The organism is Rhizobium sp. AN73, assembly GCF_030757975.1.
GTDB classification, from domain to species: domain Bacteria; phylum Pseudomonadota; class Alphaproteobacteria; order Rhizobiales; family Rhizobiaceae; genus Agrobacterium; species Agrobacterium arsenijevicii.
This window is the reverse complement of record NZ_JARWME010000001.1, coordinates 1,691,306-1,806,648: the sequence shown is the minus strand read 5'-3', so window position 1 is coordinate 1,806,648 and position 115,343 is coordinate 1,691,306. Positions and strand designations below refer to the sequence as shown.

95 protein-coding genes, 1 pseudogene and 1 riboswitch (2 of these 97 running past the window's edge) are annotated in these 115,343 nt (G+C 59.5%); of the genes and pseudogenes, 45 read left to right on the top strand and 51 right to left on the bottom strand.

The genetic code is table 11. The features are described from left to right. From RBH10_RS08080 to RBH10_RS08065, 4 genes are all read left to right on the top strand, one after another. A protein-coding gene (locus RBH10_RS08080; RefSeq protein WP_281037499.1) for an ABC transporter substrate-binding protein crosses the window boundary here: on the top strand, nt 1–1,220 show its 3' portion. It extends 16 nt beyond the left edge of the window; 1,220 of the gene's 1,236 nt are visible here — the last part of the coding sequence; the start codon falls outside the window, past its left edge; the stop codon is at nt 1,218–1,220. A gap of 175 nt (nt 1,221–1,395) precedes the next feature. After that, nucleotides 1,396–2,307: a carbohydrate ABC transporter permease gene (locus RBH10_RS08075; protein WP_281037842.1), complete on the top strand. Its 912-nt coding sequence runs from the start codon at nt 1,396–1,398 to the stop codon at nt 2,305–2,307. A gap of 4 nt (nt 2,308–2,311) precedes the next feature. Continuing rightward, nucleotides 2,312–3,169 carry a carbohydrate ABC transporter permease gene (locus RBH10_RS08070; protein WP_003500737.1) on the top strand — a complete coding sequence of 286 codons (858 nt, stop codon included), beginning with the start codon at nt 2,312–2,314 and terminating at the stop codon, nt 3,167–3,169. A 12-nt stretch (nt 3,170–3,181) separates the two neighbouring features. Further along, nucleotides 3,182–5,176 (top strand): alpha-glucosidase, encoded by a 1,995-nt coding sequence (locus tag RBH10_RS08065; protein ID WP_281037500.1) that lies wholly within the window; start codon nt 3,182–3,184, stop codon nt 5,174–5,176. A 77-nt stretch (nt 5,177–5,253) separates the two neighbouring features. Here RBH10_RS08065 and RBH10_RS08060 read toward each other — a convergent pair. After that, nucleotides 5,254–6,542, bottom strand: a pseudogene (locus tag RBH10_RS08060) (pilus assembly protein TadG-related protein). 182 nt (nt 6,543–6,724) lie between these two features. Continuing rightward, nucleotides 6,725–6,827: riboswitch (TPP riboswitch) on the top strand. A gap of 128 nt (nt 6,828–6,955) precedes the next feature. On the opposite strand from RBH10_RS08060, the gene RBH10_RS08055 reads away from it, so the two are divergent. The 5 genes from RBH10_RS08055 to thiD are packed head-to-tail and all read left to right on the top strand — an operon-like array spanning nt 6,956 to nt 10,880. Next, nucleotides 6,956–7,741, top strand: coding sequence for an ABC transporter permease (locus RBH10_RS08055; protein ID WP_281037502.1), 786 nt, complete (start codon nt 6,956–6,958; stop codon nt 7,739–7,741). Next, the gene (locus tag RBH10_RS08050; RefSeq protein ID WP_281037503.1) at nt 7,738–8,682 is read left to right on the top strand and encodes an ABC transporter substrate-binding protein; all 945 of its coding nucleotides are present in this window, start codon (nt 7,738–7,740) and stop codon (nt 8,680–8,682) included. Before RBH10_RS08055 ends, RBH10_RS08050 begins: the two co-directional genes overlap by 4 nt. A 2-nt stretch (nt 8,683–8,684) precedes the next feature. Next, nucleotides 8,685–9,437: a hydroxyethylthiazole kinase gene (locus RBH10_RS08045; protein ID WP_281037504.1), complete on the top strand. Its 753-nt coding sequence runs from the start codon at nt 8,685–8,687 to the stop codon at nt 9,435–9,437. Further along, entirely contained in the window at nt 9,424–10,086 is a 663-nt protein-coding gene (thiE, locus tag RBH10_RS08040) for a thiamine phosphate synthase (RefSeq protein WP_281037505.1), read from the top strand. Before RBH10_RS08045 ends, thiE begins: the two co-directional genes overlap by 14 nt. Further along, nucleotides 10,083–10,880: a bifunctional hydroxymethylpyrimidine kinase/phosphomethylpyrimidine kinase gene (thiD, locus tag RBH10_RS08035; protein ID WP_281037506.1), complete on the top strand. Its 798-nt coding sequence runs from the start codon at nt 10,083–10,085 to the stop codon at nt 10,878–10,880. Before thiE ends, thiD begins: the two co-directional genes overlap by 4 nt. Before the next feature lie 220 nt (nt 10,881–11,100). On the opposite strand, the gene RBH10_RS08030 is transcribed toward thiD, so the two are convergent. Further along, the gene (locus tag RBH10_RS08030) at nt 11,101–11,559 is read right to left on the bottom strand and encodes an Lrp/AsnC family transcriptional regulator (protein WP_003500727.1); all 459 of its coding nucleotides are present in this window, start codon (nt 11,557–11,559) and stop codon (nt 11,101–11,103) included. Nucleotides 11,560–11,686: 127 nt separating this feature from the next. Between RBH10_RS08030 and alr the strand changes: the two genes are divergently transcribed. After that, nucleotides 11,687–12,853, top strand: a complete 1,167-nt coding sequence (gene alr / locus RBH10_RS08025) for an alanine racemase (protein WP_281037507.1) — start codon at nt 11,687–11,689, stop codon at nt 12,851–12,853. 7 nt (nt 12,854–12,860) lie between these two features. Continuing rightward, a complete protein-coding gene (locus RBH10_RS08020) occupies nt 12,861–14,117 on the top strand; it encodes a D-amino acid dehydrogenase (protein WP_281037508.1) in 1,257 nt (418 codons plus the stop codon). Between the two features lie 52 nt (nt 14,118–14,169). On the opposite strand, the gene RBH10_RS08015 is transcribed toward RBH10_RS08020, so the two are convergent. Then, nucleotides 14,170–14,880: a GntR family transcriptional regulator gene (locus tag RBH10_RS08015; RefSeq protein ID WP_281037509.1), complete on the bottom strand. Its 711-nt coding sequence runs from the start codon at nt 14,878–14,880 to the stop codon at nt 14,170–14,172. A gap of 177 nt (nt 14,881–15,057) precedes the next feature. Between RBH10_RS08015 and RBH10_RS08010 the strand changes: the two genes are divergently transcribed. Further along, on the top strand, nt 15,058–15,561 hold the full coding sequence (locus tag RBH10_RS08010; protein WP_281037510.1) for a BA14K family protein: 504 nt from the start codon (nt 15,058–15,060) through the stop codon (nt 15,559–15,561). A 45-nt stretch (nt 15,562–15,606) separates the two neighbouring features. Here the strand turns inward: RBH10_RS08010 and RBH10_RS08005 are convergent, their stop codons facing one another. Together RBH10_RS08005 and RBH10_RS08000 are read right to left on the bottom strand one after the other, a co-directional pair. Continuing rightward, the gene (locus tag RBH10_RS08005; protein ID WP_281037511.1) at nt 15,607–16,971 is read right to left on the bottom strand and encodes a sigma-54 dependent transcriptional regulator; all 1,365 of its coding nucleotides are present in this window, start codon (nt 16,969–16,971) and stop codon (nt 15,607–15,609) included. Between the two features lies 1 nt (nt 16,972). Continuing rightward, nucleotides 16,973–18,814: a sensor histidine kinase gene (locus tag RBH10_RS08000; RefSeq protein WP_281037512.1), complete on the bottom strand. Its 1,842-nt coding sequence runs from the start codon at nt 18,812–18,814 to the stop codon at nt 16,973–16,975. A gap of 236 nt (nt 18,815–19,050) precedes the next feature. Between RBH10_RS08000 and RBH10_RS07995 the strand changes: the two genes are divergently transcribed. Together RBH10_RS07995 and RBH10_RS07990 are read left to right on the top strand one after the other, a co-directional pair. Beyond that, on the top strand, nt 19,051–20,397 hold the full coding sequence (locus RBH10_RS07995; RefSeq protein ID WP_045020780.1) for a dicarboxylate/amino acid:cation symporter: 1,347 nt from the start codon (nt 19,051–19,053) through the stop codon (nt 20,395–20,397). A 193-nt stretch (nt 20,398–20,590) separates the two neighbouring features. Beyond that, nucleotides 20,591–21,028, top strand: coding sequence for an EamA family transporter (locus RBH10_RS07990; protein WP_281037513.1), 438 nt, complete (start codon nt 20,591–20,593; stop codon nt 21,026–21,028). A 56-nt stretch (nt 21,029–21,084) separates the two neighbouring features. Here the strand turns inward: RBH10_RS07990 and RBH10_RS07985 are convergent, their stop codons facing one another. Further along, nucleotides 21,085–22,437 (bottom strand): aspartate aminotransferase family protein, encoded by a 1,353-nt coding sequence (locus RBH10_RS07985; RefSeq protein ID WP_281037514.1) that lies wholly within the window; start codon nt 22,435–22,437, stop codon nt 21,085–21,087. A 39-nt stretch (nt 22,438–22,476) separates the two neighbouring features. Then, complete coding sequence (locus RBH10_RS07980; RefSeq protein ID WP_045020786.1) at nt 22,477–23,211, bottom strand: SDR family NAD(P)-dependent oxidoreductase; 735 nt, start codon at nt 23,209–23,211, stop codon at nt 22,477–22,479. Nucleotides 23,212–23,445: 234 nt separating this feature from the next. On the opposite strand from RBH10_RS07980, the gene RBH10_RS07975 reads away from it, so the two are divergent. Next, nucleotides 23,446–25,092, top strand: a complete 1,647-nt coding sequence (locus tag RBH10_RS07975; protein WP_281037515.1) for a GNAT family N-acetyltransferase — start codon at nt 23,446–23,448, stop codon at nt 25,090–25,092. Nucleotides 25,093–25,152: 60 nt separating this feature from the next. Beyond that, nucleotides 25,153–26,307: an amidohydrolase gene (locus RBH10_RS07970; protein ID WP_281037516.1), complete on the top strand. Its 1,155-nt coding sequence runs from the start codon at nt 25,153–25,155 to the stop codon at nt 26,305–26,307. A 2-nt stretch (nt 26,308–26,309) separates the two neighbouring features. Here RBH10_RS07970 and RBH10_RS07965 read toward each other — a convergent pair whose 3' ends face one another. The 5 genes from RBH10_RS07965 to bcsN form a co-directional block, all read right to left on the bottom strand. After that, nucleotides 26,310–28,652, bottom strand: coding sequence for a cellulose synthase (locus tag RBH10_RS07965; protein WP_281037517.1), 2,343 nt, complete (start codon nt 28,650–28,652; stop codon nt 26,310–26,312). Further along, nucleotides 28,643–29,698 (bottom strand): glycosyl hydrolase family 8, encoded by a 1,056-nt coding sequence (locus RBH10_RS07960; protein WP_281037518.1) that lies wholly within the window; start codon nt 29,696–29,698, stop codon nt 28,643–28,645. The genes RBH10_RS07965 and RBH10_RS07960 overlap by 10 nt, the downstream gene beginning before the upstream one ends. Next, complete coding sequence (locus RBH10_RS07955; protein ID WP_281037519.1) at nt 29,695–32,151, bottom strand: cellulose biosynthesis cyclic di-GMP-binding regulatory protein BcsB; 2,457 nt, start codon at nt 32,149–32,151, stop codon at nt 29,695–29,697. The genes RBH10_RS07960 and RBH10_RS07955 overlap by 4 nt, the downstream gene beginning before the upstream one ends. Further along, on the bottom strand, nt 32,148–34,337 hold the full coding sequence (bcsA, locus tag RBH10_RS07950; RefSeq protein WP_281037520.1) for a UDP-forming cellulose synthase catalytic subunit: 2,190 nt from the start codon (nt 34,335–34,337) through the stop codon (nt 32,148–32,150). Before bcsA ends, RBH10_RS07955 begins: the two co-directional genes overlap by 4 nt. A gap of 94 nt (nt 34,338–34,431) precedes the next feature. Then, on the bottom strand, nt 34,432–35,325 hold the full coding sequence (bcsN, locus tag RBH10_RS07945) for a cellulose biosynthesis protein BcsN (protein WP_281037521.1): 894 nt from the start codon (nt 35,323–35,325) through the stop codon (nt 34,432–34,434). Nucleotides 35,326–35,757: 432 nt separating this feature from the next. Here bcsN and RBH10_RS07940 point away from each other — a divergent pair, with 432 nt between their 5' ends. After that, complete coding sequence (locus tag RBH10_RS07940) at nt 35,758–36,942, top strand: AGE family epimerase/isomerase (protein WP_281037522.1); 1,185 nt, start codon at nt 35,758–35,760, stop codon at nt 36,940–36,942. A gap of 48 nt (nt 36,943–36,990) precedes the next feature. On the opposite strand, the gene RBH10_RS07935 is transcribed toward RBH10_RS07940, so the two are convergent. Genes RBH10_RS07935 through RBH10_RS07915 form a run of 5 tightly spaced genes read right to left on the bottom strand, consistent with a single transcriptional unit; the run spans nt 36,991 to nt 42,423 of the window. After that, the gene (locus RBH10_RS07935; RefSeq protein ID WP_045020801.1) at nt 36,991–37,956 is read right to left on the bottom strand and encodes a glycosyl hydrolase; all 966 of its coding nucleotides are present in this window, start codon (nt 37,954–37,956) and stop codon (nt 36,991–36,993) included. A 12-nt stretch (nt 37,957–37,968) separates the two neighbouring features. Further along, complete coding sequence (locus RBH10_RS07930) at nt 37,969–38,472, bottom strand: DUF995 domain-containing protein (protein ID WP_281037523.1); 504 nt, start codon at nt 38,470–38,472, stop codon at nt 37,969–37,971. Nucleotides 38,473–38,487: 15 nt separating this feature from the next. Then, complete coding sequence (locus RBH10_RS07925; RefSeq protein ID WP_281037524.1) at nt 38,488–40,419, bottom strand: glycosyltransferase family 2 protein; 1,932 nt, start codon at nt 40,417–40,419, stop codon at nt 38,488–38,490. Continuing rightward, on the bottom strand, nt 40,416–41,399 hold the full coding sequence (galE, locus tag RBH10_RS07920; RefSeq protein ID WP_281037525.1) for a UDP-glucose 4-epimerase GalE: 984 nt from the start codon (nt 41,397–41,399) through the stop codon (nt 40,416–40,418). The genes RBH10_RS07925 and galE overlap by 4 nt, the downstream gene beginning before the upstream one ends. Before the next feature lies 1 nt (nt 41,400). Next, nucleotides 41,401–42,423, bottom strand: coding sequence for a UDP-glucuronic acid decarboxylase family protein (locus tag RBH10_RS07915; protein ID WP_045020809.1), 1,023 nt, complete (start codon nt 42,421–42,423; stop codon nt 41,401–41,403). A 394-nt stretch (nt 42,424–42,817) separates the two neighbouring features. Here RBH10_RS07915 and RBH10_RS07910 point away from each other — a divergent pair, with 394 nt between their 5' ends. Next, nucleotides 42,818–43,171: a hypothetical protein gene (locus tag RBH10_RS07910; protein WP_281037526.1), complete on the top strand. Its 354-nt coding sequence runs from the start codon at nt 42,818–42,820 to the stop codon at nt 43,169–43,171. Nucleotides 43,172–43,232: 61 nt separating this feature from the next. Here RBH10_RS07910 and RBH10_RS07905 read toward each other — a convergent pair whose 3' ends face one another. Next, the gene (locus RBH10_RS07905) at nt 43,233–44,003 is read right to left on the bottom strand and encodes a response regulator transcription factor (protein ID WP_045020813.1); all 771 of its coding nucleotides are present in this window, start codon (nt 44,001–44,003) and stop codon (nt 43,233–43,235) included. A gap of 911 nt (nt 44,004–44,914) precedes the next feature. On the opposite strand from RBH10_RS07905, the gene RBH10_RS07900 reads away from it, so the two are divergent. The 5 genes from RBH10_RS07900 to RBH10_RS07880 all read left to right on the top strand — a co-directional run bounded on the left by RBH10_RS07900 (nt 44,915) and on the right by RBH10_RS07880 (nt 52,361). Further along, entirely contained in the window at nt 44,915–45,883 is a 969-nt protein-coding gene (locus RBH10_RS07900; RefSeq protein WP_281037527.1) for a fibrinogen-binding protein, read from the top strand. A 148-nt stretch (nt 45,884–46,031) separates the two neighbouring features. Beyond that, nucleotides 46,032–48,053: a hypothetical protein gene (locus tag RBH10_RS07895; protein ID WP_281037528.1), complete on the top strand. Its 2,022-nt coding sequence runs from the start codon at nt 46,032–46,034 to the stop codon at nt 48,051–48,053. A gap of 75 nt (nt 48,054–48,128) precedes the next feature. Next, nucleotides 48,129–50,351 carry a type I secretion system permease/ATPase gene (locus tag RBH10_RS07890; RefSeq protein WP_281037529.1) on the top strand — a complete coding sequence of 741 codons (2,223 nt, stop codon included), beginning with the start codon at nt 48,129–48,131 and terminating at the stop codon, nt 50,349–50,351. Between the two features lie 8 nt (nt 50,352–50,359). Then, the gene (locus tag RBH10_RS07885) at nt 50,360–51,724 is read left to right on the top strand and encodes an HlyD family type I secretion periplasmic adaptor subunit (RefSeq protein WP_281037530.1); all 1,365 of its coding nucleotides are present in this window, start codon (nt 50,360–50,362) and stop codon (nt 51,722–51,724) included. A gap of 142 nt (nt 51,725–51,866) precedes the next feature. Then, nucleotides 51,867–52,361, top strand: coding sequence for a hypothetical protein (locus RBH10_RS07880; RefSeq protein ID WP_281037531.1), 495 nt, complete (start codon nt 51,867–51,869; stop codon nt 52,359–52,361). A 19-nt stretch (nt 52,362–52,380) separates the two neighbouring features. Here the strand turns inward: RBH10_RS07880 and RBH10_RS07875 are convergent, their stop codons facing one another. The 4 genes from RBH10_RS07875 to RBH10_RS07860 form a co-directional block, all read right to left on the bottom strand. Next, nucleotides 52,381–53,649: an O-antigen ligase gene (locus RBH10_RS07875; RefSeq protein WP_281037532.1), complete on the bottom strand. Its 1,269-nt coding sequence runs from the start codon at nt 53,647–53,649 to the stop codon at nt 52,381–52,383. 7 nt (nt 53,650–53,656) lie between these two features. After that, nucleotides 53,657–54,943 (bottom strand): polysaccharide biosynthesis/export family protein, encoded by a 1,287-nt coding sequence (locus RBH10_RS07870; RefSeq protein WP_281037533.1) that lies wholly within the window; start codon nt 54,941–54,943, stop codon nt 53,657–53,659. A gap of 194 nt (nt 54,944–55,137) precedes the next feature. After that, nucleotides 55,138–55,818: a sugar transferase gene (locus RBH10_RS07865; RefSeq protein ID WP_045018485.1), complete on the bottom strand. Its 681-nt coding sequence runs from the start codon at nt 55,816–55,818 to the stop codon at nt 55,138–55,140. Between the two features lie 616 nt (nt 55,819–56,434). After that, nucleotides 56,435–56,983 (bottom strand): cupin domain-containing protein, encoded by a 549-nt coding sequence (locus RBH10_RS07860; RefSeq protein WP_045018487.1) that lies wholly within the window; start codon nt 56,981–56,983, stop codon nt 56,435–56,437. Between the two features lie 146 nt (nt 56,984–57,129). Here RBH10_RS07860 and RBH10_RS07855 point away from each other — a divergent pair, with 146 nt between their 5' ends. After that, a complete protein-coding gene (locus RBH10_RS07855; RefSeq protein ID WP_045018488.1) occupies nt 57,130–58,464 on the top strand; it encodes an aspartate aminotransferase family protein in 1,335 nt (444 codons plus the stop codon). Nucleotides 58,465–58,606: 142 nt separating this feature from the next. Beyond that, nucleotides 58,607–60,436, top strand: coding sequence for a HAMP domain-containing methyl-accepting chemotaxis protein (locus tag RBH10_RS07850; protein ID WP_281037534.1), 1,830 nt, complete (start codon nt 58,607–58,609; stop codon nt 60,434–60,436). Between the two features lie 79 nt (nt 60,437–60,515). On the opposite strand, the gene RBH10_RS07845 is transcribed toward RBH10_RS07850, so the two are convergent. The 3 genes from RBH10_RS07845 to RBH10_RS07835 form a co-directional block, all read right to left on the bottom strand. After that, nucleotides 60,516–61,301: a L,D-transpeptidase gene (locus RBH10_RS07845; protein WP_045018492.1), complete on the bottom strand. Its 786-nt coding sequence runs from the start codon at nt 61,299–61,301 to the stop codon at nt 60,516–60,518. Nucleotides 61,302–61,320: 19 nt separating this feature from the next. Further along, nucleotides 61,321–62,259 carry a hypothetical protein gene (locus RBH10_RS07840; protein ID WP_372339784.1) on the bottom strand — a complete coding sequence of 313 codons (939 nt, stop codon included), beginning with the start codon at nt 62,257–62,259 and terminating at the stop codon, nt 61,321–61,323. Nucleotides 62,260–62,558: 299 nt separating this feature from the next. Beyond that, nucleotides 62,559–62,942 carry a hypothetical protein gene (locus RBH10_RS07835; RefSeq protein WP_281037536.1) on the bottom strand — a complete coding sequence of 128 codons (384 nt, stop codon included), beginning with the start codon at nt 62,940–62,942 and terminating at the stop codon, nt 62,559–62,561. Nucleotides 62,943–63,010: 68 nt separating this feature from the next. On the opposite strand from RBH10_RS07835, the gene RBH10_RS07830 reads away from it, so the two are divergent. Continuing rightward, nucleotides 63,011–63,586 carry a DNA-3-methyladenine glycosylase gene (locus RBH10_RS07830; protein ID WP_281037537.1) on the top strand — a complete coding sequence of 192 codons (576 nt, stop codon included), beginning with the start codon at nt 63,011–63,013 and terminating at the stop codon, nt 63,584–63,586. 5 nt (nt 63,587–63,591) lie between these two features. Here RBH10_RS07830 and RBH10_RS07825 read toward each other — a convergent pair whose 3' ends face one another. The 3 genes from RBH10_RS07825 to RBH10_RS07815 all read right to left on the bottom strand — a co-directional run bounded on the left by RBH10_RS07825 (nt 63,592) and on the right by RBH10_RS07815 (nt 65,369). Further along, entirely contained in the window at nt 63,592–63,750 is a 159-nt protein-coding gene (locus tag RBH10_RS07825) for a hypothetical protein (RefSeq protein ID WP_281037538.1), read from the bottom strand. Between the two features lie 232 nt (nt 63,751–63,982). Continuing rightward, the gene (locus tag RBH10_RS07820) at nt 63,983–64,180 is read right to left on the bottom strand and encodes a hypothetical protein (protein ID WP_045018500.1); all 198 of its coding nucleotides are present in this window, start codon (nt 64,178–64,180) and stop codon (nt 63,983–63,985) included. 175 nt (nt 64,181–64,355) lie between these two features. Continuing rightward, entirely contained in the window at nt 64,356–65,369 is a 1,014-nt protein-coding gene (locus RBH10_RS07815; RefSeq protein WP_281037539.1) for a substrate-binding domain-containing protein, read from the bottom strand. Nucleotides 65,370–65,637: 268 nt separating this feature from the next. Between RBH10_RS07815 and RBH10_RS07810 the strand changes: the two genes are divergently transcribed. The 6 genes from RBH10_RS07810 (at nt 65,638) to RBH10_RS07785 (ending at nt 71,710) form a co-directional block, all read left to right on the top strand. Then, complete coding sequence (locus tag RBH10_RS07810; RefSeq protein WP_281037540.1) at nt 65,638–66,903, top strand: ABC transporter substrate-binding protein; 1,266 nt, start codon at nt 65,638–65,640, stop codon at nt 66,901–66,903. Nucleotides 66,904–66,967: 64 nt separating this feature from the next. Then, complete coding sequence (locus RBH10_RS07805) at nt 66,968–67,942, top strand: carbohydrate ABC transporter permease (RefSeq protein ID WP_281037541.1); 975 nt, start codon at nt 66,968–66,970, stop codon at nt 67,940–67,942. Continuing rightward, nucleotides 67,939–68,772 carry a carbohydrate ABC transporter permease gene (locus RBH10_RS07800; protein ID WP_003510927.1) on the top strand — a complete coding sequence of 278 codons (834 nt, stop codon included), beginning with the start codon at nt 67,939–67,941 and terminating at the stop codon, nt 68,770–68,772. Before RBH10_RS07805 ends, RBH10_RS07800 begins: the two co-directional genes overlap by 4 nt. Nucleotides 68,773–68,782: 10 nt before the next feature. Beyond that, nucleotides 68,783–69,811 (top strand): ABC transporter ATP-binding protein, encoded by a 1,029-nt coding sequence (locus tag RBH10_RS07795; protein ID WP_281037542.1) that lies wholly within the window; start codon nt 68,783–68,785, stop codon nt 69,809–69,811. A gap of 57 nt (nt 69,812–69,868) precedes the next feature. Beyond that, complete coding sequence (locus RBH10_RS07790; RefSeq protein ID WP_026363971.1) at nt 69,869–70,654, top strand: ThuA domain-containing protein; 786 nt, start codon at nt 69,869–69,871, stop codon at nt 70,652–70,654. Between the two features lie 6 nt (nt 70,655–70,660). After that, nucleotides 70,661–71,710 carry a Gfo/Idh/MocA family protein gene (locus RBH10_RS07785; RefSeq protein ID WP_281037543.1) on the top strand — a complete coding sequence of 350 codons (1,050 nt, stop codon included), beginning with the start codon at nt 70,661–70,663 and terminating at the stop codon, nt 71,708–71,710. Nucleotides 71,711–71,888: 178 nt separating this feature from the next. Here the strand turns inward: RBH10_RS07785 and queE are convergent, their stop codons facing one another. The 9 genes from queE to RBH10_RS07740 form a co-directional block, all read right to left on the bottom strand. Continuing rightward, nucleotides 71,889–72,644 carry a 7-carboxy-7-deazaguanine synthase QueE gene (gene queE, locus RBH10_RS07780; protein ID WP_281037544.1) on the bottom strand — a complete coding sequence of 252 codons (756 nt, stop codon included), beginning with the start codon at nt 72,642–72,644 and terminating at the stop codon, nt 71,889–71,891. Then, nucleotides 72,641–72,997, bottom strand: a complete 357-nt coding sequence (gene queD / locus RBH10_RS07775) for a 6-carboxytetrahydropterin synthase QueD (RefSeq protein ID WP_281037545.1) — start codon at nt 72,995–72,997, stop codon at nt 72,641–72,643. Before queD ends, queE begins: the two co-directional genes overlap by 4 nt. Beyond that, nucleotides 72,997–73,707 carry a 7-cyano-7-deazaguanine synthase QueC gene (gene queC, locus RBH10_RS07770; RefSeq protein ID WP_281037546.1) on the bottom strand — a complete coding sequence of 237 codons (711 nt, stop codon included), beginning with the start codon at nt 73,705–73,707 and terminating at the stop codon, nt 72,997–72,999. The genes queD and queC overlap by 1 nt, the downstream gene beginning before the upstream one ends. 183 nt (nt 73,708–73,890) lie before the next feature. Continuing rightward, nucleotides 73,891–75,024 carry a Gfo/Idh/MocA family protein gene (locus tag RBH10_RS07765; RefSeq protein WP_045018553.1) on the bottom strand — a complete coding sequence of 378 codons (1,134 nt, stop codon included), beginning with the start codon at nt 75,022–75,024 and terminating at the stop codon, nt 73,891–73,893. Nucleotides 75,025–75,048: 24 nt separating this feature from the next. Beyond that, complete coding sequence (locus RBH10_RS07760; RefSeq protein ID WP_281037547.1) at nt 75,049–75,813, bottom strand: sugar phosphate isomerase/epimerase; 765 nt, start codon at nt 75,811–75,813, stop codon at nt 75,049–75,051. A 58-nt stretch (nt 75,814–75,871) separates the two neighbouring features. After that, entirely contained in the window at nt 75,872–76,960 is a 1,089-nt protein-coding gene (locus RBH10_RS07755; RefSeq protein ID WP_281037548.1) for an ABC transporter ATP-binding protein, read from the bottom strand. Between the two features lie 5 nt (nt 76,961–76,965). Beyond that, nucleotides 76,966–77,907 carry a carbohydrate ABC transporter permease gene (locus RBH10_RS07750; protein ID WP_045018559.1) on the bottom strand — a complete coding sequence of 314 codons (942 nt, stop codon included), beginning with the start codon at nt 77,905–77,907 and terminating at the stop codon, nt 76,966–76,968. Then, the gene (locus RBH10_RS07745; protein ID WP_045018561.1) at nt 77,900–78,802 is read right to left on the bottom strand and encodes a carbohydrate ABC transporter permease; all 903 of its coding nucleotides are present in this window, start codon (nt 78,800–78,802) and stop codon (nt 77,900–77,902) included. The genes RBH10_RS07750 and RBH10_RS07745 overlap by 8 nt, the downstream gene beginning before the upstream one ends. A gap of 146 nt (nt 78,803–78,948) precedes the next feature. Then, nucleotides 78,949–80,184, bottom strand: coding sequence for an ABC transporter substrate-binding protein (locus RBH10_RS07740; RefSeq protein WP_281037549.1), 1,236 nt, complete (start codon nt 80,182–80,184; stop codon nt 78,949–78,951). 306 nt (nt 80,185–80,490) lie between these two features. On the opposite strand from RBH10_RS07740, the gene RBH10_RS07735 reads away from it, so the two are divergent. After that, complete coding sequence (locus RBH10_RS07735; RefSeq protein WP_281037550.1) at nt 80,491–81,213, top strand: CPBP family intramembrane glutamic endopeptidase; 723 nt, start codon at nt 80,491–80,493, stop codon at nt 81,211–81,213. Nucleotides 81,214–81,299: 86 nt separating this feature from the next. Here RBH10_RS07735 and RBH10_RS07730 read toward each other — a convergent pair whose 3' ends face one another. Together RBH10_RS07730 and RBH10_RS07725 are read right to left on the bottom strand one after the other, a co-directional pair. Beyond that, complete coding sequence (locus tag RBH10_RS07730) at nt 81,300–82,730, bottom strand: mannose-1-phosphate guanylyltransferase/mannose-6-phosphate isomerase (protein ID WP_045019151.1); 1,431 nt, start codon at nt 82,728–82,730, stop codon at nt 81,300–81,302. Between the two features lie 265 nt (nt 82,731–82,995). Further along, nucleotides 82,996–85,425, bottom strand: a complete 2,430-nt coding sequence (locus tag RBH10_RS07725) for a glucose/quinate/shikimate family membrane-bound PQQ-dependent dehydrogenase (RefSeq protein ID WP_281037551.1) — start codon at nt 85,423–85,425, stop codon at nt 82,996–82,998. Between the two features lie 326 nt (nt 85,426–85,751). Here RBH10_RS07725 and RBH10_RS07720 point away from each other — a divergent pair, with 326 nt between their 5' ends. The 8 genes from RBH10_RS07720 to RBH10_RS07685 all read left to right on the top strand — a co-directional run bounded on the left by RBH10_RS07720 (nt 85,752) and on the right by RBH10_RS07685 (nt 95,521). Next, nucleotides 85,752–86,726 (top strand): LysR family transcriptional regulator, encoded by a 975-nt coding sequence (locus RBH10_RS07720; protein WP_281037552.1) that lies wholly within the window; start codon nt 85,752–85,754, stop codon nt 86,724–86,726. Nucleotides 86,727–86,886: 160 nt separating this feature from the next. Further along, the gene (locus tag RBH10_RS07715; RefSeq protein WP_045018570.1) at nt 86,887–89,175 is read left to right on the top strand and encodes an NADP-dependent malic enzyme; all 2,289 of its coding nucleotides are present in this window, start codon (nt 86,887–86,889) and stop codon (nt 89,173–89,175) included. Between the two features lie 282 nt (nt 89,176–89,457). Beyond that, complete coding sequence (locus RBH10_RS07710; protein WP_281037553.1) at nt 89,458–90,297, top strand: transporter substrate-binding domain-containing protein; 840 nt, start codon at nt 89,458–89,460, stop codon at nt 90,295–90,297. A gap of 185 nt (nt 90,298–90,482) precedes the next feature. Continuing rightward, nucleotides 90,483–91,226, top strand: a complete 744-nt coding sequence (locus RBH10_RS07705; protein ID WP_281037554.1) for an amino acid ABC transporter permease — start codon at nt 90,483–90,485, stop codon at nt 91,224–91,226. Beyond that, the gene (locus tag RBH10_RS07700; protein ID WP_281037555.1) at nt 91,223–92,005 is read left to right on the top strand and encodes an amino acid ABC transporter permease; all 783 of its coding nucleotides are present in this window, start codon (nt 91,223–91,225) and stop codon (nt 92,003–92,005) included. The genes RBH10_RS07705 and RBH10_RS07700 overlap by 4 nt, the downstream gene beginning before the upstream one ends. Before the next feature lie 12 nt (nt 92,006–92,017). After that, entirely contained in the window at nt 92,018–92,833 is an 816-nt protein-coding gene (locus RBH10_RS07695) for an amino acid ABC transporter ATP-binding protein (RefSeq protein ID WP_045018579.1), read from the top strand. 4 nt (nt 92,834–92,837) lie between these two features. After that, nucleotides 92,838–94,184 carry an MmgE/PrpD family protein gene (locus RBH10_RS07690; protein ID WP_281037556.1) on the top strand — a complete coding sequence of 449 codons (1,347 nt, stop codon included), beginning with the start codon at nt 92,838–92,840 and terminating at the stop codon, nt 94,182–94,184. A gap of 17 nt (nt 94,185–94,201) precedes the next feature. Beyond that, a complete protein-coding gene (locus tag RBH10_RS07685; RefSeq protein WP_281037557.1) occupies nt 94,202–95,521 on the top strand; it encodes an LLM class flavin-dependent oxidoreductase in 1,320 nt (439 codons plus the stop codon). A gap of 75 nt (nt 95,522–95,596) precedes the next feature. Here RBH10_RS07685 and RBH10_RS07680 read toward each other — a convergent pair whose 3' ends face one another. Next, nucleotides 95,597–97,333 carry a PAS domain-containing methyl-accepting chemotaxis protein gene (locus RBH10_RS07680; RefSeq protein ID WP_281037558.1) on the bottom strand — a complete coding sequence of 579 codons (1,737 nt, stop codon included), beginning with the start codon at nt 97,331–97,333 and terminating at the stop codon, nt 95,597–95,599. A 331-nt stretch (nt 97,334–97,664) separates the two neighbouring features. Between RBH10_RS07680 and RBH10_RS07675 the strand changes: the two genes are divergently transcribed. Continuing rightward, nucleotides 97,665–98,918, top strand: coding sequence for an FAD-binding oxidoreductase (locus tag RBH10_RS07675; RefSeq protein ID WP_281037559.1), 1,254 nt, complete (start codon nt 97,665–97,667; stop codon nt 98,916–98,918). Between the two features lie 58 nt (nt 98,919–98,976). Here RBH10_RS07675 and RBH10_RS07670 read toward each other — a convergent pair whose 3' ends face one another. Together RBH10_RS07670 and RBH10_RS07665 are read right to left on the bottom strand one after the other, a co-directional pair. After that, the gene (locus RBH10_RS07670) at nt 98,977–99,510 is read right to left on the bottom strand and encodes a hypothetical protein (RefSeq protein WP_281037560.1); all 534 of its coding nucleotides are present in this window, start codon (nt 99,508–99,510) and stop codon (nt 98,977–98,979) included. A gap of 82 nt (nt 99,511–99,592) precedes the next feature. Then, nucleotides 99,593–99,817 (bottom strand): aa3-type cytochrome c oxidase subunit IV, encoded by a 225-nt coding sequence (locus tag RBH10_RS07665; protein WP_045018591.1) that lies wholly within the window; start codon nt 99,815–99,817, stop codon nt 99,593–99,595. Nucleotides 99,818–100,233: 416 nt separating this feature from the next. On the opposite strand from RBH10_RS07665, the gene RBH10_RS07660 reads away from it, so the two are divergent. Both RBH10_RS07660 and RBH10_RS07655 read left to right on the top strand, forming a co-directional pair. After that, a complete protein-coding gene (locus RBH10_RS07660; RefSeq protein WP_281037561.1) occupies nt 100,234–100,773 on the top strand; it encodes a TRAP transporter small permease subunit in 540 nt (179 codons plus the stop codon). Nucleotides 100,774–100,805: 32 nt separating this feature from the next. Further along, the gene (locus RBH10_RS07655; RefSeq protein WP_306180501.1) at nt 100,806–102,275 is read left to right on the top strand and encodes a TRAP transporter large permease subunit; all 1,470 of its coding nucleotides are present in this window, start codon (nt 100,806–100,808) and stop codon (nt 102,273–102,275) included. Nucleotides 102,276–102,949: 674 nt separating this feature from the next. Here RBH10_RS07655 and RBH10_RS07650 read toward each other — a convergent pair. Then, nucleotides 102,950–104,047, bottom strand: a complete 1,098-nt coding sequence (locus tag RBH10_RS07650) for a TRAP transporter substrate-binding protein (RefSeq protein WP_281037564.1) — start codon at nt 104,045–104,047, stop codon at nt 102,950–102,952. Between the two features lie 304 nt (nt 104,048–104,351). Between RBH10_RS07650 and RBH10_RS07645 the strand changes: the two genes are divergently transcribed. Beyond that, a complete protein-coding gene (locus tag RBH10_RS07645; RefSeq protein ID WP_045018601.1) occupies nt 104,352–105,107 on the top strand; it encodes a gamma-glutamyl-gamma-aminobutyrate hydrolase family protein in 756 nt (251 codons plus the stop codon). Nucleotides 105,108–105,260: 153 nt separating this feature from the next. On the opposite strand, the gene RBH10_RS07640 is transcribed toward RBH10_RS07645, so the two are convergent. The 8 genes from RBH10_RS07640 to RBH10_RS07605 all read right to left on the bottom strand — a co-directional run. Beyond that, nucleotides 105,261–106,292: an ABC transporter permease gene (locus RBH10_RS07640; protein WP_045018603.1), complete on the bottom strand. Its 1,032-nt coding sequence runs from the start codon at nt 106,290–106,292 to the stop codon at nt 105,261–105,263. A 32-nt stretch (nt 106,293–106,324) separates the two neighbouring features. Next, entirely contained in the window at nt 106,325–107,866 is a 1,542-nt protein-coding gene (locus tag RBH10_RS07635; RefSeq protein WP_281037565.1) for a sugar ABC transporter ATP-binding protein, read from the bottom strand. A 240-nt stretch (nt 107,867–108,106) separates the two neighbouring features. Beyond that, entirely contained in the window at nt 108,107–109,036 is a 930-nt protein-coding gene (locus RBH10_RS07630) for a sugar ABC transporter substrate-binding protein (protein WP_281037566.1), read from the bottom strand. A gap of 363 nt (nt 109,037–109,399) precedes the next feature. Continuing rightward, nucleotides 109,400–110,842: a M20 family metallopeptidase gene (locus RBH10_RS07625; RefSeq protein ID WP_281037567.1), complete on the bottom strand. Its 1,443-nt coding sequence runs from the start codon at nt 110,840–110,842 to the stop codon at nt 109,400–109,402. Nucleotides 110,843–110,972: 130 nt separating this feature from the next. After that, nucleotides 110,973–112,517, bottom strand: coding sequence for an ABC transporter substrate-binding protein (locus RBH10_RS07620; RefSeq protein ID WP_281037568.1), 1,545 nt, complete (start codon nt 112,515–112,517; stop codon nt 110,973–110,975). 29 nt (nt 112,518–112,546) lie between these two features. Beyond that, on the bottom strand, nt 112,547–113,389 hold the full coding sequence (locus RBH10_RS07615; protein WP_281037569.1) for a serine hydrolase: 843 nt from the start codon (nt 113,387–113,389) through the stop codon (nt 112,547–112,549). Nucleotides 113,390–113,402: 13 nt separating this feature from the next. Continuing rightward, a complete protein-coding gene (locus tag RBH10_RS07610; protein ID WP_281037570.1) occupies nt 113,403–115,037 on the bottom strand; it encodes an ABC transporter ATP-binding protein in 1,635 nt (544 codons plus the stop codon). Further along, nucleotides 115,034–115,343 carry the end of an ABC transporter permease gene (locus RBH10_RS07605; protein WP_281037571.1) on the bottom strand. It continues 509 nt past the right edge of the window, so 310 of the gene's 819 nt are visible here — the last part of the coding sequence; its start codon lies beyond the right edge, outside the window; it ends in the stop codon at nt 115,034–115,036. Before RBH10_RS07605 ends, RBH10_RS07610 begins: the two co-directional genes overlap by 4 nt.

Genomic DNA, 115,343 nt, shown 5'->3' with positions numbered 1-115,343 from the left:
TCACGGGGGCAGCGCTCTGCGCGACCATGCTCACCTTTTCGGGGCAGGCCTTCGCCGACGCCGAACTGAAGATCTTCGTTTCCAGCCAGCATCAGCCCGACGTCTGGCGCAAGGCAATCGACCAATATGAGGCGAAGACGCCCGGCGTGAAGGTAGTGATCGAGACCGGCGGCAATACGTCGGAAATGCAGGCGCAATATCTCAACACCGTCATGTCGGCCAAGGATTCGAGCCTCGACGTGCTGATGCTCGATGTCATCCGCCCCGCCCAGTTCGCTACGGCCGGCTGGACCAGCGATTTCTCCGGCAAGGATATGTCCGCCTATCTGCCGACCTACGCCGAAGCCAACACCGTGGACGGCAAGATCGTGGCACTGCCCGCCTTCGCCGATTCCATGTTCCTTTATTACCGCAAGGATCTGCTCGACAAATACGGCATCCAGCCGCCGACCACCTGGGACGAGCTGAAAGAAGCCGCCAAGAAGGTGATGGAAGGCGAAAAGAACCCCGAGCTTCAGGGCCTGTCCTTCCAGGGCAAAGCAATCGAAGGCGCGGTCTGCACCTTCCTGCTGCCCTACTGGAGCGAAGGCAAGTCTCTGGTTGAAAACGGCAAGCTGAATTTCGACAACAAGGCCGCCGTGGATTCGCTGAAGCTGTGGAAGAGCTTCGTCGACGAAGGCATTTCCAAGAAGAATATTTCCGAAGTGGCGACCGACGACACACGCAAGGAATTCCAGGCTGGCAAGGTTCTCTTCGCCGTCAACTGGTCTTACGCTTGGACCCATTTCCAGGGCAAGGAATCGCAGGTCAACGACAAGGTCGGCGTCGCCCGCCTGCCGGCCGTCAAGGGCGGTGAGCAGACGACCTGCCTCGGCGGCTGGGAATTCGGTGTTTCGGCCTATTCCAAGCAGCAGGATGAAGCCAAGAAGCTGGTGGAATATCTCTCCGGTCAGGACGTGTCGAAGTTCATGGCCATCAACGCCACATTGCTGCCGACTTATGCCTCGCTCTACAAGGATGCTGATGTCACCAAGGCGATCCCGTGGTTTGCGGATGCCCTGCCTGTCGTCGAAACGGCAAAGGCCCGCCCGGTCACGCCGCGTTACAACGAAGTGAGCGAAACGATCCGCACCACCGTCAACGGCGTGCTTGCGGGCGTGATGACGCCCGAGGATGCCGCAAAGCAGATGGAAAGCCGTCTGCGGCGCGTGCTGCGCTAAGCTTCAAAGCCGGGGAGCGGCATGCCTGCCATGCCCTTTCCGGCCGCTTTGACCTGACCAGTGAAAATCGCCTGAGCGGCGCAATAAACGGGCCGGGTCTGAACCGGTCCGATCGGGAGACGATGACGTGAATTCAGTTGCGGGAGTGGCAGACGTGACGATGCCGGAAAGAACGATGGTCAGGGTGGACGAGAAGAAGCTGCCGCGATGGACGCGGTGGCTCGATCTCGGCGACCGGTCGCTTGCCGTGCTTTTGCTGGCGCCTGCGGCCATTCTTCTTTCGCTTATCATCGTTTATCCGGTGGCGCGGCTGGTCTACACCTCGTTTTTCAGCCTTTCGCTGACCTCCGGCCTGCCGGCGGAATTCATCGGTTTTGAAAACTATACGGCGATGCTCGATGATCCGATTTTCTGGGAAACAACCTGGAATACGGTGCTGATAACGCTAATTACCGTGCCGGGCGCTCTGTTCATGGGTCTCGGGCTGGCGCTCCTCGCCAACCTGCCCTTTTCCATGCAATGGCCGATGCGCCTGTCGCTGCTCATTCCCTGGGCGCTGCCGCTTTCCTTTGCCGGCCTGATCTTCGCATGGTTCTTCCATTACGAATATGGCGTGGTCAACGATGTGCTGAACCGGCTGGGTTTTGAAGGCGTGATCTGGTTCAACTCACCGAACTGGGCCTTTGCGGCCATCTGCCTGACCATCATCTGGAAGACCTCCTCCTTCATGGCGCTGATGATCCTTGCCGGTCTGCAGACCATTCCGCGCTCGCTTTATGAAGCCGCCGATGTGGATGGCGCCGGCAAGTTCAGGCAATTCTTCGAGATCACGCTGCCGCTGCTCAAGCCCTCGATCGTCGTTGCCCTCATCTTCCGCACGATCACGGCGCTGCAGACCTTTGATATTCCTTACATGATGACCGGCGGCGGACCCGGCACATCCACCACGACGCTTGCCATGTATATTCACCAGAACACCGTTTCCTTCCTCGATCTCGGTTACGGTTCGGCACTTGCGGTCATGATGTTTGCGCTTTCCATGTGCGTCACCGCCGTTTATCTCCGCATCATCCGGACGAAGGACTAATCCCATGAGCACCGTTGCGACCTCCTCCGGTCTGTCTTCCTTCTTTTCCGGCAAGCCGCTGCGCTTCATCGCGGCCTCCATATTGCTGGTCAACGGCCTGTTTCCGGCCATCTGGATCCTGTTCACCTCGCTGAAAACCGAAGCGGAACTGACGGTGAAACCGATCACATGGTTTCCGCATGCGCCGACGCTTGCCAATTACATGCAGGCCTTTTCCGACCAGCCGCTGCATCTCTTCCTCTTCAACAGCTTCATGGTGGCGCTTCTTTCGACCGCACTCACCATTCTGATTTCGGTGCTGGCGGCCTATGCGCTGGCGCGGCTCGACCTCAAATACCGGGCGCTGATCCTCTCGCTCATCATCGCCGTTTCCACCTTCCCGCTGGTAACGCTGCTGGTGCCGTTGTTCGAAATCATGCGCGCGCTCAACCTGCTCAACAGCTGGACGGCGTTGATCCTGCCCTACACCGTGCTCTCCCTTCCGGTCTGCACGCTGATGCTGGTGTCCTTCTTCGAAAGCATTCCGCGCGATCTGGAAAACGCCGCCATGATCGATGGCTGCACTCGCATCGGTGCGCTGTTCAAGGTGGTGGTGCCGCTCTGTGCACCGGGCGTCTTCACCGCCGGCATTCTCGCCTTCGTGAACGCTTGGGACGAATTCCTGCTGGCGCTTTCCTTCAATTCCAATCCCGCACTTCGCACCCTGCCGGTCGGCATCCAGCTTTATCAGGGCGAGTTCGCTTTCCCCTGGCCGGTTATCTCGGCGGCGCTGGTGGTCGGCATCGTACCGGTCGCCATCCTGATCGTCATCTTTCAGGAACGGGTTGTCTCCGGCCTCACTGCCGGCGGTCTCAAGGGTTAAACAGGTAAAATCATGTTATTCGAAAAGACCAGCAACGGCTTCACCCTTTCGATCGGCGGTCGCACCATTCTTTCCCATTCACCCGAAAACCCGGCCTTCTTTGCCGGTTTCGGCGAGGAACGGATGGATATGTATCGCGGCAATTTCGATATCGAGGACTACGTCATCGAACGGACTGCGCTGCGCCATGCCGAAGTCAGCGGCGATAGCGTGACGCTTTCTTCTGCGCCCGGACAGGCACCGCGCCTTCACCTCACGCTGGAAGGCAACACCATCAGGTTCACGGCGCTGGATGAAACCATCAACCGCCTGTGGCTGCGGGTCGTTGCGGATGCGGATGAGCATATCTGGGGCGGCGGCGAGCAGATGTCCTATTTCGACATGCGCGGCCGCCGTTTTCCGCTCTGGACGTCGGAACCCGGCGTTGGCCGCGACAAGACCGCCGAAATCACCTTCAAGGCCGATGTCAGCGGCAAGGCGGGTGGCGATTATTACAACACCAACTACCCACAGCCGACCTGGCTTTCCTCACGCAAATACGCACTGCATGTGGAAACGAGCGCCTATTCGGTCTTCGATTTCCGCAACGACGATTTCCACGAAATCGAGATCTGGGCGATCCCTGAGCGGATCGAGCTTTTCGCGGGCGACGCCTTTACCGATATCGTTTCGGCCCTGTCGCTGCGGTTCGGACGCCAGCCGGAACTGCCGGAATGGGTTTATAATGGCGCGATCATCGGGTTAAAGGATGGCGCCAACTCCTTTGCCCGGTTGGAAAAAATCCGCTCCGCCGGAACCAGGGTTTCCGGTCTGTGGTGCGAGGATTGGGTGGGGCTTCGTCAGACATCCTTCGGCGCCCGGCTGTTCTGGGACTGGCAGGCCAATGACGTGCGTTATCCGCATCTGCGCCAGAAGATCGCCGAGCTTGCCGATCAGGACATCCGCTTTCTGGGGTATGTGAACCCCTATCTCTGCGTCGACGGCCCGCTTTTCCCCGTGGCCGAGGCGGCCGGTTATTTCGCCACCGGCGCGGACGGCAAGACGGCGCTGGTGGATTTTGGCGAGTTCGATTGCGGCGTGGTCGATTTCACCAATCCGGCCGCAGCCGATTGGTTTGCCGAAGAGATCATCGGCAAGAATATGCTGGATTTCGGCCTTTCCGGCTGGATGGCCGATTTCGGCGAATATCTGCCGATCGACATCACGCTGTCGAACGGCATCGACGCCAAGCTGATGCACAATGCCTGGCCGACACTCTGGGCCGAAGTCAATGCAAAGGCCATCGAAAGCCGCGGCAAAACCGGCGAGGCGCTGTTCTTCATGCGGGCGGGCTTTACGGGCGTGCAAGCCCATTGCCCACTGCTGTGGGGCGGCGACCAGTCCGTCGATTTCTCCCGCCATGATGGTCTGGTTACCGTGATCTGCGGTGCGCTGTCCTCCGGCCTTCTCGGCAACGCCTATCACCATTCTGATATCGGCGGTTACACCAGCCTGTTCGGCAATGTCAGAACGCCGGAACTCATCATGCGCTGGGCGGAAATGGCCGCCTTTACCCCGGTCATGCGCACGCATGAGGGCAACCGCCCGCGCGAAAATCTCCAGATCGATCAGGACGAGACAGTTCTTGGCCATTTCGCCCGCATGACGGCGATCTATGTCGCACTCGCGCCCTATCTGAAATCGCTCTCCACGGAAGCGGCGCAAACCGGCCTGCCGGTGCAGCGCCCGCTTTTCCTGCATTACGAGAACGACCGGCAAACCTATGCCATTCAGGACAGCTATCTCTATGGTGCCGAAATGCTCGTCGCACCCGTGTGGAAGGCAGGGGAAACCCAGCGCACGCTTTATCTTCCGGGCGAAGGAGAATGGGTACATCTGTGGAGCGGTGCGCGGCATGCGGGCGGGCGCGAAATCACCGTTGATGCTCCGATAGGCCAGCCGGCCGTCTTCTACCGCGCCGGGACGCCCTTTGCTGCGCTATTTGAACAGCTTCGCAGTCTCGGTTGAAGCATCACCTTCCTGCCATCCCTGCAAAAAACGCCGCAAATATTGCGGCGTTCGAGAGATGTTTCAACAGGTAGTCATCAGCCCGTCAGGCGTGGCGATGTGATGGCTTTCTTGAACAGAGCCGTCATCGCGTCGCTGATACCCTGTGATGGGCTCACCTCGAAATACAGTCCCGGGGAAGCACAGCTTTGCATGCGCGAGCCGATTTCCGACTGAAAGGGCTTTATCCAGCTATTGTACCAGTCATTCGTCGGAAGCGGCAGATAGGTGGTATAGAGCACGGCGATACGAAAACCCTTTTCTTTCAGCTTCGTACAGGCCTTGATGTCGATCGGCTCCTGACAGCGGCCCCCGTCAGTTTTTTCGTGCAGGAGGAGGGCTTGTAACTGTCGCCAACACCATCTGAAACGAAAAAGATCACCTTGTCCGGGTTTGCCGAGCTTGCGCCCGTGCCCGAGGTTCCGGCCTTATCTCCGATCTGGGACAGAGCGCGGTCGAAGTCGGTTTGCTGGTCGTTATTGTATCCCTGATAGGGAATGGACATCAGGTTGATTTCACCCGCTTTTTTCTTCGCAGTCTCCAGATCCGAGGTCAGCGGAACGACCTCAAGCAGCTTCGTGTCCTCCGCCCGCTCCCCGAAGGTATAAACAGCCATGCGATATTGATTGCTGCTTTTGCGGGTGGTTTTCGCTGTATCCATCAGACTGGCGGTTGCTTTGGCGACCACGTCGATGCGCGTCGTAACTCCGAGTTTCTTGGCCTTGAAATAATAGCTGTTCGGGTCCGCCACGCCGTCTTTCACGATGTGACAGGCAAAAGCGCACTGATCGCTCGTATTCGCAACCAGGGTGGCAACATCCTGGGGTGTGGCGCCCACTCCCATGGAAGGCGTATTGTCCAGCAGAAGATAGAAATCGCTAAAGGTTTCCGTCTCATATTTCGCCGTGGCCGTGCCGCCAACCGAGATGAAATCCTTGCCCAGAACCCCGGAGAGTGTCGTGCTTACCGATGCCTTGAAGCTGACGGATGACTCGACCACATTACCGTGCTTGGTCACCGAGACATCGACAGACGTAATGCTGTAATCGGTATTTCCCCGCTGGTTGTCATCAAAGAATGCCCGCGCCTCGTCATTGCCGACGTTAATGACACCGTCGCCCGACATCTTCTTTGCCGCCTGAACACTTGCGGACATATCTGCGACTGCCGCAAGTGCTGCGGAATCCGCCGCCTGTTGCAGATCGGCTTTGACCGACATGCCACGCGTAACATCAAGCGCCACACCGGCAGCCCCGCACAGAGGCACCATGAGCAACGCGGTAAGAATGCCAAAATTTCCCGATTTCTCTTGCCAGAAGTTTTTCAAGTTCGCCCCCAACCATTCTGGAAGCGGAAACTAATACAGCGGAATTGAAAAAGCGGTTTCAATAGATAACTAATTTTTGATAAACTTAATATAATCAATAACTAATATGCATTCGACAAATCAGCCCGTATTCGCGTTAAAGTTCAAAGTTGACATTACTTCAAAACCCTCCTAGCAAATCAGTCTCTTCCGAGGGGAGCACCTGACGGTGCTGAGATGGCGATGAGCCGGACCCTTGAACCTGATCCGGGTCATGCCGGCGTAGGAACGGAAACTGTCGCGCTTTTGAGGTGCCGCCCTTTCTCTTCTCCGCTTTGCCCGGATCTCCGTGATCGCCACAGCTGGAGACCGAATGATGATGCTGAAACCTCCTGCCTTTCCTATACGGTACGGTTACGTCTGAGGTCCGGCCGATGCGTGCCTCCCATGCGCTGAAGGGCGTCGTTCTTCTTTTAATCATCTGGCAGGCGGGTATCTGGCTGTTTGCGCCACCCCGCTACATCCTGCCCTCGCCCGCCGATGTCGCCGCCGCGTTCCAGCGCCAGCCGGGCTTCCTGTTCGGACAGGCCATGGTGACGCTCAGCGAAATGGCCGTCGGGCTTGCGACCGGTATCACCGCCGGCATTCTGGTTGCCTTTACAATTGCAGCCATCCCGCGTTTTGGTCGCCTCGTCTGGCCCATGATTCTCGTATTGCAGGCGTTTCCCGTCTTCGTGCTCGCCCCCATACTCGTGCTGTGGTTCGGTTTCGGCATGGCCTCGAAAGTGGTCATGACGGCGATCATCATCTTTTTTCCCGTCGCATCGGCCTTCACCGACGGTCTCAACCGCACGGATCGCACGATCCTCGATGCCGCCTCGCTGACGGAGGCGAGCCACTGGCAAATCCTCACCCGGCTGCGCGTGCCGCTGGCGCTTCCCTCGCTCATTTCCGGGCTGCGGGTCGCCGCACCGCTCGCCCCGCTTGGCGCCGTCATCGGCGAATGGGTGGGCGCATCCTCCGGGCTCGGTTTCGTCATGATCCAGTCCAATGCCCGCATGCAGACCGACACCATGTTTGCCGCCATGGCCATACTCGCCGTTATGGCCGTGCTGCTGCGGCTTATCGTCGACCGGGCGACAGCCAATCTGGCCCCCTGGGCCAAAGAAACAGAACACCTCATTCCTTTCAAACATTTGCGGAGATTTTCGGCACCATGAAACGAACTCTTCTTTCCCTCGTCGTCGCGGCAGCAAGCGTGTTTGCGCCCGTGCAATCGCAGGCGGCCGACAAGCTTACCGTGCTGCTGGAATGGTTCGTGAACCCGGACCACGCTCCGATGGTGATCGCCAAGGAACGCGGCCTGTTCACAGATGCGGGGCTGGACGTTGAGCTGGTTCCGCCTGCGGACCCATCCGCCGTGCCGCGTCTCGTCTCGGCAAAACAGGCCGATATCGGCGTTCACTACCAGCCGAACCTTTATCTCGACCACGATGCCGGGCTGCCGCTCGTCCGTTTCGGAACGCTGGTCGAAACGCCACTCAACACCGTCACCGTTCTGGCCGATGGGCCGATCAAGAGCCTGAAGGACCTGAAGGGCAAGAAGGTCGGTTTCTCCGTCTCCGGCTTCGAGGATGCGATGCTGAAGCGGATGCTGGAGAAGGACGGACTGACGAAAGACGATGTGGAACTCGTCAACGTCAATTTCTCGCTCTCGCCTTCGCTGATCGCAGGCAAGGTGGATGCGACGCTTGGCGGTTTCCGCAATTTCGAACTGACGCAGATGAAACTTGAGGGCCACGAAGGCCGCTCGTTTTTCCCCGAGGAACATGGCGTACCCGCCTATGATGAGCTGATCTTCGTCACCCACCGCGATTCTGCCAAGGACAACCGCCTGCCGCGTTTCCTCTCCGCCGTCGAGCAGGCCGCGATCTTCATCACCAATCATCCGCAGGAATCCTGGCAGCTTTTCATCAAGGCCTATCCGAACCTTGACGACGCGCTGAACAAGCAGGCGTTTTTCGACACCTTGGCGCGTTTCGCCAAGCGTCCGGCCGCACTCGATCGCGCCCGCTACGCCCGATTCGGTGAATTCATGCGAGACATGCAACTGATCAAGCAGGCGCCGACGGCCGAAGACATCGCCGTGGAGCTGCAATAACCATGAACGGAACCTCGACGACAGACTTTCCCACAGCGGCAAAGGCCGCAGAGATCCTCGAAAGGGTGAGGCAGGTGCGCCCGCGCGTGCATTGCCTGATGAACACCGTGGTGCAGAAATTCACCGCCGACGGCATTACTGTCGTCGGTGGCATTCCCTCGATGACCACCTCGCTCGAGGAAATCGGCGCTTTCGTGACGAAAGCCGATGCGGTGACGATCAATCTCGGCACGCTCGATGCAGACCGGCGCAAAGTCATCCGGTTTGCCGTCGAGATCGCCCGTGCAGCGGGCAAGCCGTGGATTCTGGATCCTGTACATTGCGACTATTCGCCATCGCGGCTGGCATTTGCGCGTGACCTGATCGCACTTGGCCCGACCATCGTTCGCGGCAACAGCGCCGAAATGAGCCTCATCGGCAATGTTGCGAATGCGGTGAGGATAGAGACCGGACCGGTCGATCAACTGCGCGACGCCACCCGTAGTGTCAGAATCGTCAACGGCCACCCGTGGATGGCGAAGGTGACGGGCACCGGTTGCCTTTCGGGGGGTGTCATCGCCGCCTTCATGGCGGTGGAGAAAGATGCGTTGACGGCCGCGGCCTCCGCCCTTGCCGTCACAGGAGTGGCAGCCGAACTGGCAGCAAAGAATGCCAAAGGCCCCGGCACGTTCGAGCCGGCGTTTCTGGATGCGCTTTCCGAAATTTCCGGAGAGGAGATAACACAACATGCAAGGATCGAGCATGAACAAGGTTGATTACCGCCTCAACGCGCTGGTCGATGCGAGCCTCGGCGATGTTGCGCCCCTCGCCGAGCTTGCTCTGGCTGCCGCACTCAATGGCGCGACCATCCTGCAATATCGCGACAAACACGCTTCGACCCGGGAAATGATCGAAAACGCCCGCGCCATTCACGAGGCCATCGCCGGCACCGGCGTGCCGCTCGTCATCAACGACCGGGTGGATGTAGCGCTCGCCTCTGGTGCGGACGGAGTGCATCTCGGTGCGGACGACATGGACGCCAAAACCGCCAGACGCATTCTCGGCGAAAAGGCGATCATCGGCCTCACAGTCAAGAACCGGGCCGATGCCGAACGGGCCGCCTCCATGCCTGCCGATTACGCCTGCATCGGTGGCGTGTTCGAAACGGTCTCCAAGATCAATCCCGACAAGCCGGTCGGTATCGACGGTTTTACAATGCTGCGCGCCCTTTTGCACGAATGGCGGCCGGAAATGCCGGTGGGCGCCATCGCCGGCATCGATCTTGCCCGCGTGCCGTCCGTCATCGCCGCTGGCGCGGATGGCGTCGCGATCATCTCGGCCATATTCCGGGCGGGCAATATTGCCAACGCAACCAAAGGCTTCCGTGCGGCAATCGACACATCGCTGAAAGCGAGACAGCCATGACATCAATTGCATTGACCATTGCCGGCTCCGATAGCGGCGGCGGCGCAGGCATCCAGGCGGACATCAAGACCTTTTCGGCGCTCGGCGCCTATGCCGCCAGCGTCATCACCGCCATCACCGCCCAGAACACCAAAGGCGTGACGGCAGTGGAGGATATTTCCGTTGCCACCATCGTCGCGCAGATGGATGCAGTTTTTTCCGATCTCGCCGTAAATGCGGTCAAGATCGGCATGGTCTCACGGATCGAAACCATAGCGGCCATCGCCGCACGGCTTCGGCTGCAAACCCAGCCGGTGGTGCTTGATCCCGTGATGGTGGCCACTTCAGGCGACCGGCTGCTGCATGCGGATGCCATCGAGACATTGCGACTTGACCTGTTGCCGCTCGCCACCATCGTCACGCCGAACCTGCCCGAAGCAGCGCTTCTGACCGGTACGCCGATTGCAGACACCGAGGCGGAGATCACCCGTCAGGCCGAGATGATCCTGAAGGCGGGCGCGAAAGCCGTGCTCATCAAGGGCGGCCATGGCGACGGGCCGCAGAGCACGGATTATCTGTTCGCAGACGGCACCGTACAGGCGCTTTCCGCACCCCGGGTGGACACGAAAAACGACCACGGAACGGGCTGCACGCTGGCAGCGGCGATTACGGCTCATCTCGCTATGGGCCATGACTTGGTGGAGGCGGTTGGCCTTGCGAAGGATTATCTGAATGGGGCGCTCGATGCTGGTCGGGGGCTTGCCGTCGGTCAGGGTCGGGGGCCGGTGCATCATTTTTACCGGTGGTGGGGGTGAAGGTATTGGTGGGCGCGGAGTGCGCAGCCACCCCCTCTGTCCTGCCGGACATCTCCCCCTCAAGGGGGGAGATCGGGTGGGGCGGCCACTCGTTTCCTCGCAACCGTTTCACTATCGATACAGTCGCTTACTGAATGCGGTGAGCAAGCCGCTTGTCGATCTCCCCCCTTGAGGGGGAGATGTCCGGCAGGACAGAGGGGGGTAAGCCCCACACTCGACGCTACCGCGCCTTCGGCGTCGCCAACACATTGCGGATCGCAAAACTCGAATGAATCCGCGAAACCCCCGGCAGCTTAGATAAAATCTCCTTATGGATGCGCTCGAAATCACCCGCACTTTCCGCCTCGCAGCGCAGGAAATAATCCGATCCGCCCGTCATCAGATAACATTCGCGAATTTCCGGATAACGCCGCACCGCGTTTTCAAAACGGTTGAGAAAATCCTCCGTCTGGCGGTCGAGCGTGATCTGGACGATGACCGAGATCACCTCGCCGCCCGCAAGGCCACTGGTGAGCGCCGTATACCCCCGGATGATGCCTTCCCGCTCCAGAATATCGACCCGGCGAAGGCAGGCGGAGGCCGAAAGGCCGACTTCCGCGGCGAGCTTCGCATTGCTGATGCGGGCGTTGAGCCGAAGCAGGCGAATGATGTGGCGGTCGGTCGCATCGAGTGACGACATAGAAAATTCCAATACGACAAGGAAAGTTGCGTAGATTGAAATTTTATCGCATTTTCTTCGAACAATAGCCAAGAAATTCGATAATCGTTGCAATACTCTCATATGATAAAAATGAGGGTGAACGACCATGGACATGCAGATCAGCCGCCAGCAGGCAGCCGGTGGTGCAAGCGGCCATCTGACCATCGATCTTGGCGCATTGCGCGACAATTATCTGGCGCTTGCGGCAATGGCCCCGGCCTCGCAAACCGCAGCGGTCGTCAAGGCCGACGCCTATGGCCTCGGCGCGGATATCGTCTCGCAGCCCCTGTTCGAAGCGGGCTGTCGCAATTTCTTCGTTGCCCACATCGATGAGGCACTGGCGCTGCGACTGCGTCTTTCGGCGGAAGCCAGAATTTTCGTCCTCAACGGACTTCAACCCGGCAACGAGACCTCCTGCGCCGCCATGGCCGTCACCCCGGTTCTGAACTCCCTTGAACAGATCACCCAATGGGCGGCCCATGCAAAAAAGCTTGGCAAAACGCTCACCGCCGCGGTGCAGATCGATACCGGCATGTGCCGTCTCGGATTATCACCCCAGGAGCTTGAAGTCCTCGCCACCAAGCCGCAACTGCTTAATGGTATCGACATCGCCTTCGTGATGAGCCACCTCGCCTGCGCCGACGAGCCGGATCATCTCTCCAATGCTGCGCAGCTCTCCGTGATGAAGAAGGCCGCCATCGCTTTTCCGGACGCACCCGTTTGTTTTTCCAACTCCGGCGGCATCTTCCTGGGCAATGACTATCACAACCACCTGCTCCGCCCCGGCATCGCGCTTTACGGCGGCGCGCCCTCCGTTACCCGTCCCAATCCGATGAAGCCGGTCGTCCGTCTGGACGTCGCCGTCATCCAGACCCGCGACGTTCCCGCCGGCTCGCTAGTTGGGTACGGCGGCTCCTTCGAAGCAGCCGGACCGACGCGCCTTGCGACAATTGCGGCCGGTTATGCCGATGGTCTGCCGCGCTCGCTCAGCAATCGCGGCGCGGCATGGTACAATGGCATTCGCCTGCCAATTGCGGGACGCGTTTCCATGGACAGCATCATTCTCGATATATCCGCCCTGCCTGAAGGCGCATTGACGCAGGGCAGTCGCGTGCAGATGATCGGGCCAGACCAGACGCTGGAAGACATTGCCGAGGATGCGGGCACGATTGCCTATGAAATCCTGACCGGCCTCGGACGCCGTTACCGCCGCAGCTACATTCAACCGGGCGAAACCCCGGCCATTGCTTCAACATCTGTCAGCCATAAGTGAGACGATCATGAACGTCACTATCCTCGGAGCCGGCGTCGTCGGCGTGACATCCGCCTGGTATCTGGCCAAAGCCGGACACAAGGTGACGGTGATCGACCGCCAGCCGGCCGCAGCGCTGGAAACCAGCTTCGCCAATGCGGGTGAAGTTTCCCCCGGCTATTCCTCGCCATGGGCCGCCCCCGGCATCCCGATGAAAGCCATGAAATGGCTGTTCATGAAACATGCGCCGCTCATCATCCGCCCGACTGCCGACCCGGCGGCATGGCGCTGGATGAGCCAGATGCTGCGCAACTGCACCTCGGCGCGTTATGCCATCAACAAAAGCCGCATGGTGCGTGTTGCCGAATATAGCCGCGATTGCCTGATGGCTCTGCGCGAGGAAACCGGCATCGAATACGACCAGCGCATGCAGGGCACGCTAGAAGTGTTCCGCACCCAGAAGCAGTTCGACGCCATCGGCAAGGATGTGGACGTGCTGACGGCGGGCGGCGTGCCTTTTGAAATTCTCGACCGCGACGGCTGCGCCGCCATCGAACCCGGTCTTGCACCTTCGAAGGAAAAGATCGTTGGTGGACTGCGCCTGCCCGGCGATGAGACCGGCGACTGCTTCATGTTCACCACCGAACTTGCGCGTATGGCTGAGGAAGCGGGCGTCACCTTCATCTACGATACCGGCATCATGCGCCCCATCGTCGAAGCGGGCCGCATCAAGGCAGTAGAAACCACCAAAGGGCTGGTGGAGGCCGATATTTTTGTGGCGGCGCTCGGCAGCTATTCTCCGCAATTCGTGCGCCAGCTTGGTCTCGATCTACCGGTCTATCCGGTCAAGGGTTACTCGATCACTGTTCCGGTGGTGAAAGAGGAGCGCGCGCCCGTTTCCACGGTCATGGATGAGACCTTCAAAGTGGCGATCACCCGGCTTGGCTCGCGCATTCGCGCCGGGGGCATGGCGGAAATCGCCGGTTTCAGCAAGGATTTGCCGGAAGCAAGACAGGAAACGCTGGCCCATTCGGTGGAAGACCTGTTCGGCGGTGCGGGCGATCAGAGCCAGGCGAAATTCTGGTGCGGCCTGCGGCCAATGACGCCGGATGGCACGCCGGTTATCGGCGCTACCCGCTACAGCAATCTTTATCTCAACACCGGCCACGGCACGCTCGGCTGGACCATGTCCTGCGGCTCGGCTCGTGTGCTTGCCGATCTCATCAGCGGGAACAAGCCGGAGATCGACACACACGATCTGGCCCTCAGCCGTTACGCGGCCTGACGCACGGCAGAAACATTGGTCCTCGTCTACAATGCCGGGGATCAATGGCCGATCAGAGCGCCAGCGCATCCTTCAGCGCCAGGCCTTCCTTCATGCGAAGATCAAGATCGGCCTCGATATGATCGAGATGGTGAAGCATCAGCGCGCGGGCCTTTGCCGCATCCTTCGCTTCCAGCGCATCGAGCAGATCGGCATGGTCGTTGTGGCCGCAGCTTGAAACACCTGAACGCCCATAAAGCGCGATGACCAGCGACGAACGGGCGATCAGTTCGTCCATGAACTTTTCAAGGATCGCATTGCCGGCAAGCGAGGCCAGCATCAGGTGGAAATCGCCCGACGCCTTGATTTCCGCGCGTCTGGCGCTTGGGCCACGCTCGTGCTGATGGCGGGTCTCCTCTACCAGATGATCCCGCAGCTGCTTCACCGCCGCAGGCGTCAGCTTCCCGATGGCCGCATCGACAACACCGGGTTCAATCAGCCGGCGCGAGGCAAAAACCTGCCGCGCCTCATCCGGTGTGGGATTGGAGACAAACGCACCGCGGTTGCGTTCGGCCTTTACCAGCCCCTCATAGGCCAGCATCTGAAGTGCGGCGCGCACCACCGTGCGGCTGACATCGAACAGCGCTCCCACTTCCGATTCCGACAGCTTCGTTCCCGGTGCGAGCCGCCGGTCGACAATGGCGTCGCGCAGCGTATCGCGAATGGCCTGGGCGCGGTCTTCATGCGATGAATCGGAATTGACGGTTATGTGGGCAAGGCTCATGGGCGTGTCCTGTTTGTTCCAGAGTTCTAGCGCGAAGCGCGGCACAGGCAAACAGGAATTGCGGACCGCCACCGGCCCGCCACAATTCATTCAGCGCGCGTTCAGCAGGGGCGCTATATTTCTTTAACCATCGAATTTGCAACTGGCAGCGCCTTGCCACCTGGATGGAAGAAGACCATGTCGTCCTTTGCAGCTAAAACCGTTCTGACGATCGCCGTCGCCGCAGCGACCATCGTTCCCTTCAACAGCGCCTCTGCCAGTGACTGGGGTCGTCGTGACCGTCGTGATGCCGCCATTCTGGGTGGGGTTCTCGGTCTTGCCGCCGGTGTCGCCGTCGGCTCCGCAATGTCCCGCCCGGCACCCGTGGATGATGAGCGCGTCTATATCGACCCGCCCCGCCGCTACGAACCGAGCTACGTCTATGAAGAGCCGGATTATCAGGACTACCAGCCGCAGCCGGTTTATCGTCCTGCCCCCGTTTATCGCCCGGCACCGGTCTATCGGGCGCAGCCAGTTTATGACAGCCGCCCGGTATACGGTCAGCGTCCCACCTATCGCACCATCGAGCCGTGGACCAACGCCTGGTACGACTATTGCTCGCAGCGCTACCGGAGCTTCAACTCCCGCACCGGCACCTATGCCGACTACGACGGCCAACGCCATTTCTGCGTAGCGGGCTGATCCGATTACCGAGATGCTCGGGCCTGTCCCGAGCGTCTCGTCTCCTCACACCGCACCGTTCTTGACATAATCCGCCCGGTTGATGCCGTGGCGTTGCAGCTTGTCGTAAAACGTCTTGCGGGCAATGCCGAGCGTGGCGATCGTCTCCGCTACATCGCCGTTCGATTGCACCAGCGTTTCACGGATGATGCGCGCCTCTATCTGGTCCATGCGTTCCGGCAGGGTGCCGGAAGCCGAGACAGCGGTTTGCGAAACAGGCGTCTCCGGCGCTTCCATCTCCAGCCCCAGAACCACCCTTTCGGCGAAATGCCCAAGCTCGCGCACATTGCCCGGCCAGTCATGGTCGTTGAGGCGACGGGAAACACCGGAACTGATCTGCGGCACCGGCAGGTTGAACCGGTTGGCAGCCTTGGTCACGAAGTGTGAGAACAGCAGCGGAATATCCGCCTTGCGTTCGCGCAGCGGCGGTATCGACAGCGTCACCACATTCAGCCGGTAATAGAGATCCTCGCGGAACGTGCCACGCTCGGCCGGATCACCGAGATCGACTTTCGCCGCCGCCACCACGCGAATATCGACCGGTCTTTCATCGTTCGAACCAAGCGGCGAAACCTCGCGCATTTCCAGAACGCGCAGCATCTTCACCTGCACGGCAAGCGGCATGCTTTCGATCTCATCCAGAAACAGCGTGCCGCCGCTGGAGTGTTCGATGCGGCCGACGCGTTTTTTCTGCGCACCGGTGAAAGCACCCGGCTCATGGCCGAAAAGCTCGCTTTCAATCACCGTTTCCGGCAGCGCCCCACAATTCAGCGCCACGAAATTGCCCTTCGAGCGTTTTTTACTCCAACGGTGAAGCGCGGTTGCCACGACTTCCTTGCCGCTGCCCGTCTCTCCTGCCACCAGCACATCCACATCCGTATCGGCAATGTGCCGCAGCGTGGTGCGCAGGCGTTCCATGGCCGGCGTCTGCCCAATCAGCGGCAGATCGTCCTCCGCCTGCCCCGCCGCCCGGCGAAGTGCACGGTTTTCCAGCACAAGGCGACGCTTTTCCAGCGCCCGGCGGGCACTCTCCACCATGCGTTCAGCCGGAAAGGGCTTGGCAATGAAATCATAGGCGCCATTGTGAAGCGCATCGACCGCCATCGGCACATCGCCATGGCCGGTGATGAGAATGACCGGCAGATCGGCATCGATCTTGCGGACATGGTCGAAGAACTCCAGCCCGGTCATGCCGGGCATGCGTACATCGGTGATGATGACGCCATCGAAATCCTCGTTCAGCGCCGCAAGCGCCTGCTCGGCACGCGAAAAGGAGGTGACCGGCAATCCGTCGAGTTCCAACGTCTGCACCATCGCCTTGCGCAGCTGGGAGTCGTCATCCACCAGGAATATGGTTCCATCTACCGTCATGTCATGCTCGCTTCAGATATACGGAAAAAGACGTACCCGCCCCGCTGCTCGTCACCTCGATACGACCGCCATAGTCGGAGGCGATATCGTTGGAGATGACGAGACCAAGACCAAGGCCGCTTTCCTTGGAGGTGTTAAAGGGCGAAAAAAGCTGGGCGCGGATGGCTTCGGGAATGCCCGTGCCATTGTCGCTAACCGAAAGCACCACCATGTCGCGTTCCTCGCGCACACGCACCTCGACGCGGGCGGAGCCAATCTCTTCAGTGGCTTCCAACGCGTTTTGCAGAAGGTTGATGAGGATCTGCTCCAGCCGGATGCGGCTGCCGAGCACCTTCAGATCCTGATCCGGCAACACGATATCAAGCGCATCCATCTGGCCGGAAAAACGGCTGCGCAACAGCATGACCGCGCCTTCGATGACAAGTTTGAGGCTGACCGGCTCGGCGGCGGTGCGGCCCTTGCGGGCCAATATCTTCAGATCGCCGGTAATGGTGCCTATACGCTCGGTCAGCGCCGCGATGTTTTCGAGATTTTCGTCGGCCTCCGACATGCGGTCGCGTTTCAGCAGGGTGCGGGCATTGTCGGCAAAGGCGCGGATCGTCGCGACCGGCTGGTTGATCTCGTGCGCCACACCCGCCGCCACCTGCCCCAGAATCGAGAGGCGGTTGGCCTGCACCAGTTCGTGCTGAACATTGCGCAACTCGCCGGTGGTCTTTTCGTGCAGGGCGATTTCAGCCTGCAGATGGTCGCGGGTCTTCGTCAGGTCGCGGGTCCGCTCCTGCACCTTCATTTCCAGTTCAGTGCGGGCGCGCTGTTCCTCTTCCTTTTCCTTGAGGGCCTTGTGCCTGCGCCACAGCCAAAGTGCCGAAAGCGCCATCAGCGGCATCAGCGTCGCCAGCGCCACCACCCTGCCCTCGCGGATGGCAGCGTTCAGCGCCGGTGCCACCGGTTGAAGATAATGCAGGGTCCATGAGGTCGTCGGCACCGGCACTTCCAGCCGCAGATAATCACCGCGCTCGCGTGCGGGTTCGTCGACATGGACAAGCGGAACGCCATCCTGCTGCGGCCGCGATGCCCGGAACGGCAACGTCGAAAGCGCTTCGTTACCGAATTGCAGGCTTTCGGAAATGGCTTTCCGCCGCGCCTCGTCAATCGGCGCAACAGTCTTGAAGCGCCATTCCGGCACGCTCGTCATCAGCACGACACCGTTACCATCAACCACATAGACCGGCCTGCCACCAATGTTCCAGTCTGCTTCCAGCCGGTTGAACTCGACCTTGGCGATGACGACCCCAAGCGGTCGCCCGTCGGCGGCGTCGATACGACGGGAGATGTAAAGACCCGGACGGCGGCTGACGTTACCGAGCGCATAATGCTCGGACATGCCGGTTTTCATCGCCGCCTGAAAATATTCGCGGAAGGCATAATTGGAGCCGACGAAGCTGTCGTCCTGCCGCCAGTTACTGGAGGCGATGGTCAACCCACCCGGCCCGGTCACGTAGATCACCGAGGATTGCGTGCCTTCGATCAGCCCCTCCAGCTTGCGGTTCAGCCGGTCGATGGCGGGCGCACCACCGCCGTCCAGCGCCGCGGTAAGATCGGGATCACCGGACAGAACCAGCGGAATGGCTCTGGGTCGCTCCAGCGCGACATTCAGAAGCGCGATCTTGAGTTCCGCATCCGTGGAAGCTTCAAGCCCCGTCGTCCGCATCGCCTGCGTACGGGCAAACTCATCGGCGACCAGAAAAACGCCAAGACTGACGAGCAGCCACAGGCCGGCCAGAGCCAGCCACTGTGCCCGCCGTTTTGCCTGGGAATGAGATGCCTGCTCTTCATGGGTCATACGGCAATTGTGCGGATTTACACACAAATCACAAGGGATTTTGTCCGGATATCTACACAAATGCCTGTGAGCCGGCACAGCATCAATAAAAAGTACTTTTTAAATCAGCCAGTTACACCAAATAAGCAAGTCTGGCATGCGTATTGCACATGACTCCTCAATCGGCGCGAAGCCGTCAACGACACGGCGATCCCGGGAGGCCAATTAAGGCAGGGTGAGACCGAGGAGGAAAAAACATGATCGATACGACAGCCGTGGCCGCAGGCCACGCCAAGCAGCCATTCTACAAGCACCTGTATTTCCAGGTTCTGGTCGCCATCATCGCCGGTATCGCGCTCGGCCATTTCTATCCGGCTTTCGGTGAGCAGCTGAAGCCGCTCGGCGACGGCTTCATCCGTCTCGTCAAGATGATCATCGCTCCCGTCATCTTCCTCACCGTCGCAACCGGCATCGCCGGCATGAACGACATGAAGAAGGTTGGCCGCGTTGCCGGCAAGGCCATGATCTACTTCCTGGTGTTCTCAACGCTCGCGCTCATCGTTGGCCTCATCGTCGCCAACACCGTGCAGCCGGGCGCCGGCATGAACATCGATCCGTCCACGCTGGATGCCAAGGCTGTCGCGACCTACGCCGACAAGGCACATGAGCAGACCATCACCGGCTTCCTGATGAACATCATCCCGACCACCATCGTCGGTGCATTCGCCAGCGGTGATATCCTGCAGGTGCTGTTCTTCTCCGTGCTGTTCGGCATCGCGCTCGGCATCGTCGGCGAAAAGGGCAAGCCCGTCACCGATTTCATGCATGCCATGATGTATCCAATCTTCAAGCTGGTCGCGATCCTGATGAAGGCCGCCCCTATCGGTGCTTTCGGCGCCATGGCCTTCACCATCGGCAAATACGGCATCTCGTCCGTCACCAACCTCGCCATGCTGATCGGTACCTTCTACATCACGTCAGCACTGTTCGTGTTCGTGGTTCTCGGCGCCGTCTGCCGTTATAACGGCTTCTCCATCGTCGCCCTCATCCGCTACATCAAGGAAGAGCTGCTGCTGGTTCTCGGCACCTCGTCCTCTGAAGCCGCCCTGCCGGGCCTGATGAGCAAGATGGAAAAAGCGGGCTGCAAGCGTTCTGTCGTCGGTCTCGTCATCCCCACCGGTTACTCCTTCAACCTCGATGGTACCAACATCTACATGACGTTGGCGGCTCTCTTCATCGCGCAGGCGACAGGTATTCACCTGTCCTTCGGCGAACAGATCCTGCTGCTGCTCGTGGCAATGCTCTCGTCCAAGGGCGCGGCTGGCATCACCGGCGCAGGCTTCATCACGCTGGCCGCAACGCTCTCCGTCGTACCTTCGGTTCCGGTTGCCGGCATGGCGCTGATCCTCGGCATCGACCGCTTCATGTCGGAATGCCGCGCACTCACCAACTTCGTCGGCAATGCGGTGGCAACCATCGTTGTTGCCCGCTGGGAAGGTGAACTGGATGAGGAGCAGCTCGCCCGAGTGCTGAGCGGCAAGGAAGAATTCACCGGCATCGCCGATGTGGCTTCGCTTCCGGCTTCGGTTCAGCCCGCCGAATAAACACGACCTCCCAAGGTCCAGCCTGTCTCGGTTCTGTCCGGGCAGGCTCTCGCATGAAGGCCGGCGCATCGGATCGATGCGCCGGCCTTTCATCGTTTGAAGTCTCAACAACTGCGGAAAACAGTTTTTATCGCCCTGCCGATGCTGTAGGCCAGATCGAGCAAAACGAATGCGAAGAACGGAGTAGGCCCGCATGAAGAACCTGTTTCTGGCCTGGCAATTCTGGGCGCTGTTATCGGCAGCTTTTGCGGCATTGACCGCCATTTTCGCGAAGATTGGCATCGAAAACGTCAATTCCGATTTCGCCACCTTCATCCGCACCATCGTCATCATCGCCGCTGCGGGCCTGATGGTTTATGTCACCGGCAACTGGCAGCAGCCCTCCACCATATCGGCCCGGACCTGGATCTTTCTCGTGCTGTCGGGTCTGGCGACCGGCGCGTCGTGGATATGTTATTTCCGGGCGTTGAAAATCGGCGATGCCGCCCGCGTCGCCCCCATCGACAAGCTCAGTGTCGTCTTCGTCGCCGTCTTCGCGGTTCTGTTTCTGGGGGAAAAGCTGTCTCTGCCCAACTGGCTGGGCGTGGCGCTGATCGCCTGCGGCGCGGTGCTCGTGGCGTACCGGGGATAGGTTAGCGAACAGCAATGCCCGGCCGGACAAACCGGCCGGTACAATGGTCAACGCCATCAGCCGCGTGCGGCTGCTACCTTGTCGAGACCGCACTTCACGCCCGCAAACAGGTCGTCCAGCTGTTCGGACGTGATAATCAGCGGCGGGCAAAAGCAGATGGATTCGCCGATCGGGCGAGTGATCACGCCTTCTTCCTCAATACCTGCGGCAATGGCGAGCGTCGCGTCGCCCGGCTTCGTGCCCTCCCAGGGCTTTATTTCCAGAGCACCGAGAAGACCGACGCCGCGCGCAGAATGCACAAGCGGGTGATCGGCAAGTGCCTTCAGATGATCGAGGAACTTTCCTTCCAGCCGCGCGACATTGCCGACCAGATCACGCTCCTGAATGATCTTCAGGTTTTCCAGACCCACCGCCGTCGCGACCGGGTGACCGGATGCGGTATAACCATGCCCGAAGGAGCCGATGCGGTCGGACTCGTCGGCGATCGGCTGGTAGAAATCGTCGTTCATGATGAGCGCCGAAAGCGGCATGTAGGATGAGGATATCTGCTTGGAAACGACAAGCACATCCGGCTTGATGCCATAGGTCTCGCAGGCAAACATCTTGCCGGTGCGACCAAAGCCGCAGATCACCTCGTCCACGACAAGCAGAATGTCGTATTTCTTCAGGATCGTCTGCACGCCCTCCCAATAACCTTCAGGCGGCAGAAGAACGCCGCCGGCACCCATCACCGGCTCACCCCAGAAGGCGGCGATGGTGTCGGGGCCTTCGCTGAGGATCATATCCTCCAGTTCCTTCAGGATACGCGCGGTGAAATCCGCTTCGCTTTCGCCGTCCCTGCCGAAGTGCACATAGGAAGGGCAGGCCGTATGCAGCATGCGCTCCAGCGGCAGATCGAAGCTTTCATGATTGCGCGGCAGACCGGTAAGCGAGGCGGAAGCGATCGTGACGCCATGGTAACCCTTGACGCGGCCGATGATCTTCTTCTTGTCCTTTTTGCCCAGCGCATTGGAGCGATACCACACCATCTTGACGGCAAGATCATTCGCCTCGGACCCCGATGAGGTGAAATGCACCTTCGACATCGGCACCGGCGCAAGCTTGATCAGCATTTCGGCAAGGTCGACGGACGGGCCATGCGTCTTGTAGGAAAAGGTGTGGTAATAGGGCAGCTTCTCCATCTGTTTCGTCGCCGCTTCCACCAGCCGCTTTTCACCGAAACCGAGCGCCACCGACCACAGCCCCGCCATCGCCTCGATGTAGCGCTTGCCGCTGCTATCAGTGACATAGATGCCCTCGCCGCTTTCAATCACCAGACCGCCGGTCTTTTCGAATTTGCGCAGGTTGACGTTCGGGTGCATCTGGTAGGCGATATCACGTGCCTCGACGGAATTCGGCAGGATGGTCATGGGTAAAAAGGCTCCGTTTCGGTTGGATGGGCTGAAGCGTCAGACGTGCTGGCCGCCATTGATGAGAATTTCCGCGCCGTTGATGTAGCTCGATTGCTCCGAGCAGAGGAAATGAATGGTCTGCGCCACCTCCGCAGTGGTGCCGAGCCGCCCGAGCGGCACCTGCGCCTCCACCAGCTCGGCAGTTCCGGGAGAGAGGATCGCGGTGTTGATTTCACCCGGCGCAATCGCATTGGCGCGCACACCGCGCGGGCCGAATTCATGCGCCAGCTCGCGAGTCAGCGCCGCAAGACCCGCTTTCGAGGCGGCATAGGCCACGCCTGCGAAAGGGTGCACCCGCGAACCGACAATGGAGGTGACGTTGACGATGCAGCCTTTCGCCGCCTCCAGTTCCGGCAGAAGCGCGCGGGCGAGAAGCGCCGTCGAAACGAGATTGACGTTGAGCACCCGTGTCCATATCTCCGCCGTGGTATCGGCAACGCCGAGACGGCTTCCGCCCTCCCCCTTCGGCGAGATACCGGCATTGTTGACGAGTGCGGCAAGCTTTCCTTCCGGCAGGCGCGAACGCACTTCGTCGGCCAGATCATCGATACGGGACAGGTCCTCGAGATCAGCCTGGATGTGGCTCTCGCGAGCAGATGGCCAGCGGCACTCCTCCGAAAAAGGTTGCCGCGACACGGTGAGGATTCTCCAGCCTTTTTCCTGAAACAGCTTGACGGTGGCATGCCCTATTCCGCGGCTGGCGCCGGTCAGAAGCATAAAAGGAACAGCCATACGAGAACTCCTGTGCCATGCGAACCGTTGAGCCGGCCACGCATTCAGCCCGCATGTTAGAGTGCTGCCACCCGCTGACAAGGGCTATTTTGTCGCGGCGCACGGATGGGACCCGCGCCACGGGCTAATCCCATTTGATATAAGCCTTTCACCCGAAGGGAATATTTGAAGCCAGCCATTTGCCCATAAAATGAAGCCTCCCGAATGTGTGATCAGTATTGGGAGGGGGCAAGAATGCGTATCGACATCATCGACACCGACGCCGGCTTCGAGGCGATCCGGCAAAACTGGGATGCGGTGTTCATGGCCGATCCCTACGCCCGGCATTTCCTGTCCTGGGGCTGGCTGCGGGATTACATGCCGCGCCGCAAGCGCTGGTTCATTCTGGCGCTGAGGGAACGCCCGGAAGGATCACCCTATGTGGCGTTTTTCCCGCTGCGTATCGTTACCGAGCCGGACAAGAAAACCGGCCGCTTCCACGACAGTATCGTCATGGCCGGCAATGCGGCGGCGGACTACGCCGGCTTCATCGGCCTGCCGGAATATGAACATCACGCCGTGGCCGGTTTCTGTTCCTATATACGGCAGCAGAACTGGACCGAACTCAAGCTCGACTATCTTTGCGGTCCGCCGGAGCGCCGCGACGCGATGGTCCACGCGCTTCAGGGGCCGCTCGTCATGTTCCGCGACAACATGCCGACCAACCCCTACAACATCAACAATTGCATCTGCCCGGTCGTGAACCTTCCGGACACGTTCGACGGCTATCTCGACAGCCACATGAGCAGCCAGACACGGCAGAAGCTACGACGTTTCATGAGAAAGGTGGAAGGCGGCGACGAATATCGCATCACCTTCGCGACCAAGGAAACGATCAAGCGGGACATGGACATCCTGTTCGATTTCTGGCGCATCCGCTGGGCGCCTTACAAGGGCAAGGAGCGCACGGAACTCCTGATCGGTGCAACACGGCAAATGCTGATGGACTGCTATATTCGCGGCGATCTGGAAGTGCCGGTCCTGTGGTTCGGCGACCAGCCACTCGGAGCGCTTGCCAACATCATCGACCGGCAGAAAAAATCCGTTCTGTTCTACATCACCGGACGCGATGAGAACTGGAAGACCCCCTCACCCGGCCTCGTGCTGCACGGGCACTGCATCCGCAGGGCCATCGAGCAGGGTTTCAAGACCTATGATTTCCTGCGCGGCAACGAGCCGTACAAATATTTCTTCGGACCGGAGGAGCAGAAGCTGAGCTGCACGCTGTTTCGCACCCGCTCCGGCGACAATCTCGGCGGCAAACTCCACCCACGCAGCATAGGCTTCGTCTACCAACAGGGCCTCAAACTATACAAGACCGGCAAGAAGGCCGCGGCTAACATCGCCTTTGCTCAGGTACTGGCGGCGGCACCCGATCATCTCGGCGCACAATTCGGGCTGGCCAACCTGACATTCGACCGGGGTGAGTTCAGGGAAGCGGAAATCGCTTTCCTCGGACTTCTCGGCAGCGGTCAGGACCCGGTTCTGCTGTGGATGCGCGTCGGCGAGGCGCGATTGGCGCAACGGCAGTACCACGAGGCATCCGAAGCATTCCGTCAGGTGACCAATCGTGCACCCTTCCACCGCGAGGCGCTCTATAAATGCGCCGTGGCGCTCATCGCCGCCGGACGAACCGTGGAAGCCGCCGAAATCCTCGACAGGCTGCAGCACTATCATTCGGACGATGCGACGCATCTGGAATATGCCGAAAAAGCGCGTGCGGCCCTTGCCCGGCTGGAACTGGAAAAAGCAAGGGTTCCGCTCCCGGCCGATGCCATTGCGCTTGCCGCCAAGCCAAAAACAACGGGCAAGCGCTGGCACCCGCCAAAGGTTTTGCATTGAAGGCAATGATCTGTAAGTTGCGGCAGGAAAACCCGGCCGGACGACTTGCAAGGATTTTATATGTTTCTGACCAACAGGGATATGCTCGATCTCATTGAGCTGCGCCATGATCTGCACCGCCATCCGGAAATTTCCGGCGAGGAGAAGGAAACGGCGCGACGTATCCGTACCTTCCTCGAGCGAGCAAAACCCGATCGGGTTTTTGCCGATCTTGGCGGCCACGGCATGGCTGCGGTCTATGACAGCGGAAAAAGTGGCCCGGCGATCCTGATCCGGTCGGAACTCGATGCGCTGCCCATTCAGGAGAAGAGCGAGACCGAATACCGCTCCGGCACCGACGGCAAGGGCCATCTCTGTGGTCATGACGGCCATTCCACCATTCTGACAGCGCTGGCGCTCGGCCTGTCGCGTCAACGTCCCGAAACCGGCAGCGTCATCCTGCTCTATCAGCCGGCGGAAGAAACCGGTGCGGGCGCGGCGGCCGTCATCGCCGATCCGCGCTTTGGCGAGATAAAGCCGGATTATTCCTTCTCGCTGCACAATCTTCCCGGCCTACCGTTCGGCCATGTCAGCGTGGTGGAAGGGCCGGTCAACTGCGCCTCAAGGGGCATAAAGATCCGCCTCTCCGGCAAGACCGCGCACGCCTCATCGCCGGAGCACGGCGTTTCGCCGATGCGGGCGATATCTGACTTGATGCCAGCGTTGACAGATCTCGGCTCCGGCTTCCCACCGCAACCCGATTTTTCGATGGTGACGATCACCCACGCAGTCATGGGCGAAGCGGCCTTCGGCATTTCCCCGGCTGACGCGGAAATCTGGGCGACGCTCCGAACGCTGACCGACGACCGGATGGAGAAGCTCTGCGCAGACGCGGAGGCGCTGGCGAAAAAGGTTGCCGGCGAACAGAACCTGACGCTCGACATCGCCTATGACGATATTTTCCTGCATTGCGAAAACGCGCCAGAGGCCGTCGACCATATCCTGCGGGCGCTGGATGAAGAGAAAATTGCCCACAGTTCCGAAGGCCTGCCCATGCGGGCGTCGGAGGATTTCGGCCGGTTCCGCGCCGTCTCGTCATCCGCCATGTTCTTTTTGGGCTCAGGCAAGGACTACCCCAACCTGCACAATCCCGACTACGACTTTCCCGATGGGCTGATCGACATCGGCGCGCGCATCTTCATGCGGATCATCCGCAACCTCACCGACACGCGATAAAATCAGCCGCCGCCCTGCGGGCCGTTGCTCGGCCGGGCGGCGCGCACCGCCGACAGTCCCTTGATACCGTCCTGATTGCCGATGGAAGCGAGGCTTTCAAAAATCTGGGCGGCATCAGCATAACGGCGCATGGCAAGGAAGGAATAACCGCGCAGCACCATCAGATCGCTGCGCTCATCGGCAAGCCGCGCCCGCTGGTCGAGCAGGAGGAGCGTTTCCGCATAACGTTTCGACTGGAAGGCGGAAACCGCCCTGTCCGCCAGGATCGAGACCTGCAATTCCGTTGCCCGCGGGCGGTCCATGCGCGATTTCGTCGCCGAGACGGCGGCATGGTCCGTCAGCCCCATGCGCAGATAGGCAAGACTCTGGCCATAGGCGGCGTCGCTTTTAACAGTCGACTGGCCGCCTTCGATAGCGGATTCGAAAGCCTTAAGGGCTTCCGCCGGCCGGTTCGTCCCCATAAGGCACCAGCCAAGATCAAGCGCCTGCTGCGCCGGCAGGCGCTGTGGATTGGGATAGACCGCGCAGGAACGAGGACGCGACGCGGCGCTTGTCATTCTCTGCGTCTGTGCCGGCAGACGCGCCTGCTTGCGCGAAGGTTCCGGGGTGGGCTGCTGGACAGCTGTCTGGCTGTAAACCACCGCCGTCTCGCCCTGCGGCACATAGGGTGCAGGTGCCGTAGCCGGTGTAGTCGCAGCTACAGGCGGTGCGGTTACGGGCGCCATCGGCTGCCCTGACTGGTCGACCATGCGTGCCGTTCCCACATCGGCGATGCGCTGCGAACGGCTAGCCCATTGCTGCTGGATGCCACGCAGACCAGCCAGATTGCGCAAATCGTGATAGCTGACCGCCATGCCATAGGCCGACGGCTCGTCATCCCCCTTCCAGCCAAGCGCTGTGCTGAACCATTGCAAGGCGAGTGGCGTCTGCCGGAAAGCAAGCGAATACCAGCCGAATTGCTGCGCGGTCGCCGCATCCTTGCGGGCTACCGTTTCCGCGGCGATGCGTTGCAACACCTCCGGCGGCAGCACGACAGGCGGTTCGAGCGCCAGAAGATTGGCCGTTGCGGCAAGATAGGTCGCAAGCGCATCGTCGGAAGCGGTGCGCCATTTATACATGACGTCCTCGGCTTCACGCGGCTCGTTGCGGTCGATCAGCGCCAGTGCAAGACCCTGCGATGCCGACGCGCTGTCTTCTTCGTCCCGCGCCTTACGGAACCACTTTTCCGCCTCCATCATGTTCTTCTGGCGAATATTGTACCAGCCGAGCAGCAGGGCGTCGCTTGCAAGCTTGTCGGTCTCCGCAAGCCTCTCAAGCCGCATCACGTAGGCAGAAGGAACGGAAATGCCCTCTTTCTCTCCCGCCTTCGCCACGAACTGGCGGGCGAGATCGTTCTTGACCGGGTCGAACTCCAGCTGACCATCAGCACCGGGCTTTTCCTTGGCCAGCAAGTCACCCATCATCTCCATCGGCAGGAGCGCAGATGCCTTCTGCACCGTGGCGAGCCGGTCGCTTGGCGTCGTGCAATTGTTGAGGATGTAGAGATAGGCGTCCCGCGCCCGTCCCATCCGGTCGGTATTGGCGAAAGCGTCGGCAACCCGCCACAAGACATCGACCTCGCTGCAGGTCAGCAGGCCGGGATTGTTGGCGGCTGCGTCAACCACCGTCGCATATTGCTTGAGATCGGACGCGTTAACGAGCCGTTGGCGAGCCTCGGCGAGAGCAAGCATGCCGGTCAGATTGTCGGGCGGCTGCCAGCCGGGCTCCGCTTGCTGGCGGTCGGCTATCGCTTTTCTCACCTCCGCATAACGGCCGTCGGTATAGAGCTGCCACATGGCATCAAGCTTGGGGTCGCCGTTTGCAGGAATGGCAAGCGGATCGGCAGGCGGTGTCCAATTGGGATAGAGGGTGCGCAGCCGGGCGATTTCGGCCTGAAGACGCTGGGTGTCGCCCTTGGCCGCAAAATACCGCAGGGCGCTCAGATCGACCTCCGGCATATTGGGTGACGCCGGCTGGGTCGCACGCGGTGCTGGTGCCTGCGCCATCTGCGGCTGTGGTATTTGTACGTCCGTCTGTATCTGCGGCTGCGGATCTGTCGCCGGCACCGTTACAGGCGGTGTCGCGGGTTGCGTTAGCTGCGCCATCTCGCGATTTTTGAGAAAAGCATTGATCTGCGCCGGATTGGCCGCCGCCGGCGAAATGCGCTGCCCCGCACGGTTGTCACCAACCGCCGACGTATGCATGTCCGACACCCGCCCGAGAATGGTGTCGCGCCAGTGGAAGGCGGCGAGTGCCACCAGAAGCAGGATGAGAGCCGAGGTCGATAGAGGCTTGTTCATCGGCATTCCCCGTTATTCCTTACCAGAAACGACAATGCCAGAAGATGCAATGTAGAAGGATAATAAAGCGTTGGCTGAAAATTTTTAAGCTCGGCAGGAACGGCAGGGCCGCCACCCGCGCAAGCCGCAAGCGCCGGAATAATACGATAGCCGGGATCCGACAGAACATCCTTGACCGCTCCGCTCTTCAGATCGAAGGTTCCGGCAGCACCGCTTTCCAGCGTCATGCCAGTCTTCAGGCGGGTAAGCAGTTCCGGCGAACCCATTTTCGCCCTTGCAAGATAAAGCGGTATCCGCACCGCATTATAACCGAACTCAGGCGGAAAAGCCGATGCCGGCTGCGGTTTCGTCTTCACCGACACCCAGTCGGCGGGCAATTTCCTGTCGCTGAAAGCAAACGTGCCGATTTGCGCCACGCCGTCGTCGGCAAGCGCTTTCCAGAGCGGCGATGGTGCGACGAGATTGAGGACCGGAAATGCCTCGAAAATCAGATAGGAGGGATTGACCACCGGGCCATCCGCTCGCTCGCTCTCGCCAAAGCCGCTGGCGGCCGGCAAAAGCAGCGTTCGCCCGCCGCGCTGCACGACAGTCTTCTTGAGGATGGCAGATGCAATGGCCGCCGACGCCTCGGCATAATCCTGCCGGTTCCACTGCCCGGCAGCCAGCGCCAGCGCGTAGGCGATGAGAATATCGCCATCCGTGGCGTTGTTGATGTCCGTCACATGCGGTCTGGTGCGCGGATCCCATTTCCAGGCAGAAAGCCCGTCATCACGCACCAGCAGTTCGGTGCGCGTAAAGCTCCATATCAGTTCGAAGTCGGCAAGGTTTTCGGACAGAACGGCAAGCCACATGCCGTAACCCTGGCCTTCGCTATGGCTGATATTGCTGTTGCCGGTATCGATGATGCGCCCGCCCGGATCGAGGAACGCGCTTTTATAGGCTGACCATGCCTCCGGCGAGACCGATGCGGCACGGCCGATGGAGGTGCTTGCGATCAACGCCATCAGCAACACACAGAAAATGCCGGCAAGTCTTAAAACACCAAGCTTCATCGATGTCGTCCCATCATGCGCAGCATCGCGAAGGTGGCGAGGCCCAGAAGCGACACGAACCCGATGAATGCCAGCGAATAGGAAAGAACATTGGAGGACAGCCAGTTGGCGGCGATCAGCCTCCAGTTCGAAAGCGAAAACGCCCGCGTGGCATAGAAATACGGCTGTTCCACCTCGACTGTTTCGATCTTTTCGGCATCGGCATCGTAAGCGGCGACCCGTCCCGTGACGTCGCGCCAATGGTTTTCGCGCACCAGCGACGACATGCCGTCACGAAGCTCCGCCGAAGTCGGTGCGGTGGCCAGCGTCCACACCCCTTCACCGGAGGGGCTGAGACCCTGCGCCAGCATGAAGGAGACATTGCCGGGCGGCGCATAGGGCTGCTCGGCTGCCGGCAGGAAACGCAGCGTCTCCGAACTCAGGTCGAAATTCCGCTTCAGCCACTCCTCGAAGGATGACACCTGCCCCTGCCAGATGCCGCCATCCACCCTTTCCCGCCAGTCGTTGAAAAGGGTTTCGCTGCTCTGCGCAGGTGGCTGAACGCTGGCTCCCATTTTCCAGGATACCTGGCTGGAAGGGACAAGATTGAACTGGCTGATCAGTGATTGCGGGAATTGCGAAATCGTCCCGACGAACAGGGCGTCGCGGTCGCCGATCACCAGCGGCGAGGCGACGGTCTCGACATTGATAGGATGCCCTGCGGCACTCGCCAGCCGGCTGACCAGCGTCGCCGCCGCTGACATGGTGTCGGTGTCGAAACGGTCAAGCGACAGCGCAATCGGGTTTGCGGCAAACCTGTAGGGCTGCCCGGCACCTGCCATCGCGGCGAGATCCGGCTTGCGGCCGATCTGCGCGTAGTTCGGAATATGGATTTCCGATGTGTCGAACAAAGCAAAACGCGGGGTCGTGTTGGCCGGCGCTCCCGGCGCGCAGGCTTGATCCTGCGCCGTCATCAACACGGCCTCGATGGTGATCTTGTTCGGCCCCGGCTTGAAGTGGCGCATCGTCACCTTGATGGGCAGATGCCGGAAAATGCCGCCGCCATTATTGGAGATCGGCACCGTCGAGGCGATCTCGTCATTGACGTAGATATCGATATGGCTGCCGGGCAGTACCTGCGAGGAATAGGCGGCATCAAGCAGCATGGCCGCCTCACCATAGGCCGACGCATAAAAATCGGCGGGCATACCGACATAAAACTCGTTGCGGAAACGGCGTCCGCCAAATTCGGCGCTCTCTATCCCGAGTTCGGAAAGCGCGATGCGGCGGTCCGACATGACGAGCGGCACGTCCGGCGCATGCCAGCTGCGGGTGGAAAAGGTCGTTCTCTGGGTGCCGGGCGTGCGCGAGATCGAAGAAAACAGCGTCTCTATCGCCGCCTGTACCGCCTGCGGAGTGGGGCCGCTGACGAGGAGTGGAGAGAGACCGCCCGGTGCAGCGCTGTCGAAACCGGCAAAAGCGCCAGCCGATGCTTCCGGCGGCACCACTCCGGTGATGGCGGCGATCTCGCGCGCAGTGCCGACAAAAACCACCAGCGTTCCCGCCTTGCGTTCGGCAGACGGGGCCGTCACGAAGCGGATCATCTGGTTCGGCATCTGGGTTCTCAGCGCCAACGCCTGTGAAAGGCGCAAAAGCGAATCCGCAAATGCCGGATTACCGAGCGCCGGCGCGACGATCTCGATCGACGTCGCCGCCTTGGCGTCCGGTCCGGTTGCCTGAATGTCGTCGATATTGGAGAAGTTGCCGGCGACGTCGGCGTTAAAGCCGATATAGGTGTTCGCCGGATTGACATCGGTCCACAGATCGTAGGTGGACTGGATCGTGCAATCGGTTCTGTGGCGCTGCTGCACGCCGAGCGTCACGATATTCGCGCCGACCTGCAAGACGCCGGGCGGAATTTTCAAGGAAACATTGCCCTCGCTGTCAGGCGCCTCGATGCGCGCCGCATCCAGCGGAACATTGTTGAGCCTGACCTGGAAATTCGAGTTTTCCGGCGCGACCACGATGGCGTTCTGATAGCCGATATTCAGCGAAACAGCGGCGTTCACCTGCTCGGGCGTCAGGTAGATGCTCCATTGCCGCCGATCCATCTCGCCGGAAAGGCTGAGCTTTTCATAGGGCAAAATATAACGACGACGGCTATCGGCAGCGGGCGACGAGGCCTGAACGGGTATGGGCCTAACCTCACCCTGCGACGGTATGGCCACGGGCGGCGTTAACGGCCGTAGCGGTGGTTGCGGCGCGGGTGCAGGCTGCAACGCCACGGGAGGCTGGATAGAGGGCTGGCGTGGCGCAGCCGGGGGAATTGCCGGCGGCGGCACGGGTGCCGGGGCGGTCTGGGCAGGCCTTTCCGGCGACATGTCGAAGGGTGAGGCCTGCGCCATCGCACCGGTTGCGACGACACCCCACATCAGCGCTGTCAGTGAACTCCTGATCGTTTTGCCGCCGGTCATTTTACAACTCCGGCAGGCTTGACGATTTTGGAGGCGGGCCGGAGTGCCTTGGCCAGATAAAAAAGGCCGCGCTGCGTCTGGAAGAGCGATATCGCAAGGAAGATCGCCGTGCCGCGAATGAGGCCGGGGTTCTTGCGGCGTACGCGCTGGAACTCGCTCCATTGTTCGGAATTGGCGAAGATCAGGTCGGCGATCAGGCGGTGATCAATGGCGCGCTGCGGCGAGAAGGTGCAACCTATCGAAACGAAACCTTCACTGCGGACCGTCCGGACCACATTGATGGGCATGGTTTCCGGCACGCCTTCGCTGTGCGGCTTGACCCTTACGATCGCAGTCGTGTTCTTTTCGATGGCGGTGATGCTGTCGAAAAGATTGATCAGCAGACCATGCACCGACACGTTGTCGATGGAGGCCGGCACCCATGCGTCGCTACCCTCGAGCTTGACCTCGCAGCGCCGCTTGACGGTGATGCGCCGCGACGCCGATTTTTCGCCGCGCTCCGAGACAACGCCAAGCGCGCAGCCTGCGAAGATGAGGTTGAGCAGGTTCCAGCCACCGACGACGAGCGTAACGTCCGCCTTGTAAGGCTCGGCATAGATGCGCCAGATGGCAAAGGCCATCGCCACCAGCAGAAGCGCGAAAATGACGAAGAACGGGCGGCTGATCTCTGACAATCGCGCCTCGGCGATGGATTCGTCCTTCGCCGTCACCTTGAAGGTCGGCTTGCCCGGATTGAAGATCACCGAAACGACGGCGGGCAGAAGGTGGACCGTTTGCACATATTCGTAAAGTTCCGAAATCCACGGCCAGCGGAAGCTGCCATAGAGATAGTTCTGCATCATCAGGTTCACGAGCATGTAGGCAGCCGTATAAGCAAGGAACTCGCCGCCCGAGGCCACGAAAATCTGAAGATCGAAGAACAGATAGAACAGGGGCGCGAACAGGAAGATCGTGCGCGGGAACGGAAACAGCCAGAACAGCGTCGACGACATGTAGCAAAGGCGCTGCGTGAAGGAGAGACCGCGCCGGAACAGGGGCTGGCGAAAGATCAGGATCTGCATCATGCCCTGCGCCCAGCGGCTGCGCTGGCCGATGAAGCTTGCGAAAGTTGCCGGCTGCAATCCGGCAATCAGCGGCTTGTCGACATAGATGCTGTTCCAGCCGCGCGAATGCAGAGCCAGCGCCGTTTCGCAATCCTCGGTGATGCTGACACCGCTGAAGCCATCGGAATCTTGCAGCGCCTCGCGCCGCAGCACGGCGGCAGAACCGCAGAAGAACGCGCCGTTCCATTTGTCGAGACCGCGCTGGATGATGCCGTAAAACATCTCGTTTTCGCTCGGCATCGTCTCGAAGGTGCGCAGGTTGCGCTCGATGGGATCGGGATTGACGAAGAAATGCGGCGTCTGCACCAGGAAGAGCCGGGGATCCTCCTCGAAATAACCAACCGTTTCCAGAAGGAAATCGCGGGCGGGCGCATGGTCGGCGTCAAACACTGTCACCAGTTCGCCGGTCGAGTGGGCGAGACCGTTATTGAGATTTCCGGCCTTGGCGTGGACGTTGCGCTCGCGCGTTAGATAACGCACGTCGAGATCCTCACACAGCTTCTTCAGCTCCTCGTGGCGGCGCTGCGCCGCCTGCGCCTCGATGATGTTGCTGGCATTGCGCTTCTGCACCGAGCCGCCATCGTCTAGCAGCCAGACGGTGAACCTGTCGGCCGGATAGTCCATGTTCTTGGCCGCCGCCAGCGTATTGGCCAGAAGCTCGGCATCCTCGTTGTAGCTCGGTACGAAAACATCGACCGTCGGCCGGTAATCGGGCGAGCCGGGCCGGGTCTTGCGCGAAGGCAACGGCATCGACACGATGACGAGGCTGAGGCCCAGCATGACGACGCTGTACATTTCCGCGAGGTAGAGCAGGAAGCCGGGAATGAAGTTCTCAAGCTGATTGACGGGCGGCAACGTGCTCGTGGTGCGCCAGTAGACATAACGCAGCACGATGGCCGTGCCGAAGCCGAGCGCCACCAGACGCCATGCCCCCTGCCCGTTAAAGCCTTTGATCGTTGCCAGAAGGATGAGCGAGATCGCCGTGGCGACCAGATGCGTCTGGAGGCTGACCGGCATCGTGACGATGGCCAGAACGCAAAGCGACACAAGCAACCAGACGATGATTGTGATGGCCTTGCTCATCCTGAAACTTTCCGTTTTCCTGCCCGCCGCAAATATCGGTCCGGATTTCTTGCGACCCGCGCCTCGGTGCCATCTTCCGTTCTGGTTTCAGCCATCATCTGCATCCCTGAGGCGCTCCCGAACCGGACAGACATGCTGGCGAGGGAATGGATACCTGCGGAACCTGCGGCGGCGGCTGTCCACTCTCCACGCGCCTGCCCGCCACTGCGGTCCTTGCCGGCTGAACGGGAGCGCCTGCCGATGCGGGCGACGGAATGCTGACGGCCGCAACCGGCGGCAGCGGCTGCGGCTCCACCTGCACGGGGGCGATCGCAGCAGTGGCAGCGACGCGGCGCGCGGGCTGCGGCGGTATGCTCGCGGTCACTTCACTACCGGGGCGCATCGGCACCGCATCCGTTTTCATGGGATAGACCGGATGCCCCGGCCGGCCGAGGTTGCTGTCCACCGCCTGCGGCGTGCCGTAAGGGTTCCAGCTTTGCGAAGCATAGGTGCCGGTGATCGTGTAATTATACATGACCGTCAGAAGCTGCTCGACGCTTGCCCCCGACTGGCATAGCCGCAGCCGCACTTTGATACGTCCGAGGTTGCGGAAATCCTGCCGCATGCTTTCCGGCGAGCGTATGTCCTGCCAGCCAAAAAGACAGGTATCGTTGCCCCGCCCCTTGCCGGCCGCATAAGAAAAGGCGCCGTAGCCGTTCTGCAGATAGTTCGCCGACATGGCGATGTTTTCGCCCGGAAACTCGGCGCGGATTTCCCGCGCGACGGAGGATGCCCTAAAGCCGGTGAAAGTGAGAGCGTCGCGATCGGTATCGCCAGCCTGTTGCGGGCCGAAAAACTCTGCCTTGATGTAGTTCTGTCCCGGCGTGGCGGCCTCTGAGCGTAATATGACCTGCTGCGACGCTGCGTTGGAATAGGTGCGATTGATCACGGTTACGATTTCCGGGCCGCCGGGCGGCGGGAAAACCAGCGCCTCGGACGCAGACAACATCTGCGCACCCCCGAACGACCTAACGCCCGAGGGAGTATTGCAGCCCGAAAGAACCGCAATGGAGAATAGCAATGAAGTATAGGCAGAAAATTTCACTGCCTTACGCCCCTTTATTTCCCCAAGCCCAATCAGGTTAAAAGGAGACCGAATCACTAATGACCAGACCATTGCTACGAAATACGTGAGGATTACGAATAATCAATCTCAAATTTGTATTGTAATTTCTGATACTTTGTGGCTTCCGAATCATCCCGGACTCCTTATTTGCCGCACAAAACGTCGGAACCAATCGCGCTGGTGCGGGTTCGCTCGGCGTGAGGTCGATATTTTTACGGTTGCAGCGCAATATGTCCCATGGTCTACTTGCGCCTATAGTTACGTATTTTTATTGATCATATTTTTCATTCAACTGTAAAAACAGAGAGTTGACGCATGACTGTGCAATTTCCGAGTATCGCGCAGGCGCTTGCCGAAGAGATCGGGACATTACGGAAATGGCTGGACGAGGACGCCCTGCCGCTCTGGTGGGAGGCGGGTTCCGCCCGTCCGGACGGTGGCTTTTACGAACGCCTCGCTCAGGATGCGAAACCGGTTTTTTCCGATGATCGTCGCGCCCGCGTGCAGCCGCGTCAGGCCTATTGTTTTGCCGCCGCCGGTCAGCATGGCTGGCAAGGCCCGTGGAAGGATGCGCTGCTACATGGGCTGAGCTGGTTCGAAAAAGTCTATCGCCTTGACAATGGCCTCTACGGCAACCTTGCCGACCAGACCGGCAAGCTGATCGATCCGTCCTTCGATCTCTACAATCAGGCTTTCGCCCTTTTCGCCGCCGCACAGACCGCCGCGGCCCTGCCCGACCGCAAGGACGAAATGCGCGGCCGGGCGCTGGATATCCTCGCCATCCTCAAGCGCGACTACAAACATCCCGTCGCCGGCTTTGAGGAGGCAAACCCGCCGCGCATGCCGCTCTGCTCCAATCCGCACATGCATCTGTTCGAGGCGATGCTGGCCTGGGAAGTGCAGGATCCCGAGGGCCCATGGACGGCGCTGGCCGACGAGATCGCCGACCTCGCGCTTACCCGCTTCATCGACAGCGGCAATGGTGGGCTTCGTGAATTCTTCGGCCATGACTGGATGCCCTTTGAGGGCGACAAAGGTCGCATCATGGAACCGGGCCACCAGTTCGAATGGGCCTGGCTTCTGGTGCGCTGGGGCAGCCTGCGCAACAGTGACGAGGCAATCGCCAAGGCCAGGCGCCTGTTCGAGATCGGTGAGGAATATGGCATATGCCAGCGCCGCAAGGTGGCGATCATGAGCCTCTACGATGATTTTTCAGTGCATGACGGGTTGGCGCGGCTGTGGCCGCAGACGGAATGGCTGAAGGCGGCCGTGCGCCTTGCCAGCGTGAGCAGTGGCGAGGAGAGACAGCGCTACCTCGCCTCCAGCCTCAGGGCCATCGGCGCGCTGCAACCCTTCCTCGATACGCCGGTAAAGGGACTGTGGTTCGACAAGTGGCCGGCCGACCGCCCGATGCTGGACGAGCCGGCACCGGCCAGCACCTTCTACCACATCGTTTGCGCGATCTATGAGGCGGAAGCGGTGCTCGCGGTCAGCAGTTAAATGTCCGGGCGGGCGAGCGGGCCGGGCGTCCGCTCGGCCCGCTCGGCCTCAGTTCAGCCGGGCCGGACGCACGACGCGCCAGTCAGGCTTACCGAGATTGTGCGGCCAGTTATGAACGTCCTTGTCGTTGAAATAGACGACCTCTTCCAGCTTTGGAAAATCCGCCTGTTTCAGCGTTACGTCGTTCATCCATGGACGGACGTAGGAATCGCCACCTTCATAACCCAGTTCGGCGACCCAGACCGGTTTGTTGAAGGTTTCGACAAGTCCATAGCCCTTGCGCAGCAGATCGGTAAACGTCTTCGGTCCGCCATATTCGATCTTGTCATAATCCTCGAGACCGAAGACCGAGAGACCAACCAGATCCGCGTAACTGTCACCGGGGTAATAGGTGCGCAGACCATCGAGACCTTTCGGGGACCACATCACCTTGACGCCGGGGACCGCCTTGCGGGTCATGTCCACCATGCGCTTGTAGGCCGTGATATAGTCCTGCGGGTTCCAACCCGACCACGAGAAGCGGCCGGACGTGTCTTCCATTTCCTGTCCCCAACGCAGGATCAGCGGGCTTTTCATTGCCGCCATGCGTGCGGTAATCGCCTGCATGTTCTTGTCATAATCGCCTCCCAGCACCTTGCGGCGCAATTCGTCGGAGGTGAGACGCCAGTTGACGTCCCATGACCATGGCTCGACCGTGATCAGCACGTTGCGCTTACGCTCCAGGGCATAGGCGTCGGCGAGCGCAAGGCTGTCGAGATCCACGTCCTCCCAGGGCAGGAACAGATGTTCCGTCGCCACCCCGGTCTGGCCGGTGAAATCGCCGTGCGGATCGTAAGCGCCAAAGCGGATACCGTCCGCATGCAATGTCGGGCGCTTGTCGGCAAGCGTCTTCATACCCGTGGAACCCATGGTTGCGACACCCTGGGCATCCAGTTTGAACATGGGGTACATGCTGGCTGAAGCCGCGACTGCAGCCCCACTTGCGAAAAGCAGTCTTCTTCTTGTTATTTGCATGACACTTACCTCCTACCTCGTCGCAGTCATCGCCTTGTCGTAGGCGGCGATTTGCGGGGTGACATCGTCCTTGCGGACAAGTTTCAGGAATTCATCTCCGGGACGTGGCGGGTTGTGTCGGAACACGTACCATGGGCCGCCCTGCTTGCGCTGGTAGAGCACCTTGCCGATGCGACCGTGGTCGAAGCAGGTATCGGCCTTGCCGCTTCCGTTATCGGCTTTCCAGGTGGCACGCATGCACAGCGTGCCGTTGGAATCGACGGTCCAGCGGCCTTCACCGACGGACTTTTTGCCTTTTTCTTCCGTCAGGGCGATGAATTTGCGGCCATCGGCGATGAAGCGTCCGCCGCCCGTATCCCATTTCCAGGTCTTGTCGAAGTACATCTCCACGACTTCGCTGGTTCTGAGCGGTTTCGGCGTCTTCGTGCCGCCTGCGGCGTGGACGGCACTTGGCGCGATCACCGCAAGGCAGAGTACGAAAGCGGAGAATCCGCAGTTGCTTATTGTTGTTCTCATCACAGCCTCCTCCTTCTAATGTCCGACCCTATTGTCGGCCAGCATGATCTCTCCGGTTGTCACCACCGGCGACGGCACCACGACGGGCTCCGCCTGCACTTCCCGGCTCCCGGGCAGTCCTGGCACGGTGATGCGCAGTTTCAGGCGCACCGATCTCGCACCTTCCACGCCCGCACCGGCGACCGTGAACCGTGTTTCTGTAAAACTGACATAAGGTTGCCCGTGCGACAGGGCCTCCAGCCCGCCAATCGCATGGGAGCTGAGTTCCACAGCACTTCCGGCCACCAGCAGCAACGAACAGGCGGCGGCAGTCGCCCCGCCGCGCAACGCCGGCAGCCGCGGCAGGCCGTTTTCCATCGTGTGACGGATGAGAAGAAACACCGAAAGGCCCGCATAGATCGCCACATTAATCGCGGCGAAGATGAAGAAGCCCTCTGCCCCGCTCTCACGCGGCGCCAGTGCCATGGCCAGAAGGCTGAGCGCCGCCAGAACCATGTAAGGCGCGATTACCCGGAAAGGCAGCGGTGGTTTTGCCTGCGTACCCTTCGGCGTAATGCGGAAATCCACGAAATCGCCACGGATCGTATCGCGTATCGCGGCAAGCACCCCCATCAGCGACCAGGGCCAGCGCAGGAACAGGAATACCATGGCTTCCCAGCTGAAGAGCCTTGCATCATGCGGGCGGAAAACCCCCGTGGCCCGCCAGAAGAATGCGAACACGATCATGATCAGCGAAATCGGCAGGAAATGTGCCAGAAACACCGGATAGGACGCATTGACGAGGACATGACCGCTCAACAGCGCGACGGCGGGCAGTACGAACATCAGCGCCATGAAGCCGGAAAACAGCGGATACCACAGCTGCGAAAACAGGAACTGGAACTTCAGCCGCAGGGGCAGTTTCGGCACGTAATGCCTCGAATATTGCAGCAGAATGGTCATCAGGCTACGCGACCACTGGAATTCCTGCACGATGAGATCGGCAAAGGTCACCGGCCCGTCACCGTGGGCAATGGCGTTGACGGCATGGACGCCGCGCCAGCCACCGGCATTCATCAAAAGCGTGGTGGAATGGTCCTCGGCAAGCTCCGGTCCAAGGCCGCCCACCTGACGCAGCGCTTTGGTGCGCACGGCGTAATGCGAGCCGATGCAAAGCGGCGCCCAGCCATTGTTATAGCCCAGCTGCAGCGCGCCATGCAGGCTCGCCTCGGCATAAAGCCTGCCGCGCGCGGCCCAGCTTTCCTCGGCATTGGCGTCGCATATGCTCGGCGCGGAGACATACCCGATCGCCGGATCGGCAAAGGGACGAATGATCTCGCTCAGATATTCCGGTTCCGGCACATGATCCGCATCGAACTGGGCGACGAAATCATAACGCTCGTAACCGTAGTGATCGTAGAAATAAGCGAGATTGCCTTCCTTGCAACGGGTGCGGCGTGGCCATGTCTTGCGGTGATAATCAGCGACACCTTTTCGGGTCGAAACGAAAACACCATGCGCACCGCACCATTTCAGCGTTTGCGCATCCGGATCTTCATCCGCAAGCCAGACATCGAATTCCAGACCCTTCTGTTCGAGCATGGCGAGCAACGTCTTCTGCACCACGGCGAAAGGCTCCGAAGGCGCCTTGGTGACGACCATCGCCACCCGGCCCTGCGGCAATGGAGAACGCCGGTCTACGACCTTCGCGTTGAGGAAAATGAAGATGAAATAGGACGGCAGAAGCGTGATCCATGCGAGCGTCAGGGTGACGACGGTATAATAGGGCCAGTCGATGATGCGGTCGCGGTCAAGCCACCAGACCCAGAAATAGGCAAGTGTCACCAGCCAGCCGCCGATGCCGAGACGATAGGCCATGCGGTTCCAGCCGCTGAAAATCGGCAGCATCCGCAATTCGCCTGCGACAGCACGCGATGATGTGACGGAAGGAGTAGAGCGCGTCCTCATGACAGCACCTCCAGCCCGAAGCCGGGACCGGCCGTGCGAATGATGGTATCGATATCGGAGCGCTTCGGCGCAAAGCCGAGGGTCTCCCTTGCTCTTTCTATATCGGCGAACAGGGCTGGCGGATCGCCGGCGCGTCTTGCGCCGAAATGCACCGGCACCTCCTGCCCCGTTACCCGGTGGATCGCCCGGATGATATCGCCAACCGATGTGCCGTGGCCGGAGCCAAGATTGACGCGCAACGTCTCGCCGCCATCGGCAAGATAGTTGACGGCGGCTACATGGGCGTCGGCCAGATCGCTGACATGAATGTAGTCGCGAATGCAGGTGCCATCGCTGGTGTCATAATCCGCACCGAACACATCGAGTTGCGGCAACCTTGCGGCAGCGGCCATCAGCGCCCGGGGGATCAGATGGGTCTCCGGCTCGTGGCGTTCGTACAGCTCTCCATCCGGATCCGCACCCGCCGCATTGAAATAGCGCAGCGCGACGAAACGCAGGCCATAGGCAGCGGCATAGTCGTCGAGCGCCATTTCGAAAATCAGCTTCGTGCGCCCGTAAGGATTGACCGGCATCTGCGCCGTTTCCTCACGGATCGGCAACTGCGGCGGCACGCCATAGGTGGCGCAGCTGGAGGAAAACACCAGCCCGCCGATATTCTGGTCGAGACAGGCATCCAGCAGCGCCAGGCTGCCGCCGACATTGTTGCGGTAATATTTGCGCGGGTCCTCGACGGATTCGCCGACATAGGCATTGGCAGCGCAATGGATGACGAAGGCCGGCGAGAACTCCTTGAGCGTGGCTTTCAAAAGGCCACGATCAAGAATGTCGCCCTCGATGAAAGGTCCCCAGCGAACCGAATCCGCGTGACCCGTCGAGAGATTATCGTAAGCAATGGGCTTGAAGCCGGAATGCGCCAGCGCCTTGCAGATGTGGCTGCCTATGAATCCGGCCCCGCCCGTGACGAGGATTGTACGGGCCATCTCATACGGCCTCCGCGACCTTCTTGCCGGCCAGCAGCGCATCGAAATAGGCGATGGTTCTTTCCAGGCCGATTTCGAGCGGTACGCGCGGTTGCCATCTAAGCAGTTCCTTCGCCCGCGAAATATCTGGACGGCGCTGCTGCGGATCGTCGATTGCAGCGGGCAGATGCACGATGCGCGAACTGGAATTCGTCATGCGGATGACGATATCGGCCAGCTGCCGCACCGGAATTTCGCTCGGATTGCCGAGATTGATCGGCCCCGTGCAATCCTTCGGCTTGGCCGAAAAACGCAGGAAACCATCGATCAGGTCATCGACATAGCAGAAGGAACGCGTCTGGCTGCCATCGCCATAAATGGTGATGTCTGCGCCCTTCAGCGCCTGCACGATGAAGTTGGAAACCACACGTCCATCATCCGGGCGCATGCGCGGCCCATAGGTGTTGAAGATGCGCCCCACCTTGATATCGACGCCGTAGCAGCGATTATAATCAAAAAACAGCGTTTCAGCGCTGCGTTTGCCTTCATCGTAGCAAGCTCGCGGCCCGATTGTATTTACATTGCCGAAATAGCTTTCCGGCTGCGGATTGACGAGCGGGTCGCCATAAACTTCCGAAGTCGAGGATTGCACCACGGTTGCACCGCATCTGCGGGCAACTTCCAGCACATTGACCGCACCGAGCACATTGGTGAGCAGGGTGCCGACGGGATCGCGCTGATAGTCCGGCGGCGAGGCCGGCGAAGCGAAGTTGAAGATCAGCGAGACGTCGATGTCATAGGGCTTGCGGACATCATGCTCGACCAGCAGAAATCGCTTATTGTCGCGCAAATGCTCGACATTTGCGGTCCGTCCGGTCGAAAGATCGTCGAGACAGATCACCTCGTGACCGCTGCTGAGCAGGCGTTCGCAAAGATGGGAACCGAGGAACCCGGCTCCGCCATTGACAAGAACACGTTGACCTGGCCGCCATTCGGAATAGATCGTGGCGCCGTTATCATGGTCGTTGGGAACGAAATTACGCATTACACACTCCTCCCCATGAAGAACCAGCCCGGCTGATTCGACTTGAACTAGATCAAACTCCCGATTGTGAGATAACTTTAATATCATCCTCCGGTTTTTATTTCTTCTGGAGGTTTTAATATTGAGATTCGATATATTTCAACCTTTATGATAGGCGCATCAACAAACAGGTCAACTTGATTTTATCGAAATATTACAATTGATTACCCTAAATTACTCAAAATAACCCTTTTATTTAATACTTTTTAACTATGCCTCCATTATGCCTTTCTTATTGAGCATTAGCGCAAGCTTCGCTCAACCAGTCGGGACTATTCTGGTTTTGTAAGGCTCGGTCCACCGGGGCAAAACCACCCGGCGAGATACGACAGCTAGTCGATTTCAGGGGACACACATGATGAATGACATGCCTTATTCCCATGGCGGCAAACTAGCCCGCCACTGTCGCTTTGCACTTATTGCCACAGCACTTGCGACGTTCACCTTCGCGACGGTTTCATGTTCCGTTGCCGAAGACGTCGTTTTGATCAAGACCGCATCCGCAAAGACGGAAACGATCAAGAGCCGTGTTGCTCCAGCCAAGGCGGCCTACGGTTACGAAAAGACAGGCAACGCGGCTGTCACGCTTGTTGCCGATGCCTCCGACACGCCCGCGATATCGCCGCGGCACTCTTATTCCGGTTCTTCTCCCTATATCTGCTCGCCGAGCGGATTTGGTCAGAAGTCCCGTTGCTTCCTGAGGCCCTGAGCCTCCGGGAGAAACCCTTAGCGAAAACTGGCGCCCGGGCGGCCTTGGCCTTGCCCGAGGCTCAGTTTTTCCAGCCTGAGAAGGCCGCGTCGTCGTCCTTGTGGAAGAAGCGCGATGCCGCCTCTGTTCGGTTGCGCACGTTCATCTTCTTGTAGATGTTGCGAACGTGTACCTTCACGGTATTCTCAGACAGATGAAGCCGGTCGGCGATGATCTTGTTTTGCGTACCCTTGCAAAGCAGATCAAGGATTTGCACCTCGCGCGTCGTCAACGTCGCTATTTCGCTCCTGCTGACGGCAAGGGCATCGGCGCGATTGGCGATCACAGCGTCGCTTTGAACGCTCTTGCCATTGACGGCCTGGGAATAAGGGGTGAGCTTGCCGAGCAGAGCGGCCGGAAAATGCTCTCCGCCCTTCATGAGCAGGTCCACCGCCGCCATGAAGACGTCGAGCCGCAGATTAAGCGGCAACACACCATCGATGACACGCATCCCCACCAGCTGCTTTAACGGCTCCTCGAACTTGTCGATAGTTTCGACGACGAGTGCGATCGCCGCGTCCGGGTGTTTTTCGCGGACTGCCGAAAGAACGTCATGAAGACGCTCGCCCGACATGCGGTATGGCAACACTAAGCGGACATTGGCGCCATAATCATCGTCGATCTTTGCCGACGACATCACACTCACCACAGCAAATGTAGGGAACTTTTTGCCCAACGCCTCCACGAGGCACTCGGAAAACAGATCCGGATCCGCTATGATCAATAAAGTTCCATTTATAGGAGCAACGGCACCACTCTGTTTTGCCGCATAATCTGAAGTTCCCATGAACATTGACGCCTCCCTAAAGCGCTTACGCATTACATTCTTTCGGTTGTGCAGTCTGTCATTCGCCGGGGTACCCCTGAAAACATACGGGGCAAATCCCGCTTCAAGCCATGTCAACTATCATTAATTACCCGTTAATTTAGGAGGCTAATACGAAAAGCTGTGTAAATAAATGGCCCAAACGGGTTATTTCTTGCAATTGACGTACAAAATTGGTTACGCCGGTAATGAATCGTTCCACCCGGAACCGGTGTAAAAACAAACACATCGGAAAAGCTTTCGCTGCGGTTTTGCAATCCGGGAAAATATAACTTTTAGTTGATATCCCTTTACATACCTGCCCGGCGAACGAACTCCGTGGACGTGCCAATTCGGGATAGCGGTCATTTCCCACCGCAATAAACCATGTTTTTCAAAAAATCCGTTTTCCCTGCCGAAACTACTGTTTTTTGTGCCTGAACCGGCGAAAGAACCCCGTCCGATCACCCTCCGGCATATATATTCGGGGTGAAGGCGCCAAAATGCCTAGCCCGAATTGATATCTAGGAAGCTCCATTTTTCTGCGGCACAGTCTGCCCGTCGCTGGAAACGGTGACCGATGGAAAGACAACCCCGGCCTTTGACGTGTGTTTGCAAACGCCGGCCCCTTTTCAAGACATAACGAAAACAAAAAAGACGAAGCCACCGCGCTCCCCACCGGAGCGAGGAACGGATTTGTGCGCCTTAATACCGAGTAGCGCACAAGGGCTGAACGAAAAGAGCCCGGTCACGGGCCGATGCCAAACCGCAGATGAAACGTACCGAGTGCATCTGCAGAACATCAATCTTTGTGCAACGCGGAGCAAGCGCGAAAAAATCCCGTTTTAGATGAGAGGGATTTCGAAAGCTGCTCCGAGCTTTTTTCGGAGGAAATCGAAATGGGTTATAATCCAAAGTCCGGCGACGATATTACGAAAATCGGCGCGCTTTCCGATGGTTTTGCCAACACGGCGACCAATGACGCCAAGGTGGAAGACAGCAACGTCGGCACTGCAAACGGTGAAAACCGCAACAACGACTACAGTGACAACAGCACGGACAACAGCTCCAAGGTGGATGTCGACGCAAAGATCGACGTTGCCGTCGGCAATGGTGACAATCGCGACAACGACTATGACTGGAACTATAGCGCCAAGTCATACAGCGACAACGACACCACGACGAAGACCACCACCATCAACGACAATGACAGCGACTACGACTGGAGCTACAGCAGCAAGTCGTACAGCGACAACGACACGAACGTGAAGACGATCACGGATACGGACAACAAGTCGTTCTCCTATTCCGACAACGACACCACCACAACAACGACAACCACGACGACTTCCGACAGCTTTAATTCCGCTGACAGTTTCTACAAGTCGGATGACGACTTCGGCAACATCACCGGCGTCAAGGATGTCGGCAATCTCGGCATCGCCGGCGGAGACCTCACCTTCAACCTGGGTGACGACTTCTCCTTTACACTCGACGTCGACAACATCCTCAACGGCTCGCTGAACGGCGAAGGCAACGACTCCGCTTTCAGCCTTGTGCAGGCCAACCACCTGGCGGATCAGGACAGCGCCTACAATGTTCAGATGAACAACGGCGGTGCCGAAAACCACCTGAGCGCCAATGCCGGCGACGCCTTTGGCGCAGAAGGCATGGACGGCAAGGGGTGGGACCTCAAGGCCGGCGACGACGCTGCGGGTACCAGCACTGCGGATGCATCGGCAATCCTTGCAAATTCCGGCTTCCATCTGGAACTGGTACAGGGTGCCAACATGCTCTCCAATGCCGTTGACGCCACGATCACAGGCGGCAACTCGCATGTTTCGGACGTTGGTGAAGATCACTCCTGATAATCATGTCTCTACGAAAAGAGCTGCACCGGCACCCGCCGGTGCAGTTCGCGGTTAAAAGACCCGGTTTGGCGAAATGAAGCACCGCCTATGAGATGTGTGCCCGCCACTTCAAGGTCCTGCCGCGATGATCAGGGAGGGACCTGCAATGCATATCGACAGAATTTCAGACATGATCGCGCATTTCATCGGCCTGTTCGACACGGTGATCGAGGACGCGCGCCTGAGAACCAACTATACCGAAGGCGTTGCACAATCTGATCCAGACCGGTTGCCGGATGATGAAGCAGCAAGGCTGCTCGACAAGAACTACGACGTGCCACTTGAGGATTACGATCCCGGCGTCAAATACCGCGCCGGCTATTACGACTTCGACTATCTTCGTCCGCATTTTGCCCGCGCTGTCGAATACGACATGCAGCAGTTGGCAAAAGCCATTCCCATCGATATTTCAGCTACAAATTTCCGCTTCCCGGGCCGTCTTTCCTTTGAGGAAGAACGCGAACTGGTGGTGCACACCGGCCCCGGCTCCGTCATCGCCCACGTCGCGCAGATCAATATTCTTCAGGATGACGACTATCTGAACATGACGGACGGCCCTTATGTGGCGCGCGACACCGGTTTCGTGACCCAGCGCACCGTCGAGTTATACAACGAAGCGGCCGTCTTCACGCCCTTTTCCGTTTTCCACCGCACGGATAGCTATGACGGATTGCAGGCGCTGGCCAAAACCGTGCATGACTATATCGATCATGCCCGCGAAAACGATGTGACATCGCTCGGCACCGGCGCGGATCAGGATTTCGTTCTCGCCAGCCACGACATCGACGGCCTCTATATCAATGGCTCGATAGCCTACGAAAAGCCGACGCTCGATGATCAAATGCCGGATCGCGGTTTTGCCAAACCGCAGGAAGCGCCCGAAAAGAGCGATGTTCCGCTGCACGAGGACGATCCTGCCGGCAACAGTCTCGATATTGCCGCTGGCGCCAATATCGTCGCCAACATCGCCACGCTGATCAATACCGGCGTCATGACCTCTGTCACCGCCGTCATGGGCGATTATCATCAGATCGACGCAATCACCCAAGCCTATGTCTATAGCGACCGGGACAAAATAGACTCGGTTTTCACGCAGTCTGAAGACCATGCGGCGACTGCCGCGTACAATATTGCGAACTTCGTACGCAGCGTCTATCCGGGTGCGGAAAACGCTGCCGATAGCAGCCACGATAATGGCGAACCGCCGATATTTCCCACGGCCTGGCGTGTCAGCGTGCTCGAAGGAGACGTATCGTTCGTCCACTGGATCGAGCAATACCAGTTCATCAGCGACAACGACACACTGACGATCACCTCTTCGGGTGCCAGCGTCAACCTGCTGACGGGAGGCAACGCCGCCCTCAACATCGCCAATTTCCTCGGCATCGGCATGCAATACGATCTGATCATCGTCGGCGGCAACGTGCTGGACATGAACGTCATCAGCCAGATCGCCGTGCTTTACGACAATGACTGGATCCGCGCCCATCCCGATGCGCCTGAGGGCGCCACCGTCCAGTCCGGCAACAACCTGTTGTGGAACGACGCCAGCATTCACAATGTTGGCAGCAACGAGCGTTTCGAAACCATGCCGGACTATATGCATCAGACGGTGAACGCGATTAACGAGCGCGACCCCAACATGCCGGATGGGCTTGCCCATGATGCCAATTTCGCCGGCTACCAAGGGCTGAACGTCCTTTACATCACCGGCAATCTTTATGACGTCAGCATCATCAAACAGGTGGGCGTGCTGGGCGATTCCGACGCTGTGACGCAAGCCGCATCCAAGGTTCTCGAAAACAACGAAAACGCCACCGTCCATATCGACACCGGCAGCAACGCCGTCGTCAATCTCGCACAGATCATCGATTACGACAGCTTCGGCTCGACGACCTACGTCGCCGGCGGGGTTTATTCCGATGCCATACTGATACAGGGCGGCATCATCGAAAACGATGCATTGCAACCGACGCAGCACGGCCAGCTGGCCAACGAAGTCATCGCCTTTCTTCACGACGATCCCGCCACCATCCAGAATGAAGCCGATGGTGTCATCAATGCCGGTCACGACATGTCGTGGTCGAATGCCCATTCATCCGACGTCATGCAGGGGGTCACTGCATAGGTTTGACAGGCCGGGGAGAGCCGCCCGCCACCAAGCCGCAGACACCGCAAGATCACCGAGGGGATAAATAAAAAAATGGACCATATTTCAAGAAAAACCATTGCCGTCGGGCGCTCGCTGGACTTGCCGCTGGATCAGGATGCAGAAGACAGCAAACTGACGGATGCCTGCATTTCGGCCATCAACGAAGCCGTCGAAAATCTGCGCCATCTATCTGGCGCGGAACAGACGGCGAAAGTGACCCCGCCCACCCCTGAGATCACACCGCCGCCGCCCCTTACGCAACCGTCCCCAAAGACCGGACAACCAGCCCAATTTCGGGACGTTCCGCAGGAAAGGCCCCTGCCGCAACAGGACCGGCAACCCGTTTCCCCGCCGGCGCCGCAGGCCAAGGTGGACAATACCGAGCTGAAAAACGCACCCGACCTGCCTTTCGTCAAAACGATTGACAACAATGACGGACCGATCCGCGAAAACGAGCGCCGACCGGTGACGGGCGGCGGTGGCAAGGAGCCGACGGACAATGGCGGTGGAGGCGGTGGTGGCGGCGGCGGTGGAAGCCAGAGCGGTTTCCACAAGCGCAGCGAGCCGATCAATTTCGCCGCAAGCCTTACCAAGGGCATAGCTGCCGTACGCCGCAACATGGTGGTGGTGATGCTGTTCACCGTCGCCATCAATGTGCTGCTGCTCGCCATTCCGCTTTATCTGTTCCAGATTTCGGACCGGGTGCTGACCAGCCGCTCGATGGATACGCTTGTCATGCTGACGGTTGCCGTCCTCGGCGCGGTTCTGCTGCAGGCTTTCATGGACGCCATCCGGCGTTTCATTCTGATGCGCACCGCCGTCGAACTTGAGGTGCAGCTTGGCGCGCCAATCCTTTCCGCCGCCGCCCGTGCTTCCCTGCATGGCAGCGGCAAGGACTACCAGATCCTGCAGGACCTGCAGCAGCTGCGCGCCTTCATCACTTCCGGCACCCTGATCGCCTTTCTCGATGCACCGCTGATGCCGCTTTTCATCGTGGTGGTCTATCTCGTCCATCCACATCTTGGCATCATCATCATGGTCTGCTGCGCAGTGCTGTTCATAATCGCCTGGCTCAACCAGCGTTTCACCGCCAGACAGTTTTCCGAAGCTTCCGGTTATCTGAGCCGCGCCAATTTCCATCTCGATTCCATGTCGCGCAATTCGCAGATCATCAATGCACTCGCGATGATCCCCGAAGCGGTGAAGATGTGGGGCCGCGAAACAGCCGGATCGCTGAAAGCGCATGTGGAAGCGCAGGATCGCAACATCATGTTCTCCGGCGTCTCCAAGGCTGCCCGCATGATTACCCAGGTGGCATTGCTGGGCTGGGGGGCGCATCTGTCGCTTTCCGGTGAACTGACGGGCGGTATGGTGATTGCGGCCTCCATCATTTCAGGCCGCGCGCTGGCGCCCATCGAAGGGGCGATCGAGGGCTGGCACCAGTTCAACAAATCCGCCGCCGCCTACGGCCGCATCAAGCAGCTTCTCATCAACTCGCCGCTGAACTTCCCGCGCCTGCGCCTGCCCAATCCGGAAGGTCGTCTGGATGTGGAGCGCATCCTCTTCGTGCCGCCGCCGCAGAAAAAGGTGATCTTGAACGGCATTTCCTTTTCGCTGAAAAAGGGTGAATCGCTCGCCATCATCGGCAATTCCGGCTCCGGCAAGACGACGCTCGGCAAGATGCTGGTCGGCTCCATCCTGCCCACATCAGGCAATGTACGTCTCGACCTCATGGACCTGCGCAACTGGGACCAGCGGCAATTCGGCGAAAGCATCGGTTACCTGCCGCAGGACGTGCAGCTGTTCCCCGGCACCATCAAGGCCAATATCTGTCGCATGCGCGACGATATCGAGGACCGGCAGATCTACGAGGCGGCCGTACTTGCCGACGTGCACGAGCTGATCGCCGGTTTCCCGCAGGGCTACGAAACCGTAGTCGCGGCCGATGGCGCGCCGCTTTCCGGCGGCCAGAAACAGCGCATCGCGCTTGCCCGCGCCTTCTTTGGCGATCCCAAATTCGTGGTTCTGGACGAGCCCAACTCCAACCTCGACACGCAGGGCGAACAGGCGCTGGCAAAGGCCATTCTGCACGCCAAGAAACAGGGCATCACCACCGTCACCATTACCCAGCGACCGGCACTTCTTCAGTGCGTCGACAAGATCATGGTGCTGAAGGACGGATCGGTCGCCATGTTCGGTGAACGCATGGACGTGCTGAAGGCCATTTCCGGTAATGCCCGGCCAAGTGGCCAGTCCCCGCAGATCGAGGGTTGAGGATCGTCATGTTCAGGAAAAAAACCGCCACCGCCGTCGCAGAGGTAAAAGCTGAGGGCCAGCTTGAATGGTACAGCGAAGTGCCGCGTTCCATTCGCCTGCATAGCTCCATCGGCCTTGCCGTGTTGCTCGCCTCCTTCGGCGGGTTCGGGTACTGGGCAGGCACGGCGCCACTCTCCTCCGCCATCATCGCCCAGGGCAGCTTCGTCGCCACCGGCAACAACAAGATCGTCCAGCATCTGGAAGGCGGCATCATCAAGGAAATGATGGTCAGCGAAGGCGATACCGTCAAGGAAGGCGATGTGCTGTTGACGCTCGACAAGACGACGGCGCTCGCCAACGAGCGCATGTTGCAGCTAAGGCGGCTCCGCCTCGAAACCATCGTCACGCGCCTGCGTGCCGAGGCGCAGGGCGAAAAGAGCTTCAAGGTGCCTGATATCGTCATGAAGGAAGCCAGTGATCCGGACATCAAATCCATCATCCAGAGCCAGAACATCGTCTTCCACAGCAAGATCGTCAAACTCGACGAGCAGCTTAATCTTATCGAAAAGAACATCAGGTCCTTGGAATTCCGCTACACAGGCTATGACGGGCAGAAACAGTCCTTCGACCGGCAACTGGCGCTTTTGACGCAGGAGCGCGACTCCAAGGCGAGGCTCGCCAAGGACGGCGTCATCCGCAAGACCGACATGCTGGCGCTGGAGCGCGCCATCGCCGATGCCATGGGCGATATCGCCCGTCTGACCGGCGAAATGAACCAGAGCGAGGCGGAAATCGCCAAGTTCAAACAGGAAGCGGTCATCGCCATCAACGCCAACAAGCAGGCCGCACTTGACGCGCTCGAAACCGCCGAAGCCGATCTCGACAGCGTGCGCGAACAGGTGCGCGGTGCCGCCGAAGTGCTGGAACGCACTGTCATCCGCTCCCCCGTCAACGGCACCGTGGTGCGCGCCTATTATCATACGCCGGGCGGCGTCATCACCACCGGCAAACCGATCATGGAAATCCTGCCCGCCCATGTTCCCCTGATCCTGGAGGCACAGGTTCTCAGAACCTCCATCGACCAGCTGCATGAGGGCCAGACCGCTGCAATCCGCCTTTCGGCCCTGAACCGCCGCACCACCCCGGTTTTGAACGGCAAGGTCTTTTACGTCTCCGCCGACAGCATCGAGGAAAATGCCGGCCTGCAGGTCAAGGACGTCTATATCGTGCGCGTGCAGGTTTCCGACGAGGAGATCGCAAAGGTGCATAATTTCCACCCTGTGCCCGGTATGCCGGCAGACGTTCTGATCCAGACTTCGGAGCGAACCTTTTTCGAATATCTGACCAAGCCAATCTCCGACAGCATGTCCCGCGCCTTCAAGGAGAGATAAAAAAATAAAGCAATTCCAGTAAAAGTGCGTAGCGGTTCTACGCCCGGAAAATGCGGAAAACAAAGAGACAGGGCCTACACTGTCAATCCCGTGCAGGCCGGCATAGAATGCCAGTATATTTCTGGTGGGGCGGGAGAGCAGCATGGCGGCGATGTCGGATGTATTGCTGATGGTCGGCAGGCTGAATTACGTGTGGACCAACACCGAAAGCCTGATGATCTATCTGATCGTCCATCTCCTGAAAGTGGAGAAGGAGGCGGCCATCATCGTCTTCCTGACGCTCAACACCACGCGGGCCCGCATGGACCTCATCGAGCGTCTTGCAAAACTTCCTTCCACCCCGGCGTCGGACCGCAAGACCATTCTCTCCATCATGGCGCGGCTGAAGAAAGAAGCGAAGACGCGCAACAAATACAATCATTGCATCTACTCCTTCGACGAGAAGGGCGAAATCGCCAGCACCCAGCTGATGCGGCTCGTGGAAGATGACAGCCAGGTGCGTTACGGCAAGGTCGAACGCATGGACGAAAAAGAAATCGAACATCTCGAAAAATCGATCGCGGACATCGTCGAGGTCAGCAAGGACATGTGGAGCTTCATCCACGCCAGCCCGCATGTTTCAGCGGATTACCTCTAGGATCGGGCGGAGCGAACGCTCAGGCTCTCGTCTGCAACCGCACGCCAATCGCGGGATGAGTTTCGCTATTCTGCGTGGCTTTCGCCGGAAGGCAGAGTTTCCCAGCGGCGAAATACAGCAGGAACGAACCGATCTGGAAGGGGAAGATAATATCGATCTCCACAAAGGAGCGAACGACGAACAGCGCGCAGATGGCGAAGAGAATGACGCCCTGCGGATCGCTATCGCGCATCAGCACCGAGCGCAGGTGACCGAGCAGCGTTCCGTAAAGCACCGTGCCGAGCAGAACCATGCCAACAATGCCATTCTCCACCACCGTCTCGATATAGGTATTGTGAAAATGGAAGCCGCTGCGTCCGGTGATGAAGAAGTCGTTCCACAGGCGCTCGGCATCGGCAAAACCCACCACCCAGAAGCCCTGATAACCGACGCCGAGGATCGGCGTCTGTTTTGCCGCTTCAATGCCCTGCTGCCAGAGATAGGTACGGCCGGTCAGCGTCGAATCCTTGCCGAAAAGGCCGAGAATGGCGTCGAGCAGGCCGAATTGCAGGGAAGCGACCACCAGCAACACACCAAGACCGCCGAGCGCGAAAAATGTCATCTTGCGGTTGGCCGGTGAAAGCATGCCGATCGGGATGAAACCGATGATGAGGGCAACGACCGCCGCCGTGGTAATGGTGGATGTGGCCGATTGCGACGCGATGAGGCTATAGGCCGATAAAAGCCCGGTGACACCCACGACAGGCAGCCAGATACCCCTTTGCTTGAGGATCAGCACGGAGGAGACGGCGAAAATGACGCCAAGCGAGGCGTAGAAGCCAAGCTGGTTCTTCGATGAGAAAGCGCCGACGAAACTGTAGGTGCCATCAAGCGCGTCGAAAAGGTGGACACCGAACAGCAGCGAGTAGAGCAGGATGACGGTGATGCCGATCAACGCGCCACGCGTCAGCGTGCGGATGGAGATCACCCGCATGGCGATGAGCGCGCAGACGATATGCGTCATATACTGGATGGAGGCGCGCATGGTCACCGACGCTGCCTCCGACCAGAAGCTCGACAGTACGGTCAGGATGCCGAAGGCGAATATCCATAGATAGCGCGGATAGTTGCCCAGCACGCGCCGGTAGTTGACCACCACCAGCGGCAGCCACATGCCATAATAGGCCAGAACCGAGATTTGTCCGAAACGCGACGAGTAGGCGAAAACGAAGAATGACAGCGCAATCGCCGCCATTCCGTAGACTTCATTGCGTTCGGGATCGATCAGCGCCGATTTGGCGATCCGCATGAATACCTCACTGCATCAGGATTTCGGACGCGACCTTGATGACGTCGCCGGGCTGGAGAAGCGCGTTTTCATCCACCTTCACGTCCTTCGGCTTGCCGTTTTCCTCACGCACCACGACGTAGCTGATCGTGGCCGATTTTCCCGACGGATCGAAACGGATTGCTTCTGCCGATTGCGCCAGCGCCTCCGACATCAGTTCGCGGCTGGTGGTCAGCTGCAGATTGAGCTTGTCGAGTTCCGCTTCCGTGTCCTGCAATTCCTTGGAGCGCTGCGCCACCCAGTCGTTGCGCAGGTTGATCTCGTCCTGGGTCGCCTTGTTGATATCCTGCTTGGCGCGCAGCGACTGCGTATCGATATCGAGCAGGGTGGATTCCACCTCCGCCGCACGCTCTTCCGCAGAAATACGCCGTTGCGACAGCGCAAGCCCCTGCTCGTTCAGTCGGTTGACGCGGTCGCGGTCTTCATTGGCAAGCTGAAGCTGGCGGTTCTGTGTTTCCGATTTCTTGTTCAGGGATTCGACTTCGCTCTGCAACAGGGCATGCAGATCCGTCAACGCCTTGAGCTGCAGCGTGTAACGCTCGGTCCGGGACTTCATCAGCGCGCTTTCGCTGGCGAGAAGCGTATCGATCTCGGTAATCTTTTCCATCTCCGGCGTCTTGGCGATGGTCGTATCACCCTTGACCTCGGCAACGAGGCGCGCCTGACGGGCGAGCAGCCTTGCCCGCTGGTTGTCATAGACGGCGGCATCGCCGCGCGCATTGATGAAGTCGCGGGCAAAACGCTGCCCGGCATCGGAGCGACGCAGACCACCGGCAAGGCTGACGGCCTTCAACACGGTGAGATTGGCGGCATAGGGATATTCGCCGGGCGTCTGCACGTCGCCGCTCAAAAAGATCGGCCGGAACTGGGCAATTTCGACGGAAGCCGATGGCAGGTTGCGAAGTGCAAACTTGCTCTGAAGCTGCGCCCCGATCGCCTCGCCGACTTCCGAGGAGGTTTTCCCCGCCACGTCGAGCTGGCCGATAAAGGGCAAGGACAGCGCGCCGGACGGACCGACGGAATAATCGCCGTTGATGACATCCCAGTTGCGGATGCTGCCATCGGCCGGCTGCCATTCGGCAACGCGGATGCGCAGCTTGTCGGCGGTGCCGAGCTTGTATTGGGTGCCATCCGCAGCCATTGCAGAAAGCGGCGCTCCGAATGCGACGGATGCGGCAAGCAAAAGAGCGGAGAACGTCTGTCCGACGGTTTTCGTAGCAAGCGGACGGCTGGTGGTGGCAAGAAGGCCGTTCATCGGGAAACTCCCTGTTTGCGGATCGCCGCGCGGGCGATCAGGCGATAGAGCAGCCGGACAGTGCCGGCTGCGCAGCGCCGCAAAAAGCGGCCATTATGATTTGCACCAATGACGCACCCGAAGACCGGACTTGGGATCCCGGTCGGGGTGCGTGGCAAAACAAAGATCGATAAAGCCAAACTCAATATCGGTTTTCAGTAGCTTCCGCGTGAAAGGCACACGGCTGGAATGGTCTTGACGATGATGAAGACATCCTGCCGCATCGACCAGTTCTGAACATATTGCGTGTCGAAAGCCACGCGGGTCTTGTAGCTGACGTCATTGCGGCCGCTGATCTGCCAAAGGCCGGTCAGGCCCGGACGGGTGCTGAGGTAATAAGCGGCATCGCTTTCGTAGTAGCTCAGCTCCTCGTCGACGACGGGGCGCGGGCCAACGACGCTCATTTCACCGCGGATGATGTTGAGGAGCTGCGGCAGCTCGTCGAGGCTGAGCTTGCGCAGCACGGCGCCAACTGCGGTCACACGCGGATCGTTCTTGAGTTTGCGGGTAGCGCGCCATTCCTCGGCGGCTTCCGGATTGGCGGCAAGATATTGCCGCATCACTTCGTCGCCGTTCACCATCATCGTCCTGAATTTCAGGCAATGGAAATAACGGCCATTATGTCCCACACGTCGGTGGCCATAAAAAACCGGGCCGGGATCGGTCAATTTCACCAGCGCGGCGATCAACAGGAAAATCGGGCTGAAGACGAGCAGCGCAAGCACGGCCGATGTCATATCGAAGCTGCGTTTTGCGATGCCCCCGATAGGGAAGCTGACATCGAAATCTTCGGAACTGCTGAGTGTCTGTTCAGCCGATTGGGTCGCGGACTTCATAGAGAGAACTCCATTTATGTTTTGCGATTGGTCGGTGCCCGGAGGCGTGTCTTTCCGTCTAAAAGAGATAACAAGTCTGTGTTCTGAATTTGATGCTAATGGATTTTTTGTAAGGCACATTGCCCCTGACCGTCTATGCGATTTCTTGCGACAGCGACCGATCAACGTCAGGGCAATATTAACGGTTGCATAAAAAAGCAACAAATGCGCCGATGGCCATGTGTTGAGAGCATGGGTGTCGCTCCCGCATGTATTGCGTTTTCGACATCAGATAGTCTTTTCTTATATGTTTCTTGTGACTTAATCAGGTGAGACAGGAACGCCAAGAACAGCCATGCGTCCGACAGAATATTAAATTTTTTTGCATCGCAGCAAGATTGTGGCAATGCATATAAAATTTGACATATTAGCCGGGATTTTTTTGCCGGCACTCCAACTTCGCCAAGAAAAAGCGATGGGAAAATTGCAAACGCGGCGCAAAAGCGGCAAAACAATGGCAAAAATCCATATTAAAGTCGGGTCAGATCGTAGAAAATCTTTCCGCCCGACCATATTCTCTCCGTTCGCAACGGCCTGGCCACCCTCCCGGCACCGCTTCACGCAAAAAACCAAGGAATCAGAAGGTGGGTGGCGTGCAGGCGCTGATGACCTCGCACGGCACGGGGCCGACGCAGCGGAAGCGATGTGGCCTGCGGCTTTCGAAATAGTAGGCGTCCCCCGGCCCGAGCACCCGCCTCTCTTCGTCAACAGTCACTTCCAGACGCCCGGAGAGGATTATACCCCCCTCTTCGCCGTCATGAACCAGCGGCACTTTGCCGGTATCGGCACCCGGCTGGTAACATTCCTTCAGGATCTGCAGGCTGCGGCCGAAAACATTGTCGCCTACCTGCCGGAAGGATATCGGCCCCTTGCCGATTTCGACCAGTTCGTCCGCCCGATAAAACGCCTTGCGGTTCGTCTCCGGCTCGAAGGCGAAAAACTCGGCAAGGCCGATCGGTATACCGTCGAGAATGCGTTTCAGCGCACCCACGGACGGGTTGGAGGTGTTGGATTCGATCAGTGAAATCGTCGAATTGGTAACACCGGCGCGTCTTGCCAGCTCACGCTGGGAAATATTGTGACGCAGCCGCAAATGGCGCAAACGCCCGCCTATATCCACCGACATGCCGCAGCCCCCGTTGTCGTTGTTCGAAATATCGAAAACTCTCTTCCCCGCCTATAACATTTTCAATGGCTTGGCCACAGAGAGAAAAGGGCTTGTTCAGTCCGGAAAATAGCTTTCAATCACCGGCAACGAACAGGAGAACCGTTATGGACAACCCGAGCCGATCCAATTCCACCTCACTCGACAGCTACTGGATGCCATTTACCGCCAACCGGCAGTTCAAGGCCAATCCTCGCCTATTGGCGAGCGCCGAGGGCATGTATTACACCAGCAATGACGGCCGTCAGGTTCTCGACGGCACGGCTGGTCTGTGGTGCGTCAATGTCGGCCATGGCCGCCACCAGATCGCATCCGCCGTCAAACACCAGCTTTCGACCATGGATTTCGCGCCATCCTTTCAGATGGGCCACCCCATCGCCTTCGAGTTCGCCGAACGGTTGGCGGAAATTGCGCCCGGTCCGGAAGGCGCGAAACTTGACCGGGTGTTCTACACCGGCTCCGGCTCGGAATCGGTCGATACGGCCCTGAAGATCGCAATTGCCTATCAGCGCGCCATTGGCCAGGGCACCCGCAGCCGCCTGATCGGCCGTGAGCGCGGTTATCATGGCGTCGGTTTCGGCGGCATCTCAGTCGGCGGCCTCGTCAACAACCGCCGTGTTTTCCCACAAATCCCCGCCGACCATCTGCGCCACACCCATGACCTGGCAAAGAACAGCTTCGTGAAGGGCCAGCCCGAGCATGGCGCCGAGCTTGCCGACGATCTGGAGCGGCTGGTAGCCCTGCATGGCGCGGAAACCATCGCCGCCTGCATCGTGGAACCGGTAGCCGGCTCCACCGGTGTGCTGGTGCCGCCGAAGGGTTATCTGGAACGCCTGCGCGCCATCTGCGACAAGCATGGCATTCTGCTGATCTTCGATGAGGTCATTACCGGTTTCGGCCGAATGGGCTCATCCTTCGCCAGCAACTATTTCGGTGTGACGCCGGATATTGTCACCACCGCAAAGGGGCTGACCAACGGCGCGATCCCCATGGGTGCGGTCTTCACCAGCCGCAAGGTGCACGATGCGCTGATGCACGGGCCGGACAACCAGATCGAACTGTTCCACGGCTACACCTATTCCGGCCATCCCGTCGCCTGCGCCGCCGGCATCGCCACGCTCGACATCTATCGCGACGAAGGGCTCTTCACCCGTGCTGCTGAAATGCAGGACGTGTGGCACGACGCCATCCATTCGCTGAAGGGCCTGCCGAACGTCATCGACATCCGCACCATCGGCGCCATCGCCGGCATCGAGCTGCAGCCGCGCGATGGCGCCATCGGCGCGCGCGCCTATGACGTTTTCGTGGATTGCTTCGAGCGCGGCCTGCTCATTCGCGTCACCGGCGACATCATCGCCCTTTCGCCACCGCTGATCGCCGAGAAATCCCATTTCGACGATATCGTCTCCATCCTCGGCGACGCGCTGAAACGAGCGAATTAAAAGTATACAAATTCAATAAAGAAAAGGCTGCAATAAAAATGCAGCCTTTTTCTATCTTCGTCGAGACCGCCCAGGAGATATATCATTTATTAATCATACTCTATTATGTTCCTGCAGTATAACCAACAGCAGGAACGGCCCCATGGCGTCGATTCAGAACAAAATAATATTAGCCAGCATTGCTATTTTTTCTATTACCGGAAGTGCCGCCGGCATCGGCATCTGGGCGACGGAGACGCTCAATCGAAACAGCGAATATGTCTCGCTTTCAGGCGATGTGCTGCGCAAGCACATGCAGGCAGACATGATGCACGACGCGCTGCGCTCCGACGTGCTCGCCTCCATTCTCTCCGCCGATGCCAGCATGGGTCTCGACCTCAAGGAGGTAAAGGCCGACCTTACCGAACATGAAACGACCTTCCGCGAGATGATCGACGCGAACAAGTCTCTGTCGGCTGGTACGAACGTCAAGCCGGTCATCGACGGTGTCGAAAAGCCGCTTCTTGCCTATATCGACGCCGCCAATGCGGTTGTCAGTCTTGCCGGCCCCCGCCCGGCGGAAGCGGTCAAGCTGATGCCGGAGTTTATGCGGCAGTTTTCGACCCTCGAAAAAGCAATGGAGACGGCGGGCGACCAGATCGAAGCCCTGTCCAACGCTGCCTCAGCCGAAAGCGAAAAGACCAAAACGACAATCAACCTCATTTTGAAGGGGCTGCTGGTTCTGGCAGCACTTTTCTCCGCCGGGCTTTTCCTCCTCACCCGCAAATCTGTCATCCGCCCCATCCTGCAATTGTCGGGAAATATGGAAACCCTTGCGGGCGGCGACACCTCACACCCACCCTCCGGCATCGACCGCAAGGACGAGATCGGCACCATGTCCGGCGCGGTCGAAATATTCCGGCAGGCGGCGATTGCCAATCGGGCGCTCGAAGAACAGGCCGCAGCAGCCAGACAGCAGGCAGAAGCCGATCAGGCGGCAGCGCGGCAACAGGCGGAGGAAGATGCCTCCGAACGGCTGCGCATTGCCACGTCCGGCCTTGCAGCCGGCTTGAAGCGGCTGGCATCGGGCGATCTGGCCTTTCAGCTCGATCAGGCCTTCGCACCACAGTTCGAAGCCTTGCGTCACGATTTCAACAGCTCGGTGCGGCAACTCGGCGAAACGCTGTTCGCCATTTCTGATGGCATTGGCATGATTGATGGCAGCAGCCGCGAAATCGCCGCCGGTGCCGGCGATCTTTCCCGCCGCACCGAAAATCAGGCCGCGTCTGCCGCGTCTCTGGAACAGACCGCCGCAGCACTCGATGAAATCACGGTCAATGTTTCAAACGCCAACAAGCGCACCGCCGAAGCACGCCTTGCCGCCACCGACGCCAATCACAGCGCACTGAAATCGGTTGAGGTGGTCAGCCATGCCGAAGAGGCGATGCGTCGCATCGAAACATCATCCCGGCAGATCACCAGCATCGTCGGCGTCATTGACGAGATCGCCTTCCAGACCAATCTTCTGGCCCTGAATGCCGGGGTTGAGGCCGCCCGCGCCGGTGAGGCCGGCAAGGGATTTGCCGTGGTGGCGCAGGAAGTGCGCGATCTTGCCCAGCGCGCGGCAAAGGCCGCAAGCGAAATCCGCGACCATATCCGGCAATCGTCGACGGAGGTGGAAAGCGGTGTGAAACTGGTTCTCGACACCGGCACGGCGCTGAAGGATATCGGTGAGCGTATCGCCGGCATCGACCGCCATATGACCGCCATCGCCACATCGGCCGCCGAACAATCGACCGGTCTTGCCGAAATCAACGCAGCGGTGAACTCCATGGATCACGCCACCCAGCAAAACGCGGCGATGGTGGAACAATCCACCGCAGCCTCTGCAACGCTCGCCGCAGAAACGGCAAAGCTGCGCGCGCTGGTATCGCGTTTCCGTCTGGAGATGGAAAGTGCCGGTAGCCGCGACGTGATACGTCACGTAGCCTGAGCTGAAGTGCACCGAGAGTGCACCTTCATTCACCCGTCGTTTCCAGCCGCCATCTCAGGCGGCTGGAAATCTTCATTTATCAATAGGTCTGCGTCGGCTGCGACAGGCCGTCACCGACCACGCCGCCGCCATATTGCGCGACCGGCACGCCCGCCTGCCCGATCGGCACACCCTGCTGCGCCGGTCCGAGTGCCGTCACCACGATCGGCGTACCATCAGGCACACGATTATAGAGATCGACGATATCCTGGTTCAGCAGGCGCACGCAGCCGGAGGAAACGGATTTGCCGATCGTCCACCATTCCGGCGAGCCGTGTAGACGGTAGATCGTGTCCTTGCCGTCCTTGAAGATATAGAGCGCACGCGCGCCGAGCGGGTTCTTGAGGCCCGGCTCCATGCCGCCATTACGGCCGCTATAGGGTTCCAGCTCCGGCTGGCGGGCAATCATCTCGTCAGGCGGCGTCCAGCGCGGCCACTGCCGCTTGTACTGGATGACGCCACGACCGGCCCATTCGAAACCGGCACGGCCGAGACCGACGCCGTAACGCATGGCCTGATTATTCTCGTAAGTGAGATAGAGGAAATGGTTGGCGGTATCGACCACGATGATACCGGGGCGTTCACCAGTCGGGTTTTCCACCATCTGCCGCAGGAACTGACGCGGGATCCGCTTGTAGGGAATTTCCGGCAACGGAAACTGCTCGTCGGGCTTCGGACCGTACATCAGGGCATACATCGGGTCTTCGGCGGGGGCGGCAGGCCGGCTAGCTTCACGCGCCGTGGTGTTGCAGCCAGCAAGGCCGGCAAGGGCCAGTCCGCCTGCTCCAAGCAGGAAACCCCGCCGGGTCGTTGTCTTGTCGTTCAATTGAAAAACCTCATTTACGTCATCTCGCACTGGCAAAGGGATCTGCCAGCGCCGCCTCGGGGCGGCTGATAGGGTACTTCGTGCCGGAAACCTGAGATGCCATGGACTTGGCACCGCTGGATTTCAGAATGGCACGGAAGCTCGGATGCATGCCGCCGTCTACATACGCGCTGAGGGGAGTGGAAGTTCCCTCGTTCATCGCGGCGGCAATTTTTTGCTGCTCTTCGGCCAGTTTCGACGCCACCTGCGGGTCCGGCTGGTTGATGGCCGGCGGGCAGGCGGCCAGCGGATCGGCGGGTTCGCCTTCGGCAAATTCGCTATTGAAGACATATCGCCGGCCGCAAACGGAAACGTTCGGCTGACGGCGTGTCACTTCAAAATAGTCGTAGCCTTCCTTCAGTGTCTTCCAGAACGGCATGTTGGGATCGTCCCGGTGCGCCACCATGTTCCGCGCACTCATGCGGAAGGGATAGGCCTGCACCTGAAAACGGTCCTGCCCGCCCTGCAGCGCGCGCGCCACGACAGCGTAAATCTCACCGACCTGTTGATCGGTCATGGCGTAACAGCCCGACGACGAACAGGCGCCATGCACCATCAATGCCTCGCCCGTGTAACCGAGCGCCGATTCCAGCCGGTTGGGATAACCGAGATTGAAGGAGACGAAATATTGCGAGTTGGGATTCAGCATGCCCGCGGAGACATGATAAAAACCTTCCGGCGCCTGCCGGTCGCCCGTCTTCATCTTCGGACCCAGCTTTCCGGACCAGCGGCACATCGGATAGGTCTTGAGCAGCGCATAATTTCCGGTCTTGTCGATCTTCCAGACCTCAAGCTCGCTTTCCTGCTTGAAAATGCGAACGAGCACCGGGCTTTCCGGGCGCATGCTCTTGGCCGACATCTGCGCCATCATCTTGGATGACAGCTTCGGCGGATCTTTCTTGACGCTATCGAGACCCATGGAGGTGCACGCGGCAAGACTGCCGCCGATCGCGACGACCGCAGCTATTCTCACCCCTGCCTTAACCCTGTGCCGTAACCCCCGCAACCGCGAAATCCAGCAATGCCTTCATGTCCATGGATCGTTTTGCCCGCCTGATTTGCCCGCCTTTCCGGCAGACGCTTAACTAACGAAGGTGGCCATAAGGCGGCAACCTCGCATCTGGACAAAGTCTCGTGAACAGACGTTACCCATTCGTTAATCATAGGCACACAAGCCTGTGATGGGTGGGCGACCGCAAGTCGGGCTGTGAGCCGATGTCACGCCCCTCCCTTTCTGGAAGCGATGGAGGTGCCGATCGCCGAAACCGGGTCGCTGGCCGGAAAGCTGTCCTCCAGCCCTTCGTCCAATTCCTCCTCCAGAATGTCGCGATCCTTCGATGTGCGGGCGCTGGCCTGCCCGTGCGGGGTTTCACTCTGCGCCGTTGCGAGGGCGGAAAATTGCGACGGCGTATCCGCGCCCTGGCGCGTTCCGAAAGCCGTCAACTGAACCATCACCGCGCTGGCGCGTTTGATGGCCTCCGCATCGTCGATCCCTTCCAGACCGGCGGCAAGGCGAACCGAGACCTGATCGCCGTCGCTGCCGACGAATTCCACGGAGATCACGCCGTTATCCCGTTTTACATAGGTCGTAGAAAGTTGCATGACATGCCCTCCGGTTTGGATCACTAAAACCTGAATTCACAACGATGGCAGAGCAGAAGGGGTTCCAGATGGATCAGGCCTTGGGCCCGGAAATGCAGGAGAGATTCTTCCTGCGCGATGCGGTGGATGTGGCCCGCGCCCTCATCGGCGCGGAATTCCGCATCGGCAATACCGGCGGCATCATCGTGGAAACCGAAGCCTATCATCCGGACGACCCGGCATCCCACAGTTTTAACGGGCAGACCCCGCGCAACAAGGCGATGTTCGGCCCGGCCGGCCGTCTTTATGTCTACCGGTCCTATGGCATTCACTGGTGCGCCAACTTCGTCTGCGCTCCTGGTTCGGCCGTGCTTCTGCGCGCCATCGAACCCATGACCGGCATAGACATGATGAAACTACGGCGGGGAACTGACAAGCTGAAACTTTTATGTTCCGGCCCCGGCAGGCTTTGTCAGGCGCTGGCCATTACCGGAGACATGGACGGCGCTTCGCTGGACGCCACGCCGTTTTTCCTACAGTTGCCGAAGGAAGCCGCCGCGATCACTACAGGCAGACGCATCGGCATCAGCCGCGCGCAGGATTACCCTTGGCGCTTCGGGCTTGAAGGCTCCGCTTTCGTCAGCAAGAAATTCGAAAAGGTCTGAAATATCTACAACACCCTCGGTGGTTCGTCGTTTTCATCGGGATTGGGGGTCGGCACCTCATCCGGCAACCTGTCGGGTTCCGGCTCTTCGATCGGCGGTATCTCCGGCTGCGGCGGTACTGGCATTGGCGGATTTGGATAGGGTTCGACGGGAACGGTCGGCATCGCGGCCTCCTGATATAAAGCGTTCCTCGCCCGACGCGGACTGAGACTGCGCTTTCATCTATTGGGACAACGCAATTGCGCCATCGCCATTCAGGCGGCGCAGCACCCAATTTGCCCACCGGTCAAATGCCGGTCAGGTCCCTTCGGTCCAGTTGCGCCGCCTTGCGGGTCGTGCAGGGAAACGCAGAGAACGTTGGTCCGTTCCGTTTTTTAGGGAAGCTTTTGCGATGGCTCAGGCAAAACCGAGCGCAGTGCGCGAAACATCGCGGGTTTCGCAATAATCGCGGGAGTGGGCCTCGTGACCATGCTCACGGGCGGTGGAGCGGGTCAGCTCCGGGCTTGGCACGTTGAGCAGTGCATCGGCATAGGTGCCGGTTGCCTCCACGTCATCGATCACAGTCTGTTGTTGCGGTTTCAAAAATCCAAACATCCGTCCTCCTCCTTCAACACGTCCCCTAAACGCGCCGATCCGGGCCCTGTTCCAAAACACCCGTGATAGTTCCGATTATACATGAGACGCCGCCGCCGTATAGACGACGAAAGGCGAACGGCAATCAATTGACGTTCACAAAATGGAATGGAATCAGTGAGCTATGGCGACAGGCTCAAGCTGGGCCGACCGATTCCCGCAAGATCAGTTCAACCGGCCACAATTCCTGAACCTCGCGGACGGGACGACCGCCGACGATCTGCAACAGCAGGTCCGTCACCCGCATGCCCGCCATGCGCATGGGCGAGCGGGTGGTGGAAAGCGGCGGCATCATGCTTTCCGGCGTGAGATAAGGAAACACGTCGTCATGGGCGATGACGGAGACATCCTTGCCGATCGTCAGACCCAGCTGACTTGCGGCGCGATAAACGCCCTGCGCCGTCATCATCGCACCAGCGACAAAGGCGGTCGGGCGCGGCGTCTGCTCCAGCAGCGAGCGGGCAAAACGGAAAGCGACATCCTCGCTGAAATGCTCGCTCATCATCAGGCGCGGGTCCGGGGTAATGCCGTGTTTCGCCAGGGCGTCGCGAAAACCCTGCTCACGATCCTGCACGAAGGTGCGACCGACCGGACCGTTGATAAGCGCAATGCGGCGATGGCCGCGCTCCAGAAAATGGATTGTGGGCCGGTACGTCACATCGTGATTGTCGATATCGAGCCAGGCATGCTCGAATGGCGTCTTTGAGCGGCCATGCACAATGAAAGGCACGCCCAGCCGGTTGAGCAGCGCGATACGCTCGTCCTCCGGGCGCGGCGAATGCACGATGATGCCATCCACGCGGCCGCTTGACGCCAGCCGGCTGAAAATCGCCAGTTCCTCGTCGAGATTGTTGTCGACGGTGACGCTGACGAGAATATCGGTCTCTTCACCTTCCAGCCGGGTCGCCATGCCGCCCATGAATTCCGAAAAGAAATGCCCGCCGCCGGAGCGGCCCATCACGACGCCGATCGCGCCTGCCCTGCCGGTTGCCAGCCGCACGGCGTTGGCGTTGGGCCGGTAACCGTATTTCAGCGCAGCATCCATCACCCGCTGGCGCGTTTCTTCGCGCACCTCAGGATAGCCGCCAAGCGCACGGCTGACGGTGGTGGGCGACAGCCCGACCTTCTCTGCGAATTCCTTGAGCTTCATGTTTTTTGCCAATCTGCTCCTGCATGCGTTGCCGCCGCAGATTTTTTCAAGCGATCAAAAATTGAAAGCGATTTCAATTTTCTCCACCTGAAACCTTACAGTTCGTCAATTCGAAAGGCAAACACCGTAAAACCGTCGCTAGAAACATCCGATTTCCACACCATTAGAAAGAGCATTGACAGATTGTTCCGCTTTTGCGAGCTTTGCGTCAGTCAAAAGCGCTTTCAATTTTGAGGACGATTGGAAGCGTCAACGGAGGAGTTTGACAATGAATATTTCCATGAAGACTTTGTTCCTGTGCGGCAGCGTGCTGTCCGCGGCAGTTTCCGCCCAAGCGGCTGAGCTTTCCATCGCCGCCAACTCGACCGGCAAGAACATCGCATTTTTCAAGGAGCGGATCGCCGCCTTCGAAAAAGAGACCGGCCACAAGGTCAATCTCGTCACCATGCCTTCTTCATCCAGCGAACAGTTCAGCCAGTACCGGCTGTGGCTTGCCGCTGGCAACAAGGATGTCGATGTCTACCAGACCGACGTGATCTGGGCGCCGCAGCTGGCCGAACAATTCGTGGATCTGACCGAAGCGACCAAGGACGTCATCGGCGATCATTTCCCCTCCATCGTGGCGTCGCAGACCGTGGACGGCAAGCTTGTCGCCATGCCGATGTTCACCGACGCACCCGCTCTGTTCTACCGCAAGGACCTTCTGGAAAAATACGGCAAGCAGCCGCCGAAAACCTGGAAGGAACTGGGCGAGACCGCCAAGGAAATTCAGGACAAGGAACGTGCAGGCGGGCAAAAGGACCTCTGGGGCTTCGTCTTCCAGGGCAGCGCCTATGAGGGCCTGACCTGCAACGCGCTGGAATGGATCGCATCCGCCGGTGGCGGCCATATAGTCGAGACCAACGGCGACATCTCGATCAACAACGAGAAAGCAGCAGCCGCGATTGAAACCGCCAAGGGTTGGGTCGGCAGCATCGCACCGCAGGGCGTGCTCGCCTATAAGGAAGAGGAAGCGCGCGGCGTCTGGCAGACCGGCAATTCCGTCTTCATGCGCAACTGGCCCTATGCCTACGCCCTTGGAAACGGCGCCGACAGCGCCATCAAGGGCAAGTTCGGCGTCACCCCGCTGCCGGCCGGCGAAGAAGGTGCGGCCCCTGCCTCGACGCTCGGCGGCTGGAACCTCGCCGTTTCGAAATATTCCGACGACAAGGACGCGGCCATCCAGCTCGTGAAATTCCTGGCATCGAAAAACACCCAGAAGATGCGTGCGATCCAGCTCTCCAACATGCCGACGATCGCCTCGCTTTATGACGACAATGATGTCGCCGCCGCCCAGCCCTTCATGCCGACATGGAAGCCGATCTTCCAGACCGCCGTTCCCCGCCCTTCCGCCTCGGCCAAGGTGAAATACAACGAGGTTTCGGCCAAGTTCTGGGGCGCGGTGCACAACACGCTCTCCGGCAATGGCACGGCGGCTGAAAATCTCGAACTGCTCGAGGTGGAACTGACCGATCTCAAAGGCAACGGCTGGTAACCCGGCCCGCGCGGGAGGCGGCCTCGCCTGGCCGTTTCCCGCGCCCCAACCGCGAGATGTCCCCATGAATGACAACACCCTTCAAAGACCGGTCGCGGCATCCGGCACCGGTTCCGATCTTCAATCGGAACGGCTGAAATCCGCCTGGCTGTTTCTTGCCCCCACATTTCTGGTGCTGGCGTTGGTGGCCGGCTGGCCACTGGTGCGCACCGTCTGGTTCAGCCTCACCGACGCCTCGCTCACCAATCTCGAGGGTGCGCAGTTCGTCGGCCTCAAGAACTACCTCACCTGGATCACACTCAGCAGCGGCCGCACTATCTATCGTGGCCTTTTGGCCGATCCCGCCTGGTGGGGTGCGGTTCTCAACACGCTGAAATTCACCATCCTCTCGGTCAGCTTCGAAACCGTGCTCGGCCTCATCGTCGCGCTGGTGCTGAACGCCGAATTCAAGGGACGTGGCCTCGTGCGCGCCGCCATCCTCGTGCCATGGGCCATTCCCACCATCGTCTCGGCCCAGATGTGGGCGTGGATGTTGAACGACCAGTTCGGCATATTGAACGACCTCTTCCTCAGTCTCGGCCTGATCTCCCACAAGATCGCCTGGACGGCCAATCCGGACACCGCGATGGTCGCCGTGCTGATCGTCGATATCTGGAAGACGACGCCGTTCATGGCGCTGCTCATTCTCGCCGGCCTGCAAATGGTGCCGAAGGACATGTATGAGGCGGCAAAGGTAGATGGCATCCACCCGGTCAAGGTGTTCTTCCGCGTCACTTTGCCGATGATCCGCCCTGCGCTCATGGTCGCGGTCATCTTCCGCATGCTGGATGCGATGCGCGTCTTCGACCTCATCTACATCCTGACGCCCAACAACGCTCAGACACGCACCATGTCGGTCTTGGCGCGCGAGAACCTGTTCGATTTTGACAAGTTTTCCTATGGCGCCGCCGCCTCCACCATGCTGTTCCTCATCATCGCCTCGATAACAGTCGTTTATATGTGGCTCGGGCGCGTCAACACCGATGGAGCCGCGCGATGACCTTGCCAAGCATCCTGAAAACCACCGCCTTTTATGCGCTGGTCGCCGTCATCATGGTGATTTCGGTATTCCCGTTTTATTATGCGATCCTGACCAGCCTGAAATCCGGATCGGCGCTGTTCCAAGTCAACTATTGGCCGCGAGAATTCTCGCTGACCAATTATAACTTCGTCATCGGCAACGGCACGTTCCTGCGAAATCTCGGCAATTCGCTGTTCGTTGCATCTTCAGTCGTCGTACTGTCGCTGTTCCTTGCGGTAACAGCGTCATATGCCTTGGCTCGCGTCCGCTTCCGGGGCCGCTCGCTGCTGTTGCTCACCATCCTGTCGGTTTCGATGTTCCCGCAGATCGCCGTTCTCGCCGGCCTGTTCGAACTGATCCGCTGGGCGGGCATCTTCAACACACCGCTCGCGCTGATCTTTTCCTACATGATCTTCACCCTGCCCTTCACAGTTTGGGTGCTGACAACCTTCATGCGCGATCTGCCGATCGAGATCGAGGAGGCAGCGATCGTCGATGGCGCGACGCCGTGGGTCATCATCACCCAGGTCTTCATGCCACTGATGTGGCCGGCGCTCGTCACGACAGGGCTTCTCGCCTTCATCGCGGCATGGAACGAGTTCCTTTTCGCGCTCACCTTCACCTCATCGAACGAACAACGCACGGTGCCGGTCGCCATCGCGCTCCTATCGGGCGGTTCGCAGTTCGAAATCCCCTGGGGAACGATCATGGCCGCGTCCGTCATCGTCACAGCACCCCTCGTCGTCCTCGTTCTGATCTTCCAGCGACGCATCATCTCCGGCCTCACCGCCGGCGGCGTCAAAGGCTAGGAGAAATCTCATGACCACCATTCAATTGCGCAATCTTCGCAAATCCTTCGGCGCCTTCGATGTCATCAAGGGCATAGACATGGACATCCGCTCCGGCGAATTCATGGTCTTCGTCGGTCCTTCCGGCTGCGGCAAGTCCACGCTTCTACGCCTCATCTGCGGGCTGGAGGAAATCACCGGCGGCACGCTTTCCTTCGGCGGTGAGGCGGTCAACCGCCTGCCACCAGCGAAACGCGGTGTCGCCATGGTCTTCCAGTCCTATGCGCTTTACCCGCATATGACCGTGTTCGAGAACATGGCCTTCGGCATGAAGCTGTCAGGCGCGGACAAGGAGCAGCGCCGCAAGCGCGTGGAAGCGGCTGCCGAGATGCTGCAGCTCACGCCCTATCTGGAACGCCTGCCGAAGCAGCTTTCCGGTGGCCAGCGCCAGCGTGTCGCCATCGGCCGCGCCATCGTGCGCGATCCGAAGGTGTTCCTGTTCGATGAACCCCTGTCCAACCTCGATGCGGCGCTGCGTGTCGCCACCCGCCTGGAAATCGCCAAGCTGCATCGCTCGATGCATGACACGACTATGATCTACGTCACCCACGACCAGGTGGAGGCAATGACGTTGGCCGACCGCATCTGCGTTTTGCGCGATGGCCGTGTCGAACAGATCGGTACGCCGCTCGAGCTTTACGAAAGCCCAGTCAACACCTTCGTTGCCGGCTTCATCGGCTCGCCGAAGATGAACATCCTCACCGGCAAATATGCCGAGGCGGAAGGTGCCGCGACTATTGGCATCCGTCCCGAACATATCACCATCACCACAGGCGAAAACGGCTGGAACGGCGAGATCGTCCATTCGGAAATGCTCGGATCGGACAGCTACATCTATGTCGAGATCGGTGCCGACGAGCCCATCGTCGTTCGCGAGGAGGGTGTGACTGATCGCAAGGCGGGCGAACGCATCACCATTGTACCGGATGCGGCGCAGATCCATCGTTTCGACGCGCAAGGCGGGGCATTAGCCCGCAACCCCGCCCGGGGTGCAGCCTGAATATTCAACTTTCGCCGGGATCACCCAAGGTCCCGGCTTTCACCGAGGAGCATGAAAATGACCATCAACACGGTTGTATGGGGCGAAAATATCCACGAACACATCAATGAGACGGTGCGTTCGATCTATCCAAACGGCATGCACAACACCATTGCCGACGCGCTGAACCAGAACCCGGAGATCAACGCCACCACCGCCACGCTGCAGGAGCCGGAACACGGACTTTCGCAGGAGCGTCTGGACAAGACCGACGTTCTCGTCTGGTGGGGCCACAAGGACCACGGCGCGGTTCAGGATGAGATCGTCGAGCGCGTCGCCAAGCGCGTCTGGGAAGGCATGGGCCTCATCGTCCTGCATTCCGGCCATTTCTCCAAGCCGTTCAAGCGGCTGATGGGCACGCCCTGCGCGCTGAAATGGCGCGAGGCCGGCGAACGCGAGCGTCTGTGGACGATCAATCCGCGCCACCCGATCGCAGCCGGTCTTCCCGAGCATTTCGAGCTGGAAAATGAGGAGATGTATGGCGAGCAGTTCTCCGTGCCGGAGCCTCTGGAAACCGTCTTCATCTCCTGGTTCCAGGGCGGCGAAGTCTTCCGTTCCGGCCTCACCTGGCGCCGCGGCGCGGGCAATATCTTCTATTTCCGCCCCGGCCACGAAACCTACCCGACCTATCACGACGCCAATGTGCAAAAGGTCATCAGCAATTCGGTGAAGTGGGCCTATAATCCGGCCGGCGCACTGACGAGCATCCACGCGGCCCCCAATGTTCCCGTCGACAAGGCGCTGGAGCCGATCGAAGAACGCGGCCCCAAGCTGCACAAGGCAGGCGAAGCAGGTTACAGGTAAAAAGCCATGAGACTTCTCATTCTCGGAACCGGCGGCATGGCCAACAACCATGCCACATATTTCGCGCAAATCCCCGGCGTCGAACTGGTGGCGGCGGTGGATGTGGACGATGTGGTGGTGCGGGGCTTTGCGCTTCGCCACAATATCCCGCTCTCCTTCACCTCACTGGATGACGCGATTGCCTGGGGTGAATTCGACGCGGCGGCAAACGTCACGCCTGACGCCATTCACCACCCGACCAGCCTTAAACTGCTGGCGGCGGGAAAGCACGTCTTCTGCGAAAAGCCGCTAGCGGAAAACTACGCCAAAGCCGCAGAAATGGCCGATGCGGCCGAAAAGGCCGGCCTCGTCGCCATGGTCAACCTCACCTATCGCAATGTCGCCCCCTTGCAGGCGGCACGCGAAATGGTGCTGGCGGGCAAGATCGGCAAGGTGCGCCATCTCGAAGCTTCCTATCTCCAGAGCTGGCTCGTTTCCAAGGCCTGGGGCGACTGGATGACGGAGAGCAAGTGGCTGTGGCGGCTTTCCACCAAGCACGGCTCGAATGGTGTTCTCGGCGATGTCGGCATCCACATTCTCGACTTCGCCTCCTATGGCGCGGGCAGCGATGTGGAGCGCATCTTCACGCGGCTTAAGACCTTCGACAAATATGAAGGCAACAGGATCGGCGTCTACGATCTCGACGCCAATGACAGCTTCACCATGACCGCCGAACTGGAAAACGGCGCCATGGGCGTCATCCATGCCAGCCGCTGGGCGACGGGGCATCTGAATGAACTTCGACTACGCATCCATGGCGACAAGGGTGCATTGGAAGTGATCCACACGCCTGACTATTCCAGCCTGCGGGCCTGCATTGGTGAGGATGTGGAAAAGGCAATCTGGAAGACGATCGATGTGGAGCCGGTGGCGACGAATTACGAAAAATTCGCCAAGGCGGTGATGGAAGGCGGCGTTGCCGACCCCGACTTCCGCCATGCCGCCAATCTGCAGAAGGTGCTTGATCTCTCGATCATCGCCGACCGTGAAAGACGCGAGCTGGCCGTTTCGGCCTGATTTGCAGAAGAGCGGCGGCGCAAGCCGCTGCTTGGGAGGAGTGATGTTCCTCCACATCGCTCCTCCCAATCGACGGCATCCTCGGGCTTGACCCGAGGATGCATGTCCTTCAACGGCGCGTGGATCCTCGCCTCAAGGGCGAGGATGATGGGGAAGGTGCGTGCCAATACGTGCCCCTTCAAACGCCCCGCTTATTCCCCCACAACAGCACATGCAGCTGCGGCAGCACGTGGGCGGAAAACCAGCGGTCTACGCTCACCTTGTCCACCAGCCACAACATGCGGTCCATGATCCCATCGACGTCCACGCGCGCGTCGTCATCATCGGGCGGCGGCGGGGTGTGGTTGCCGGGCTGGAGGTAAACCGGCAGATGCGGAAAGCGCGCGGATGCCGCCTTGGCATAGGCATAATCCGCATCATCGAAAACCACGATTTTCAGCGCCACCTGCGGTCCATCGCCGGCGGCGGCAAGACAGTTCTCGAAAGCCTGCCAGTCCGTTTCCATGCCGCTCGATGGCGGTTTCGGGCTCAGCACCAGATGATCGAGATCGGCGAACCAGTCCTTCGCGATGCTGCCCTGCGTTTCCAGTGCGAAACGATACCCCTCGCCCTGCCCCTTCGCGATCAAGGCCCCGAGCGGCTGGATGGCGGGGTTGCCGCCGGAGAGCGACACCGTCAAAGGCACGCCGCCGGAAAGCTGCCGCACCTCCTGCCAGATCGTCTCGACAGGCATCGGTTTCCACGTATCGCGGTACTCGCTGTCGACGGCATGCAGCGTATCGCACCAGGAACAGCGGTAATCGCAGCCGCCGGTGCGCACGAATACGGTCGGCAGGCCAATCAGCGGCCCCTCGCCCTGAATGGTCGGGCCAAAGATTTCGCTGATGCGGATCGCCGTCTCCTTCGCTGCAACCTTTCGTGCAGCCGCCGTCATGGCCGATATTCCGCCCAGGTCTTGGCGGTTTCGCTCACCCGCACGGCGCTGGTTTCAGGCAGGCTGAGCTTGCACCAGTCGTAAAAGTGCTTCGCCAGACATTCCGCCGTCACGCAGTCATGGCCGAGAACGTCGTTCAGGTGGCGATGGTCGAAATGATCGTCGATATAGCGCTTCAGCGGCGCCAGCTCGTGATAGTCGCGCACGAAACCATGCTCGTTGAGTTCTTCACCCGATAGTTCGACCTCGACGATGTAATTGTGCCCGTGCAGACGGGCGCACTGGTGGTCGGCGGGCAGGCGTTTCAGCTGGTGCGAGGCGGAGAAATGAAACTCCTTGGTGATGCGGAACATCAGCGCACCTCCTGCGCCGCATAGGCATTGGTGGCCGCCACCCAGAAATCGGGGTCCTCATAGTCGGTCGGATCGGTGACACCAGCCAGATGAAAGGCCTCGCGCCGTTCAACACAGGTGCCGCAGCGGCCGCAATGGCGCAAGCCGCCCTTGTAACAGGACCATGTTTCCCCAAACGGGGTGCCGTATTTCACGCCGTCGGTAACGATCGCCGCCTTGGAGACCGTGACATAGGGCGCGAAAAGCTTGACATCAGCATAACCTTCCAGCGCATGCGCCTGCATGGCGTTGAAACTGTCGATGAAGCCCGGCCGGCAATCGGGATAGATGAAATGGTCGCCGCCATGCACGGCGATCGCCACGGCATCCGCCTGCTGCGCGGCGGCAAGACCGAAGGCGATGGTGAGCATGATGGCGTTGCGGTTCGGCACCACGGTGGAGCGCATGGTCTCTTCCGCATAATGCCCGTCCGGCACCGCAATGTCGTCTGTCAGCGCCGAGCCGGTGAGATGCGCGCCGATGGTGCGGATATCAATGACATGATGCGGCACGCCGAGACGCCTTGCGCAATCGGCGGCGAAATCCAGTTCCTTCTTGTGGCGCTGGCCATAATCGAAGGAGACGAGAGCGAGAAGTTCATGTTCCGCTGCGATTTTATGCGCAAGCGAAACGGAGTCCAATCCGCCGGAGCAGATGACGATGGTTTTCATAATTTAGGATCCCTTGTTTTGACCGGGTGGGCTGCGACCGGATACGGCGCGGCTTTAAACCAAAGCGAAGGGATTGTGAAGAGCTTTAAGATGACAGCATTAGCGCACCGGTTGCTGCCGTTGCCGCTGAAAACAAAAAAAGCGGCGGAGTCGCCTCCGCCGCCTGTTCGATCGGTCGTCACATCAACGCAGCAGCGCCTGCGCTTCCTCGATGCCGAGCGCTGCCGGCTGGGTGCAGGTCGTGGTCATCTCGATGAAGCGGCCTTCTTCCCCGGATTTGAGGATGGAGGTCATCACGTCGATACCGTGCAGGGAGCGATCCAGCGAGCAGCGGGCATCACGGCCTTCCAGAATAGCAATCGCCATATCGGCAAGGCCTGCGGTGCGATAATTGGCGCGAGGGCCGTTCGGGCTTTCCTGATTGGCGATGCCGAAGGGATGCGCCCAGTCTTCAAGCGGCTGGATATTCTTGTCGCGCCCGCTCGCTTCCACCACGCCGCCGAAGAAGTTGGGGTCCGGCACGTAGATGGAGCCTTCCGTGCCGTAAAGCTCCATATTGGCGTGGCGATGCGACCACACGTCCCAGCTGGCCGAAAGCGTGATCGTCGCACCGTTCACGAATTCCAGCAGCGCATGGATATTGGTCGGCGTTTCAACCGGAATGATTTCACCGTTCAGCGGCTGGCTGGTTACCGTGCGGGTGGGGTTGGCCATTGACGTCAGGGCGCCAACACGCTTGACCGGGCCGATGAGGTTGATGAGATTGGCGACGTAATAGGGACCGAGATCGAGGATCGGCCCACCGCCCTTCAGGAAGAAGAAGCCCGGGTTCGGGTGCCACATCTCCATGCCGGGGCTCATCACATGGCAGGTGCCGGAGGTGATGCGCCCGACCTTGCCCTCGTCGATATATTGCCGGGCGAGCTGGTGAGCGCCGCCAAGGAAAGTATCCGGCGCGCAACCAACGGAGAGGTTCTTCTCCCGGGCGATACGCCGCAGTTCCTCCCCCTCTTCCAGCGAAAGCACCAGCGGTTTTTCCGAATAGACGTGTTTGCCCGCCTCAAGTGCCGCCTTCGACACCGGAAAATGCGCGGCGGGAATGGTGAGGTTCACCACCACGTCAATGTCCTTGTTGGCAAGCAGCTCCTCGATGGACTGCGCGACAACGCCAAATTCTTCGGCCCTCAGTTCCGCGGCATTACGGTTGAGATCGGCGCAGGCCAGCACCTTGATGCCCTTGAAGAGCGGCGCCAGCGAAAAGTAAGCAGACGAGATGTTGCCGCATCCGATGATGCCGACGCCAAGTTCCCTTTGCATGATGAAAACTCCGGAAATTGAAACTCAATAGGTTTTGAAGGCTGCGATCGAACGGGTGATCAGCCGGTCGATGTCCTTGGGGTTATCGTGCTCGACCACGAAATGTTTCGTGGCGGATTTCGCCTTCAGCGCCGCAACGAGACCCTTCCAGTCCACAGTACCATGACCGACATCAGCCCAGCCATCCTCATCGGTGTTTTCACCTGCCGGTGCGATGTCCTTGACGTGTACCGCAGTAATGCGCTTGCCGTAGCTTTCGATCCAGGCGAGCGGATCAGCATTGCCGCGGATGATCCAGGCAATATCGGCTTCCCATTTCAGGTCCGGTCCACCGGCAAAGATTTGCTCCTGCGGCGTAGAGCCGTCGGGCAGCACCTTGAACTCGAAATCGTGATTGTGCCAGCCGAAGGTCAGCCCGGCATCGACGAAGGGCTTGCTCGCTTCCTGCAGGCGCTTGCCGAAGGCAAACCATCCGGCTGCATCCGCCGGGCGCTGGTCAGGCATCAGGTAAGGGCAATAGATCGCCTCCACGCCCAGAACCTTGGCGATGTTCAGGGCCTTTTTCGGATCGCCCTCAAGAAGGTCGAGACCAAAATGGCCGGTCGGCATGGCAAGGCCGTTAGCGTCGAGTTCAGCGCGCAGGCTCTTCAGCCCGGCATCATCAAGCGAGGCGTACATGGCGCCGTAACCTTCGACATGTTTGTAACCCGCCGCCGAAAGCTTCTTCAGAATATTGGAAAACGGCTGGAAATTGCGGGCGCTGTAAAGCTGGAAACCGAGTTCTGTCATTATCTCCTCCATAGAGATTTGGGGCTTGGGATTGTGTGGGGGTAAAATCGGGGCCTTTCTAAAGCCGCTCTTCGCTCTGCGCGTCGAACAGCGAGGCCATGGTCAGGTCGAGGCCGAGGCGAACCCTGGTGCCTGGCGAAAACCGTCTGTGGCCGCCAACGCGCACGGACATGGTATGGCCGGCATGTTTCAGCCAGATCAGATTGTCGGCGCCCATCGGCTCCTCGATATCCACGATCGCCTCATGCACCTCACCACTGACAATGTCGGCATCGACGCGTACATGTTCGGGGCGAACGCCCAGAACCACGGCGCGGCCGGCAACAAGCGGCGCTTCCGGTTGATAGCCATTCAGCGAGAAGTTGACGCCATTGGTGGTGAACACAACCTTGCCATCCTTCTCGATCAACTCGCCGCGCAGAAAGTTCATCGACGGTGAGCCGATGAAGCCGGCGACGAAGAGGTTCCTCGGTTTGTTGTAGATGGTTACGGGATCGGCCAGCTGCTGGATGACACCGCTTTTCATGATGGCGATACGGTCCGCCAGCGTCAGCGCCTCGATCTGGTCGTGCGTCACATAAATCATGGTGTTTTTCAGCGACTGGTGCAGCCGCTTGATCTCGACACGCAGCTCCGAGCGCAGCTTGGCGTCGAGGTTGGAAAGCGGTTCGTCGAACAGGAACACATCCACATCGCGCACCAGCGCCCGGCCAATCGCCACACGCTGGCGCTGGCCGCCGGAAAGCTCGGCGGGCTTACGCTTCAGGAGAGGTTCGATCTGCAATATGCCGGCCGCCCTTTTAACGCGCCGGTCGATTTCCTCCCTCGGCACCTTGGCGACCTGAAGGCCGAAGGACAGGTTCTTCTCCACCGTCATCTGCGGATAAAGCGCATAGGACTGGAACACCATGCCGATGCCGCGATCCTTGGGTTCTTCCCAGGTGACGTTGCGGTCCTTGATGAAGATTTGCCCGTCGGTAGGCTCCAGAAGCCCGGCGATACAATTGAGAAGCGTCGACTTGCCGCAACCGGAAGAGCCGAGCAACACGAGGAATTCGCCGTCGTAAATATCGAGATTGAGGTCTTTCAGCACGGTAACGGCACCGAAGGACAGGGAAAGATCGCGAATGGAAACGCTTTTGTTCATATAACTCAACCTTTTACTGCGCCTGCAGCGATGCCGCGGACGAAAAGCCTGCCGGAGACGAAATAGACGATCAGCGGCACAGCCCCGGTGAGCAGGGTTGCGGCCATGTTGACGTTGTATTCCTTCACGCCCTGCACGGAGTTGACGATATTATTGAGCTGCACGGTCATCGGGTAATATTCCGGCCGCGTGAACACCACGCCGAACAGGAAGTCGTTCCAGATGCCGGTCACCTGCAGGATCATCGCCACGACGAAGATCGGCAGTGACATGGGCAGCATGATGCGGAGATAAATCTGCCAGAAATTGGCGCCATCAATGCGCGCCGCCTTGAACAGTTCTTCCGGCAACGAAGCGAAATAGTTGCGGAAGAGCAGCGTCAGGATCGGCATGCCGAAGATGGTGTGCACGATAACGAGGCCGGTCAGCGTGCCATAAACGCCCATTTCGCGCAGCACGATGACGATCGGATAGATCATCACCTGATAGGGGATGAAAGCACCGATGATGAGGATCGAGAAGAACAGTTCCGACCCTTTGAACTTCCAGTTCGCGATGGCGTAACCGCTGACGGAAGCGACGATGATCGAGATGACGACCGAAGGCACGAGGATGCGTACCGAGTTCCAGAAGCCACGCGAAAGCCCATCGCAATTCAGCCCGGTGCAGGCATTTGCCCAGGCCTTCACCCATGGTTCGAATGTAATCTCCACCGGCGGCGCGAAGATGTTGCCGAGCCGGATTTCCGGCATGCCCTTCAGTGAGGTGACGACCATCACGTAAAGCGGCAGCAGATAATAGGCGGCGGCAACGAACAGCGTGCCGTAAAGAATGATGTTGCGGCGGGAAAATGTTTTTCTCGGCTTCTTGCCGCGCGGGCCGGAAAGCTCCCTGGCGACCGTATCGGTTGCGGCGGCGCCCGTATTCAATGTACTGATATTAGCCACGCTTCTTGCCTCCAAATTCGAGGTAGGCCCATGGGATGACGATGATGGCGACGGTCAGAAGCATCATGGTCGAGGCGGCGAAGCCCTGCCCCAGATTCTGCGCCTGGAACATGTAGTCATAGACATATTTCGCCGGCACTTCGGACGCGATGCCCGGTCCGCCACTGGTCTGCGCCACGACCAGATCGTAGACCTTGACGATGCCGCTGGCGATGATGACGAGCGTGGTGATGAAAACCGGCCGCATCATGGGAATGATGATGAGAATATAGGTCTTCCACATCGGGATGCCGTCAACGCGCGTCGCCTTCCAGATATCCTCGTCGATACCGCGAAGACCGGCCAGCATCAGGCACATGACGAGCCCCGTGCCCTGCCAGAGCGCCGCAATCAGGATGCCGTAGATGACGATCTGCGGATTATAGAGCGGATCGAAGGTGAAGCTTTCCCACCCAAGCGAACGGACCACGGACTGAATGCCGAATTCGGGGTTCAACAACCATTGCCAGACAAGGCCGGTGACGATGAACGACAAAGCAAAGGGATAAAGGAAGATCGTGCGGAAAGTGTTTTCGAAACGGATCTTCTGATCCATCAGCGCCGCCAGCACGAAGCCGATGACAAGGCTGAAGATCAGCGACAGAATGCCGTAGATCGCCAGATTCTGGATGGAAATGATCCAGCGCGGCGCGGCCCACAACCGCTCATACTGGTCGAAACCGATGAAGGTCGCACGCGGCAGAAGCTTGGAATTGGTAAACGAATAAATCACCGTCCAGACCGTTCCACCGAGAAAAATCACGACGGCGGTCAGGATCATGGGAATGGATGCAATCTTCGAATTGAGATTGCGGAAAAGTTGGTTGGGGCGGCCGGAGCGCGCTTGACCCGCCATGGATGACCCTCCTCCTATAACGTTACAATAGACGGCCGAGCACAAAAAAGACCCGCCGCATAACATCCCGGCCAAACAGACTGTTGCTGGATGGACCGGACCGATCGGGGGAACAGCGAACCGCTCCCCCGTCGTAGGAGGTAACGTCAGTCAGCCGAGCTGATGATGCTCGCGAAGCGCTTCTGCGCGTCTTCGGCGGTCATCGAGGTGCTGGCGAAAAATTCCGCCATCAGGTCTTCCTTCTGCTTCTGCGAATCCGCGGAAATCAGCTGGTCTGTGCTGGTCAGCGCATTGCCCTTGGCCAGAATTTCCAGACCCTTCTTCATGCAGTCGTTGGCTGCATTGAGGTCCACGTCGCCGCGGATGGGCAGCGAGCCCTTTTTCAGATTGAAAGCGACCTGCGTTTTCGGATCGACGATGGTTGCGGCCAGAACGTCTTGCGCCTTGGTTTTCGCCTCATCCTTCAGAACCGGGAAATAGAAAGCATCGCCGCCTGTCGTGAGATAGTCGTTGAGGCCGAGGCCCGGCAGGCAGGTATAATCCGTGCCGGCCTTCTGGTTGGCAAGCTGGAATTCACCCTGCGCCCAGTCGCCCATGATCTGGCCGCCGGCCTTGCCTGTTATGACCATGTTGGTGGCCTGGTTCCAGTCCTGAACATTGGTGCCCCTGGCCATGTCGCGGGCCTCGACGGCGGCCGCAAAAATCTTCGCCATTTCGGGACCGGCCGCCGCTTCGGCATCCTTGTCACCATAAACCTTCTGATAAAGGTCTTTGCCGCCGATCGAAAGCGTCAGCGTGTCGAACAGACCGTTCGCCTGCCATGCCTGGCCACCGAGCGCGAGCGGCTGGATGCCGGCCTTTTTCAGCGCCGGTGCTGCGGCGACAAACTCGGTCCAGTTCTTCGGAACCTCAACGCCCGCCTTCTTGAAAGCTTCGTTGGAAAGCCACAGCCATTGCCAGGAATGAATGTTGACGGGTGCACAATAGATCTTGCCGTCGATGGTGCAGCTGTCGAGCAGACTTGCCGGCTTGATGACCTCTTTCCACTTGCCCTTTTCGGCAACGTCGGAAAGGTCGCGCATAAGGCCGGCCTGCACCAGCTCTTCCGCCTGACGGCCGTGGTTGAATTGGGTGGCACCCATCGGGTCGCCGCCGGTGATACGGCTGATCATGATCGGGCGGGCCGTGCCGCCCGAGCCGGCAATGGCACCGTCCACCCATTTGTTGCCGGTGGCATCAAAAGCCTTGGCAAGTTCGGCGACGGCGGCGGCTTCGCCGCCCGATGTCCACCAATGGGTAACTTCAAGATCGGTAGCCCCAGCGATACCCGCCGGAATCATAACACTGGCCAAAAAGGCCGCAGAAATAACGCGCATTCGCATGAGTCTCCTCCCTCACTGAAACGTTGCAGTTGGAACGTATGCGAAGATTTTTGATTAGGCAACCGCCTAAGATACGAATCTCGCGGCGGCTCCTCAAAGCCTTTTGAATAGTCATTAAACGAGCCGAACGACCGGTTTTCGCCTGGAAAAGGAAGGCACGGGAATGGGAAAATGCCGAATGCGCAATGAGGACGGCGCATGCGTAATCCGCATGCAATGCAGCATCTCTATGTCTTTGAACTTTGATGCCGGTTCCGGCAGTCAGATTGCAAAATCCCGGGACGGGCAAGGAACAGGTGGGCGATAGTGAAACGTTGGCACATTCTTTTGATGATCGGACTGGCGGGAGTCGTCTCGCTTTTGCTTGCGCCGTTTGAACGGCTGGCACCGGGACAGGACCTTTCCTTCGCGATCCGTATTCTGATGCTCATCCAGCCGGCAGTCCTGACCATCGTTGCGGTGGCGGCAGGTCAAGCGCTCGCCGGCAGGGTTGGGCTCGGCACTCCACTGATCGATGCCTGGTTGCAGGGAACAGTGGTTGGTCCAGTCTTGCGCAGACAGGCCCCGCCCGCCCTGCTGGCAGGTCTCATCGTCGGCCTGTTGATGATCGCCTATTCCTCCGCGATCCTGCCTTCGGTTGCCGATACGGCGACAATGGAGAGAATGGCCGCGTTTGAGGTTCCACTCGCCGCCCGGCTTCTCTATGGCGGGATAACCGAAGAACTGCTGACCCGATGGGGTTTGATGGTGTTTTTCGCGTGGGGACTCTGGCGCATGACAGGAAGGGGTCGGGTACGTCCGGCCATTCTCCGGACCGCCATTCTGATGGCGGCAGCCCTGTTTGCCGTGGGCCACCTGCCCTTTCTGTTTGCCATCGCCGTTCATCCGCAACCATCGCTGATCGTGGTTATCCTGCTTGCCAATTTTATCCCCGGACTGTTGTTCGGATGGTTGTTCTGGCGGCGCGGGTTGGAGGCGGCAATGCTTTCCCATGCCTTCGCCCATTGCGTGAACGCGCTGGTCTCCTGACCCGGCGGAACGGCAGAGAAACTACGGGTTTATGATCCCGGCCTCACCGGCCGGGATAAAATGCCGCGTCAGTACGGGCGACAATCCTATTGTCTCTTGTAATCATCCTCGATGCGGATGACGTCGTCTTCGCCGATATAGGCACCAGTCTGGATTTCCACCAGCTCGAGCGGAATCTGCCCCTCATTGGCAAGCCGGTGCGGCTGGCCAATCGGGATATAGACAGACTGGTTTTCCGTCAGCAGCCGGGTTTCGTCACCAATCGTCACCGTCGCGGTTCCCTTGACGATGATCCAGTGTTCCGAGCGGTGATAGTGTTTCTGGAACGAAATGCGGTGGCCGGGATCGACCGTGATGTGGCCGACGCGGTAGCGCTCATCCACATACATGTGTTCGATATAACCCCACGGACGATAGACGCGCTTGTGCGACTGTGTCTGCGGTGCGTGTTCGCCATCCTTCAGCTTTTCCACCAGTCCTTTTACGTCCTGCACCCGGTTTTTCGGCACGACCAGAACCGCGTCCTTGGTCGCCACCACCACGAGATCTTTCGCCCCAACGACCGTCGTCAGCAATTGCGTCGAATGGATCAGGCAGCCCTCGGAATCGACGAAGACGCCATCGCCTTCGAGTGCATTGTCGTTGCCTTGCTTGTCGGCGATCTCCCAGATCGCATCCCAGCTGCCAATATCCGACCAGCGGAAATGGCCGTGTACCACTGCCATGCGCTTCGTTTTCTCGATCACCGCATAGTCGATGGAGTTTTTCGGCGAGGCCTCGAAGCTTGCCTGATGCAGACGCACGAAACCAAGGTCGCTTTCATACTGTTCGACCGATTGCGTTACCGCTGCAAGAATCTCCGGCGCGAATGCCTTCAGCTCGTCGATCATCACGTCGGAACGGAAGAGGAAGTTGCCGGAGTTCCAGAGATAACCTTTTTCCAGATAGGAGATAGCCGTCTTCACATCCGGCTTTTCCACGAAAGCCTCGACGATGCTGAGGTCTGCTTCGCCATCGATCGCCTCGCCCGGCTTGATATAACCATAGGAGGTACGCGGCTCGGTCGGCACCAGACCGAAAACGACGATATTGCCCTGATCGGCTGCCTTGGCGCCGAGCCTCACAGCCTCCGAGAATTTGTCGGCATCCAGCACCACATGGTCGGCGGCGAGCGCCAGCACCAGACATCCCGGCTCCCGGCGCTCAGCCAGCACGGCGGCAGCGGCCATGGCGGCAGCACTGTCGCGACGGGCGGGTTCGAGAACCACCGTCGCCGGCAAGCCGATCTCTTCCGCCTGACGGCGGGCGAAGAAGCGGAAATCCTCGTTGGTGATCACCAGCGGCTCGGCATAAAGCCCCTTGTCGGCCACGCGCGTGAGTGTCTGCTGATAGGTCGAAAGATTGCCGACCAGCGGCTGGAACTGCTTGGGCAACTGATCGCGCGATACCGGCCAAAGCCGCGACCCCGCCCCTCCGGCCAGAAGAACAGGCGTGATCTTTCGAGATTGTTCCTTCACAGCAAAAAACCTTTCCAACTTAAAAATTTCCGGCGGGCCGGACAATATACATATTTACCAATACCGCCATCATCGGTTCGTGGGCAGATAAGCGCAAGCTCATAAGTTCACCTTGTGAAAGCTTGGTGAATGACGGACCCGTTTTGCTAACGCAAGGGAGCAGGTGAGGTTCCGCACGGGGTATGATCCGCTGCGCTGGTGGGCGGCAAAGAAAAACCCGGACCAAGGCCCGGGTTTTCATTTTCAGAGTGACGAAAAGTCAGGATCAGTTCGGCAGCGCATAGGCGATGACGTAGTCGCCGCGATCGGGAGACTGGCGTGCGCCACCCGCCGAAATGACGACATATTGCTTGCCGGTCTTCGGAGACTTGTAGCTCATCGGGCCGCCCTGGCTGCCGACCGGAAGGCGGGCCTTCCAGACTTCCTTGCCGGTCGCCGTATCGAAGGCGCGCAGATAATAATCCTGCGTGCCGGCGATGAAGACGAGACCGCCCTGGGTGGCGAGCGTGCCGCCGAGCGTTGGCATGCCGATCGGGATCGGCAGGCCCATCTTGATACCGAGCGGACCCGTATCCTCGACTGTGCCAACCGGCACCTGCCACTTGATCTGCTGCGTCTTCATGTCGATCGCGGTCATCGAGCCATAGGGCGGAGCCTGGCACGGGATACCGAGAGCCGACAGGAAACGGTTCTTGTTCACCGCATAGGGCGTGCCCTTCATGGGAACGACGCCCATGCCGGTGTTGACGCTTTCGCCACCGCTCGCAACTGCCTTGGTGGGCGCGGCTTCCTTCATCTCGATCCAGAGACCCAGACGCATGTCGTTGACGAAGATGGTGTTGGTGGTCGGATCGGTTGAAATACCGCCCCAGTTCATGCCGCCGAGCGAACCCGGAAAAGCGAGCGAGAGATCGGTACCCGGCGCCGTATAGAGGCCCTCATAACGCATGCCCTTGAAGGCGATACGGCACAAAAGCTGGTCGAACGGGGTTGCGCCCCACATATCGGCTTCCGTCAGCGTCTGGGCACCGATCTGCGGCATGCCCACCGAACGCGGCTGCGTCGGTGCATATGGCTCGTTGGGAATGTTGCCGGCCTTGACCGGAACGTCTTCCACCTTGGTCAGCGGCTTGCCCGTGGCGCGATCCAGAACGTAGATCTGCCCGGCCTTGGTGCCGAAGACCAGAGCCGGAACAGTCGTTCCGTCCGTCTTCGGGAAATCGACGAAGCTCGGCTGCATCGGCACGTCGAAGTCCCAGAGGTCATTGTGAACCGTCTGGTAGACCCACTTTTCACGGCCGGTCGTAGCATCCAGCGCCAGCATCGAAGCGCCGTATTTATGGTCGAGCGGCGTGCGCGTCGCGCCATAGAGATCGACGGAAGGGCTGCCGACCGGCATGAAGACCGTGTTCAAGTCCGGGTCGTAGGACATGGAAGCCCAGACGTTCGGAGTGGAACGGGTATAGGTCTGGCCCGGAGGCGGCAGCTTGGTGATTTCAGGATTGCCGGGGTCGAACGCCCAGCGAAGCTCACCCGTCACCACGTCAAAACCACGCATCACGCCGCCAGGCATATCCACCTGCACGTTGTCGGCGATACGTCCGCCAACAACGACAGTGGTGCCGGCAAGTGTGGGCGCCGATGTCAGCACATATTGCGGGTCCGGCGCATCGCCGAGACCGATCTTGAGATCGACGCGGCCATTGGTGCCGAAGTCAGGGCAAAACGCGCCGGTGTCGGCATCGAGCGCGATGAGTTCCGCATTGATGGTGTTCATCAAAATGCGGCGCTGGCAAAGTGCGCCCTCGGCCACTATTGCCGGCGTAACAGGCGTTGCGCCCGGCGCGGTCGGCTGCTTCAGCGGCGCCTTGGCATCGAAATAGGCAAGACCACGGCAACGCATCCACACGGTGGATTTGGCATTGATTTCCGCCTTCCACTTCTGCGCACCGGTATCGGCGTCGAGAGCGATGACGTTGTTATGCGGCGTGCACAGGAACACGGTGTCGCCCACCTGCAGCGGCGTTTCCTGATCTTCCGCGCCGTTCGCGCCGGGGCTGATCGGGGTGTCACCGGTGTGATAGGTCCATGCAACCTCAAGGTTCTTGACGTTGTCGCGGGTGATTTCGTCAAGCGCCACAAAGCGGCTGCCACCGGCCGTGTTGCCGTAGTGCTCCCAGTTCTTCTGTTCCTTTTCCGGCGTCACCGGCGTCAGCGCAGCAACCTCGCCTTTGAACGCGACGGTCGGATGCGGCACGAACATGCCGGCAAAACCGGCACCGGACGCAATGGCCAGAACAGCGGCAACGGCAAAGGAGGTGCCGTAAGCCGGTGTCTTGCCGGCCGCGCGGCGCAGCAACGGATAGGAGAGCGCAACGACCGTGGCGCCTACACCCAATGCCAGCAGGCGCGAGATGAGCGGCCAGAAGTGCAATCCGGCCTCCCATACAGCCCAGACGCCGCTGAGGATGAAAACAAGGCCGAACAGCAGTGCGCCGGCGGGCTTGCGCAAAATGATGAGCAGGCCGGAGATAATCAGCGCGATACCCGCCGAGACGAAATAAAGGCTGCCGCCGAGTGCTGCGAGCTGCCCGCCGCCAATGGCGAAGAACAGGCCCGCAGCGATGATGACGACGCCAAGCAGCAACAGCCATAATCTGGCTGGAACCGACGTTGAGGTTGCTGGTTTACTCATGAATTAAATATCCGGTTAGGAGAGCCGCCGCGAAGGCTGACGCCCGGTTATCGTTCAAAGCCCGGCCAAGGCCAGACAGTCCGCCGCACTTTCGGCTGAGCGCAGATGCGATGAAGGCGGCGCGGCTGAACGGGGAACAATGGTGGGGAAGACTTCCGTCGTGACTGTCATTTTGACCCATTCACTGCAGGTTACCGCCGGCCCCATGGACGACGGACAAGGTGCTCGAACAAATCCTCCCCGGTCCGGATCGCAAACGCCCACTTGCGGACACTGGGCGACCGAAACCTTGGCTGCGGTATAACGTCGCCCGCGACAAGATGACAATGCGCAAGACGGGCAATTTTGATAAGCTATGCTTATACCATATCAACACCTGCAACACAAAGACCTCTCCGCCGATGGATATTCGCCAGCTTGCAATTTTTGTGGAAGCCGCAAGGGCCAGGAATTTCCGCGCTGCCGCCTTGCAGCTCGGCATTGCCCAGCCTGCCGTCACCCAACGTATCCGGCAACTGGAGGAGAATCTGGGCTTCAAGCTCTTTCACCGTATCAATCGCGGCGTGGAACTCACACCGGCAGGCCAGTCGATGCTGGTCGATGCGGAGGAAATCCTTGCCCGCACCAAGGGCGCGCTGGAAAAGGCGCATCAGATAAGGCGCGGCCAGCTCGGCACGTTGCGTATCGGCTTCGGCACCAGCGTGATGGCGGAACGCAAATTGCCGGCGCTGATCACCCGTTATGGCAACGACCATAAGGAGGTCACGCTGGAACTGCTGCCCGGCATGACGATGGAACAGTTGATCGAGCAGGTGGCGACGCGCAAGACCGATGTCGCCTTCATTCGCGCACCCTTGCCCCAGTTACCGCAGAGCCTGAGGGCCATGCCCTTCGATCGCTCGAAACTGTGTGTCGCCCTGCCGGAGCGCCATCCGCTTGCCTCCCGCTCCAGAATTTCGGTTGGCGATATCGTGCGGGAAAAACTGCTGCTGCCGGTTGACGAGATCGGCCTTGGCCTCAGCAGCAGCGCGCTTTCGCTTTTCGAGGATGCCGGCTGCGAGCCGGAAATCGGCATGCGCATCGCCAACGTCAATACCATCCTTGCCCTCGTGGAAGCGGGTGCTGGAATTTCCATCCTGCCGGAAAGCACGGTACGCTCCACAAGGGGTATCACCGGTGTGCCGCTGGAAAGCGCCGATGCCTGGTCAGATTGCGTGCTGGTCGTCAGGCGCGGCCAGCTTGCCCTCCACGTCGATGCCTTCGTGAATATGGCGCGCCAAGCCTACCGGCCCAGCCTGTAACGCCGACAATACGGACTTAATCGATTGAATCGGCCACAAGTTTCTTCGCGGCCAAATTTGCTGCACTGAACAACATTCAACGCTTGGCAGGCGCGCGAAAAATACAATAACAACGACGGATATTTTTACAGGATTATCGACAGGAAAGCACGCTCAGCCCATGTCCGACACGACGAAGCCCGCCAGCCCCAGAACATCGGTTACGGATCAGGAAGCACTGGATTTCCACGCGCAAGGCAGACCGGGGAAACTGGAAATCACCCCGACCAAGCCGATGGCGACGCAGCGGGATCTGTCGCTTGCCTATTCGCCGGGTGTGGCCGTGCCGGTGAAAGCCATCGCCGAAAATCCGGCGACCGCTTACGATTATACGACGCGCGGCAACATGGTGGCCGTCATTTCCAACGGCACGGCAATCCTCGGCCTCGGCAATCTAGGCGCGCTCGCCTCCAAGCCGGTCATGGAAGGCAAGTCGGTTCTGTTCAAGCGCTTTGCGGATGTGGATTCCATCGACCTTGAGGTCGATACCGAAGACGCCGACGAATTCATCAACTGCGTGCGTTACCTTGGCCCCTCCTTCGGCGGTATCAATCTGGAAGACATCAAGGCGCCGGAATGTTTCATCATCGAAAGCCGCCTGCGCGAGCTGATGGATATTCCCGTCTTCCATGACGACCAGCACGGCACCGCCATCATCGCCGCCGCCGGCCTCATCAACGCCATCGAACTGACCGGCCGCGACTTCAAGACGACGAAACTCGTCTGCAACGGTGCCGGCGCTGCCGCCATCGCCTGTATGGACCTCATCAAGGCCATGGGTTTCAACCCTGAAAACATCACGCTTTGCGACACCAAGGGTGTGATCTACCAGGGCCGTACCGAAGGCATGAACCAGTGGAAATCCGCCCATGCGGTGAAGACCGACAACCGCACGCTAACTGAAGCCATGAAGGGCGCGGATGTCGTATTCGGCCTGTCGCAGAAGGGCGCCTTCAGCGAAGAGATGATCCGCTCGATGGCGCCGAAGCCGATCATTTTCGCGATGGCCAACCCGGACCCCGAAATCACTCCCGAGGAAGTATCTCGCATCCGCGACGACGCCATCATGGCGACCGGACGTTCGGATTATCCGAACCAGGTCAACAACGTCCTCGGCTTCCCCTATATCTTCCGCGGCGCGCTCGATGTCCGCGCCAGCCAGATCAACGATGCAATGAAGATCGCCGCCGCGCAGGCGCTGGCAGATCTTGCCCGCGAAGACGTGCCGGACGATGTGGCAGCCGCCTATCAGGGCAACCGCCCGCGCTTCGGATCGCAATACATCATTCCGGTCCCTTTCGATCCGCGCCTGATCTCCGCCATTCCGGTGGCCGTGGCGAGAGCCGCCATCGAAACCGGCGTCGCCCGCCGCGAACTACCCGATCTCGATGCCTATGCCCGCGAGCTTTCCGCCCGCCGCGACCCGATGGCCTCCACCACGCAGCGCCTTTACGAGCGCGTGCGCCGGTCGCCGAAGCGGGTCGTTTTTGCGGAAGCCGAAGAAGAGCAGGTGATGCGCGCGGCGATCTCGTTCACCGCTCAAGGCCTCGGCACCGCCATCCTGCTCGGCCGTGACGATATCATCAAGGCCAATGCGGAACGCGCCGGCATCGATCTCGACCGCGCCAATATCGAAATCACCAATGCGCGTCTTTCCAGCCGCGTTGATGCCTATGTCGATTATCTCTATGCACGCCTGCAGCGTGGCGGCTTCCTGCTGCGCGACGTGCAACGCCTGATCCACAACGACCGCAACCACTTCGCCGCCTGCATGGTGGCGATGGGCGATGCGGACGCCGTGGTCACCGGCGTCACCCGTAACTATTCCACCGCGCTGGAAGATATCCGTCGTTGCATCAACACCAAGCCCGGCCATCGCGTCATCGGCGTTTCGCTGGTCGTCTCGCGCAACCGCACCGTCTTCGTGGCCGATACCGCCGTGCATGACATGCCGAATGCGGAAGACCTTGCCGATATCGCCGAAGAGGCAGCCGGTCTCGCCCGCCGTTTCGGCTATGAGCCGCGCGTTGCCATGCTCGCCTATTCCACCTTTGGCCAGCCAACCGGCGAACGCTCCGACAAGGTGCGCGAAGCGGTGAAAATCCTCGACAAGCGCAATGTCAATTTCGAAGTCGACGGCGAAATGTCTGCCGACGTGGCGCTCAATCATCATCGCATGCAGAGCCAGTTTCCTTTCGCCCGCCTTTCCGGCGCGGCCAACGTCCTGGTCATGCCCGCCATCCATTCCGCCTCCATCTCCACCAAGATGTTGCAGGAACTGGGCGGTGCGACCGTCATCGGCCCGCTTCTCGTCGGCCTCGACAAATCGGTGCAGATCACCTCGATGGGCGCCAAGGACAGCGATATCGTCAACATGGCGGCAATCGCGGCCTATAACGCCGGTCGGTGAGACGGGCAGCATTGCGGCGCATTTCTTCTCCCCGCCGGGGAGAAGGTGGCCCGAAGGGTCAGATGAGGGGGCAAGCCTGCGATCTACCGCTCGCCCCTCATCCCCTCACAATAAGACGCGACAAAGAACAAGATTCTACGATTTCAAATTATTAGGACATTTTTTCTGCTCAGATGAATTATTGGAACGCAATTTTATTCATATGATTTTTGACGCAATGCCAATTCTCGCTCTCGACGGATGCCTCATGTAGTTTCCACCCACCATCAAAAGGAAATACCCATGGCCCTCTCCTTCTCCAGATTTGCCGCAAAACTCATCGCCGGAACTGTCGTCATCGCTTCGATGGCCACCGCAGCACACGCGGATGCGACGCTCGACCGTATCAAGGGTCGCGGCAAGCTCACCGTCGGCGTCATCCTGTCCGGCGCGCCTTTCGGCTTCATCGATCCGAAGACGCAGGAACAAAAGGGCCTTAACATCGACGTCGCCAAGGCACTTGCAGCCGGTCTCGGCGTAGAGTTGGTGACCGAAACCGTGACCCCGCCCAACCGCGTGCAGTTCCTGCAGCAGGGCAAGGTCGATATTCTGATCGCCAACATGCAGTACACGGAAGAGCGCGCGAAAACACTCGACTACGTGCCGACCCCCTATGACCGCCAGGGCGGCGCCGCTATCGGCCGCAAGGATTCGGGCATCAAGGACTGGTCCGACCTGAAGGGCAAGATCGCCTGCGTTTCGCAAGGCTCGAACTACACCCAGCCGCTGATCGAGCAATATGGCGCGCAGGTAAAGGCGCTGCCGAGCCAGCCGGAATCGCTGCTGGCACTGAAGGGCGGCAATTGCGACGTCTCCGTACACGTCAACGGCACGCTGAGCCTGATGCTTCAGGACCGCGCCGACGAGTGGAAGGATTACGGCATCCTGATCCCGACCGACCTTATCCCTTCCGATTCCGTCATCTGGCTGCGCAAGGGCGAGGCCGACACGCAGGCCGCCCTCGACAAGATCGTCAAGGAGCTGCACGCTTCCGGCAAGATGATCGAATTCGCCAAGGCCAACCGCCTGCCGAGCATCGGTTATATGGAAGAGCAGAAGGCGAAGCTTTCCGCCGCGCAGTAAAAGACAGGCGCAGGATTTTCTCCCCCTCGCCGCAAGGGCGGGGGTGACGATATCAACGCGGAGCGGTTTCCCCAAATCGTCAAGAACGGCCGGTTTCGCCCGCCGTTCTTTTCTGCTTTATAACAAGACAGGTCTTTCTGGCGCCGCCTGTCGGGCGGTACTCGCGACAACAGCATGGATTTCCGATGCAGGATGGATTTACAGCGCGCTTCATAGAACTGGCCGCGCATATCGGCCTCAACTATGATTTTCTGAACAGCGGCTACGAAGTCCAGATCTGGCTCGACGGCATGAAGATGACGTTGATCCTCGTCGCCGTCACCCTGCCGCTCAGCCTCATCTTCGGCTTCATCTTCGCGGCGATGCTCACTTCCGGCAAGGTCTGGCTCGCTGGCCCCGTGCGCGCCTATGTGGAACTGACGCGCAACACGCCGACGCTGGTGCAGCTGATGTGCGGTTTCCTCGTACTCAACATGCTGATTTCCAACGCGCTCGGGGGCGCGCAGAACAATCCGCTCACTCCATTCTTCTGGGTCGTCGCCATCACCGGCCTGCACGTTGCTGCTTTCCACGCGGAAGCGTTGCGCGGCGGTATAGAGGCGGTGCCGGCCACCACCATCGAGGCGGCACGCGCGATCGGCTTCAGCTCCTTCGAGATTTTGCGCTATGTGGAGTTTCCGCTGGCGATCCGCACAGCGCTGCCTTCCATCATCAACAATCTCATCAATCTGGTGAAACTCACCACTGTCGGTTCGGCGATTGCGGTCGGTGAAATCACCTATGCCTCGATCCTGATCTGGACGCAGCGTGACAATGTGGTCGAGCTGATGCTGGTGATCCTTATCTTTTTCAGCGTCATCAATTTTGTCGTCGCAAGGGCAGGTCTCTGGCTTGAGCGGCGTCTTGCGGTTCCGGGGTTCGGTCAATGAGCGCGGTGGTCTCTCAAACACAGGCGGCAAGGAAGCTGCCCTTCGGCACCATTCTTCTGTGCGGTGTGCTGGTTGCCGTCGTGCTGTGGCTGGTTCTCGATCCCTCGCTCGGACAGGTGCTACTGGAATGGCTGCCCTATCTCGGCAAGGGTTTCGCCATGAATGTGCTGATCAGCATCCTGGCAATTGCCATCGGCACCATCATCGGCGTCCTGCTCGGCATCATGGAGCTTGCGCCCTATCGCCTCGTACGTGCACCGGCGCTCACCTATGTGCAGATCTTCCGCAACGCCCCGCATCTGGTGCTGATTTTCGCCGCGACCTACATCTTCCCCTTCGAGATCGTCGCCTTCGGCAATTACATTCCCTTCCCGGACTGGATCAAGGCCGTCGTCGGCCTTGCCATTCCGGCAAGCGCCCATATTGCCGAAATCACCCGTGGCGCCATCCAGTCGATCCCGACCGCGCAATGGGAAGCGGCGCAGGGCCTCGGCTTCTCGCGAAACCAGACGCTGCGCTGGATCATCCTGCCGCAATGCGTGAAACGTTCGCTGCCACCGTGGATGAACCTTTACTCCTCGATTACCATGGGCACGGCACTTGCCTCGCTGGTCGGCGTGCATGAACTTCTGCATGCTGCAACCGATGCCAGCACTGCCGTGCAGCGCAACGATTTCACCGTGGTCGTTTATCTCACCGTCCTGATGGCGTTCTTCCTGTTCTGCTATCCCGTGTCCCGTTTCACGCAGCGCCTCGAGCGGCGCTTCGCTTCCCGCTGATTGGAATACACCATGTCCGCATCCGCACCGCAAACCGCCGCTAAAGCCCCCGCCACCCAAGCCCTGGTTGAACTGGAAGGCATACACCTGTCCTTCGGAGACAATCAGGTCCTCAAGGGCATCGATCTTACGGTCAACAAGGGCGACGCCGTCTCCATCATCGGTCCTTCGGGCTCCGGCAAATCCACGATCCTGCGCTGCATCAACGGCCTGCTTATTCCGCAATCCGGCAAGATCACCGTCGGCGGCACCCGTGTCGACCAGTTGAAGACCGAGGCCGAACGCATAACGCTGCGCAAGCGCATCGGCATCGTGTTCCAGCAGTTCAATCTCTTCCCGCATCTGACGGTGATGGAAAACATCACCATCGCGCCCATCAAAATCCTCGGCACGCCGAAGGCGGAGGCCGAGCGCCACGCCCGCGAATTGCTGGAAAAAGTGCGCCTGTCGCAGAAGGTGGATGCCTATCCCGGCCAGCTTTCCGGCGGCCAGCAGCAGCGCGTCGCCATTGCCCGGGCGCTAGCCATGCGGCCGGAACTGGTGCTGTTTGACGAAGTCACTTCAGCTCTCGACCCGGAAACCGTGGGCGAAGTGCTCGCCGTCATCCGCGACCTCGTCAATGACGGCATGACCAGCATTCTCGTCACCCACGAAATGCGCTTTGCCGAGGAAATCAGTGATAATATCGTCTTTACCGAAAACGGTCTGATCGTCGATCAGGGAACGCCGGAACACATTTTCTACAAGTCGACCAATCCGCGTATCAACGCCTTCGTCAAGGGTCTCGGCGGGCAGGTGGCGCGGGTCACGGACGGCGAAGGGATCTAATGCGATGACCGCCGACGAAAAGCTCACTCTTCATCTAGCCGAGGCCATTGCCGCCTCAGATCCGTCGCGCGACGAAGAAGCGGTGACAATCGCCCGCACGGCGCTGATCGACTTTTTCGCCTGCGTGCTGGGTGGCGCTTCAGACAGAAGCACGAAAATCCTGATCGACAGCTTTACGTCAGGCACGTCAGGTGCGGCGGGCGTTATCGGCCACGATCTGCGCACAGATGCCTTTACCGCAGCGCTCATTAACGGGCACGCAGGGCATGTGCTTGACTATGACGACGTCCATGGCAGCGTGCGCGGCCACCCGACCGTCGCCATCATTCCCGCCCTGCTCGCCGTCGCGGTTGAGGAAGGCGCGACAGCGGATGCCTTCATCGCCGCTTATATCGTCGGGCTGGAGACCATGGCGCGGATTGGCCTGTCGCTTGGCACCAAGCACTATGAAAACGGTTTCCACGCCACAGCCACCCTCGGTCCCATTGGTGCGGCGGCGGCCATCGCCCATCTTCTGAAATTTAATCCGCAAACCACGGCCGTGGCACTTGGCCTTGCCGCCACTCAATCGGCCGGGCTTCGCCTGCAATTCGGTTATGATGCCAAGCCGCTGCATGCCGGGCTTGCCACGCGCGCCGGCCTCACCGCCGCGCGGCTGGCAGGATCAGGTTTTCAGGGCGCACCGGATTTTCTGGAAAACCCCATCGGCTTTTATTCCGCTTTCGCCTTCGACGCCGAACAGCCGAAAAGAGTGTTATCGGGCTGGGGCGCTCCCTGGCAGATCGTCTCGCCCGGCCTTACCCTCAAGGCATTTCCCTGCTGCACTGCCAGCCACCCCGTTGCCGTCGGCGCGCTTGCGCTGCGCAACCTGCATGACTTGACGCCGGATGAGATCGAAACGGTCGTCATCACCTTTCCGCCGGGCGGCGATGCCGCTCTTATTGGCCCGGCCACGCCCGTCACCGGCATCGATGCGCGCTTCAGCGCCGAATATGTTTTCGCCGCCGCACTGACAGACGGCTCGCTTACTATCGGCCATTTCGACGAACGCCCGGTGCGTGCCGACCTGCTTGCGCTTTCCGCCAAAGTCTCGCGCCGACACGACGAGACCGCCCGTCGCCTCTCGCCCGATCCGACCACCCGTTTCGTGGTCATCGACGTGACGAAGAAGGATGGCACGGTGCTGTCACGCCGCATCGACGGTCTTCCCGGCATTGACGACCCGACGGAGAAGTTTGCCGACGCCACCGGCGGTAATGAAAAATTCGCCGGAATTCCGGCACTGGTGCGGACCATGAAAACCGCAGCCGACCTCAGGAAGCTCGAAACGCTTCTGGTATCGCAAATATAACTCGACCGACATAAGGCATGTTTCCCATGACCACGACGACACGCAAAAGACAGATGCATCTGGGCCTTTTCCTGCAGGGTGCCGGCCACCACGTTTCCGGCTGGCGCCACCCGGATGCCGAAGCCGGCAGCGAGAATTTCGACCTCCTGACCCGTGTCACGAAAATGGCCGAAGCGGCGAAGTTCGACATGGTGTTCTTGGCCGACGGCCTCACCAGCGGCGTTGACGCACATCCCTCTATGATCGCCCGCTTCGAGCCGCTGACCCTGCTTGCAGCGCTTGCCATGGTAACAGACAAGATTGGTCTCGCCGCCACCGCCTCCACCACCTATGGCGAACCCTATCACACTGCCCGCGCCTTCGCTTCCATCGACCACCTGAGCCATGGTCGCGCGGCATGGAACATCGTCACCACCTCCTATGCCCGCACGGCGGCGAACTTCTCCAAGAGCCATCCCGAGCATGACGAGCGTTATGCCGTGGCGGAAGAATATGTGAATGTGGTGCGCGGCCTGTGGGACAGCTGGGACGACGACGCTTTCGTCAAGGACAAGGAAGGCGGCCGTTACGTCGATCCGCAGAAGGTCCATATTCTCGATCACGAAGGCAAATATTTCACGGTCAAGGGACCGCTCAACATCCCGCGCGCGCCGCAGGGGCACCCGGTTCTCATTCAGGCCGGTTCTTCCGGACCGGGGCAGGATCTTGCCGCCCGCACCGCCGATATCGTCTTCACCGCCCAGCAGGCGATTTCCGAAGCGCAGGCCTTCTACACCAGCCTCAAGGCGCGGGTGGCGAAATTCGGCCGCGATCCCGCAAGCGTCGCCGTGATGCCGGGTTTCATGCCGATCATCGGCAGGAGTTTCGAAGAGGCCGGCGAGAAGCTGAAGGAGCTGAACCGCTGGACCGATATCAAGAGCGCCATGCCGCTGCTTGAGGAACGCATCGGCCACAGCCTTGCCGAATACGATCTCGACGGCCCGCTGCCGGACCTGCCGATTTCCGACCAGCTGCGCAGCCGTGCCGAACTTCTGACCGAACTGGCGCGCCGTGAAAAACTGACGATCCGTGAACTGGCGCTGCGCGTTGCAGCAGGCCGCGGCCACCACATTGTCATGGGCACGGCGAAAGACGTGGCCGACCGCATGCAGCAATGGTTCGAGAACGGTGCCGCAGACGGCTTCAACGTCATGCCGCCCTTCTTCCCCGGCGGGCTGGAAGAATTTAACAACGAGGTCGTGCCGCTGTTGCAGGAACGTGGCCTGTTCCGCAGGGACTATGAAGGTTCAACGCTACGCGACCATCTCGGCATCACGCGGCCGGTATTGCGGGGATAAACGGAATGCGGATGCCTGACGCATCCGCATTCCCAAACTCGTCAACGCATTGAAGCGGGCATAAGCCCGCCTCTTTTACGCGGCGGCGCGTCCCGCCTGCTGATCGGGCCGGCCACCTTTTGAAAATTCCGACCGGACGGACGATCCGTCTTCGCGCTGAACCGTGCGACGGTTCAGTTTGAACAGGCTGACGAGCTGTGCAAGCAGATCGGCCCCTTGCGCGAGCGTGGTGCTGATCACCGTCGTGCGAGCGCTCATGGCGGCGTTTTCCTGCGTCATCCGGTCCAGCTGGTTGACCGCCTTGTTGATTTCGCTGATGCCGATGGCCTGTTCGTCCGCGGCTTTCGCGATCATGTCGACATTGCCGTCGATGTGCCGCACCAGCCCGTCGATCTGCTTCAGTGCCTCGCCGGTCTCACCCACCAGCCTGACGCCTTCGAGAACTTCCGCGCCGGACTTGTTGATGAGCGCCTTGATTTCCTTGGCTGCATTGGCAGAGCGCTGCGCCAGTTCGCGCACTTCCTGTGCGACGACGGCAAAGCCCTTGCCCGCTTCACCTGCGCGCGCTGCTTCCACGCCGGCATTCAGCGCCAGAAGGTTGGTCTGGAAGGCGATCTCGTCGATGACGCCGATGATCTGGCTGATCTCGCGCGACGCCGTCTCGATGCGCTGCATGGCGTTGACGGTCCGCTCCACGACTTCGGTCGAGGCCGCCGTCGATGTGCGTGCGCTCTGAACCAGTTTACGCGTCTCTCTCGTGTTTTCAGTCGACGACCGAACCGTGGAGGTAATCTGCTCAAGCGCTGCCGAGGTTTCTTCCAGCGCCACCGCCTGCTCGCGCGAGCGTTCGGCGAGATTGACGGAGGCCTCACTGACTTCCTGGCCGCTTCTGGTCAGCTCATCGGTCTGGCTGAGAACATTCTCCAGCGTCTTCTGGAATTCCGCGATGGATTTGTTGAAGTCCCGCCGCAACCTTTCGAACTCGCCTACGAACGGCTTGTCCAGCGTGACGCGGATATTGCACTGTGAAAGCCGCTCAAGCGCAGCGCCGAGCTCTTCAACCGCATGCATCCGCTCCGTCACGTCGAAAGCGATTTTGGTGACCTTGAAGACATTACCCCGTTCATCGAGAATGGGGTTGTAGGACGCCTGAATGAAAATGCGCTTGCCGTTCTTACCAAGCCGCATGAACTGCCCGGACGAGAAGCGGCCAGCACGAAGCTCCTCCCAGAAGGAGCGATAGTCCTGGGATTGGGCGTAGGCCGGATCGCAGAACATCGAATGATGTTTGCCGACAATTTCTTCCGCCGTGTAACCGAGCGCCGTCAGAAAATTCTCGTTGGCACTGAGGATTTTACCGTCGGGTGCAAATTCGATCATGGCCTGCGCCCGGGAAAGCGCCGCCAGCTTGCCGTCATCCTCGGTGCTCTTGCGCTTGACCAAGGTGATGTCGGTTGCGATCTTGACGACCTTGTAAGGTTTGCCGAAACGCGAAACCGGATTGTAGGAGGCTTCGATCCAGATATCTTCGCCGTTTTTCGACCGCCGCCGGTACTGGCCCTGATCGTATTCACCGCGCGAAAGCTTCGCCCAGAAGGTCTTGTATTCCAGCGACGCAGCATCTTCGGGGGACAGGAACATGCTGTGCGGGCGTCCGATGATTTCAGATGGCTGATAACCGACAGCTTTGCAGAAATTGTCGTTCGCTTTCAGAATTTTGCCGGCCAGATCGAACTCGATGATGGCCTGCGAGCGGCTCAGGGCGTCGAGCACCGCAGATGCGTCCAGACCGAGTTTGGAAAAGTAAGACATGCCTTTTTGAACCCCCAACAATGACCCGTATGCGGACCTCCTCCACCCTTGATATCAAAGAGGTGAAAACGGATCGGTCTGCCTGCGCGCGAAGCTAAGGGAACACCGTTAAATTGCGATTAATGATGCGCCATAACTATCACTCCGGCTACCGGATCAATCGACAAAAACGCTTCAGGCGCGGGCCATCACCCGACGCATACCCCACCGATGAGAACCGCTTATTTGCCACAGTGCTGATATTTCTGCGGCCGCGGAACGATGCGGGCTTTCATCGGTACGGCATTCATTGTTATGGCGGGCTTGAAAGATTTGTGTTGCAGGAGCGCCGATGACCAAAACCCTGAAATGCGACGTGCTGGTGATTGGCACCGGCATTGTCGGTTCCATGGCGGCGCTTTACCTGCAAAATGCCGGGCGCGAAGTCGTTCTTCTGGAACGCGGCGAGGTTGCCCGGGGTGCAAGCTCCGGCAATGCCGGCATTCTGGCCTTTCCGGAAATCATCCCCATTCCCGCCCCCGGCATCATGAGAAAAGCGCCACGCTGGCTTTTCGATCCGCTCGGCCCGCTCAGCGTGCCGCCCGCCTATGCGCCGAAGATCGCGCCCTGGCTGTGGCGTTTCTGGCGCGCCAGCGCGGAACGCAACTTCCGCCACGGATTGAGGGCATTGAGCGAGATCAACCGGCTGGCGGCCACCGAAATGACTCATGTCGCCGCCATGCCGGAGCTTTCGTCCTTCGTTTCGAAAACCGGCACGCTCGATCTTTACGACAGCGAAGCAAGCCTCAACGCCACCCGCAAGGACTGGGATGAAAAGGAACAGGCAGGCTTCGCTTCCCAGCGTGTCGGCCGCAACGAGATAGACGAATTGCAGCCGGGTCTTGCGCCGCAGTTCCGTCACGCCATGTTCTCGCCTGATGGTCTGCAGGTCTCCGATCCCTACGATTTCACCCGCGCCATTTTCGATCTGGTGATTGCCCGAGGAGCCAGCCTGCGCAAGGGCGAGGCCGAACGCATCGACGCCGTTGGCGAAAGCACGATCGTGACGCTGGAAAACGGCGACAAGATCGACGCCGACAAGGTGGTGATCGCCTGCGGCGCGTGGTCCAAGCCGCTTGCCGCAACACTTGGCAACATCGTGCCGCTGGAAACCGAACGCGGTTACAATACCACCCTGCCCGCCGGCGCGTTCAACCTTACCCGCCAGCTTTATTTCAACGACCACGGTTTTGTCGTCACCCCGCTGTCTTCCGGCATCCGCGTCGGCGGCGCAGTCGAGTTGGGTGGGCTGGAACTTAAGCCGAACTTCAAACGCTCGGAAGCCATGCTCAAAAAGGCGGGGCGTTTCCTGCCGGGTCTCAAGGTGGAAGGCGGACGGCAATGGATGGGGTTCCGCCCCTCGATGCCGGACTGTCTTCCCGTCATCGGCACGGCGCGCACCACGCCCTCCGTCATCTATGCCTTCGGCCACGGCCATCTGGGGCTGACGCAATCGGCGGCAACCGCCCGCCTAGTGACACAACTGGCAAGTGGCGAGGAAACCGCAATCTCGGTCGATCCGTTCCGTCCGGGGCGTTTTTCCTGAGCCTGCGGCAAGCCGGGTTACCGGCTGGAGTGCGTCCGGTTCAGGCGGAAGCGTTGCACTATTTCACCTGTTGCATGGAATCTTCCGGGAATTCCACCGTGGCGAAGGACGGATAGACCTTTCGCAGGATCGTCACCTGCTGCCGGTCGCTCACACGCAGCAAATACCACTGCGTACCGTCGATCAGCGCCAGTGTGTGGGACCTTGCCTCAATCGTCTGGCCTCCGGTTTCCATCACCGTTTTTGTCGGAATAAGCGCATAGGGCGTTCCATCAGGCGCCTGCTCCAGGCTGATTGCCCCCGTGTCCATGGTGAACTCGGTGATCTTGACCGCCGCGAGCGCGATCTGCATCTGCGTCGTCAGGGCGCTGCGCAACTGCTCGACGGAAACACCCGCGTCTTTTGCGATGAATTCAAAGATTTTCGGCGGCACCGTCCGGCCGACGACCTCGAAATCCTGCGCATTCAATGCCGTGCTGAACCGCTCTATCTGCGTCTGCAGCCTGTCCTGTTCGGACGGCAACAGATCGCGTGACAAAGCGGGATGCGACATCGCCGCCAGCAACAACAGACAGGATAACAGGCGTTTCATCGCTTGGCCTCTCCGGGCTTGGGCTTTCCGGTTGCCCGGCATCACCACATCCCGCGCCGGAAACGCTCGTGAACGGGCTCGTTCAGCGCAGCAGAATGAAGCCCGCGGCCGAAAGGGCAACAAACACGATAAGGCCGCCAAGGAAACCAACGGAGGTAAAGAAACCGGCAACCATGGCCAGCATCAGCACGCACACCAGCATGGTGCCATACTTCGTCATGGTCAGAAAACCGTTATAGGTCTTTTCGTGCTCGGCGTAGTTCATCTCGGCGCCAACTTCGACCGGACCTGTATGGTGTTCGCTCATTCCGCTTCCCCTTGTATCTCCATCCAACAGACCCGCCGCGCAAGACGATTTACCTCACGGACGATCACGGGCCCATGCCGGATTCTCCGAAGCCAGAGGTAGCATGAAGTCGCCGAAAAGTGCAATGCGTTCCGCGCGAAAGAACATCCACGGCAGGCGCGGCAAACGGCGAGCCGGACAAAGCGTGCGACGAGGCAACATTCTGTCGCAAACGGTTGAAAACGGCGGTCGATAGGCCCGTTTAATAGTGGTTTTTGTTGCTTTTCGGACAGCCTGCCCATACACGGGATTCTGTGGGAGGAACGCCGGAATTTGGCAGTGCGGATACGCGTGGAGGCGCGCCCGCCGTGATGGCCGACCGGCTTTGCTTTCCACCATAACCCGCAAAGGGCCCGGCAAGGGAAGAGGGGAAAGTCATGAAACCGCTTTTAAAAATAAGTGCGCTGATAGACCTTGTGAGCGAAGCTCTGGGCAAGGTCGCCGGTTATCTGGTGCTCGTCTGCTGCCTCGTCAGCGCCGGCAACGCCATGGTCCGTTATGCCTTCAACTACAGTTCGAACGGCTGGCTGGAAATCCAGTGGTACATGTTCGCCTTCATCGTGCTGATCGGCGCTTCCTACACGCTGCGCATGAACGAACATGTGCGCGTCGACATCATCTACGGCGCGATCTCCTCGCGCAGCCGCATCTGGGTTGACCTCATCGGGATAACGCTTTTCCTGCTGCCCGGCTGCTTTTATCTGGCCTGGCTTTCCTGGCCGATGTTCACGCTTTCCTGGTATCAGGGCGAAATGTCCTCCAATGCCGGCGGCCTCATCCGCTGGCCGGTGAAACTCGTCATCTTCGCCGGTTTCGCCCTGCTGGTTCTTCAGGGATTTTCCGAACTCATCAAGCGAATAGGTGTCCTCAACGGGCTTTATGCGCTCGATACGAAGTACGAAAAACCCCTGCAATGATCGTCCCGATCTGAACCTTCAGGATATTTCCCATGTTTGAATATGGTATTCTTCCGCCACTGATGTTCCTCGGCATGATCATCTTCATGCTTTACGGATCTCCGGTTGCTTTCTCGCTTGCCACCGTCGGTCTGGTTTTCGGCATCATCGGCATCTTCACCGAGCATTTTTCTCCGGCCTTTCTTCAGGCGTTGCCGCTGCGCATCTTCGGCATCATCTCGAACGACCTGCTGCTCGCCATTCCCTTCTTCACCTTCATGGGCGCAATCCTCGAGCGATGCGGGCTTGCCGAAGATCTGCTTGAGGGAACCGGCAAGCTGTTCGGCGCCATTCCGGGCGGCCTCGCCTATGCCGTCATCATCGTCGGTGCGATCCTCGGTGCTATCACCGGCACGGTTGCAGCCTCCGTCATCACCATGGGCGTCATCTCGCTGCCGATCATGTTGAAATACGGTTACAATCCGCGGCTTGCCACCGGCGTCATTGCCGCATCGGGAACGATCACGCAGGTCATTCCGCCTTCGCTGGTCCTGATCGTTCTTGCCGACCAGCTCGGTAAATCCGTGGGCGACATGTATCTCGGCGCAATCGGCCCGTCGATCCTGCAAGTCGCCATCTTCATGCTCTTCATCCTGTTCATGTCGATCGTGCGGCCGAAGGATTTGCCGGCCTTGCCGCCGGAGGCGCGGGGTGAACTCAACCGCGCATTGGTGTTCCGCGTGCTGGCGGGCATGATCCCCTCCATCGTGCTGATCTTCCTCGTGCTCGGCACCATCTTCCTCGGACTTGCAACGCCCACCGAAGCGGGTGCACTTGGCGTCGTCGGCGCCATGGTGCTGGCCGCCGCCCATCGCCGCCTCACCTGGGACCTCGTCAAGCAAGGCATGCATTCCACCATGCACATCACGTCGATGGTGGTGTTCATTCTGGTGGGTGCAACCTGCTTTTCCCTCGTCTTTCAGGGCATGGATGGTTCATTGTGGATCGAGCACATGTTGTCGGGCATTCCGGGCGGCCCGATAGGCTTCCTGATCTTCGTCAACATCTTCATCTTCTTCCTCGCCTTCTTCCTCGATTTCTTCGAGATCGCCTTCATCGTCATTCCGATGCTGGCTCCCATTGCGCAGGCGCTCGGCATCGACCTGATCTGGTTCGGCGTACTGATCTGCATCAACATGCAGACGAGCTTCATGCACCCGCCCTTCGGGTTCGCGCTGTTTTACCTGCGCTCCATCGCGCCGCGCTCGGTCAAGACCTCGGATATCTACATGGGCGCCATTCCATGGCTTGGCATGCAGCTCATCCTCGTCGCCATCGTGATCTTCTGGCCTGAATCGGTAACCTACTGGCTGGACAAGGCACCGGACGTCGATCTGAATTCCATCAAGATCGAGATACCCGCCTTCGGCAATCAGGGCGGCAACACCATGCCCAATTTCGGCCAGCCGGGCGGGTTGCCGGGCATGCCGAATCTCGGCGAACCGCCAAAGATCGGGCCGTAACAGGTGGTGTAAGGATTTGGCGAAGAGCCTATAGTTGCGGAGTGGGAGACAGGGTTGCATCCCTGTCTTCCGTTTGCCTAAGCGAAACCGACACCAGTTACCGCTACCGTCATCATCTTGTAAGTTGTATCAAAATCGCCCCTCGGCGCTAACGGGGAAAGGACGAGACTTTGACTGACGGAACCAACCCCATCCCCAGTTGGGATGAGTTGCGGGAAAAGTCCGCGACTTGGGAGGTGGACATGGTCAACGACCCAAATAGCCGGTGGACGATTTTCAGGGATGAACCGAACCACGGCTGGTTGCCTTGGCACGGCGGCACTACTCCCAACTTCGGCGGCGATCACTATGCTGGTCCTCGACCAGTCGAGGGTGGCACCGTGGATGTTTGGCTGAGATCCGGCCGCATCATCTTTTACCGCTCACCCAAAGGCATCGGCGGGCGGAAAAATCCTGGCGGGGGATGGATACACCTTGGCCTAATGACGGACATCGTCGCCTACCGGATTCACCCCGAGCCGGTGTATCCCGGCCCCCTCAGCGAGGAGATATCATTTTAGATCGGATGACATATAGTCACCCTTTCTTGTCCGGCGTATGAAGGCATGCGCGCAAACAAAAACCCCGGAGACCGAAATCCCCGAGGCCTTTGCCCGGTCCGCCGCACCGAATAATCAGAGCTTGCCGTTACGCTGCTGGATCATCATGAAAGTATCGAAAGTGTATTCCGCAAGCTGCATCCACAGGTAACCCTCGCGCTTGAAGGCAACCTGATCCTCGTAGATCTTCTTGAAGTCCGGGTTTGTAGCCGAAATATTCGCGTAGACTTCCAGGGCCGCCTTGTAGCAGGCTTCAAGGATTTCCTGGCTGAATGGCCGCAGCACGGCACCCTCCGAAACCAGCTGCTTGATGGCGATCGGGTTTTTAGCGTCGTATTTCGCCATCATACTGGTATTGGCGAAGGCGCAGGCATCCTGCAGCACCATCTGGTAGTTCTTCGGCAGGCTGTTCCACTTGTCCAGATTGACGAAGGAGTGGATGACCGGACCGCCTTCCCAGAAGGCCGGATAATAATAATATTTCGCCACCTTCTGAAAACCGAGCTTGTGGTCGTCATAGGGACCGACCCATTCGGCAGCGTCGATGGTGCCCTTTTCAAGAGCCGGATAGATGTCGCCGCCGGCAATCTGCTGTGGCACGACGCCGAGCTTTTCCACCACCTTGCCGGCAAGACCGGCAATGCGCATCTTCACGCCCTTGAAGTCGTCGACGGTGTTGATTTCCTTGCGGAACCAGCCGCCCATCTGCGCGCCGGTATTGCCTGATATCATGCCGTAGAGATTGTGCTTGGCGTAAAACTCATTGAGCAGCTTGTTGCCGTTGCCCTCGTAGAACCAGGAATTGGTCAGGCGGGCGTTCAGGCCGAAGGGTATCGCCGTGCCGATGGCGAAGGTCGGATCTTTGCCGACGTAATAATAGGAGCAGGTATGGCACATTTCCACCGTGCCCGATGACACGGCATCCGCCGCCTGCAGGCCGGGCACGATTTCACCGGCGGCAAAGGGCTGTATGGTGAAATTGCCGTCCGTGGCAGCGGCGACATGTTTGGCAATATCTTCGGCGCCACCATAGATCGTATCAAGCGATTTCGGAAACGACGACGTCAGGCGCCAGTTGATCTTGACATTCTGCTGTGCAATGGCGGGTGCGGCCAAGGCTGCCGTAGCAGCTCCCGCAAGCGCACCTTTTTTCATAAAGGAACGGCGATCCATCTATATCCTCCCAGATATGAACGCTGCCCGCAGCTTGAATTCCCCTCGTGCTGTTCAGGCATCGCAGCAAAGTAAGCACGGTTACCGGGCGGCTGACAAGCACCCGCACCAAGAATTAATCACGCAAAAACCGGCCTTTTCGGGAATTTTCCGGCGGTCTCTTCCCTATTTTATTTGCAATCGAAATATCACCGCGTCGCCTTATACTTTAGGCGCATATCTTGCCCAAAGACCGCAAAACATGCGCTTGACTTGGCCCGCCGGCAGTCGCACAAATTTTTGAAGATCTGTCCCCGGAGCCACCATGCCAAAACCGATTATCGCCGTTCCCGCCGACATCCGACATTTCACCGGAGCCGACTGGCACGCCGCGCAGAACCAGTATGTTTCCGCCGCGCTGAAAGTGGCTGGCGTCATGTCCTTCATCGTTCCGGCCTTCGAAGACGGTAACGAGGTCGACGCCATCCTCGACCGGGTCGATGGTCTGCTCGTATCCGGCTCGGCCACCAATGTGCACCCTTCCCTTTATGGCAAAGAGGCTCAGGAGAGCGACGGCCCATTCGATCAGGCCCGCGACGCCACCAGCCTGCCGCTGATACGCCGCGCGTTGGAGCGCGGAATTCCGATGCTTGCCATCTGTCGTGGCATTCAGGAGCTGAACGTGGCGCTGGGCGGCACGCTGGCTTCCGAAATTCAGGAACAGCCCGGTATCTGGGACCACCGCAAGCCGGAACATGACGACCGCGACGTAGCCTTCGCCATCCGCCAGCCGGTGCATGTGCGCGAAGGCTCCTGCATTGCGCAACATCTCGGCGTATCAGGCGAAATCCAGATCAACTCGCTGCACCGGCAGGCGATTGCCGAGACAGCGCCGCGCCTGCAGGTGGAGGCAACGGCGGCAGACGGCACCATCGAGGCCGTTTCCGTCATCGATGCCAAGGGCTTTGCCGTCGGTGTGCAATGGCATCCGGAATATTGGGCCGAGACGGATGCACCCTCGCGTGCTTTGTTCGAGGCCTTCGGCAAGGCTGTTCACGAGTACCGTAACAGCAAGGCCTGAAACCGGCCCCCCTGCCCCTTCAGCGCAAATCGCGCCTCTGTCTCCAGACAAAAAAAGGGGGCAAGCCTGAAAGCTTGCCCCAAGTCCGGGAGGATTACTTAAAACGACGCACCCTGCTTTCCGAAAATCGGTTCCGACTTTCGGGCCGATGCGTTAGCGTTTTGCGCGTTTCTTCTGGCGGTAGACGTCGGCGACGACCGCGGCCACAATGATCAGGCCTTTGACGATCTCCTGGTAATAGGCGTCGACCCTGAGGAACGTGAAACCGGATGTCATGACACCGAGAATGATGGTGCCGATCACCGTTCCGGTGATGCGGCCAGCACCGCCGGCGAGCGACGTGCCGCCGATAACGGCTGCGGCGATGGCATCGAGCTCATACATCACGCCCATGCCGGCCTGCGCCGTCTGCGCGCGGGCGGCGGTGACGACACCGGCAAGACCGGCCAGCATGCCGGCAATGGCATAGACCTTGATCAGATGCGCCTCGATATTGATACCGGAAACGCGGGCGGCCTGCTGGTTGGCACCGATGGCATAAGTGAACTTGCCATAACGGGTGTAACGTAGCGCAACGTGGAAAATGACGGCAACGACGAGGAAAACCACGACCGGCCAGACACCTGTGCCGATAAAGGTGAAACCATCGGTCAGACCGGAAATCGGCTGGCCCTTCGTGTACCATTTGGAAAGACCACGTGCCGTCACCATCATACCGAGCGTTGCGATAAAGGGCGGGATTTTCGTGCGTGCGATAAGCTGCCCGTTGATGAACCCGGCCAAAGCGCCAGCCAGAATGCCGACAGCCAGCGGCATGAAGAAAGGCAGATCGGTCAGACCCGGATAAAGCGCGCGCGGCCATGTGGAGGATTGCCCCACGCTGGCGGACAACATCGCCGTCAGGCCAACGACCGAACCGGAGGACAGGTCGATGCCGCCAGTGATGATGACCTGCGTGACGCCAACGGCAATGATGCCGATGACCGACACCTGCAGGATCATGATCGTCAGGCGCTGCTGGTTCATCAAAAAGCTCTGGCCGATGAAAATCCAGCCGAGTATTTCATAAACAAGAGCGATGCCGATCAGCACGAAAAATATATTTGCTTCCGGCGGTATGCGTCGGTGCGGCTTGCGCCCGGATTTTGCATCCAACTCTGCGTTGGCGGCGGCCTTCGTAGTCATAGTCATTCCTCCTCGAGAAATCCCGGCGCGCCTCACCGCGATGCGAGATCCATCACTTTCACCTGTGTGGCTTCACTTCTGTCAAGGAAACCCGTCACGCGACCTTCATGCATGACCATGATACGGTCGCTCATGCCCAGAACCTCCGGCATTTCGGAGGAAATCATGATGACGGCGACGCCATTACGTGCCATCTCGCAAACCAGCTTGTGAATTTCCGCCTTGGCCCCGACATCGATGCCGCGCGTCGGCTCATCCAGAATGAGAATGCGCGGCTTGGTCAGCATCCAGCGCCCGATCAGCACCTTCTGCTGATTGCCGCCCGACAGATTTTCGATACGTTCGTAAAGATTTGGCGTCTTGACCCGGAGCTTGCGGCACATGTCCTCGCAGGCTTCTGAAAGGTTTTTTTCCTGCACGAAGCCGTTGGCGACATATTTGTCCTGCAGGACGGCAATCTGCATATTCTCCAGAATATTGAGGATCAGCAGGCACCCGGTATCCTTGCGGTCTTCCGTCAGGAACGCCATGCGGTGAGCAATCGCCTGCGTCGGGCTCATGATCGAGACCGGCTTGCCCTCGATTTCAACCGTGCCCGAAGATGCCGGCGTGACGCCGAACACCGTTTCCGCCACATTCGAGCGGCCGGAGCCGACAAGGCCCGCGACGCCTAGAATTTCGCCGGCACGAACATCGAATGATACATCGCGGAACACGCCCTGGAGCGTCAGGTTCTTGACCGATAGCACCACATCACCGATCGGAACCTCTTCCTTCGGGAACATCTGGGTGATTTCGCGCCCCACCATCATGCGGATGATGTCATCACGCGTCACATCGGTGGAAGCGTGCGTGCCGATATATTTGCCGTCGCGAAACACGGAAAACTCATCCGCTATCTCGAACAGCTCATTCATCTTGTGGGTGATGTAGACGATACCGATACCCCGCTCCCTGAGGTCACGGATGATACGGAAAAGATGCTCGACCTCGCGCTCCGTCAGCGCCGATGTCGGTTCGTCCATGATGAGAACGTCGGAATCGTAGGAAACCGCCTTGGCGATCTCGACCATCTGCCGGCTCGCGACCGATAGTTCGCCGACACGCATTTCCGGATCGAGATCGATACCGAGCCTTTCGAGCAATGTCTGGGTGCGGCGATACATTTCACCATGATCGATGAAGCCCAGCCGGTTTTTCGGCTCGCGGCGTATCCATATATTTTCCGCCACCGTCATATAGGCCATCAGGTTGAGCTCCTGATGGATCATCGCAATACCGTTTTCGAGCGCGTCGAGCGGTGAATCGAGACGTATCGCGGCGCCCTTCAGGCGAATTTCGCCGATATCCGGCTGATAGATACCCGCGAGAATCTTCATCAGCGTCGATTTGCCCGCGCCATTCTCGCCCATCAGCGCATGCACGGTGCCGCGCTTGAGGTGGAACGAAACATCATCCAGCGCGACGACGCCGGGAAATTCCTTGCGTATGCCGTCCGCCGCGAGAAGATATTCTGCATTGGGCACGGCGCCGCTGGCGCGCACGGCGGCCATTGTCGATGGACTGACGACCATCTCATCCTCCACGATAGACAAAAATGACCGGAGAAAAAGGCTCCTCCAAAAGGCGCCCATCATCCGGGGAGGCTTACAGCGCCGTGCCGATCACGACACACAAAGCGCTGTAACAATTTGAATTCACTGAAATTCTATTTAGCCTGCTTCGGCCCCGGAGCACGGTGCTCCGGTTGCCGCCCAGAACCGGCATCTGCTTCCGATATTGCTTGAAGCGGTTGCAAATGCCGGTTGGGGTCGTCAGTTCTTGGCTACGTAGTCCTTGACGTTTGCCGGCGTGACGAGCTGGAACGGAATGTAGACCTTCTTATCCACCTTGTCGCCCTTGACGAGCTTCAGCGCGGCATCGAGAGCGCCCTTGCCCTGGCCAGCCGCATCCTGGAACACCGTCACGTCAAGATCGCCCGCCTGCATGGCGGCAAGAGCGTCCTGCGTGGCGTCCACACCGGCAACCACATAGTCCTTCATGTCCTTGCCAGCAGCCTTCAGCGCCTGAAGGGCACCGATCGCCATTTCATCGTTGTTGGCGATGACGGCGTTGAACTCGATACCGCTGGACAGCCAGTTGGTAACGAGGTCGGAACCCTGCGTGCGCTGCCAGTTCGCCGTCTGCTCTTCAACCACGGAAATGCCCTTGCATTCGTCGGTTTTCAGAACATCGTGAACGGCCTGCGTGCGCATGCGCGCGCCCTGGTTGGACAGTTCACCCATCATGATCACGGCCTTGCCCTTGCCACCGAGAAGTCGGCAGACTTCCTTGGTTTCAAGCGTGCCGGCCACGGTTTCTTCCGATGCAACGAAGGCCTGGCCATCAGGCAGGGCATCCACGTTTACCGGCTGGCGGTTGACGTAAACCAGCGGAATCTTGGCTTCGGCAGCAAGTTTCGACATGGCCGCCGTCGCATCCGTATCAACCGGATTGACGATGATCGCGTCGACCTTGGAAGCGATGAAGTTCTGAATCTGGCTCTGCTGCTTGGCAACGTCGTTCTGCGCGTCCTCAACTTGCAGGGTGACGCCTTTCAGCTCCTTGGAATAATCCTGCATGCCGTTGCGCAGCACGGTCAGGAAGTTGTCATCGAACAGGGCCATCGAAACACCGACGGTCTCGGCATGTGCCGCCGTGCCCAAAAGCACAGACATAGCCGCACTGATAATAAGCTTTTTCATTGTTTTCTCCTCCTCGGTGTCCAGCGCCACCTCTCCCAGCCGGAAACGGACCCGAGAGCCCGCCGCTAACTCCTCACATCCAGAAAACGGAATAATGAAACCGAATTTCTGTTGTTCGATATATTTATTCCATTTTTAGTTCGAACGTCAATGCTTTCTTCGCGGCCGGGGCGCGAGGCGGCACACAAGGCGGTGATGATCGGGGATTTTTAGGAATAGAGGTCCGTCGCCCCTCCGCTTGGGTGTGAGCGGAGGCGGCTCATGCTCTTGCTGAGCACTTTCACGGAAGTCGCTGCGCCGTCTGTGATAAAGCTTCGCGGACAGACAGATGGAGTGGAACGGGCGCGAAAACCGCGCCGCGCCTTATCGGTGAGAACCGGGCATCACATCCGCCGGAATGGGGCAGACATAATCACTGCCCTCCGTTTTCTCCCGCCATTCTTTTTTGGCGCTTGCAAGCAGTTCAGGCGAGGTCATCAGTGAAAGACCGGTCGATGCGAGCGTTTTGGCGGCATGTGCCATGGCCTTGTGGGCGGCCGGGCTTTTGCCCTGCGCCACCACCTGCCATGTGTGCGGGTTGGTCCCGATCGCCCATGCGGGCGTCCAGCACTGGGCCGTCGGCGTTGTCCAGCTGACATCACCGACATCGGTTGAGCCGGCACGAAAATGCGACTGGCCCTCGAAATCGCGCAGGCCGAGATGCAGGGGCGTAGATCCGTCGATCTTCCCATTGGAAAAGACGTCGCCCTTTATCTGATAGAGCCGGATGCTGCTTTTGATCGCCTCTTCGGTGAAAGTGTCCTGAATGACTTTGGCGAAGGCCTGATCGGCCTCGTCGAACGCGATAGGGCCAAGCGCCACCATGTTCTCATGCATCGCGGTTTCAAGCGTAATGTTGGGCAAGAGATTGGTGGAGGCGGTATCGAAGACGATCTCCACCTCCGTTTCGGTCATCATGGCCGCGCCGCGCGCGACCTTGTCCACCCGCGCTGCCAGATCGAGCGCCTGGCGTATTTCCGGTGCGCGGATCAGATAGAGCACTTCGGCCTTCGCCTGCACCACATTCGCCGCCTTGCCACCGGTATCGGTGATCGCATAATGCACCCGGCAATCCTGCGGCATGTGTTCCCGCAGGAAATTGACGCCGACATTCATCAGTTCCACGGCATCGAGCGCCGAGCGGCCGAGATGGGCGGCGTTGGAGGCATGGGCAGCCACGCCTTTGAAGCGGTAGAAATATTCCAGCACCGCGAGGTTATTGGTGGAGCGCACGCCGTTGAAGGGCGCGGGATGCCATGTCAAAGCCGCATCGACATCGTCGAACAGACCCGCACGCACCATGAACGTCTTGCCGGAACCGCCCTCTTCGCCGGGGCAGCCGTAATAACGCACCGTGCCGGGCAGATTGTTGGTTTTCAGATGCCGGGCGAGAGCGATGGCGGCCATCAGCGAACCAACGCCGAGCAGATTGTGGCCGCAGCCGTGCCCGGTCGCACCGGGGTCCAGCGGTTTTGCCTCGGCCACACCGGCCGTTTGGCTCATGCCGGCCAGTGCATCGAATTCGCCAAGGAAGGCGATGACCGGCTGGCCGTCGCCGAATTCGCCGATGAAGGCTGTGTCCATGCCCGCAACCCCGCGCCGGACCGCAAAGCCGTTTTCCTCAAGCGAGCCTGCCAGAACTCCGGCGGATTGCCTTTCCTCGAATTTGAGTTCGGCAAAATCCCAGATGCTGTCGCTCAGGGTAGTGAAATGCGGCTTCATCGCCTCAACTTCGGCGGCAATCGACATCACGGCTTCACGGTTCATGGCTTGTCCTCGCATTCATGCCCTTTAAGGGCGTGCGCAAACGCTTCGGCGGACGGGCCGCCAAAATCATTACGGTCTATGATGAAAAATACCCGCGCCGGACTTCGTTGCCGGCACGGGCGATAGCGGATCAGTCGTCGACCGAAACTTCCCAGAGGCGGGCATTCGACTGCCAGACCGGCTGGCCCTTGAGCTTCTTCGTCGCACCCCAGACATCGACCATGTCGTAAAGGAAGATACCCGGCATCTCCTTCAGCATCAGCTCGTGAAACTCGTCGAAAATCTTCTGGCGCTTGGTCTGGTCGGCCTCGACATAGGCGGCCTTCATCAACTCGATTGCCTTCGGATCATCCCACATCAGGGAGGCGTTCTTGTCCTTGTTGCCCACGTAGAAGGCATACATCAGGGCCGGATCGAGACGCGGGGCAACCGACTGCGAGATCACCTGATAGTTGCCGGAACGGCGGCGATCCACCTGCGTGGCATAATCCAGCACCTCGATCTGCACGTTGAGACCCGCCTGCTGCATCATGGCCTGCGCCATCACTGCTGCGGGAAAGCTCGGCACATTGCCACGCTTGTTGGCGATGATCGAGATCGGCTCGCCCTTGTAACCGGCAGCTGCCAGTTCCTTCTTGGCCGCTTCAATGTCATAGGCCGGGCGCTTCTTCTGGGTCTCATCGAAATAGACCGAGTCCTGCGAGACCATCGAGCCGTTGGCTTCGCCCGTGCCGTTAGATGCGGCGGCGACCAACTCGTTTAGATCAAGCGCCATCGCCATGGCGCGGCGCACGCCGGGGTTGCTCAGCACCTTGTCGCGGGTCTGGATGTAGAACAGGTTCTTGCCATTGTTGCGGGAGACGATGAGCTGCATCTTCTCGTTGGTCTTGAACTCCGGGATGAGATCGGGAGAAATCTCGGCCGTATCGAGCACGCCGGATTCAAGACCGGCCTTCACGGTCGAGGCGTCCGGAATGACCATGAACTTGATGCCGTCGGCCAACGGACGCTTGGAGCCGACCATGCCATCCGGCTTGCCCTCATTTGCCGGCGAAACATAATCCGCGAATTTCGCGAGGCGGATATATTCGCCTTTCTTCCATTCGCTCCATTGGAACGGACCGGTGCCGATGGGCTTGACGAAGCTGCCATCGGCGGCAACTGATTCCGGCGAGATCATGCCGGTATAACCGCATTCCGGCCGTGACATCAGGCCGAGGAAAACAGCAGACGGCTTTTCAAGTGTGATCTGAACCGTGGACGCGTCTGTGGCCTTGACGCCGGTGACATGCGCGGCCCCGCCCTCGGCAAAATCGTTCAGGCAGGCCCATTTGGTTTCCGGCTTCAGATAGCGCGTCCAGTTCCAGACGACATCCTCTGCGGTGAGCGGCTTGCCATTGTGGAATTTCACATCCGCGCGCAGCTTGAACGTATAGGTCAGGCCGTCAGGCGAAACCTCGAAACTCTCGGCAAGCAGCGGCTTCACCTCGCCACTATTATTGTAGCCGACGAGGCCCTCGACGATGTGCAGGATCACGCCATCCGTATTGCCGTCGCGGTTGACGCCCGGATTGCTGCTACGCAGATCGGAGCTTTGCGCGATGGTGATATCGCGGGCCGCCGCGATATTGGCGGTCACAAGCAGGGCCGCGCCTGCGAGAAGAAGTTTTTTCACTGTTCTACCCTCTTTGTTGTTGTTGATTGTCATTGTTGGAATCCGTCCCAGCAGGCCTGCGCCAGCCTGCCGATCGTTTCGAGCGCGATGGTGTATCCCGGCGTGCCGTCCGGCAGGGTCTGCGGCACTTCATCGGTATAGGCGGTGATGATGAAAGACGGTGCGCCGTTTCTGTAGACGATGCCGGCATCCATGCGCCCACGCTTGCCGCGTCCGCTCTTGCTGGCCACCATCGCCTCGAAAGGCAGGCGGGAGCGGATTCCATAGCGCAAAATCTGGTTTTTCAGCGTCTGCATCGCCCACTCGCACAATTGCGGGCTGCAGCCGAGCTTTGCCTGTGCCTCGGGTGAGGACTGGGCGTCGAGAATGGCCTGAAGCAACAGCACCTGATCCGCCGCCGAGGTGGTGGTGACGGTCTTCAGCGGATGATCGGCCGCCAGCGCCAACGGCGGAATGAGGAAACGGTGGTGCGTGTTGGCCATGCCGAGCGTCTTGCAATAGCCGTCCACTTCCTCCAGCGTCAGCCGCTCCAGCACCATCTTGGTGCAGACGTTGTCGCTCAGCACCATCATGCCGGCGAGCGCATCGCGCAGGGAAATGACGATGCCCGGTGTCATATAGCGGAACATGCCGCTCGCCACTTCTTCCGCCAGCCGCTTTTCGTAGGTGACGGGCTGGTCGAGATCGATCCGCCCTTCGCTTACGGCCTTGAGCACGGCCATCATGATCGACGTCTTACGGGTGCTGCCCGATGGCGTCTCCTCGTTTTCTCCCCGCCCGATCTCTTCGCCGGTCAGCAGGTTGCGCACCATGAAGCGCGTCACGAAAGGCTGTGCATCACAGATCGCATTCAGTTGGGCAGCCACAGTCATTGTCATCGTCCTGTTAAACTTCATCTTCCAGACGCCATTTGAGTGTCACACCGCCCTTTTCATTCTGGTCAAGAGCGGGAATGGCCGAGAGGAGCCGGCGTGTGTAGGCCTCTCTCGGATTGTCGAAAATCGTGTCGCGGTCGCCTTCTTCGATGATGCGACCGTCCTGCATGACGACCACACGATCAGCCACCTGCTCCACCACGCCGAGATCGTGGCTGATGAACAGGCAGGAAAAGCCGTAGCGTTTCTGCAGATCGGAAAAGAGCTCGAGCACCTGCGCCCGCACCGTCACGTCAAGCGCGGAAACCGGTTCGTCCGCGATCAGGAAACGGGGACGACGGGCAATGGCGCGGGCAATGGCCACGCGCTGGCGCTGGCCGCCGGAAAGCTCGTGCGGGTAACGGGTGGCATAGTCGGCACCAAGTCCCACCTCTTCCAGCGTCTCCAGCGCCCGTTTGCGCTTGGCGGCCTGATCGAGACCGGGCACGAGGCGCAACGCCTCTTCCACCAGCGCCTGAATGGTCATGCGCGGATCGAGCGAGGAATAGGGATCCTGAAATACCATCTGGCAATTCAGGCGATAGTCGTTCCAGTCCTCGTTGCGCTGCCGCCCCTGAAACTGGATCTGCCCTTCACTTTCCTGCACGAGACCGGCAATGGTGCGGCCAAGCGTGGTCTTGCCAGAACCGGAACCACCGACCAGCGCCACAACTTCACCTTCGTGAATATCGATGCTGACGCCGTGCAGCGCCCGCTTCGGCTTGGCTTTCTTGAGCAGCGACTTGCGTCCGGCATAATCGACGACGATGTTCCTGGCTGAAACCATTGGTGCTTTGCTAGTGTCGACGACGCGCGGCTCGCCCCGGAAGGGCAGAGAGGAAAGCAGCTTTTTCGTATAGGGATGCTGCGGTGCGTCCAGCAGGTCCTCGGTTCTGCCCTGTTCGACGATCGCGCCTTTTTCCATGACGACGATACGGCTGGTATAACGCGCCACCATCGGCAGATCGTGGCTGATGAGGAGAACCGCTGTCCCTTCCGCCCGCGTCAGCTCGACCATCAGTTCCATGACATCGCGCTGGATGACGGCATCGAGCGCCGTCGTCGGTTCGTCGGCGATCAGCAAGGCCGGTTTCAAAAGCATGACCGAGGCCAGCATGATGCGCTGGCGCATGCCACCGGAAAACTCATGCGGATAGGCCGCAAGCGCGCCTTCGGGATCGCGGATGCCAACCCGCTTCAGCATGTCGAGAATTTTTTCGCGGCGCTCTTCCGGCGACAGTTTCGTGTGAAGGATCAGGCCTTCTTCCAGCTGCCGACCGATCGTCATCGATGGATTGAGAGAAGTCATCGGCTCCTGGAAAACGACGCCGATCTCCGCGCCGCGCAGGCTGCGAAGTTCCCTTGTAGGCAGGGACATCACGTCCTTTCCCTTGTAGATAACCGATCCGCCGGTAACGGCGATCGCCGGAGGCAGAAGCGAGATGAGCGCGCGGGTGGCCAGCGTTTTGCCCGATCCGCTTTCGCCGACGATGCCGAAGATTTCGCCAGCGGCAATATCGAAGGAGACATTGTTGACCACTTGGTGGCCGGTTCTGGCGACCTCCAGCGAAAGGCCACGCACGGTAAGAAGAGTATTGTCCGTCATTTGAGACCTCTCATGCGCGGATCAAGCCTGTCGCGCAGGGCATCGCCCAGAAGATTGATGCCGAGCAGCGTCAGCGCGATGCAGAGACCGGGGAAAAGCCCGAGCCAGACGGCCTGCTGGATGAAGGGCCGGCCGGCGGCCAGCATGTTGCCCCAGGTGGGGGCCGGCGGCGGCACGCCGAGGCCGAGGAAAGACAGCGCGCTTTCCGAGAGGATGGCCCAGCCGAACATGGAGGTGGCGAGTACCGTGATCGGCGCTATGCAGTTGGGCAAGATGTGGCGGAACATGGTGTAGATCTCACCATTG

Bases quoted from the DNA above. Each gene is read 5' to 3' on its own strand.
- RBH10_RS08075 (WP_281037842.1), top strand. From the start codon at position 1,396: ATGGTCAGGGTGGACGAGAAGAAGCTGCCGCGATGGACGCGGTGGCTC.
- RBH10_RS08070 (WP_003500737.1), top strand. From the start codon at position 2,312: ATGAGCACCGTTGCGACCTCCTCCGGTCTGTCTTCCTTCTTTTCCGGC.
- RBH10_RS08065 (WP_281037500.1), top strand. From the start codon at position 3,182: ATGTTATTCGAAAAGACCAGCAACGGCTTCACCCTTTCGATCGGCGGT.
- RBH10_RS08055 (WP_281037502.1), top strand. From the start codon at position 6,956: ATGCGTGCCTCCCATGCGCTGAAGGGCGTCGTTCTTCTTTTAATCATC.
- RBH10_RS08050 (WP_281037503.1), top strand. From the start codon at position 7,738: ATGAAACGAACTCTTCTTTCCCTCGTCGTCGCGGCAGCAAGCGTGTTT.
- RBH10_RS08045 (WP_281037504.1), top strand. From the start codon at position 8,685: ATGAACGGAACCTCGACGACAGACTTTCCCACAGCGGCAAAGGCCGCA.
- thiE (WP_281037505.1), top strand. From the start codon at position 9,424: ATGAACAAGGTTGATTACCGCCTCAACGCGCTGGTCGATGCGAGCCTC.
- thiD (WP_281037506.1), top strand. From the start codon at position 10,083: ATGACATCAATTGCATTGACCATTGCCGGCTCCGATAGCGGCGGCGGC.
- RBH10_RS08030 (WP_003500727.1), bottom strand. From the start codon at position 11,559: ATGTCGTCACTCGATGCGACCGACCGCCACATCATTCGCCTGCTTCGG.
- alr (WP_281037507.1), top strand. From the start codon at position 11,687: ATGGACATGCAGATCAGCCGCCAGCAGGCAGCCGGTGGTGCAAGCGGC.
- RBH10_RS08020 (WP_281037508.1), top strand. From the start codon at position 12,861: ATGAACGTCACTATCCTCGGAGCCGGCGTCGTCGGCGTGACATCCGCC.
- RBH10_RS08015 (WP_281037509.1), bottom strand. From the start codon at position 14,880: ATGAGCCTTGCCCACATAACCGTCAATTCCGATTCATCGCATGAAGAC.
- RBH10_RS08010 (WP_281037510.1), top strand. From the start codon at position 15,058: ATGTCGTCCTTTGCAGCTAAAACCGTTCTGACGATCGCCGTCGCCGCA.
- RBH10_RS08005 (WP_281037511.1), bottom strand. From the start codon at position 16,971: ATGACGGTAGATGGAACCATATTCCTGGTGGATGACGACTCCCAGCTG.
- RBH10_RS08000 (WP_281037512.1), bottom strand. From the start codon at position 18,814: ATGACCCATGAAGAGCAGGCATCTCATTCCCAGGCAAAACGGCGGGCA.
- RBH10_RS07995 (WP_045020780.1), top strand. From the start codon at position 19,051: ATGATCGATACGACAGCCGTGGCCGCAGGCCACGCCAAGCAGCCATTC.
- RBH10_RS07990 (WP_281037513.1), top strand. From the start codon at position 20,591: ATGAAGAACCTGTTTCTGGCCTGGCAATTCTGGGCGCTGTTATCGGCA.
- RBH10_RS07985 (WP_281037514.1), bottom strand. From the start codon at position 22,437: ATGACCATCCTGCCGAATTCCGTCGAGGCACGTGATATCGCCTACCAG.
- RBH10_RS07980 (WP_045020786.1), bottom strand. From the start codon at position 23,211: ATGGCTGTTCCTTTTATGCTTCTGACCGGCGCCAGCCGCGGAATAGGG.
- RBH10_RS07975 (WP_281037515.1), top strand. From the start codon at position 23,446: ATGCGTATCGACATCATCGACACCGACGCCGGCTTCGAGGCGATCCGG.
- RBH10_RS07970 (WP_281037516.1), top strand. From the start codon at position 25,153: ATGTTTCTGACCAACAGGGATATGCTCGATCTCATTGAGCTGCGCCAT.
- RBH10_RS07965 (WP_281037517.1), bottom strand. From the start codon at position 28,652: ATGCCGATGAACAAGCCTCTATCGACCTCGGCTCTCATCCTGCTTCTG.
- RBH10_RS07960 (WP_281037518.1), bottom strand. From the start codon at position 29,698: ATGAAGCTTGGTGTTTTAAGACTTGCCGGCATTTTCTGTGTGTTGCTG.
- RBH10_RS07955 (WP_281037519.1), bottom strand. From the start codon at position 32,151: ATGACCGGCGGCAAAACGATCAGGAGTTCACTGACAGCGCTGATGTGG.
- bcsA (WP_281037520.1), bottom strand. From the start codon at position 34,337: ATGAGCAAGGCCATCACAATCATCGTCTGGTTGCTTGTGTCGCTTTGC.
- bcsN (WP_281037521.1), bottom strand. From the start codon at position 35,325: ATGTTGTCTGCGTCCGAGGCGCTGGTTTTCCCGCCGCCCGGCGGCCCG.
- RBH10_RS07940 (WP_281037522.1), top strand. From the start codon at position 35,758: ATGACTGTGCAATTTCCGAGTATCGCGCAGGCGCTTGCCGAAGAGATC.
- RBH10_RS07935 (WP_045020801.1), bottom strand. From the start codon at position 37,956: ATGCAAATAACAAGAAGAAGACTGCTTTTCGCAAGTGGGGCTGCAGTC.
- RBH10_RS07930 (WP_281037523.1), bottom strand. From the start codon at position 38,472: ATGAGAACAACAATAAGCAACTGCGGATTCTCCGCTTTCGTACTCTGC.
- RBH10_RS07925 (WP_281037524.1), bottom strand. From the start codon at position 40,419: ATGAGGACGCGCTCTACTCCTTCCGTCACATCATCGCGTGCTGTCGCA.
- galE (WP_281037525.1), bottom strand. From the start codon at position 41,399: ATGGCCCGTACAATCCTCGTCACGGGCGGGGCCGGATTCATAGGCAGC.
- RBH10_RS07915 (WP_045020809.1), bottom strand. From the start codon at position 42,423: ATGCGTAATTTCGTTCCCAACGACCATGATAACGGCGCCACGATCTAT.
- RBH10_RS07910 (WP_281037526.1), top strand. From the start codon at position 42,818: ATGATGAATGACATGCCTTATTCCCATGGCGGCAAACTAGCCCGCCAC.
- RBH10_RS07905 (WP_045020813.1), bottom strand. From the start codon at position 44,003: ATGTTCATGGGAACTTCAGATTATGCGGCAAAACAGAGTGGTGCCGTT.
- RBH10_RS07900 (WP_281037527.1), top strand. From the start codon at position 44,915: ATGGGTTATAATCCAAAGTCCGGCGACGATATTACGAAAATCGGCGCG.
- RBH10_RS07895 (WP_281037528.1), top strand. From the start codon at position 46,032: ATGCATATCGACAGAATTTCAGACATGATCGCGCATTTCATCGGCCTG.
- RBH10_RS07890 (WP_281037529.1), top strand. From the start codon at position 48,129: ATGGACCATATTTCAAGAAAAACCATTGCCGTCGGGCGCTCGCTGGAC.
- RBH10_RS07885 (WP_281037530.1), top strand. From the start codon at position 50,360: ATGTTCAGGAAAAAAACCGCCACCGCCGTCGCAGAGGTAAAAGCTGAG.
- RBH10_RS07880 (WP_281037531.1), top strand. From the start codon at position 51,867: ATGGCGGCGATGTCGGATGTATTGCTGATGGTCGGCAGGCTGAATTAC.
- RBH10_RS07875 (WP_281037532.1), bottom strand. From the start codon at position 53,649: ATGCGGATCGCCAAATCGGCGCTGATCGATCCCGAACGCAATGAAGTC.
- RBH10_RS07870 (WP_281037533.1), bottom strand. From the start codon at position 54,943: ATGAACGGCCTTCTTGCCACCACCAGCCGTCCGCTTGCTACGAAAACC.
- RBH10_RS07865 (WP_045018485.1), bottom strand. From the start codon at position 55,818: ATGAAGTCCGCGACCCAATCGGCTGAACAGACACTCAGCAGTTCCGAA.
- RBH10_RS07860 (WP_045018487.1), bottom strand. From the start codon at position 56,983: ATGTCGGTGGATATAGGCGGGCGTTTGCGCCATTTGCGGCTGCGTCAC.
- RBH10_RS07855 (WP_045018488.1), top strand. From the start codon at position 57,130: ATGGACAACCCGAGCCGATCCAATTCCACCTCACTCGACAGCTACTGG.
- RBH10_RS07850 (WP_281037534.1), top strand. From the start codon at position 58,607: ATGGCGTCGATTCAGAACAAAATAATATTAGCCAGCATTGCTATTTTT.
- RBH10_RS07840 (WP_372339784.1), bottom strand. From the start codon at position 62,259: ATGGGTCTCGATAGCGTCAAGAAAGATCCGCCGAAGCTGTCATCCAAG.
- RBH10_RS07835 (WP_281037536.1), bottom strand. From the start codon at position 62,942: ATGCAACTTTCTACGACCTATGTAAAACGGGATAACGGCGTGATCTCC.
- RBH10_RS07830 (WP_281037537.1), top strand. From the start codon at position 63,011: ATGGATCAGGCCTTGGGCCCGGAAATGCAGGAGAGATTCTTCCTGCGC.
- RBH10_RS07825 (WP_281037538.1), bottom strand. From the start codon at position 63,750: ATGCCGACCGTTCCCGTCGAACCCTATCCAAATCCGCCAATGCCAGTA.
- RBH10_RS07820 (WP_045018500.1), bottom strand. From the start codon at position 64,180: ATGTTTGGATTTTTGAAACCGCAACAACAGACTGTGATCGATGACGTG.
- RBH10_RS07815 (WP_281037539.1), bottom strand. From the start codon at position 65,369: ATGAAGCTCAAGGAATTCGCAGAGAAGGTCGGGCTGTCGCCCACCACC.
- RBH10_RS07810 (WP_281037540.1), top strand. From the start codon at position 65,638: ATGAATATTTCCATGAAGACTTTGTTCCTGTGCGGCAGCGTGCTGTCC.
- RBH10_RS07805 (WP_281037541.1), top strand. From the start codon at position 66,968: ATGAATGACAACACCCTTCAAAGACCGGTCGCGGCATCCGGCACCGGT.
- RBH10_RS07800 (WP_003510927.1), top strand. From the start codon at position 67,939: ATGACCTTGCCAAGCATCCTGAAAACCACCGCCTTTTATGCGCTGGTC.
- RBH10_RS07795 (WP_281037542.1), top strand. From the start codon at position 68,783: ATGACCACCATTCAATTGCGCAATCTTCGCAAATCCTTCGGCGCCTTC.
- RBH10_RS07790 (WP_026363971.1), top strand. From the start codon at position 69,869: ATGACCATCAACACGGTTGTATGGGGCGAAAATATCCACGAACACATC.
- RBH10_RS07785 (WP_281037543.1), top strand. From the start codon at position 70,661: ATGAGACTTCTCATTCTCGGAACCGGCGGCATGGCCAACAACCATGCC.
- queE (WP_281037544.1), bottom strand. From the start codon at position 72,644: ATGACGGCGGCTGCACGAAAGGTTGCAGCGAAGGAGACGGCGATCCGC.
- queD (WP_281037545.1), bottom strand. From the start codon at position 72,997: ATGTTCCGCATCACCAAGGAGTTTCATTTCTCCGCCTCGCACCAGCTG.
- queC (WP_281037546.1), bottom strand. From the start codon at position 73,707: ATGAAAACCATCGTCATCTGCTCCGGCGGATTGGACTCCGTTTCGCTT.
- RBH10_RS07765 (WP_045018553.1), bottom strand. From the start codon at position 75,024: ATGCAAAGGGAACTTGGCGTCGGCATCATCGGATGCGGCAACATCTCG.
- RBH10_RS07760 (WP_281037547.1), bottom strand. From the start codon at position 75,813: ATGACAGAACTCGGTTTCCAGCTTTACAGCGCCCGCAATTTCCAGCCG.
- RBH10_RS07755 (WP_281037548.1), bottom strand. From the start codon at position 76,960: ATGAACAAAAGCGTTTCCATTCGCGATCTTTCCCTGTCCTTCGGTGCC.
- RBH10_RS07745 (WP_045018561.1), bottom strand. From the start codon at position 78,802: ATGGCGGGTCAAGCGCGCTCCGGCCGCCCCAACCAACTTTTCCGCAAT.
- RBH10_RS07740 (WP_281037549.1), bottom strand. From the start codon at position 80,184: ATGCGAATGCGCGTTATTTCTGCGGCCTTTTTGGCCAGTGTTATGATT.
- RBH10_RS07725 (WP_281037551.1), bottom strand. From the start codon at position 85,425: ATGAGTAAACCAGCAACCTCAACGTCGGTTCCAGCCAGATTATGGCTG.
- RBH10_RS07720 (WP_281037552.1), top strand. From the start codon at position 85,752: ATGCGCAAGACGGGCAATTTTGATAAGCTATGCTTATACCATATCAAC.
- RBH10_RS07715 (WP_045018570.1), top strand. From the start codon at position 86,887: ATGTCCGACACGACGAAGCCCGCCAGCCCCAGAACATCGGTTACGGAT.
- RBH10_RS07710 (WP_281037553.1), top strand. From the start codon at position 89,458: ATGGCCCTCTCCTTCTCCAGATTTGCCGCAAAACTCATCGCCGGAACT.
- RBH10_RS07705 (WP_281037554.1), top strand. From the start codon at position 90,483: ATGCAGGATGGATTTACAGCGCGCTTCATAGAACTGGCCGCGCATATC.
- RBH10_RS07700 (WP_281037555.1), top strand. From the start codon at position 91,223: ATGAGCGCGGTGGTCTCTCAAACACAGGCGGCAAGGAAGCTGCCCTTC.
- RBH10_RS07695 (WP_045018579.1), top strand. From the start codon at position 92,018: ATGTCCGCATCCGCACCGCAAACCGCCGCTAAAGCCCCCGCCACCCAA.
- RBH10_RS07690 (WP_281037556.1), top strand. From the start codon at position 92,838: ATGACCGCCGACGAAAAGCTCACTCTTCATCTAGCCGAGGCCATTGCC.
- RBH10_RS07685 (WP_281037557.1), top strand. From the start codon at position 94,202: ATGTTTCCCATGACCACGACGACACGCAAAAGACAGATGCATCTGGGC.
- RBH10_RS07680 (WP_281037558.1), bottom strand. From the start codon at position 97,333: ATGTCTTACTTTTCCAAACTCGGTCTGGACGCATCTGCGGTGCTCGAC.
- RBH10_RS07675 (WP_281037559.1), top strand. From the start codon at position 97,665: ATGACCAAAACCCTGAAATGCGACGTGCTGGTGATTGGCACCGGCATT.
- RBH10_RS07670 (WP_281037560.1), bottom strand. From the start codon at position 99,510: ATGAAACGCCTGTTATCCTGTCTGTTGTTGCTGGCGGCGATGTCGCAT.
- RBH10_RS07665 (WP_045018591.1), bottom strand. From the start codon at position 99,817: ATGAGCGAACACCATACAGGTCCGGTCGAAGTTGGCGCCGAGATGAAC.
- RBH10_RS07660 (WP_281037561.1), top strand. From the start codon at position 100,234: ATGAAACCGCTTTTAAAAATAAGTGCGCTGATAGACCTTGTGAGCGAA.
- RBH10_RS07655 (WP_306180501.1), top strand. From the start codon at position 100,806: ATGTTTGAATATGGTATTCTTCCGCCACTGATGTTCCTCGGCATGATC.
- RBH10_RS07650 (WP_281037564.1), bottom strand. From the start codon at position 104,047: ATGGATCGCCGTTCCTTTATGAAAAAAGGTGCGCTTGCGGGAGCTGCT.
- RBH10_RS07645 (WP_045018601.1), top strand. From the start codon at position 104,352: ATGCCAAAACCGATTATCGCCGTTCCCGCCGACATCCGACATTTCACC.
- RBH10_RS07640 (WP_045018603.1), bottom strand. From the start codon at position 106,292: ATGACTACGAAGGCCGCCGCCAACGCAGAGTTGGATGCAAAATCCGGG.
- RBH10_RS07635 (WP_281037565.1), bottom strand. From the start codon at position 107,866: ATGGTCGTCAGTCCATCGACAATGGCCGCCGTGCGCGCCAGCGGCGCC.
- RBH10_RS07630 (WP_281037566.1), bottom strand. From the start codon at position 109,036: ATGAAAAAGCTTATTATCAGTGCGGCTATGTCTGTGCTTTTGGGCACG.
- RBH10_RS07625 (WP_281037567.1), bottom strand. From the start codon at position 110,842: ATGAACCGTGAAGCCGTGATGTCGATTGCCGCCGAAGTTGAGGCGATG.
- RBH10_RS07615 (WP_281037569.1), bottom strand. From the start codon at position 113,389: ATGACTGTGGCTGCCCAACTGAATGCGATCTGTGATGCACAGCCTTTC.
- RBH10_RS07610 (WP_281037570.1), bottom strand. From the start codon at position 115,037: ATGACGGACAATACTCTTCTTACCGTGCGTGGCCTTTCGCTGGAGGTC.